Raw genomic sequence first — 111,573 nt, forward strand, 5'->3', positions numbered from 1 at the left:
CCAGTTCGCCGATGGCGGCGAGTTCGGCATGGGCGCCGAGATCGGCATCGCCACCGGCAAGATGCATGCCCGCGGTCCGGTCGGGGCCGAGCAGCTGACCAGCTTCAAGTACCTGGTGACCGGCGACGGCGCGACCCGGGGCTGAGCTGCGCCGGGCTACCAGCGCAGCCGCAGCGCGCCGTCCTCCAGCTCGGCCGTCAGCCGCCGCTGCTGCCGCGCCAGTTCGAGCGGCAGCAGCGCGTATTGCACTTGGGCGGCGGAGAGCTCGGCCGCTTCCGGCGCGGCGGTGCCCTCCAGCAGCTTCCAGAGCGCCGGGTCGGGCTGCAGACGGGGCGCCCGGCCCCGTGCCTCCCAGCCGCGCGCATCGGCCGAGAAGGTGACGCGGCCGCCGAAGGGCATCGCGGTTTCGAGGCATTGCAGGGCCAGGAAGGCCAGCTTGACCTCGCGCCGCGGCAGGTCGCCCGGCACGTGCCAGTCGGCCTTGAGCCGGCCGGTCGCGGTCAGGTCCGCGAGGATCGCCACGATCTCGGGCCGGCCCAGGCGCGCATCGGCGGCGGCGGCACCGAAGGCGATGCGGAAGAAGCGGATGCGGGCATGGGCGTTGCGCACGCTCTGCGTGATCAGGTCGAGTTCGGCCCCGCCGCCGGCGCCGTCGAGGCCGAGCAGTTCGATCCCGTTGCCGATCGCGCCGAGAGGGCCGATAAGGTCATGGCAGATGCGCGAGCCGACAAGGGCCGACAACTGCGGGGCGGGAGGAACGGCGGGAACGGTCATGGCAAACACTCTCGAATTGACGCACTGGTTACGAAGGGATCGGCAATGGCGGACCTGAACGACATCCTCGAACCGGGCATGCTCGTCCGCCATCCCGACCGGCCCGAATGGGGGCTGGGCCAGGTCCAGTCGAAGATCGGCGACAGGATCACGGTGAATTTCGAACATGCCGGCAAGGTGGTGATCGACGGCCGGCACGTGTTCCTGCAGCTGCATTCCGACACGTGACGCCAGCTTAGGTTGCATCTCGCGCCCGATGCAATCGTCTTGTGCCGCGCCATCAAGATCCCTCTGCCGCGTTGTTGTTGCAATCGCGCCGGCCAGCGCCTACAACCCGGCGACCCGCAGGACCGAGCATGACGCCCCGTTTCGATGATCGCTGACGATCCCCATTTCGAGCTCCGCCTGGCCCGCGACGCGCAGGACCTGGAGGCCGCGCAACGGCTGCGCTACCGGGTCTTCGTCGAGGAGCTGGGCGGGTCGGGCAGCCTGGTCGATCACGAGCGGCGGCTGGAGCGTGACGCCTTCGATCCGGTCTTCGACCACATGATCCTGGTCGACACCCGCCGCGACGCCGCGGCGCTGGATCACGTCGTCGGCGTCTACCGGCTGCTGACCGGCGACCGGGCCGCGGAGTTCGGCCGCTTCTATTCGGAAACCGAATACGATCTGGCGCCGCTGAAGGCCAGCGGCCGGCGGCTGCTGGAGCTGGGCCGCTCCTGCGTCGATGCCGACTATCGCGGCGGCACGGCGATGTTCCATCTCTGGAACGGGCTGGCGGATTACGTGCTCGACCACGGCATCGAGGTGCTGTTCGGCGTCGCCAGCTTCCACGGCACCGATATCGAGGCGCTGCGGATGCCGCTGGCCTATCTCCATGCCAGGCATCTCGCGCCCGAGGAGCTGCGGGTGCGGGCCCGGCCCGAGCATTTCCAGCGCATGGACCTGGTGCCGGAGGACCAGATCGACCGCCGCGCCGCCATGGTCGGCACGCCGGCGCTGATCAAGGCCTATCTGCGGCTCGGCGGGGTCGTCGGCGAGGGCGCCTTCGTCGATCACGACTTCAACACCACCGATGTCTGCCTGCTGATGGACACGGCATTGATGTCCGAGAAGCACAAGGGCTTCTATACCCGCAAACACGCCGAGGGGCGCAAGGCGGGCGGAGGCAAGGCAGGCGGGCGCGAGGCGGACGGGGGCAAGGCGGAGGCGCCCAGGTGAGCGTCTGGCAGGGGGTCGAGGAGCCGGCGCCGCAGCCCCTGGGCGCTGCCGGCTGGACCCGGGCGCTGCTGCGCGGGGCGGTGCTGGGCACGGTCACCTATGGTTGCCTGCTGCTGCTCTTGCTGGTGCGGCTGGTCGAGCGGCCGCTCTGCGGTCTCAACCGGCCGCTGACGCCCCATATCACCCAATTCGTCTGTCGCGCGGCGCTGGTGATCCTCGGCATCCGGCTGACGGTGCGCGGCCGGCCGATGCAGATGAAGGGGGCGGTGGTCGCCAACCATGCCTCCTGGCTCGACATCTTCACCCTGAACGCGGTGCAGCGGATCTATTTCGTCGCCAAGGCCGAGGTTGCTGGCTGGGCCGGGATCGGCTGGCTGGCGCGGGCGACCGGGACCGTGTTCATCGCCCGGCGCGGGCGCGAAGCAAAGGCGCAGAAGGAACTCTTCGAGGCCCGGCTGCGGGCCGGCCACAAGCTGCTGTTCTTCCCCGAGGGCACCAGCACCGACGGGCTGCGGGTGCTGCCGTTCAAGTCGACCCTGTTCGAGGCGTTCTATACCCACGGGCTGGAACACGTGATGCATATCCAGCCGGTGTCGGTGGTCTACCGCGCGCCCGAGGGCGCGGACCGCCGCTTCTACGGCTGGTGGGGCGAGATGGACTTCGCGCCGCATCTGCTCAAGGTGCTGGCGGCGCGGCGGCAGGGCGCGGTCGAGATCGTCTTTCACGACCCGGTCAATGTCGATGATTTCCCCGGCCGCAAGGCGCTGGCGGCCCATTGCGAGGCCGCGGTGCGCGGGCCTCTGGCGGGGCTGGCGGAGGACTGAACCTTGCCGAAAGGGTGGCGCCCGACCCTGGGTGGGCGCTCGCGACGGCTGGATTCGGCGCAGGCTGTTAAGCCTTACGGTCGTTCCACTTGACCGACATCGGATTGCGCCCTCCCGGGGGGGAGGGGCGGGCGCCGCCCGGCGTGCCGCCGGGCGAAAGGCAAGTGCTGAGAGACCGCGCTGCCTGTCTCAGCCCAGTGGCGCCAGCAGCTCCTTGAGCGCCTGTGCCGCATCCTCGGCGGCCCAGATTTCCTCGCCGATGGCGAAGAAATCGGTGATCGGCGCCAGGGCCGCGACCCGCTCGACCGTCAGCGCACCCTCGGCGACGACGGGGACCTCGATCATCTCCGACCACCAGGCGAAAAGCTCGTCCGGCGCCTGGCTGCCGTCGCCCAGCGGCGAGGCGCCGACCGGGCCGAAGGCGACGTAATCCGCCCCCATCTCGCCTGCCGTCATGCCGTCATGGCGCGAGCCGCCGCAGAAGGTGCCGACGATGGCATCGTCGCCGAGCGCCTTGCGCGCCTTGCGCACGCTGCGCGCGCCGTCGGTCAGGTGGATGCCGTCGAGCCCGTGGCGCTCGACCAGCAGCTGGTGCTTCTCGATCACCAGGGCGATGTCGCGGGCATGGGCGACCTCGCGCAGGGCATCGGCGGCGCGGCCCAGTTCGCCCTCGTCCTGGCTCGCCAGCGCCAGCCGGATGCAGGCGGTCTCGACCGCGTCGAGCACGGCGGCGAGGCGGTCGGGAAAGCTGTCCAGCGAAAAGGCGGGAGGGGTGATGAGATAGATCTGCGGGCGCTCGGTCTCGGCCATGGCGATATCCTAAGGTCTTTGGCGCCGCTGTAGCGGTTTTTCACGGCTTTGGCCATGGGGGAAGGGCCGCGGGCGCGGCTGGAGAACGCCGGGGGCGCTGCCCCCGGACCCCCGGGATACTTGCATGAAGATGAAAGGGAAAAGGCTTGGCGCTTGAACCACGGGGGCGGGCGGCGTATCAGGCGCGGGTCTTTCAGGGAGCGATCATGAGCCAGCCAGCCTTCATCCTCGTGCGGCCGCAGATGGGCGAGAATATCGGCGCCGCGGCGCGGGCGATGCTGAATTTCGGCCAGCAGCGGATGCGGCTGGTCGATCCGCGCGACGGCTGGCCCAACCCCAAGGCGGCGGCGATGGCCAGCGGCGCGGGGCGGGTGCTGGACGGGGCCGGGCTGTTCGGCTCGGTGGCCGAGGCGATCGCCGATTGCCATTACGTCTTCGCCACCACGGCGCGGCCGCGCGGCATCACCAAGCCGGTGCTGACGCCGGAACGGGCGATGGAACAGGCGCGGGCGTTGATGGCCGAGGGCAAGACCGTCGGCGTGATGTTCGGGCCCGAGAGGGCCGGGCTGGAGAACGAGGACGTCGCCCTGGCCAACGCGATCATCTCGGTGCCGGTCAACCCCGACTTCGCCTCGCTCAACCTCGGTCAATGCGTGCTGCTGGTGGCCTACGAGCTGGGCCGGCAGGGCTCGGAGGTGGCGCCGGAGGTGATGGCGCTGGCCAATACCGATTTCGCCGAGGGGATCGAGATCGAGAAGCTGGGCGACCACTTCGAGGAGGATCTCGAGGCGGCCGGCTTCTTCTTCCCGCCGCAGAAGGCGCCGGGGATGAAGCTCAACCTGCGCAACATGTGGGCGCGGCTGCCGCTGACCCGGGCCGATGTCCAGACCCTGCACGGCATGCTGCGCCAGATCGCCCGGGCCAGGCGCCGGGACTGATCCGGCGGCGCCGGGGCCGGCAGGTTCACGAAGACGGGATCGCCGCCTGAGGCGATCGCCGCGCCGAGGCGGCGATGGCGGCGATCGGCGCTCTTGCGGCGCCGTGGCGGGGAGCCTAGTGTCCGCGCGCGGAACGGAGGGGTGCATGGCGGAAAAACGCAGCATTTTCGAAGAGGTCGGCGCCGAGGGCGCGGCGACGAAACAGGCGCCGAAGGGCGGCATGATCAGCCGCGACACCAGCGGCGCGCGCAAGGCGATTCGGCTCTGGCTGATGCTGATCTTCGCCCTGGTCGTGACCATGATCGCGGTCGGCGGCCTGACCCGGCTGACGGATAGCGGGCTGTCGATCACCCAGTGGAAGCCGATTACCGGGGCGATGCCGCCGATGAACGCTGCCGACTGGCAGCACGAATTCGCCCTCTACAAGCAGAGCCCGCAATACGAGATCCTCAACAAGGGCATGACCCTGAGCGAGTTCAAGTTCATCTACTGGTGGGAATGGAGCCACCGCCAGATCGGCCGTTTCATCGGCCTGGTCTGGGGCCTGGGCTTCCTGTTCTTCTGGCTGACGAGGAAGATCCCCACCGGCTGGACCAAGCGGCTGCTGTGGCTGGGGGCGCTTGGCGGGTTGCAGGGCGCGATCGGCTGGTGGATGGTGTCGTCGGGGCTGACCGGGCGGATGATCTCGGTCGCCTCCTACCGGCTTGCCACCCACCTTGGCATCGCCTTCATCATCCTCGGCTTCACCGCCTGGTACATCCTGCTGCTCGGCCGCTCCGAATCCGAGCTGATCCAGGCCCGGCGCTCGCGCGAGAAACGGCTGTTCGGCATGGCCACCGGGTTGATGCACCTCGCCTTCCTGCAGATTCTGATGGGCGCGATGACCGCCGGGATCGACGCCGGGCGCTACTTCCCGACCTGGCCCGACATGAACGGCCAGTTCTTCCCGGCCGACGCCTTCTACGTCCCCGACAGCCCGTGGTTCTACGCCTTCTTCGAGAATGCCGGCCTGGTCCAGTTCATCCACCGCATGGTGGCCTATACGCTGTTCGCCTACGGCCTCTTCGTCTGGACCCGGGCACGGCGCTCGTCCCATGCCTCGGTGCGGCGGGCGTTCTCGATGGTCGCCGGCATGCTGCTGATCCAGGTCACGCTGGGGATCTTCACCGCGCTCAATGCCGCGCCGCTCGACATCGCCATCACCCACCAGCTGGGCGCGGTGCTGCTCTGGGTGCTGGTGCTGCGCGCCCGCAATCTTGCCCAGTACCCCCGGCTGGGGTCGATCCGGAAAGGAACCGCCTGATGAGTGCAATGCAGGAACTGATGGCCTACCAGCGCGATACCGAGGCGCTGGGACAGATCGCCGGCCGGCTGGGCTGGGACCAGGAGACGGTGATGCCGCGCGGCGCGACCGAGCAGCGCGGCGAGGAGATCGGCGCGCTGGAAGGCGTGCTGCATGCCCGCCGCACCGATCCGCGGATCGGCGACTGGCTGGCCAAGGCCGAGCCCGCCGACGAGGTCGAGGAAGCCCATCTGCGCCATATCCGCCGCAGCTACGAACGCCAGACCCGGATCCCGGCGCGGCTGGCGACCGAGCTGGCCCGCGTCACCAGCCTGGCCCAGGGCATCTGGGCCGAGGCACGCGGCCGCAACGACGTCGGGATGTTCCTGCCGACGCTGAAGCAGGTCGTCGCTCTGAAGCGCGAGGAAGCGGCGGCGCTGGCGAATGGCGGCGACCTTTACGATGCGCTGCTCGACGATTACGAGCCCGGCGCCACGGCCGAGAGCATCGGTGCGATGTTCGACCGGCTGCGGCCGCGGCTGGTGGCGCTGCGCGAGGCGGTGCTGGGGGCGGCGCATCAGCCGGCGCCGCTGGAGGGCCATTTCCCGGCCGAGGCGCAGATGCGGCTGGCGCGGATGCTGGCCAGCGCCTTCGGCTACGACTGGACGCGCGGCCGGCTCGACCTCGCCGTGCACCCGTTCTCGTCGGGCTCGGGCAACGACGCCCGGATCACCACCCGCGTGGTCGAGGCCGAGCCGCTGAACTGCATCTACTCGACGGTGCACGAGACCGGCCACGCCTGCTACGAGCTGGGCATCGACCCCGATTACCTGCTGACGCCGCTGGGCAATGGCGTCTCGATGGGGGTGCATGAAAGCCAGAGCCGGATCTACGAGAACCAGCTCGGCCGCTCGCGCGCCTTCACCGGCTGGCTGTTCCAGCGCATGACCGAGGAGTTCGGCGCCCTGTCGGTGGCCGATGCCGAGGCGTTCTACGGCACCGTCAACCGGGTCCAGCCGGGCTATATCCGGACCGAGGCGGACGAGGTGAACTACAACCTCCACGTCATGCTGCGCTTCGATCTCGAGCGCCAGATGATCGCCGGCACGCTGGAGGTGGCCGACCTCGAGGAGGCATGGAACGCCCGCTTCCTGGCCGATTTCGGCGTCGCGGTCGACCTGCCGGCCAACGGCATGCTGCAGGACGTGCATTGGTCGGTCGGCCTGTTCGGCTACTTCCCGACCTATTCGCTGGGCAATGTCTATGCCGGCTGCCTCAACAAGGCGCTGCGGGCCGAGGTGCCGGATGTCGACGCGGCGCTGGCGCGCGGCACCGCGGCGCCGGCCACCGAATGGCTGCGCGACAAGGTCCAGCGCCACGGCGGCCTCTACCAGCCGCGCGAGGTGATCGCCCGGGCTTGCGGCGAAGAGCCCAGCGAGGCGCCGCTGCTCGACTATCTCGAAGCCAAGTTCGGCGACATCTACAAGCTGTGAGGGCAGGGGGCTTCGGCCCCCTGTTCGATGACGGACCACCCCCAGGGAGGAAGCGAATGCGAGCCATCTTCGACGACCGCCAGGCCGCCCACGACCCGCAGAACTTCATCGCCGCCGGCGAAAGGCGGCCGAACCCGGAAACGCCGCGGCGGATCGAGATCCTGGGCGCAGCGGCGCGGGAAGCGGGCTGCGGTTTCGAGGCGCCCACAGATCACGGCCTCGGTCCGATCGCGGCGGTGCACTCGGCCGAGTACCTGACCTTCCTGCGCACCATCCACGCCCGCTGGAGCCGGCTCAACGGCGCCTCGGACGAGGTCATTCCCAACGTCCATCCCGACCGCCGCACCGTCTCCTATCCCAGCGGGCCGGTGGGGCAGGCCGGCTATCACCAGGCCGACACCGCCTGCCCGATCTCCTCGGGCACCTGGGAAGCGGCCTACTGGTCGGCCCAGACGGCGCTGAGCGGCGTCGACGCGGTGCTGGGCGGCGCGCGCGCGGTCTATGCGCTGAGCCGGCCGCCGGGGCACCACGCCTTCGCCGATCTTGCCGGCGGCTTCTGCTTTCTCAACAATTCCGGCATCGCCGCCGAGGCGCTGCTGCGGGCGGGCAAGCGGCCGGCGATCCTCGATGTCGACGTCCATCACGGCAACGGCACCCAGGGCATGTTCTACCACCGCCGCGACGTGCTGACGGTATCGATCCATTGCGATCCCGACAATTTCTACCCGTTCTTCTGGGGCCACGCGCAAGAGCGCGGCGAGGGCGAGGGGCTGGGCTACAACCTCAACCTGCCGCTGGCGCGCGGCACCGGCGACGCGGACTACCTGCGCACGCTCGACAGCGCGCTGGCGCGGATCGCCGATTTCGGCGCCGACGTCATCGTCGTCGCGCTGGGGCTGGACGCGCATGAGAACGACCCGTTCAAGGCGCTGCGGGTGACGACGCCGGGCTTCGCCCGCATCGCCGCCGCCATCGCCGGGCTCGGCCTGCCGGCGGTGATCGTGCAGGAAGGCGGCTACGTGCAGGACGACCTGGGAAAGAACCTGACCAGCTTCCTGACCGGCTACGACAAGGCGCTGGGGTAACGCCCGCGCCGCGAGCCGGGCGATTTGCCAGCGGTTGAACAGCAGAACCGGGCAGCGCCCGGCCCGGCGGGCCGCCGGGCGAAACAGGTGGACGGGTGACCCGTCCTCACCCCATCGCCGACCAGCCGCCGTCGATGATCAGGGTCTGCCCGGTCATCCAGCCCGCTGCCGGCGAGGACAGGAACACCGCCGCCCCGGCAATGTCGTCGGGATCGCCGAGGCGGCCGAGGGCGTAGCTCTTCGCCACCTTCTCGGCCCGCTGCGGGTCCTCCCACAGGGCGCGGGCGAAATCGGTCTTGACCAACGCCGGCGCGATGCCGTTGACCCGGATGTTGTCGCCGCCATAGGCGACGGCGAGGTTGCGCACCAGCTGGGTGTCGGCGGCCTTGGTCACGGCATAGATGCCGAGCATGTCCGAGCCCTTGAAGGCGGCGATCGACGAGATCACCACGATGGCGCCGTCGCGCTTGGCCTGCATCCCCGGGATCACCCGCTTGGCCAGCCGCATGTTCGCGCGGATATTGACCCGCACCGTCTTGTCGAAGGCGTCGTCGGGCGTGTCGAGGAAGGGGCCGTAATAGGGGTTCACGGCGGCATTGCAGACCAGGATGTCGACCGGGCCCAGCTCGGCCTCGCTGCGGTCGACCAGCGCCTCCAGCTCGGCATCCTCCGAGATGTTCGCCGCGATCGCCACCGCCGTGCCGCCGGCTGCCCGGATGCCCGCGGCGACTGCGTCGCAGGCCTCCTGCCGGCGCGACGAGATCACGACCTGCGCCCCGGCCTCGGCCAGCGCCTCGGCCGTCGCCCGGCCGATGCCCTTGGTCGAGCCGGTCACCAGCGCCACCTTGCCCGTCAGATCGAAAAGCCGCATCCTGTCCTCCCTGTCTGTTTTCGGCGTTTCCCCCCGGTCAACCGCCGATCCCGGGGCTTCCGCCCAATCTCCCCTTGTCATCTGCATTGATGCGAAACTAAGTTCTGCAATGCAAAACATTTTCCGGTTCTGGGAGGAGGGACTCGTGAAAGGCATGATGATGATGCGTCCGCTGAAGATCGCGGACATTCTGGAATACGCGGCACTGGCCCACCCGACGAGCGAGATCGTCTCGGCCCGGACCGAGGGCGACATCCATCGCCAGAGCTACGAGCAGACCGCGCGCCGGGTGCGCCAGCTGGGCCATGCCCTGCGCGGGCTGGGGATCGAGCCGGGCGACCGCGTCGCCACCCTGGCCTGGAACGGCTATCGCCATTTCGAGCTCTACTACGCGATCTCGGGCATCGGCTCTGTCTGCCACACGATCAACCCGCGGCTGGCCGCCGAGCAGCTGACCTATATCGTCCATCATGCCGCCGACAAGCTGCTGTTCCTCGACCTCACCTTCGTGCCGATCATCGAGAGGCTGAAGGGCGAGCTGCCCGCCGACCTGCGCTACGTCATCATGACCGACCGGGCGCATATGCCGGAAAACAGCCTCGACGCGCTGTGCTACGAGGAGCTGCTCGAGGGCCAGCCGGAGGTGATGGACTGGCCCGAGTTCCCCGAGGATACCGCGGCCGGGCTGTGCTATACCTCCGGCACCACCGGCCACCCCAAGGGCACGCTCTACACCCAGCGCTCGACGGTGCTGCACGCGATGATGATCGCGGTCTCGCTGCCCGGGGCGCTGCAGGAGGGACGCAAGATCCTGCCCGTTGTGCCGCTGTTCCACGTCAACGCCTGGGGCCTGCCCTACTCGGCGCCGCTCGCCGGGGCATCGCTGGTGATGCCGGGGCCGCATCTCGACGGCGCCAGCCTGTTCGAGCTGATGGACAAGGAGCAGGTCTATTCGGCCTGGGGCGTGCCGACGGTCTGGCTCGGCCTGCTGGCCGAGATCAAGAAGCGCGACCGGCTGCCCTTGGGCTTCGGCGATGTCGTCGTCGGCGGCTCGGCCGCGCCGCGCTCGATGATCGAGGCGTTCGAGGATGCCGGCGTCAACGTCTGCCACGCCTGGGGCATGACCGAGATGAGCCCGGTCGGCACCCAGGGCAACCTGCCGAGCTACCTCCAGGACGCGCCGCGCGAAAAGCGCATGGCGCTCAAGGCCAAGCAGGGCCGGCCGGTCTTCGGCGTCGACCTCAAGATCGTCGACGAGGACGGCAACAGGCTGCCGCATGACGGCCAGCATTCCGGCATCCTCTACGTCCGCGGCAACACCGTCACGGCGGGCTACTACAACAACGAGGAGGCCACCAGGGAGGCGTTCGACGACGAGGGCTGGTTCGGCACCGGCGACATCGCGACCATCGACGAGCACGGTTTCCTGACCATCACCGACCGGGCCAAGGACCTGATCAAGTCGGGCGGCGAGTGGATCAGCTCGCTCGACCTCGAGAACGTGGTGATGTCGCACCCGGATGTCGCCAATTGCGCGGTGATCGCGGTGCCGCATCCGAAATGGGACGAGCGGCCGCTGCTGATCGTGGTCCCCGAGGAAGGCAAGAAACCGGCGGTCTCGGATCTCATGGACCTGCTGTCGGAGCATTTCGCCAAGTGGCAGCTGCCGGACGACGTGGTCTTCGTCGACGCGCTGCCGCTGACGGCGACGGGCAAGGTGTCGAAGCTGACCCTGCGCCGGCAATTCGCCGAGCACGTGCTGCCCGATGCAAAGTGAGGCGCTGAAACCCGTCGAGTTCAGCCTCGGCGGCAAGCCCTTCCACGCGCTGACGGCCGGGGAGCCGGGCAAGCCGCTGCTGCTGTTCCTGCACGGCTTCCCGGAATATTCCGGCGCCTGGGAGGAGATCCTGCCGCAGCTGGCCGACCGCTACTATTGCGTCGCGCCCGACCAGCGCGGCTATGGCAAGTCGTGGAAGCCCGAGGGGATCGAGAGCTACAAGGTCTCGGCGCTGGTGGCGGACGCGGCCGCGATGATCCACCATTTCGCGCCCGAGGGCCGGGCGGCGGCGCTGATCGGCCACGATTGGGGGGCCTCCGTCGCCTATGCGCTGGCGATCCGTCTGCCCGAGCTGATCGACCGGCTGGTGATCCTCAACAGCGTCCATCCGGCGGTGTTCCAGCAGGTGCTGGCGCGCGGCGGGGCCCAGACGGCGGCCAGCCAGTACATCACCTGGCTGCGTGCCGAGGGTTCCGAGCAGGTGCTGGCGGCGGAGAATTTCGCCAAGCTCTTCGAGCTGTTCAGTGCCGAGATGGACCTGTCCTGGATGACGCCCGAGCGCCGCGCCGCCTATGCCGAGGCCTGGGGCGGGGTGGAGGGCCTGAAGGCGATGATCCACTGGTATCGCGCCTCGCGCATCACCGTGCCGGCGCCGGGCGAGCGGCTGGCCGAGGACCCGCTTGCGGGGATCGATCCGGCCGAGCTGCGCATCACCATGCCGCATCTGCTGATCTGGGGGCCGGAGGACACCGCCTTCGTGCCCGAGGTCCGTGACGGGCTGGCGGACTATTGCGACGACCTGCGCGTGCGCGAGATACCCGGCACCGATCACTGGCTGGCGCATCAGCGGCCCGAGGCGGTGGTCGAGGCGATCCGCGGGTTCCTGGAGGAGGGATAGCGGCGACCCTCGGTCCGGTCTGAACGGGGCGAGAAGGGCGGCGCCCGACCCCGGGTGGGCGCGGGAAACGCCCCTGTTGCGGACGACGCTTCCCGTCGTCTTGCCGGACGAGCCCCTTGGCCGGCCGCGGAATGCGCCCTCCCGTCGTGCTGCAAGCACGCCTTCGGCGTGACGGCGAGGTGCTGGAAGCACGCCTTCGGCGTGACGGCGAGGGTCGGGCGCCGCCCGGCGTGCCGCCGGGCGAAACCGATGTCAATGGCGCCTACACCTCCAGCCACTCCTTGCGGATATCCTCGCGCGTGGCGAAATCGGCGGGCGTGCCGTTGTAGACGATCTCGCCATGGCCCATGACATAGACCCGGGCGGCGATCTTGAGCGCGATCGACAGCTTCTGCTCGACCAGCAGGATCGAGACCCCGGCGCGGGCGATCTCGGCGATCAGCTCGCCGACCTGGTGGACGATGCGCGGCGCCAGCCCCTCGGTCGGTTCGTCGATCATGATCAGCTGCGGGTCGCCCATCAGCGTCCGGCAGATCGTCAGCATCTGCTTCTCGCCGCCCGACAGCACCCCGGCGGCGGTGTCGGCCCTCGCGGCCAGGTTGGGGAACATCTCGAGCATGTGGTCGATGGTCCAGCGCCCCGGCTTCTTCATGTCCTTGATGCCGAGGATCAGGTTCTGCCTCACCGTCATCATCGGGAAGATGTCGCGGCTCTCGGGCACGTAGCCCAGTCCGCGCAGGGCGATCTCGTGGCTTTGCAGCCCGTCGATCCGTTCGCCGCGGAAGCGGATCTCGCCCTCGGGCTCGACCTCGCCCATGATCGCCTTGACCGTGGTCGAGCGGCCGACGCCGTTGCGGCCGAGCAGGGCGACGACCTCGCCCTCGCCGATCTCGAGGTCAACCCCGCGCAACACGTGGCTCTTTCCGTAATAGGCGTGCAGGCCGTGGACGGACAGCATCGGGTCACTCATGCGGCGCCTCCGGTCAGGGGTAGGTCTTCGGCCTCGTCGCCGAGATAGGCCTCGCGCACCTTCGGGTCGCCGCGGATCTCGTCCGGCGTGCCCGAGGCGACGATCTCGCCATAGACCAGCACCGAGATCCGGTCTGACAGGCCGAAGACGACGCTCATGTCATGCTCGACGATCAGCAGCGTCTTGCCGCGCGTGGTCTTCTCGATCAGCGCGACGGCACGCTCGGTCTCGGAATGGCTCATCCCGGCGGTCGGTTCGTCGAGCAGGATGACATCGGCGCCGCCGGCGATGGTGATGGCGATCTCCAGCGTGCGCTGGTCGGCATAGGGCAGGGCGGCGGCGGGCAGATGCGCCTTGTCGATCAGCCCGACCAGGTCCAGCACCTCGGCGGTGCGCCGCTGCGCCGCCTTCAGGTTGCCGATGTTGCGCCAGAAGCTGTAGCCGGTGCCCAGCGACCACAGCACCGCGCAGCGCACGTTCTCGCGCACCGTCATGTTGGCGAAGATGTTCGAGACCTGGAAGCTGCGCGACAGGCCCATGCGGTTGACGACATGCGGCGCCAGGCACGAGATCGTCTGACCATGCAGCGCCACCGTGCCGCCGGTCGGCCAATGCAGCCCCGAGATCAGGTTGAACAGGGTCGACTTGCCGGCGCCGTTGGGGCCGATGATGGCGTGGCGCTCGCCCGGCTGGATGTCGAGGCTGACGCCGCGGATGATCTCGGCCGGGCCGAAATTCTTGGTCAGGTTCCGGATCGAGAGGGCAGGGGTCATCGCCGGCCCTCCCGCTTGCCAGGCAGCCACAGCCGCAACAGCCCCAGCCCGGCGACCAGAAGCACCGCCGCCAGGCCCCAGGTCAGGGCGCTATCGGGCGGCAGCGGCTGGCCGAAGGGGGTGAAGACCTCGCCATAACCGTCGGTGATCCTTGTGACGACCTCGATCACGATCACCAGCCCGGCGGCCGCCAGCAGCGCCGCGACGGTGACCTTGAGCCAGCCGAGCAAGCGCGCCCCGGCGCCCGGGCTGCGCATCCCGGTCCAGATCGCGCCGAAGATCCCGGCCAGGCCGGCCGGGGCGAAAAGGACGATCGAGACGAAGAGCAGGCCGAGATAGAGCTGCCAGGCGGCCGAGAAATCCGACAGGTTCGACTGCATGTAGGTCAGGGCGACGGCGCCCAGGATCGGCCCGGCGAAGAAGCGGATGCCGCCGACATAGGCCATCAGCAGCACGAAGCCGGAGGGCAGCAGCGACAGCGACTCGGGCGTGAAGATCTCGTAGGTCACGGCCGCCATGCCGCCGGCCAGCCCGGCGAAGCCGCCGGCGGCCATGAAGATCAGGTAGCGCACGCGCTGCGGGTCGTAGCCGACGAACTCGACCCGCTGCGGGTTGTCGCGCACCGCCTCGCCGATCTTGCCCAGCGGCGTGCGGGTGAAGGCGAACATGGCGACGGTCGCCAGCAGGGTCCAGAAGGCGATGAACCAGTAGACATTGCCGATCGGCCCGAGGTCGAAGCCGAACAGCAGCGGGCCGTAGGTCCGATCGCCCGAGATGCCCTCCTCGCCGCCGAACAGCGAGACGAACATGAAGCCGGCCGAGGCGATCAGCTCGGCGATGCCGAGCGAGATCATCGCGAAGGGGATGCCGGCGCGCTTGCAGGAGGGCCAGCCGATCACCGCCGCCGCCAGCAGCCCGCCGGCGAAGCCGACCAGCGGCAGGGCGACCATCGGGAAGTGGGCCCACAGGCCGTTGCCGTCATCGACCGCCTGCATGACATGCATCGCGGCATAGCCGCCAAGGCCGAAATAGACCGCGTGGCCGAAGGACAGCAGTCCGGCCCGGCCCAGCAGCATGTTGTAGGACAGGGCGAAGACGATGTTGATGCCGATGGCGTTGAACAGCGTCAGCAGGCTGCGCGACGGCCCCAGCGCCGGGATCAGCGCCAGGATCGCCGCCATCGCCAGAAACGGCAGCACGCGGGTGCGGAATTTCTCGGCCGCCGAGGGCGCGAGGCTGGCCGGGGTGAAGGTGTCGGTCAAAATTCACGGTCTCCCATCAGGCCGCGCGGGCGGATCATCAGCACCAGCACGAGAAGCAGGAAGGGCAGCATCGGCGCGATCGAGGCGATCGAGATGCCGCCGAGTTCGGAGCTCGGGCTGAGGCCGGCGAAGCCGAAGATCTCGCCGAAGGTGGTGTCGATCGAGATCGCGAAGGTCTGCAGCAGGCCGATCAGCAGCGAGGCGATGAAGGCGCCCTCGAGGCTGCCCATGCCGCCGACGACGACGACGACGAAGACGATCGGCCCGATCGAGGTGGCCATGCCCGGCTCGGTGACGAGGTAGTTGCCGCCGATGACGCCGGCGAGGCCGGCAAGGCCGCAGCCGAAGCCGAAGACGGTCATGAAGATGCGCGGCACGTTGTGGCCGAGATGGCCGACCATGTGCGGATGGGTCAGCGCCGCCTGGATGATCAGCCCGGCGCGGGTGCGCTTGAGCAGGTACCACAGCGCCGCCAGCATCGCGACCGAGATCAGCAGCATGAAGCCGCGATAGGCCGGGTACTGGGTGCCGAACAGGGTGAAGAGCGGGAAGTCGAGCGCGGCGGGCACTTCATAGGCCACCGGCAGCTTGCCGAAGACGATCTTGACCAGCTCGTCGATCAGGTAGGCGAGGCCGAAGGTGAACAGCAGTTCCGCGACATGGCCGCCGCCATGGACCCGCCTGAGCCCCCATTTCTCGACCCCGGCACCGACCAGTCCGACAAGGACCGGGGCGAGGAACAGCGCCACCCAGAAACCGGTGACCGAGCCGACGGCGAAGGCGAAATAGGCGCCCAGCATGTAGAAGCTGGCATGGGCGAAGTTGAGCACGCCCATCATGCTGAAGATCAGCGTCAGGCCGCTCGACAGCATGAACAGCAGCAGCCCGTAGATGACCCCGTTGAGGAGCGAAAAGAGAATGGTTTCCATGATGTCCCCGGCTTGCACGGGTCCGCCCGAGGGCGCCCCGGTGGTCGCGCGCCCGGAGGGCCGGGCGCGCGGCTCTAGAGTGCAGGCGTCAGGCCGGTCAGCCCGGACGCTTCATCTTGCAAGTGGTGGCCATCTTGGTATCGGCCGCCGGGATCTCTCCGCCCGGATCGGTGACGAAGCCGTAGGGCAGCCCCTCGACGCCGTATTTCGCCTTGTCCGAGAAGGTCGAGATATAGAGGTTCTGCAGCAGCTGGTGGTTGTCAGCCCGCATGCTGACCGGACCGTAGGGCGTGTCGTAGGTCATGCCTTCGAGCGCCTTGGCGACCTTTGCCGGATCGGCGCTGCCGACCTCGTTGACCGCCTTCTCGAACATCCCCATCAGGGTGAAGACGCGCAGGTAGTAGTAGTCGACCCCGTATTTCTTCTGGAAGTCGTCCATCACCGCGCGCTGTTCCGGCGAGGTCGGGATGTTCGAGTTGAACTCGGACACCTGCTTGACCAGGCCGACGCCGGCCTTGCCCATCGCCGTCGGCGTGCCGAGGCCGCCGCCGTAGAAGGTCAGGTAGGGGATCTTCTGGCCCGCATCGGCCGCCGCCTTGATCAGCAGCGACAGGTCCTGGCCCCAGTTGCCGGTGATGACGACCTGGGCGCCCGAGGCGGTGATCTTCTGCACGTAGGGCGTGAAGTCCTTGACCTTGCCCAGCGGGTGCAGCTCGTTGCCGACGATCTCGATGTCGGGCCGCTTGGCCTTGATCATGCTGACGGCCGCCTTGGCCACCGCCTTGCCGAAGGAATAGTCCTGGCCGATGATATAGGCCTTCTTGATGTCCTTCTGTTTCGCCAGCCAGTCGGTCAACGCCGCCATCTTCATGTCGGCATCGGCGTCGAAGCGGAAATGCCAGAAGCTGCAGCGGTCATTGGTGAAGGCCGGGTCGACCGCGGCGTAGTTGAGGAACACCACCTCGTCGCCCGGGTTGCGGCGGTTGTGCTTGTCGATGGCGTCGATCAGCGCCGAGGCTACCGAAGAGCCGTTGCCCTGGGTGATGTAGTGGATGCCCTGGTCGATCGCCTTCTGCAGCTGGATCAGGCTTTCCTTGGGGTTGATCTTGTTGTCGAAGGGTACGATCTCGACCTTCATCCCCGCAGCGCCGCCCTTGGCGTTGATCATGTCGGCGGCATAGGTGAAATGCTTGAGCCCGGCATCGCCGACATTGGCGAAGGGCCCGGACAGCGGGTCGATATAGGCAATCTTGATCGTGTCGGCTTGGGCCATGGTGGCCGCGCCCAGACCGGACAGCGCAACAGCGGCTGCGGCCCCGAGCATCTTCAGGAATCGCATGGGTCTCCTCCCTATTGGTTGGGCCGGCAGGGGACGATCTGCGTCGCCTTGCCCGTGCGCCGGCTGGCAACTCCGATACCAATGCAAAAGGGGGAAGGGCTCTCTTGTCAAGGATTTTGCGGAACTCTATTCTGCTATGCGAAAAGCAACTCTGCATCGGCAGCAGGGGACGCGACGGGCAGGGAGGCCGCGCGTCAGGCCCGTTCCGGGTCCGGCCGGGCGCTTTGATACGGAATTTCACACACCGCGGCAGAGGGATGCGGGCGAAGGCCCGGCCGCGCCGCGGGCAAGGGAGGACACAGCCGAATGACACCCCAAACCCTGTTCGATCTCAGCGGCAAGGTGGCGCTGGTCACCGGCGGCGCCACCGGAATCGGCCGGATGGCGGCCGAGGGACTGGTGCGCGCCGGCGCAAGGGTGCTGATCGCCAGCCGCAAGGGCGATGCCTGCACCGCCGTGGCCGAGGAGCTGAACGTGCTCGGCGCGCCGGGCAGCGCCGAGGGATTCGCTGGCGACGTGGCGAGCGAGGACGGGGTCAAGGCGCTGGCGGCCGAGGTCGGCGAGCGCAGCGACGCGCTGCACATCCTGATGAACAATGCCGGTCGCAGTTGGGGCGCGCCGCTGGACGAATTTCCCTACGACGCCTGGGACAAGGTGCTGCGGCTCAACCTCACCGGCCTCTTCGCCCTGACCCAGGCGCTGCTGCCGCGGCTGGAAGCGGCCGCCAGCGACGACGACCCGGCCCGGGTGGTCAACCTGGGCTCGGTGATGGGCGAGGTGCCGATGGGCGACGGCGCCTACAGCTATGCCGCCTCGAAGGCGGCGGTGCATCACATGACCAGGATCCTCGCCAAGGAACTGGCCGACCGGCGGATCACGGTCAACGCGCTGGCGCCGGGGCCGTTCGTGTCGAAGATGACCGCCTTCGCCACCGCCGATCCGGGGATGCGCGAGAAGGTCGGGGCCGGCGTGCCGCTGGGCCGCGTCGGCCGGCCCGAGGACATCGCCGGCGCGATGCTGTTCCTCTGCGGCCGGGGCGGCGCCTACGTCACCGGCGCGGTGCTGCCGATCAGCGGCGGCGTCAACGTGATGACCGGCCCGGCGCTGTTCGACGAGGCCACGGCATGAGCGAGTCGGCTGTCGTGGAACTGACCCCGGCCGAACTGGCCGGGAAGGTCGGGCAGGAACTGGGCGTCTCGCGCTGGTTCACCGTCGACCAGGCCCGGATCGACGCCTTCGCCGAGGTCTCCGAGGATCACCAGTTCATCCATGTCGATCCCGCCCGTGCCGCCGCCGAAACCCCGTTCGGCGGCACCATCGCCCACGGCTTCCTGACCCTGTCGCTGCTCTCGGCCATGGCCTATGACGCCCAGCCGCAGCTCAAGGGCATCCGGATGAGCGTGAATTACGGCTTCGACCGGGTCCGCTTTCTGTCGCCGGTGCCGGCCGGCGCCCGGATCCGCGGCCGCTTCACCCTGAAATCGGCCGAGGAGCGGGTGCCGGGCGAGGTCACCGTCTGCTGGAGCGTGGTGGTCGAGATCGAGGGCCAGGAGAAACCCGCGCTGGCGGCCGACTGGCTCGGCCGGCGCTATCTGGAGGGAACCGCATGAGCATTCGATTCGACGATCGCGTCGCCATCGTCACCGGCGCCGGGGCCGGGCTGGGCCGCGCCCATGCGCTGGGGCTGGCCGAACGCGGCGCCAGGGTCGTGGTCAACGATTTCGCCGATCCCGAGGCCGTGGTCGCGGAGATCGAGGCCGCCGGCGGCGCGGCGATGGCCGACAGGGGCGACGTCTCGAAGGTGGCCGACGTCACCGCGATGGTCGAGGCGGCGAAGGCCAAGTGGGGCCGGATCGACATTCTGGTCAACAACGCCGGCATCCTGCGCGACAAGAGCTTCGCCAAGATGAGCCTCGAGGACGTGCAGAAGGTCCTCGACGTCCACCTGATGGGCTCGACGATCTGCACCCATGCGGTCTGGCCGATCATGCGCGAACAGGGCTACGGCCGCGTCGTCTTCACGTCCTCGGCCTCCGGCCTCTACGGCAATTTCGGCCAGTCGAACTACGGCGCGGCCAAGGCCGGGATGCTGGGGCTGATGAACGTGCTGCACCTCGAGGGGGCGAAATACGGCATCCATGTCAACATGCTGGCGCCGACGGCGACGACGCAGATGACCGAGGACCTGCTGCCGCCCGACGCCGCCGAGCTGCTCCAGCCCGAGACCATCACCCCGGGCCTGCTGTGGCTGGTCTCGGATCACGCCCCCAGTCGCTTCATCCTCGCCGCCGGCGGCGGCTGTTTCGCCCGCACCCGGATCTACGAGACCCGCGGCATCTGCCTGACCGGCGACGAGCTGACGCCGGAGATGGTCGGCGAGCTGGCGCACCAGATCTCCGACCCCAAGGGGCAGGAGGAGATCGAGACCGCTTTCACCCAGACCCGAAATTTCGCCCGCCGTGCGGCCGAGGCCAAGGGCCTGACGCTGCACTGGCACGAGGAGAAATGAGATGAGAGACGCCGTTATCGTTTCCACCGCCCGCACCCCGATCGGCAAGGCCTATCGCGGGGCGTTCAACGACACCCAGGCCCAGACGCTGGCCGGCCACGCCATATCCCAGGCCGTCGCCCGCGCCGGGATCGACCCGTCCACGGTCGAGGACGTGGTGGTCGGCGCCGCGCTTCAGCAGGGCTCCACCGGCGGCAACATCGCCCGCCAGGCGGCGCTGCGGGCCGGGCTGCCCGTCACCGTCGCCGGCATGTCGGTCGACCGCCAATGCGCCAGCGGCATGATGGCCATCGCCACCGCCGCCAAGCAGGTGCTCTACGACGGCATGGAGGTCGCGGTCGGCGGCGGGGTCGAATCGATCTCGCTGGTCCAGAACGACAAGATGAACCGCTTCCGCGGCTCGGATGCCGAGCTGGTGGCGATGCACCCGGCGGTCTACATGTCGATGCTGGAAACCGCCGAGGTGGTCGCCGAGCGATACGGCGTCAGCCGCGAGGCGCAGGACGCCTATGCGCTGCAGTCGCAGCAGCGCACCGCCGCCGCGCAGGAGGCCGGGCGATTCGACGCCGAGATCGCGCCGCTGAAGACCGTGATGAAGGTGCAGGACCGCGAGACCGGCGAGATCTCGGATCGCGAGGTGACGCTGGCCAAGGACGAGGGCAACCGGCCCTCGACCACGCTGGCGGGGCTGCAAGGGCTCAAGCCGGTGTTCAAGGACGGGCTGCGGGTGAAGGAAGGCCGCTTCATCACCGCCGGCAATGCCAGCCAGCTTTCCGACGGCGCCTCGGCCGCGGTGGTGATGGAGGCCAAGGCGGCCGAGAAGCAGGGGCTGCAGCCGCTGGGCCGTTATGTCGGCATGGCCGTGGCGGGCTGCGAGCCCGACGAGATGGGCATCGGCCCGGTCTTTGCGGTGCCCAAGCTGTTGCAGAAGAACGGCCTCAAGATGGACGATATCGGGTTGTGGGAACTCAACGAGGCCTTCGCCGTCCAGGTCCTCTATTGCCGCGACAAGCTGGGGATCCCCGACGAACTGCTCAATGTCGATGGCGGCGCCATTTCCGTCGGCCATCCCTATGGCATGTCGGGCGCCCGCATGGTCGGCCACGCCCTGATCGAGGGCAAGCGGCGCGGCGCCAAGTATGTCGTCTGCACCATGTGCGTCGGCGGCGGCATGGGGGCGGCCGGCCTGTTCGAGGTGTTCTGAATGGCGCGCAGCCCCCTCCCGGCGGCCCTTCGGGGCCTGCGGATCCCGGCGGTGGCCTCGCCGCTGTTCATCGTTTCGGGGCCGGATCTGGTCATCGCCCAGTGCAAGGCCGGCATCGTCGGCTCCTTTCCGGCGCTGAACGCGCGGGAAAAGGACGGCGAGCCGGTGATGCTGGAAGCCTGGCTGAAACGGATCACCGAGGAACTCGACCGTCACAACCAGGCCAATCCGGACCGGCCGGCGGCGCCCTTCGCCGTCAACCAGATCGTCCACCGCTCGAATGCGAGGCTGGAGCGGGATCTGGAAATCTGCGCCCGCTGGAAGGTGCCGATCTGGATCACCTCTCTCGGCGCCCGGCCCGAGGTCAACGAGGCCGCCCATTCCTGCGGCGGCATCGCCCTGCATGACGTGATCAACAACACCTTCGCCCGCAAGGCCATCGACAAGGGCGCCGACGGTCTGATCGCGGTGGCGGCGGGGGCGGGCGGCCATGCCGGGCCGCAATCGCCCTTCGCCCTGGTGCGCGAGATCCGCGCGTGGTTCGACGGCCCACTGTTGCTGTCAGGCGCCATCGCCACCGGCGAGGCGCTGCTGGCGGCGCAGGTGATCGGCGCCGACCTCGGCTATATCGGCTCGGCCTTCATCGCCACGGACGAGGCCAATGCCGACCCGGACTACAAGCGGATGCTGGTCGAGAGCGGGGCCGAGGACATCGTCACCTCGACCCTCTTCACCGGCATCTCGGGCAACTACCTCAAGCCGTCGATCGCCCGTGCCGGGCTCGACCCGGACAATCTTGCCCATGCCGATCCTTCGTCGATGAATTTCCGCGAGGGTTCGGCCAAGCCCAAGGCGTGGAAGGAAATCTGGGGCGCCGGGCAGGGAATCGGGGCGATCGATTCGATCGGCCCGGCCGCCGGCGTCGTCGACCGCATCGAAACCGAATATCGCGCGGCTTTGGCCCGCACCGCGGCCCTGGCGGCCGAATATGGAAAAGGAGAGTGAGATGGATCTGGGGATGACATCGAAGGTCCGGCCGCTGGTCGAGAAGGTCCGGGCCATGGTCGAGACCGAGATCGCGCCGCTGAACGAGGAGTTCGAGGCCGAGGTCGGCCGCCACCCCTCGGGCGACCGCTTCAAGCATACCGAGCGCCAGCTCGAAATCCTCAACGGCCTCAAGGACGAGGCCAAGAAGCGCGGGCTGTGGAACTTCTGGCTGACCGACAGCGACCGGGGCTACGGGTTGACTACCGTCGAATATGCCTACCTGGCCGAGGAGATGGGCAAGGTCGGCATCGCCGCCGAGGTCTTCAACTGCTCGGCCCCCGATACCGGCAACATGGAGGTGCTGGAACGCTATGGCAGCGAGGCGCACAAGGAACGCTGGCTGACCCGGCTGCTCGAGGGCGAGATCCGCTCGGCCTACCTGATGACCGAGCCAAATGTCGCCTCTTCCGACGCCACCCAGATCTCGCTCCGCGCCACCCGCGACGGCGACGGCTACGTGCTCAACGGTGAGAAATGGTGGGCCTCGGGCGCCGGCGACCCGCGCTGCGCGGTCTATATCGTCATGGCCTGCACCGACCCGGAGGCGCCGAAGCACGCCCGCCATTCGATGTTCGTCGTCCCCGCCGACACGCCCGGCATCGAGGTGCTGCGGCCGATGGAGGTGTTCGGCTCGGACGACGCGCCGCACGGCCACATGCATATCCGGATGACGAATGTGAAGGTGCCTGCCGAGGACCTGATCCTGGGCGAGGGCCGCGGCTTCGAGGTCGCGCAGGGCCGGCTCGGGCCGGGGCGGATTCACCATTGCATGCGGGCGATCGGCCAGGCCGAGAAGGCGCTTGAGATGCTCTGCCGCCGGGCCACCACCCGCACCGCCTTCGGCAAGAAGCTGGCCGAACTGGGCGCGAACTACGACATCATCGCCAATGCGCGGATGGAGATCGAGATGGCGCGGCTGCTCTGCCTCAAGGCGGCCTACATGATGGATACCGAGGGCGTGCGCGCCGCCCAGCCCTGGATCAGCCAGATCAAGGTGGTGGCGCCGCTGACGGCGCTCAAGGTGGTCGACGAGGCGATGCAGATGCATGGCGGCGGCGGCATCAGCCAGGATTACCCGCTGGCCCGGATGTGGACCCATATCCGCACCCTGCGCCTGGCCGACGGCCCCGACGCCGTCCACCGCCGCCAGGTGGCGCGGGCCGAGCTGCGCAAATACGTCAACGAGAAGGTCTGAGCGTGGTCGAACTGATCGTCATCCGCCACGCCCAGGCTTCTTTCGGCGCCGACGACTACGACGTGCTCTCGGAGCTGGGGCACGCGCAGTCGCGGGCGCTGGGGCAGGCGCTGGCGGCGCAGGGGGTGAAGCCCGATGCGCTGTGGATCGGCGAACAGCGCCGCCATCGCGAGACGCTGGAAGGCGTGGCCGAGGGGCTGGGGCTGGATGCCGCCACGGCGCAGGTCCATCCCGGCCTCAACGAATTCGACTTCCACGGCCTGCTCGAGGCGCGCTATCGCGGCAGGGACCGGCCCGAGAACCTGCATACCGACCGCACGACCCATTTCCGCATCCTGCGCGAGACGGTGCTGGAATGGCAGCAGGGGAAGATCGCCGATCCGCCGGAACCCTGGTCCGACTTCACCGCCCGCATCCGCGCCGCCCGCGCCGCGATGCTGGAAGGGGCGGGACAGGTGCTGGCGGTCAGTTCCGGCGGCGCCATCGGCCGGATGGTGGCCGAGACGGTCGAGGCGCCGGAGGAGCAGATGGTCCACCTGCAGCTGCAGATCAAGAACTGCGCCGTCAGCCGCTTCATCGCCGGCCGTTCGCGGCTCTACCTGACCGGCTTCAACGAAACCCCGCATATCGGCGCCGCCACGGCCCATCTGCTGACCTATAGCTGAGAAGGAGGGGCGCATGAGTGACACCGCCCAACAGCTTGATACCGAAGCCGTTTCGCGTTGGCTGACCGAGAAGCTTCCGGGCTTCCGGGGGCCGGTGACGGCCGAGAAATTCGCCGGCGGCCAGTCGAACCCGACCTTCAAGCTGCAAAGCGCGTCCGGTGCTTACGTTCTGCGCCGCAAGCCACCGGGAACGTTGCTGAAATCGGCCCATGCGGTCGATCGCGAGTTCCGCGTCCAGAAGGCGCTGGCGGGAACCGACGTGCCGGTCGCCAGGATGCATCTGCTCTGCGAGGACGACAGCGTCATCGGCTCGGCCTTCTACGTCATGGATTACGTCGCGGGCCGCAATTTCGACGACCCGACGCTGCCGGGGCTGGACCCGGCGGAGCGCAGCGCGATCTTCGACGAGATGAACCGGGTGCTGGCGGCGATCCATTCGGTCGACCTGCAGGCCGCCGGGCTCGACGATTACGGCCCGGCCGGCAACTACTACCGGCGCCAGATCGACCGCTGGACCAAGCAGTACCGGGCATCGGAGACCGAGACCATCCCGGCGATGGACGAGCTGATGGCCTGGCTCGACGTCAACCTGCCCGAGGATGACGGCCGCCGGACCCTGGTCCACGGCGATTTCCGCATCGACAACATGCTGTTCGCCGCCGACAGCGCCGATTGCGTCGCCGTGCTGGACTGGGAGCTGTCGACCACCGGTCACCCCTTCGCCGACCTCGCCGCCGTCATCATGCAGTGGCAGCGCCCGCCGGGGCGCGACGGCCGCGGCCTTGCCGGCGTCGACCGCGCCGCGCTCGGCATTCCCTCGGACGAGGCGTTCATCGCCGCCTATTGCCGCCGCATGGGGGTGGAAAGGATCGAGCGTTTCGGCTTCTACCTCGCCTTCTGCGCCTTCCGCATGGCGGCGATCCTGCAAGGGGTCAAGAAACGGGCCCTTGACGGCAATGCCTCGAACCCGGAAAGGGCAATGCAGATCGGCGCTTACGTGCCGCAATTCGCGCAAGGCGGGCTGGAGGCCGCGCAAGATGGCTGAGCGTTACGACGGCAAGGTGGTGCAGATCACCGGCGCGGCCAGCGGCTTCGGCGCGCTGGCGGCGCAGCGTTTCGCCCATGAAGGCGCCCGGCTGGCGCTCTCCGACGTCAATGCGGAGGCCCTGGCCGAGACCGCCGACAACCTGCGCGCCGCCGGGGCCGAAGTCTGGGAGGCGCCGCTCGACGTCTCCGACGCCAGTGCCGTCGCCGCCCACCTGGCCGAGATCGGCGCCCAATTCGGTCGGCTCGACGTCGCGATCAACAATGCCGGCGTCGGCCATGACATGGCGCCGCTGCACAGGCTGGATGAAGCCGAGTTCGACCGGATGATGGCCGTCAACGCCCGCGGCGTCTTCCTCGGCATGAAGCACCAGCTGCCCCTGATGCTGGCGAATGGCGGCGGCGCGATCCTCAATGTCGCCTCCGCCGCCGGGCTGGTCGGCGCCGGCTACCTGTCGGCCTATGCCGCCTCGAAACACGCCGTCGTCGGCCTGACCCGCGCCGCCGCCGACGAGGTGGCGCGCAAGGGCATCCGGGTCAACGCGCTCTGCCCCTCCTTCGCTTCGACGCCTCTCTTCGACGAGATGGCCGACCAGGTCGCTGCCCGCCACGGCGCCAGCCGCGACGAGGCCTACACAAGGATCGCCGCCCGGGTGCCGATGGGCCGGGTGGCGCGGCCCGAGGAGGTGGTGCAGGCGATGCTGTGGATCTGCGATGCCGAGAACAGCTTCATGACCGGACAGGCGATCTCGATCGACGGCGGACTGACGGCGGTGTGACGAAAGGGGAGCGGATGGAAGAGAGCGAACTGGAAACCGGCGAGGACCGCAACTTCGTCACCGCGCTGGCCCGCGGGCTCGAGGTGCTGCGCTGCTTCCGGCCCAACGAGATGACGCTGACCAACCAGGACATCGCCACCCGCACCGGCCTGCCCAAGCCGACGGTGACGCGGCTGACCTATACCCTGCGCAAGCTGGGCTACCTGGTCCATTCCGAGCGCACCGGCACCTACCGCCTTGGCGCCGGGGTGCTGTCGCTGGGCTATGGCGTGCTGGCGGGGATGGAGATCGGCGACCGCGCGGCGGAAGAGATGCGCGGGCTGTGCGACGGGCCCAACCCGCATGTGACGGCGGCGCTGGGGGAGCGCCACCGGCTCAAGGTGGTCTACATGGCGGTGCGGCGCTCGCATCAGGCGGTGTCGCTGACGATGAATGTCGGTGCAAGGCTGCCGCTGTTCCACTCCGCCATCGGCCGCGCCATCCTCGTCGCCATGCCCGAGCAGGAGCGCGCCCACATGATCTATCTCGCCGAGCAGGAGCATCCCGAGGACAGCCGCAAGATCCGCGACAGCGTCGCCCGGGCGCTGGACGACTTCGCGCGATACGGCTTCTGCACCTCCTTCGGCGACTGGCGGGCCGAGGTCAACGGCATCGCGGTGCCGGTGATGTCGCTCAACGGCGACCGGATCTACGGCCTCAATGTCGGCGGCCCGTCCTTCCTGGTGGCGCCGGAGCAGCTGATCGCGGATTACGGCGACCGGCTCAAGGCGGCGGCGGAACTGCTCAGCCGGCAGGGGGTGCAACCGTGAGCGTGCCGCCGATCGACCCCGGCCTGGTCGAAGAGCCGTACGCGCTTCAGCGTCATCTCGGCTTCCGCATCACCCACTGGGCGCCGGACTACGCCCGCTTCGAGCTGCCGCTGGAGCCCGTCCTGATGAACCGCTACGGCATCCCGCATGGCGGCATCTACGCCACCCTGCTCGACACGGTGATGGGCTTTGCCGGCTGCTACACCGGCGATCCTGAGCGCAAGGTGCTGGCGATGACCCTGACGCTGAACACCAGCTTCCTCGCCCGGCCCGAGGGGGACCTGCTGATCGGCGAGGGCAAGCGCACCGGCGGTGGCCGCAGCACCTTCTTCGCCGAGGGCACGATCAGCGACGTGACCGGCACTCCCTGCGCCAGGGGTTCCGGCGCCTTCCGCTACAGGAAAGGCGTCTAAGCTCTTTCATCTTCACGCAAATATCCTCGGGGAGCGCGAGGGGCAGACAGCCCCTCGCAGCCGCCTTCAGGCCGCCTGCAAGTCGGCCATCACCCGCGCCAGGTGCCAGTCGGTATCGCCGAGCTGGTGGTCGATCATCACCAGCCGCTTGGCGTAATGCGACACCGCCGCCTCCCAGGTCATGGCGATGCCGCCATGCATCTGGATCGCCTCTTCCGCCACCAGCTTGGCCGTCCGGCCGATCAGGTTCTTCGCCATCGACACGCGGCGCGATTGCTCGGGCCCGCCCAGGGCATCCGCCGCCAGCACGGTGATCGAGCGCGCCTGCTCGATCTCGGTGACGAGGTCGACGGCGCGGTGCTGCAAGGCCTGGAACGAGCCGATGGCGCGGCCGAACTGCTTGCGGGTGCGCAGGTAGTCGACCAGCAGCTCCCGGGTCGCGTCCATCGCGCCCACCGCCTCGGCGCAAAGGGCCAGCGTCCCGGCGTCGAGCGCGTCCTGCAAGGCGTCGGTGGCGTCGGCAAGCAGCAGCCGGGCCGGGCTGGCGTCGAGGAAGAGCTCGGCCGCGCCGCCGCCGTCGATCATGCCGTAACCGGTGACCTCGGCGTCCCCGGCCGCGACCGCGAACAGGGCCAGCTTGCCCTCGGCCTGGGCGGCGACCAGCAGGGTCTCGGCGACGTGGCCGCCATAGACCACGCTCTTGCGGCCGCTCACGGCCCAGCCGTCACCCGATTTGCCGGCCGTGGTCGTCAACCCGTCCAGCCCCCAGGGCGCCTCGGGCTCGCCGATCGCCACCGCGTAATGCGTCGCGCCGGTCAGCAGCGCCTCGGCATCTGCGCCCGCCGCCGCCAGGAGACGCTGCGCCATCAGCGCCGGCAGCACCGGTTCCGGGCACAATGCCCGGCCCAGTTCCTCGAACACCGTGGCGATGTCGAAGCCGGCGCCGCCGAAGCCACCCTGGTCCTCGGGCGCCAGCGCCTGCAGCAGGCCCAGCTCGGCCAACTCGCCCCAGCGCGCCGGGGCGTGGAACGGCGCCTCGTAGGCCACCGCGTTGCGGGCGGCGATGTCGTATTGCTCGGCCAGGTAGCGGCGCAGGGTGTCGGCCAGCATCCGGCGGTCTTCGCTCTGTTCGAAGTTCATCGCTTACAGCTCCAGCATCGCCTTGGTCAGGATATTCCGCTGGATCTCGTTCGATCCGCCGAAAATCGACAGTTTGCGGTTGTTGAAATAGCGTCCCGCATCGCGGGCGTGATCCTCGGGGGCAACGGCGGCATTGCCGGCCAGCGCCTCGGCCGGGAAGGGCACGGCGGCCGGCCCCAGCGCCCGGCGGGCGAGGTCGTTCAGGGTCTGGCGAATGACGGTGCCCTTGATCTTGAGCATCGAGCTTTCGACGCCGGGATGGCCGGTTTTCTGGGCCTCGGAAATCATCCGCAGGTTGGTGATCTTCATCGCCTCGAGGTCGATCTCGACCTGCGCCAGCCTCGCGGCGAAAAGCGGGTCGTCGATCAGCCGCTGACCGTTACGGCGGATCTGCCGGGCCAGCGCCTTCACTTCCTCGAAGGCCTGGACCGAGAAGCCGGTGCCGGCGATGTTGGTGCGCTCATGCGTCAGCAGGAACTTGGCGATGGTCCAGCCCGCGTTCTCCTTGCCGACGAGATTCGCCGCCGGCACCCGGACATCGGTGAAGAAGACCTCGTTGACCTCGTGCCCGCCCTCGATCAGCCGGATCGGCCGCATCTCGATGCCCGGCGTGTCGAGGTCGACGAGCAGGAACGAGATGCCTTCCTGCGGCTTGCCCTCGAACCTGGTGCGGACCAGGCAGAAGATGCGGTTGGCGTGCTGGCCCAGCGTCGTCCAGGTCTTCTGGCCGTTGATGACGTAATCGTCGCCATCGCGCACCGCCTTGGTGCGCAAGCTGGCAAGGTCCGAGCCGGCGCCGGGCTCGGAATAGCCCTGGCACCACCAGTCGCTGCCGTCGAGGATGCGCGGCAGGATTTCCGCCTTCTGCGCCTCGGTGCCGAAATTGATCAGCACCGGCCCCAGCATGTTCAACCCGAAGGGCACGATGCGCGGGGCCGAGGCGCGGGCGGTCTCCTCGTCGAAGATGTGGCGCTGGACCGGGGTCCAGCCCGGGCCGCCATATTCCTCGGGCCAGATCGTCGCCAGCCAGCCGCGCCTGTTCAGGATCGCGTGCCAGCGGTCCATGTCGTCCTTGGTCAGCGTCGCGCCGCTGCGCACCTTGGCCGAAAGGTCCTCGGGCAATTCGGCGGCGAGGAAGGCCCGCACTTCGTCGCGGAAGGCGATTTCCTCTGGGGTGTAGCTCAGGTCCATCTAGGCCTCCTTGTTGAGGCTGGCGAAATCGCGGCCCTCGTCCGCAAGGCGGCGGAGCAGGGCGGGGACGCGCCAGTAATGGGGGTCTTCCTTGGCGTAGGCCTCGATCCGGCGCAGCAGTTCCGCCGGGCCGAGCGTGTCGGCATAGAACATCGGCCCGCCGCGGAAGCGCGGGAAGCCGTAGCCGAACAGGAACACCGCGTCGATATCGACCGGGCGCAGGGCGATGCCGTCCTCCAACACCCGCGTCGCCTCGGCGATCATCGCGGTCATGTAGCGGCTGACGATCTCGTCATCGCTGAAGGCGCGCGGGGTGATGCCCTTCTCGGCGCGTTCCTCTTCGATGAAGCGGGCGACCTCGGGGTTGGGGCGCGGCCCGTCGGCGTCGTGGATGTAGAAGCCCTGGCCGGTCTTGCGCCCGAACCAGCCGTTCTCGCAGACCCGGTCGGCGACGGCGACGTAGCGTTCGGCCGGGTCGCGGGTCGGCGCCAGCCGCTTGCGCGTCGCCCAGCCGATATCGAGCCCGGCGAGGTCGAGCACGGCGAAGGGGCCCATGGCGAAACCGAACTCCTCCAGCGCGGCGTCGATCTGCTGCGGGCTGGCGCCGTCGAGCATCAGGTAATCGGCGACCTTCTTGTAATGGCCGAGGATGCGGTTGCCGATGAAGCCGTCGCAGACCCCGGCGCGCACCGCCACCTTGCCCAGCTTGCGGGCGAGCGCGAAGCCGGTCGCCACCACCTCGGGCGCGGTCTTGCCGGCGACCACGACCTCGAGCAGCCGCATGACATGGGCCGGCGAGAAGAAATGCAGCCCGATCACTTCGGCGGGGCGCGACGTGACCGAGGCGATCTCGTCGATGTCGAGGTAGGAGGTGTTGGAGGCGAGGATTGCGCCCGGCCGGGCGATGGCGTCGAGCCGGGTGAAGATCTCCTTCTTCACGTCCATGTCCTCGAACACGGCCTCGATCACGAGGTCAACCTTAGAGAAATCTTCAAGCTTCAGCGTGGTTTGCAGGGCGTCCTTGAGAATGGCGTCGCGTTTCTCCTCGCTCAGCTTGCCGCGCTTGACGGCGCCGGCGAGGTTCTTCTCGATCGTCGCCTTGCCGCGGCTCAGCGCCTCCGCGTCGCGTTCGTTCAGGGTCACCTTGAGCCCGGCCAGCAGCGCCGCCGTGGCGATGCCCGAGCCCATGGTGCCGCCGCCGATCACGCCGACATGGCCGATCTGGCGCGGCGTCGCCCCGGCCTCGGGGATCTTGGCCACGGCGCGTTCGGCGAAGAAGGCGTGGATCAGCCCGGCGCGCTGCGGGCTGTCGAGGCATTGCTGGAACAGGGCGCGCTCGGTGGCGAGGCCCTCGGCCAGCGGCTGCACGCTGGCGGCGACGGCCTCGACGCATTTGAATGGCGCGAAGAGGTGTTTCTGGCGCTTGGCCAGCTTGGCGGTCGTGGCCTGGATCGCGGCCGCGTCCGGGGCCACCGCGATCTCGCCGGTGCGGCGCCGGGGCAGGGCGCCGGTGCGCAGGTCCTCGGCCGCCTGCAACGCCGCGTCGCGCGGCGCGCCCGCGGCAAGGCGGTCGATCAGGCCCAGCCTGACCGCCTCTTCGGCGTCGATGCGGCGGCCGGTGGTGATCAGCTCGAGCGCGGCGGCGATGCCGGCCAGGCGCGGCGCCCGCTGGGTGCCGCCGGCGCCGGGCAGGATGCCCAGCGTGACCTCGGGAAAGCCGACCGTGGTGTCGGGTAGGGCGACGCGGGCATGGGCGGCCAGCGCCACCTCGAGCCCGCCGCCCAGGGCGACGCCGTGCAGCAGCGCGACCACCGGGGTTTCACAGGCTTCGATCCGGTTGCAGACATCGGGCAGGCCGGGCGGCATCGGCGGCTTGCCGAATTCGCGGATGTCGGCGCCGGCGATGAAGCTGCGGCCCTTGCCGTAAAGCGCGATCGCCTCCACGCCCTCGGCGCCGTCCAGTTGCTCCAGCGCCTCGACAAGGCCCTGGCGCAGGGCCTGGCTGGCGGCGTTGACGGGCGGGTTGTCGACCGCGACCAGGGCGATCGGCCCGACGCGTTCGATGCTGACGATGCGGCCCTCGGGGCCGGCGCTACTGGTCATCAGGACTGTCCTCCCTGGCCCCGCGACCATTGAAGCGCGCGGGATTGCATTGCGAAATCAAGTTTCGCTGTGCGATTTTCGAGGGGCAGACCCGGAGAGTCAAGCGCCAATGAGCAGGGGGGGCGGGCCTGACCTCAGCGCGGCGTGATCGGGCGCACCAGTCCTTCCTGGGCCACGCTGGCGACCAGCAGGCCGTCGCGCGAGAAGATCGTGCCGCGGTTGAAGCCGCGGGCGCCGCCGGTGAAGGGCGCGTCCATGACGTAGAGGTGCCAGTCGTCGAAATTCACCGGCCGGTGGAACCACAGAGCGTGGTCGAGGCTGGCGGTCATCACCTGCCCGGTCAGCCAGCTTTCGCCCAGCGGTCGCAGCGAGCTGCCCAGCAGGTACATGTCCGAGGCATAGGCGAGCAGGCATTGCTGCAGCCAGGCCGCGCCGCCGGCCGGCCGGGCGAGGCGGAACCAGACCGCGTGGCCGTCGGGCGCCGGCTTCGGCTCGGCCATGTCATAGGGCACGACCTCGCGGATCTCGACCGGCGAGGGGCGCAGGAAATCGGCGCGCAGCTTGTCCGGCGCGATGTCGCGCAGCCGCTCGGCCAGCGCGGCGCGGCTCTCGGCCCGGCTCGGCAGGCTGTCGGGGTCCGGCATGCCGGGCGGCATCCCGTGCTGGTGGACCGGGCTTTCCTCCTCGACATGGAACGAGGCGGCGAGGTTGAAGATCTGGCGCCCGTGCTGGATCGCGACCACCCGGCGGGTGGTGAAGCTGCCGCCGTCGCGGGCGCGGTCGACCTCGTAGATCACCGGGATCGACGGGTCGCCGGGACGGATGAAATAGGCGTGCAGCGAATGGCAGGCGCGGTCGTCGACGGTGTGATAGGCGGCGGCCAGCGCCTGGGCGATGACCTGGCCGCCGAAGATCCGCTTCGAGGTCTCCCCGCCCGAGCCGCGGCCGCGGAACAGGTTGATCTCCAGCGGCTCGATATCGAGCAGGTCGAGCAGGGTGGCGACGGGATCGGGCGCGGCGTCGGTCATGCTGTCTCCGGCAATAGGGTCGGGAAAGGTATAGGGGGCCGGGCAGGGCCGCGCAATCGGGACAAGGCCGGGGGCGCTGCCCCCGGACCCCCGGGATACTTTCGTGAAGATGAACTGCGGGGCGTTCTTTCCCGGTCGCCTGAGTGAAATCATCCCGGGGGCGCTGTTGGGCGATCGGGCTGCGGCCCCGGCCCGTTGATGCAGCGAGGCGCTTGACGCCGGCGCCGACCGGCGCCACATTTCCGCACAGCGAAATCGCATTTCGGGGAGGAACTGCGGTGAGGGAGGAATTCCGGCTCGAGCCGGCGCAGGTGCCGGGCGCGCAATTCGTCGACATGCCGGCGCGGCTGCGGGCGGCCGCGGCGGCGCATCCACTGGAGATCGCGGTGATCGACGGCGCGGCGCGGCTGCGCTGGGGCGATTTCGTCGACACGATCGACCGGATCGCGGCGGAACTGGCGGAGCGCGGGCTGCGGCGCGGCGATGTCGTCGCCAGCCTGGCCGGGGTCTCGGCCGATCACCTGCTGCTCTACATGGGCGTGCTGGCCGCCGGGGCCTGCATGGCGCCGCTGCCCGTGGGCGCCCATCCCGACGCGTTGCGGGCGATGCTGGCCGATAGCGGCGCGGCGCTGGTCTTTGCCGATGCCGCCAACAGGGCGGTGCTCGCGGGGCTGGGGGCGCCGGCGGACAGGCTCGAGGAGCTGCGCCCGGCGGCGGCGCGGCGGGCCCCGGCCGCGCCGGTCAGCCCGGCAGAGACCGACCTGTTCGACATCATCTACAGCTCGGGCACCACCGGCACGCCGAAGGGCATCCAGCACGATTGCCGCTTCCGCGACCGCCAGATGGCGCGGCTGTCGGGCTATGGCTTCCGGCCCGGCGCCGTGTCGCTGGTCTCGACCCCGCTCTATTCCAACACCACGCTGGCGGCGCTGCTGCCGGCGCTGGCCTATGGCGGCACCGTGGTGCTGATGCGCAAGTTCGACGCGCGCGGTTTCCTCGAGCTGGCCGAGGCCCATCGCGTCACCCATGCCATGCTGGTGCCGGTGCAGTACCGCCGCCTGCTGGCCCATCCCGAGTTCGACCGCTTCGAGCTGTCGGCTTTCGAGGTCAAGCTGTCGACCAGCGCGCCGCTGCCCGAACCGGTGATCCGCGACGCCTTGAAGCGCTGGCCCGGGCGGCTGGTGAACATCTACGGCATGACCGAGGGCGGCGTCAGCGTCATCCTCGACTGCACAGAACATCCCGACAAGCTGGACACTGTCGGCACCCCGGCGGCGGGCGGCGAGCTGCGGATCATCGACGAAGAGGGCCGCGAGCTGCCGCAGGGCGAAACCGGCGAGATCGTCGGCCGCTCGGGCGCGATCATGGTCGGCTATCGCAACGCGCCCGAGAAGACGCGCGAAGCGACCTGGACCAGCCCCGAGGGCCATACCTTCATCCGCACCGGCGACATGGGGCGGCTGGACGAAGACGGATTCCTGACCCTGCTCGACCGGCGCAAGGACATGATCATCTCGGGCGGCTTCAACATCTTTGCCGCCGATCTCGAGCTCGTGCTGTGCGGCCATCCCGAGGTCCACGAGGCCGCCGTCATCGGCGTGCCGAGCGAACGCTGGGGCGAGACGCCGCTGGCGCTGGTGGTGCGCGAGCCGGGGGCGGCGGTTGCGGCGGAGGAGCTGCGCGACTGGGCCAACGCGCGGCTGGGCAAGCTGCAGCGGCTGTCGGCGGTCGAGTTCCGCGACAGCCTGCCACGCAGCGACATCGGCAAGGTGCTCAAGCGGGAATTGCGGGAACCCTATCTGAAACAGGCGCAGGAGGCATGATGGAGGCGCGTCACCACGCGGTCTGGCCCGAGGGCGTGCCGCATCGCATCGCGGTGCCGGAGCGGTCGCTGGCCGAGAACCTGATCCTGACGGCGGCCGAGAAACCCGAGGCGCCGGCGATCCACTATTACGGCAGCACGATAACTTACGGTGAGCTGGCGGCGCAGGTCGCGACGCTGGCCGGCTGGCTGCAGCAGGTCGCCGGGGTCGGGAAGGGTGACCGTGTCCTGCTCTACATGCAGAACAGCCCGCATTACGTTGCCGGCTATTACGCCATCCTGCGCGCCGATGCCGTCGTCGTGCCGGTCAACCCCATGAACCGGGTCGCAGAGCTGGCGCATCTGGTCGCCGATACCGGGGCGCGGGTGGCGCTGGCCGGGCAGGACCTGCTGCCCCATGTCGCGCCGCTGGTCGGGGAGGGGCTGACCCATATCCTTGCCGCCGCCTATGCCGAGGCGACCGACCCGGCCTTTCCCTTCCACCTGCCGGCGCCGCTCGACCAGGGGCCGCCGGACGACTACGGCCTGACGGGCGTCACCCGCTGGCGCGACGCGCTGGCGGCAGATCTTGCGCCGGGGCCGATCGCGGCCGGGGCGGATGATCTCGCCGTCATCCCCTACAGCTCGGGTAGCACCGGCCATCCCAAGGGCTGCATGCACAGCCACCGCACGGTGATGACGACGGCGGCGGTCAGCATCGAATGGAAGAACGGGCCGCCATCGGACAAGCCCTGCCTGGTTACGCTGCCGCTGTTCCATGTCACCGGGATGCAGAACTCGATGAACGGGCCGGTGATGGCGGGCCACGCCATGGTGATGATGACGCGCTGGGACCGGCGGCTGGCGGCCGAGCTGATCCAGCGTCACAAGGTCGGGCGCTGGCGCTCGATCACCACCATGGCGATCGACTTCGTCAACGATCCCGAGATCGAGGGCTACGACCTCTCCAGCCTCGACGCCATCGGCGGCGGCGGGGCGGCGATGCCGGCGGCCATCGCCGAGCGGCTGCGCGACCTGACCGGGCTCGACTATATCGAGGGCTACGGCATGTCGGAAACGATGGCCGCGACCCATATCAACCCGCCGCACAGGCCGCGCCGGCAATGCCTCGGCATCCCGGTCTTCGAGGTCGACGCGCGGGTGATCGAGCCCGAGACCGGGCGCGAGCTGGGGCCCGACGAGGTCGGCGAGATCGTCATGCACGCGCCGCAGAACTTCCTTGGCTACTGGAACAACCCCGAGGCCACGGCGGCGGCCTTCCTGCAGATCGAGGGCAAGCCCTTCCTGCGCACCGGCGATATCGGCCGCTACGACGAGGAGGGCTACTTCTACATCACCGACCGGCTCAAGCGGATGATCAACGCCTCGGGCTTCAAGGTCTGGCCGACCGAGGTCGAGGCGATGCTGCACGAGCATCCGCAGGTCGCCGAGGTCTGCATCACCGCCCGGCCCGATCCGCGCCGGGGCGAGACGGTGATGGCCTGGGTGGTGCCGCGCGGCGATCTGGACGAGGCCGACCTGGTCGCTTGGTGCCGGCAGAAGATGGCGGCCTACAAGGTGCCGCATGTGGTGCGCTTTCTCGACGCGCTGCCGCGTTCGCCCAGCGGCAAGGTGGAATGGCGGAAACTGCAGGAGCGGGCGGCGGCGGAGTAGGGGCGCCGCCTGCTCTTGTCCCTCGAGGGAAGCCGTTGCGCCGCGCCGCCCGGCTTAAGAATTTGTCGGATGCAGTCTTCGGCCCTAGGTCCTAAGGTCGCGCGAAACGTGAACAGGAGACCGAAATGCCAGAACAGGCGCTTACCGTGAACACCGAGGACGGCACGGTTCCGGCCACGCTCTACGGCGAGCCGGGAAATCCCGGGGTGCTGATGCTCATGGACGCCTTCGGCCCGCGCCCGGCGCTGGCTGACATGGCGCGGCGGCTGGCCGGGGCCGGCTATGTCGTGCTGCTGCCCGACCTGTTCTACCGCTTCGGCCAATACGGCCCCTTCGACGCCGCCACCGCCTTCCAGGACGAGGCCAAGAAGGCCGAGCTGATGAAGATGATCAAGGGCACGACGCAGGCGATGACGGCGCGCGACACCGGCGCCTTCCTCGACGTCCTGGCCGAGCATGGCGGCATCGGCCCGGTCGGCGTCGTCGGCTATTGCATGGGCGGGGCCCGGGCCCTGACCGTGGCCGCCGAATACCCGCTGCGCATCGCCGCCGCCGCCAGCTTCCACGGCGGCGGGCTGGCCAGCGAGGCCGAGGACAGCCCGCATCTGCGCGCGGCCGAGATCAGGGCCCGGGTCTATGTCGGCTGCGCCGGGGTCGATCGCAGCTTCCCGCCCGAGCAGTCGGCGCGCCTTGCCCAGTCGCTGCGCGAGGCCGAGGTCGACCATATCATCGAGAATTATGTCGGCATGTCCCATGGCTGGGCGGTGCCCGACCATTCGGTCCATGACCCGGCCGGGGCCGAGCGTCACTGGACCCGTCTGCTGACCCTGTTCGACGAGACACTGCGCTAGTTGCGCCACGCTTCCGAGCCGGCTGCGCGCATCCGTTGGATTTCGCGTGCGGATTTCGCTATGCTTGCGCGAAGCCCGCAAAGGGCCGGCCCCGGCATCGGGGCGCGAGGTATGGGAAGCAGGATCGGGAACGAGGCTTGATGCGCCGGATCACCAAGGCGGATCGGATTACGCTGTCGCTGGTCGCCTTCGTGGCGACCTTGCTGCTCAGCCATGGCTACTACGCGGCCGCGGCTGCCTCGCTTGTCCTGCCGCTGCTGCTGCGCGCCTGCGTCATCGTCGCCGATGTCTTCTGGACCTCCTTCACCGGAGCGCCGCTGATCCGGGCGCGCGAGCGCAGGCCGGGGCACGGGCTTTCCGCATTGCTGCCGGCCATCCTGCATGCCGGGCCGCGACCGCGGGCGCGCGACCTGTTCTCGACCCCGGCAGCGAACCAGAGCGCGCCGCCCAAGCCCAGCCGCCGGCTCAAGAGCACGCGCGAGCGGTTGGGCCGCCGGGTGCCCGAGAACGTCGACTGAGCGGCCAAGACTCCGCGCTTCACGGAGATGTGCGCGCGCGCGATCCCGCCTGCGGCGCCGTGTCACTGGCCGCGCCTGCCCCCGGGCGCTAGCTGGGCGCCGGAGTGCCGCCTCGCGGCCATCCGGCGACAATAGGGAGACCCGCATGTTCGACCGCAGAGACGTCCTGAAACTGGGCCTCGGCCTCGGCACCGTGCTGCTGCTGCCGACGGCGGTGCTGGCCGAGCAGCCGGACTTCGCCCGCAAGATCGAGTTCGATCCCGATGCGCCGGTGCTGGGCAATCCGAAGGGCGACGTCTCGGTGATCGAGTATTTCGACTACCAGTGCCCCTACTGCAAGGCCAACCACCCGATGGTGTCCAGGGTCGTCGCCGAGGACGGCAACATCCGCTACGTGATGAAGGACTGGCCGATCTTCGGCCCGGCCTCGGTGCGGGCCTCGGCGCTGGCGCTGGGATCGGTGGCGCTGGGGAAATACCCGCAGGTCAATGCGGCGCTGATGAAGACGAGAAGCCCGCTCAACACCGCGATGATCGACGCCGCCCTGCGCTCGGCCGGGGTCGATCCGGCGCAGGCCAAGGCGTCCTTCGACCGCGAGGGCGACAAGTGGCGCGCGCTGCTGGGCCGCAACGACACCCAGGCGCGCGGCCTCGGCCTGCCGGGCACGCCCGGCTACGTCGTCGGCCGCGACGTCTTTCCCGGCGTGATCCACGAGCCGGCCCTGCGCGACGCGGTCGCCCGGGCGCGGGGCTAGGCCATGGCCTTGCGCGATTTCCGGTGACGGAGGCGGTTGCCGACCGCCCCTGACCGCCTCGGCTTCGCGCCGAAAATAAAACGCCCCGCGAATGGCGGGGCGTTCTCTTGTTCGGCCTGAAGGCGCCTACTGGCCGACCTTCTTGATCCGGCCGCTGACCTTGGTCGTCACCTTGCCGGTCTTGGCGATGTAATCCATCACCTCGTTGGCCATCAGCTTGCCGTTGCCGGCATTGACCAGCACCTTGCCGCCGCCGAGCGCGGTGTAGCCGTCGCCGCCGCCCAGCATGTAGTCGTTGGTCGCCACGGTGTAGAGCTTGTCCGGATCGAGATCGGCGTCGCCGATCTTCACCGAGGCCACGCGCGCGCCGGCCGGCGCCGTCGGGTCGTAGACCATGGTCAGGCCCGAGACCTGGGGGAAGCGGCCGGCGCCCTTCTCGACCTGGCTGACGCCGTTCTCGAGCGCCGCCAGCACCTGGCTGCCGGGCAGCTGGGTCACCACGGTGACGTTGCCGAAGGGCAGCTCGGTCAGGATGTCGCGCCGGGTCAACTTGGTGCCGGCGTCATAGGTCCGGTCGGCGCGGATGCCGCCGCCATTGGTGATGGCGATATCGGCGCCCGTCGCCGCCCGCATCGCGTCGGCGATCAGGTCGCCCATCGCCGATTCCTCGCTGCGCACCACGTTGCGGCGCGAATCCAGCGGCACCTCGGTCACCCCGACCTCGACATTCAGGCTCTTGTCGAGCTTGGTCTTGAAGCCCTCGACCATCTTCTGCGATTCCGGATCGGGCGCCACCGTCGCGGTGTCGATGAAGCGGAAATCGGGCGTCCACTTGACCTTGCGCTTGCCGTCCTTCTCGCTGATGTCGACGGTCAGGTCGACCGGCGACAGGAAGCGTGCGTCCATCGAGGTTTCGACATAGGCGGTGATGCCGTCGTAATAGGTCGAATAGAGGTGGTCGTCGCCCGACATGATGACGTCGAAGGCGTGGCTGGCGATCAGCTTTCGGTCGTTCGACATGTCGGTCTGGACGACGCCGATCACCAGGTCGGCGCCGTCGCCGCGGGCCTTGCGGGCCGCCGCGATCGCGGTCTTGACCGTGGGCAGGAACTTGAGGTCGCCGGGGCTGGAAACCTCGGGCGTGGTGTCCTGGGCGACCGGGATCAGGGCGATCTTCAGCCCCGCCATCTCTTTCATCATCACCCCGCCCAGGCCCTTTACGGCCGTGCCGTCGGCATTGGTGATGTTGATCGCTGCCCAGGGATATTTCGACGCGCCCATCTTCTGCAGGAAGTTCTCGGGCCCGAAGTCGAATTCGTGGTTGCCCGGCACGGCGATGTCGAACGGCACCAGGTTGGTCAGGTCGATCGTGTTCTCGCCCTTGTCGAAGCCCGACAGCAGCGAGGGCGAGAGCATGTCGCCGTCGAAGACGTAGAGCGTGTTCGGATTGGCGGCCTTCTCGGCCTTGGCGACGGCGTTCATCCGGGCGAAGCCGCCGCGATGGCCGTCGCCGGCGAAGGCGTAGACGTCGCCGACGCCGAGGATGGTCAGCTTGACGGTCTCGGCCGCGGCGGGCGAGAGCGCCACGGCGCCAAGCGCGGTGGCCCCGGCAAGTGCGGCGGCAAGGCGGCGGGGAAATGTGGTCATCGAATGTCTCCCTGTCTGTGATCTGAATGAATGCGTCGGCCGTCCGCGGATCACGCGCGGCGGTCCCTCCCTATTTGAATAATCCATCGGCCGGATCCGGCAAGAGCTTCTTGCAACCTGCAGTGTTGCCGCCGCGTCAAGCGGGCCGGGCCACGCTTTTCTTCTGGGCAGAAAAATCCCGGGGCAGCCCGGCAGGGGCGGGGCAGGGCCCGACGATCGGGCTTGCGCGCGCAGCGCGCGCCACGGGATCGGCTAGAGCGCGCTGCGGCGCCGGGCGCGGTCTTCCATCCGGGCGAAGAGCCGCGACAGCAGGAAGCAGAGCGCGAAGTAGAAGGCGGCGACGGTGATGTAGATCTCGAAACGCCGCATCGTCGAATTGGCGATCTCGGTGCCGGCGAAAGTGAGCTCCTGGACCGAGATCAGCGACACGATCGAGCTGTCCTTGACCAGCATGATGAACTGGTTGGCCAGAGGCGGCGTGACCGCGCGCAGCGCCTGCGGGAAGGTGACCAGGCGGAACACCTGGCCCGGCCGCAGCCCGACGCTCTTCGCCGCCTCGATCTGGGTCTCGGGCACCGCGGCGATGCCGGCGCGGATGATGACGGCGATATAGGCGGCCTCGAACATCGCCAGGCTGATCGTGCCGGCGGCGAAATTCTCCAGCGTCTCGGGCGGGCCGAGGAAGATGCCGACGATCCGCGCCGCGCCGGGGCCGAGGGTGCGGGCCCAGGCGTCGAGGCCGATCAGCGGGATCACCTGCGACGAGATGAAGAAATAGAAGATGAACAGGAACACCAGCGGCGGGATGTTGCGGATCAGCGCGACATAGGCCGAGGTGGTCAGCCGCGGCAGCAGCCGTACCCGGCTGGCCATGACGCCGAGCGCGGTGCCCAGCAGGCTGGCGATCACCATCGCCCAGATCGACAGCCGGATCGTGGTCAGGAAGCCCAGCAACAGGTTGTTGGGCTCCCACCAGCCGGTCTCGGGGTTCTGGCGCACCAGCACCCGGGGCAGCACGCTCCAGTTCCACTTGTAGACCAGCACGTCCGAGACCCGGTACCACAGGAAACCGACAAAGCCGATCGCCAGCGCGATCAGGACGGCGTCGAGCAGGCCGAAGCGGCGCTTGCGATCTGGGTCGGGATACATGCGGGCCTCGGGGCTTGCAGAGAGGGGCAGGGGCGGACGGGCCGCCCCCGCGCTTGGCGTCGTGCCGGCTTACTGGGGGCCGGCTTACTGGCCGACCTGGTCGGCCCAGGGGCGGCCGCCGAACCAGTAGTCGTGACGCTCCTTGAGCCAGCCGTCATTGGTCCGCAGCAGGATCCAGTTGTCGAAGAAGTTGAGCGCGTCCGGATCGCCCTTGCGCACGGCGAAGGCTTCGGACGACGCGTCCATCAGCTCCTGCGTCGGGGCGAAGACCACCTTGGGGTTGTCGTAGATGGTGAAGGCCGGCAGCGGCTGCGACGACAGCATGATGTTGGCATTGCCGTTCAGCACTTCCTGCACGACCTGGTTCTGGTCGTCGAACAGCCGGACGACGGCCTTGGGAAAACGCTTCTTGACGTAGTCGCAGGGCGCCCCGCCGCGGCGGCAGGAGAAGGTGATGTCGGGCGCGTTGTAGTCGTCGGGCCATTTCAGGTCCTTCGAGTTCTTGATATTTGCCATCGCGCCCAGCGAGCTGTGGGCATAGGGCGTGGTGAAGTTGACCGTCAGGTTGCGCGACGGGGTGATCGACATGCCGCCGATGATGACGTCGAACTTGCCGGCGATCAGGGCGGGGATGATGCCGTCCCAGGCGGTCGGCACGAATTCGACCTTCACGCCCATGTCCTCGGCCACCTTGGTGGCGACGTCGACCTCGAAGCCGATCAGGTTGCCGTTGATGTCGCGCATCGCCCAGGGCACGAAGGTCGACAGCCCGACCTTGAGCACGCCGCGCTTCTTGATCGTCTCGATCACGCTTTCCTTCGACAGGCCCTGCTGGATGCCCTCGGCATGGCCGGGCTGCGGGGCGGACAGCCCCAGCGCGGCCACGGCCGCGATCATCAAGGAACGGAATATCTTCATCTGTCTCTCCTGTTGGCGGGGTTTGTTATTGCTTGGTCGTTGAACGGGTTACGGCGGGCACGGGCATGGGGCACGGGCATGGCGGTCGGCTCATCGTCGCTGGGCCCGGCGCGCCCGGCGTTCGAGCCAGGCGGCCAGCGTCGAGAGCGAGCCGGTGAGGACGAGGTAGATCGCCGCGACCGTCAGCCAGACCTCGAAGGTCATGAAGGTATCGGCAATGATGTTGCGGCCCTCGTTGGTCAGGTCGAATATCGCGATGGTTGAAACGATGGCCGAGCTCTTGATCAGGTTGACCATCGACGAGGTCAGTGGCGGCAGCATCAAGGGCACCGCCTGCGGCAGCACGACGAGGCGATAGACCTGGGCCTGTTTCAGCCCGACCGAAGAGGCCGCCTCCCATTGCCCGCGCGGCACCGACAGGATGCCGCCGCGGATGATTTCCGAGATGAAGGAGGCCTCGAAGAAGGCCAGCGCCAGCACCCCGGTCCAGAACCGGTCGATCCCCAGGATCGGGGAAAGAACGAAGTAGAACAGGTACATCTGGACCAGAAGCGGGGTGTTGCGGATCAGCTCCAGATAGGCGGTGGCCAGCGCGTGGCCGGCATAGGAGCGCGACAGGCGCAGCAGCGCCGTCGCCAGCCCGATCGCCAGCGACAGCACCATGCCCCAGGCCGTGATCTGCAGCGTCACGAGCAGCCCGCGGATCAGCGGGCCGCGATACCATTCGCCGTCGATTTCACGGTAGAAGAACTGCGGCACGCGATACCACTGCCAGTTGTAGCCCATCGCCGTGGCGCCGTTGACCACCGCCCAGACCAGCAGCACCAGACCGGCCGCGAACAGCCCGAGGTCGAGCGTGTTGCGGCGCAGCCGCCGGCGCCGCTCGGCGTGCAGGTAGCGCGCCAGCGCCGCGGCCGGATCTTCCGGCGCCACCAGCGTTTCGGCCGCCGGTTCGGGCGGCGTTCCGGGGGCGATCACGGTCATTGCCGCCGCGCCCCGGCCGGGGGATGTGCGCTCTCTCTCACCGCGTTTCCTGCGTTCTCGCGTCTCACACGAGGAATTGAATAGCCCCGTGTCAGCGCCGTCAACGAAAACGGCGTCGCGCATAGGGCGGCGGCATTCTGTTCGATTAATGGGCGAAAAGGCGCGGGATGCCCGAATGATGGGCGGGCCGTGCACGTATTGCCGGCGGAATCACCCGCCACTTTCTTGCAAACGCGGGCGCGATGGGCGATTCAGGGTCGTGGACGGCAGGGAAGGGCGCGGCGATGGAGCAACCGGCGGCGGAGAGGGCGCAGAAGCGCGGGCTCGACCTTCTGGTCGGGCTGGCGGTGCGCAACGAGCGCAGCATCGCCGGGATGACCCTGTCGGAACTCTCGGCCAAATCCGGCGTCTCGAGCCCGATGATCTCGAAGATCGAGCGCGGCCACGTCTCGGCCTCGCTGTCGACGCTGAACGCGCTGGCCGGCGCCATCGGGGTGCCGATCATCAACTTCTTCGCCGAGACGGTCGAGATCGGCGAGGTCGCCTTCGTCCGCGCCGGCGAGGGCGTGACGGTGCGGCGGGCGGGCTCGACCTACGGCCATGTCTACCGCCAGCTCGGCCGCGTCAGCACCGGCCACCTCGATTTCGAGACCTACCTGATCACCCTCGACCGGCCGGTCGCCGGCACGCCGTTCTTCCAGCATTCCGGCGTCGAACTGCTGCACCTGCTGGAGGGCAGCCTGAGCTACCGCATCGGCGAGGAGAGCTATGAGCTCGGCCCCGGCGACACGCTGACCTTCGAATCCGAGGCGCCGCACGGTCCGGTGCGGATGACCAGCGCACGGGCGGTGTTCCTGACCGTGATCGCGCGGCCGAAATAGCGTCCGGGTGCGCGGTCCCGGGTTTTCAAATTGCCCGGAATTTAACCTTGAAGAAAGTATTTTCCCGGAAGTAAACTGGCGCCGAGCAACCGGAGACCCGGCCGATGGCCAGTACCGTTCTGACCCCGATCACCCAGGCGCTGGAGGACGGCGCCCTGACCCGGCGCGAGCTGAAGGCGCTGATGCGGCGCTCGGACGGGCCGGCGCTGTGGCGGTTGGGTGTCTGGATCGTCGCCATCGGCGGAACCGGTTCGCTGGTCTGGGCGGCGATGGGCACGGCCTGGGTCTGGCCGGCGATGTTCGTCCACGGCATCCTGATGGTGCATCACTTCGCGCTGCAGCACGAATGCGTCCATTACACCCCGTTCAAGACCCGCTGGCTGAACGACGTCACCGGCAATATCTGCGGCTTCCTCATCGCCCTGCCGCACCAGTTCTTCCGCTACGAGCATTGCGACCACCACACCCATACCCAGCTCAAGGGCCAGGACCCCGAGCTGATCGAGTTGCCGATCTCGCTGGGCAAATACCTGTGGTACGTCTCCTCGGTGCCCTATTGGCGCGCCAAGGTGCAGGAATTCGCCCGCCATTCGCTGGGCCGGGTGTCCGAGCACGAGAAGGCCTTCCTGCCGAAGGAGGCCTATGGCGCGGTGTTCCGGGAGGCGCGGATCATGCTGGCGCTCTATGCCGCGATCCTGGTCGCCTGCATCGCCACCGGCTGGTGGGCGCCGTTCTGGTACTGGTGGGGGCCGGTGCTGCTGGGCGAGCCGGTGATGCGCTGGATCCGCCTGACCGAGCATGTCGGCCGCCCCAACACCCGCGACATGCGCGAGAATACCCGCACCAACCTGATCTCGCGCCCGCTCGCCTTCCTGAGCTGGAACATGAATTACCACGCCGAGCATCACTATGCCGCCTCGGTTCCCTTCCACGCCCTGCCCAAGCTGCACGAGAAGCTCGACGGCTATGTCCATGTCGAGCCGCGCGGCTATCTCGGCGCCCATCTCGACATCCTTGCCCAACTCACGGGACGCAAGCCGCGCAGCGACGCGATCGGCGACGGGGCGCGGGGCGGTCAGGAGGCATGACCGCCGCGATGCGCGAGAAGACCTGGACGGACCTGATGGCCGTCGCCGACCTGGAGCCCGGGGACGCGACGCCGGTGACGCTGGGCCGGCGCGAGCTGGCGGTCTACGACACCGTCGACGGCATCTATGTCAGCTACGCCCGCTGCACCCACGGCGCGGCCAACCTGTGCGACGGCTATTTCGACGGCCGCCATATCGAATGCCCGCTGCACCAGGGCCTGTTCGACGCCCGCACCGGCCAGCCCAAGGCCGCGCCGGCCCGGCTGCCCTTGCGGATGATCGCGGCACGGGTGGTCGATGGCCGGGTGCAGGTGTTGATCTGAGGAGGAGACATGTCGGCCTGGATCGAGATGATTTCGGACGAGGACGCGGATGCGGATCTGCGCGCCGCGCTCGACTTGGCGCGGACGCCGCATGGCACCGTCGACAACGTCATGCGGGTGCATTCGCTGCGCCCCAACACGATGCGTGGCCATGTCGTGCTCTACCGCGCCGCCTTGCATGACGCCGCCAACACCCTGCCGACCTGGCTGCAGGAGACCATCTCGTCCTATGTCTCGTTGCTCAACGACTGCGGCTATTCGCTGGCCAATCACTGGAAGAATGCCCGCCACCTGATCGGCGACGACGCCCGGGCCGACGCGATCTGGGCGGCGCTCGAGGCGCGGGCGCCGGAACGGGTGTTCGCGGGCGCCGAGCTGGCCTTGATGCGCTATGCCGAGAAGCTGACCCTGGAGCCGGGCAGGATGGTCGCGGCCGACGTGCAGGCGCTGAAGGCGGCCGGGCTCGACGACGGCGCGATTCTCGAAGCCAACCAGATCGTCGGCTATTTCAACTACGTCAATCGTTGCCTGAACGGGCTGGGCGTCAGCACCGCTGGCGATATCGTGGGCTATTACGCCGAGAACGAAGCCGAATAGGGCCTTGCGCGCGGTTTCTCCTTGAGCGGTTTCCTTGAGGGAAATATATTTCCTGACAGGACATCACAGGAGGCCGCCATGTCTTATGCCACAGCCCGCAAGGTCGATGCCGACGTGATCCCGGTGATCGACATCACGCCGTTGCGCGACGGCAGCGACCCCGAGGGCGTCGCCCGCGCGCTCCATGCCGCCAGCACCGGGCTGGGTTTCATCTATGTCAGCGGTCACGGCATTCCCGACGCGGTGATCGAGGGCGCGCGGGCGGCGGCCTACGATTTCTTCCATGCCGATCCCGGGCTGAAGGCGACGGTGAAGGTGTCCGAGCGCCATCGCGGCTGGCTCGGCCAGGGCGGGGCGAAGATGCAGGATGGCGCCCGGGCCGACCTGAAGGAGAGCTTCATCTGGGGCTGGCAGGACTTCGCCGGCAACACGCCCGAGGACCACCCGCTACGCGGCCGCAACCAATGGCCCGATTTCCAGCCCGGTCTGGAACCGGCGGCGATGGCCTATTTCGACGCCGCCGACGAAGTCGCCCATCACCTGATGCGCGGCTTCGCCCTCGGCCTCGGACTGGCGCCCGACTTCTTCCTGCAAAGCGCCGACCGGCCGCTGTCGCGCGCTTCCTTCGTCTATTACCCGCCGCAGCCGGAAGAGGCCGGGGCCGACCAGTTCGGCGTCGGTCCGCATACCGATTTCGGCGTCTTGACGGTGCTGTGCCAGGACGATGTCGGCGGGCTCCAGGTCGAGGATGTCAACGGCGACTGGATCGAGGCGCCGCCGATCCCCGGCACCCTGCTGGTCAATGTCGCCGACCTGCTGTCGCGCTGGACCGACGGCGCCTATACCTCGACGCCGCACCGGGTGGTCAACGCCTCGGGGCGCGAGCGGCTGTCGCTGGTGCTGGCCTTCGATCCCAACCCCGAGACGATGATCGACCCGGGCGCCGTCTTCGGCCCGGGCCACGAGGCGAAGTCGGAACCGATCTATTGCGGCGACTACCTGATCTGGCGCTTCGCCAAGGCCTTCGCCTATCGCAAGGGCTGAGACGATGGAGGCGGCACGCGAGGCATTGGCGCAGGGCGCGCGCAACCTGCTGGTCAATTGCGCCGGGCTGGGCGCGGGCGACGCGGTGGTGATCTGCCACGAGGCGCCCGAGCACGGCTGGTACGACGACACGGTGGCCGAGGCGGTGGCGCACGAGGCGCTGCGGCTGGGGCTGACCGTCTCGCTGCGCCCCGCGCCGCCCCCGGGGGAACCCGCGCCGGAGCCGCTGCGCGCGGCGCTGACCGGCGGCAATGTCATCTATTTCGCCCGTATCGGCGACCAGGGCCGCTTTGCCGAGGCGGCGGCGCCGGGGCGGCAGGTGATGGTCTATGCCCGCCGCGCGCCCGACCTGGCCTCGGAGTTCGGCCGCGTCGATCACCGGGCGATGGCGGCGCTGAAGGCGGCGGTCGACGCGGTGCTGTTCGCGGCCGCGGAGATCGAGATCACCTGCCCGCTGGGCACCCGCGTCACCGGCCGGGTGACGGAGCGGGCGGCGGAGGCACCGCCGGCGGACGTCTCGGTCCGGCGCTTTCCGCTGGGGGTGCCGGCGCCGGTGCCGGCGGCGGGGTTCGAGGGCCGGGTGGTGCTGGCGGGGACGCTGACCTCGACCGGCAACCGCCCCTACAGCCCCGCCGTGCTGCCGCTGCCGCGCCCGGTGACGGCCCGTTTCGCCGCGGGGAGGATCACCGGCTTCGAGGGCGCCGACGAGGATGTGGCGGCGGTCGAGGCCCATTACCGCCACGTCGCCGGCCTGTTCGGGCTCGACCCGTTCACGGTCCATTCCTGGCATGCCGGGCTGCATCCCGGCTGCCGCTATTTCGAGGATGACGGGCGCGATTCGGAGCTGTGGTCCAACGCCATCTTTTCCAATCCCAAAGTGCTGCATTTTCACTCATGCGGTCGTGAAGCGCCGGGAGAGGTCTGCTGGAACGTGATCGACCCGACCGTCACCGTCGACGGCTGCCCGCTCTGGCGTGACGGGCGTTTGTTTCCAAGGAAATTTGCTGCGATTGCACAATGCCTGGACGCGTGGCCCGAACTTGATTCGCTGTTCACCTAGAGCTCAACCGTTCAATCCCCAAACACAAATCTTTGATCCAGATCAAGCCTGGTGCGACATGTCGCAGGCTTGCGTTGTCGCACCCCACGGCGTTGTAAGAACCCCAAATTTTTCCGCTACTTGATGGAGGGAGTCAGATGAGGGGTAACGCAACGCCGGGGATGCGCCTGCGGCGTCCCGGGCTGCGTAGGGGGGCCGCGCTCTTGCCGTTGGCCGCGGTTACGCTGCTATCGGGATGCGTCGAGGACGGGACCAGTTTCCTGACTCCGCACGGCCCTGTCGCTGCGCTGCAGCGCTACCATCTCTGGGAGGTCACGCTGATCTCGATGATCGTGGTGCTGCCGGTGCTGGTCGGGGTGCCGCTGCTGGCCTGGCGCTATCGCTACGGCAACGCCAAGGCGCGCTACACGCCGGAATGGGACTTCTCGCATACCCTGGAATGGGTGATGTGGGTGGTGCCGGCGCTGATCGTGCTGGCGCTCGGCGCGCTGCTCTGGATCGACACCCACAAGCTCGACCCCTACCGCCCGATCGCCTCGGCCGAGCCGCCGCTGCGCGTCCAGGTCGTCGGCCTCGACTGGAAATGGCTGTTCATCTATCCCGACTACCACATCGCCACGGTCGGCCAGATGGCCTTCCCGCAGGATCGCCCGGTCTCGATGCAGCTGACCACGGACACGGTGATGCAGTCCTTCACTATCCCGGCGCTGGCGGGGCAGATCTACGCCATGCCGGGGATGCAGACCAAGCTGAACTTCAAGGCCGACAAGCTGGGCAAGTTCGAGGGCATGAACACCCAGTTCACCGGCGACGGCTTCGACAAGCAGCATTTCACCGCGGTGTCGATGTCGAAGGGCGATTTCGACAACTGGGTCAAGAGCGTCCAGGACAAGGGCGTGGCGCTGAACCAGGCCGCCTATGCCAAGCTGTCGGTCAGCTCGACCCCGGCCGAGGTGCGGGCCGAGTTCGGCACCCAGGCGATGCCGCCGAAAGCCGTGTTCTTCAACAATGTCGCGCCCGGTTTCTACATGGGCATCATGAACCGCTACATGAAGGGCACGACGGCGAAGTCCGTCGATCAGCCCGGCTCCGTAGCCTACAACGCCGCGCATAGCTGAGGAGGGGCCGCAGACTATGACCCACGATTTGACAACCGCGGTCTTCGGCCGGCTGACGCTTCAGTCGCTCGATTTCCTCAAGATGGTCTTCCATCCCAGCCTCAACAACGTCATCGCCTCCGGCGCCGCGCTCGCGGTGCTGGCCGGCGGTGCGGTGCTGGTGGCGGTGCTGACCTATTTCGGGCTGTGGAAGAAGCTCTGGTCGGACTGGCTGATCAGCGTCGACCACAAGCGCATCGGCGTGATGTATATCGTTCTGGCGCTGGTGATGCTGCTGCGCGGGGCGCTGGAAGGCGTGGTGATGCGCGCCCAGCAGGCCGACGGCCTGCATGGCGGCTTCCTCAGCGCCGACCACTTCGCCCAGCTGTTCTCGACCCACGGCACGATCATGATCTTCTTCGTGGCGATGCCGTTCCTGACCGGGCTGATCAACATCGTCGTGCCGCTGCAGATCGGCGCCCGCGACGTCTCGTTCCCGATGCTGAACTCGGTCAGCCTCGGCCTGACCGTGGCCGGCGCGATGCTGGTGATGATCTCGCTGGTGATCGGCGATTTCTCGACCGGCGGCTGGACCGCGTACCCGCCCTATACCGAGCCCAACTTCCAGCCCGGCTCCGGCCCTGACTACTGGCTCTGGTCGGTGGCGATCGCCGGCGTCGGCTCGACCCTCACCGGCATCAACTTCATCGTCACGATCTACAAGGAACGGGCGCCGGGGATGACCTTCTTCCGGATGCCGATGTTTACCTGGACGGCGCTGTGCACCTCGATCCTGCTGGTCTTCGCGATGCCGCCGCTGACCGTCGCCGGGCTGATGCTGGCCGCCGACCGCTATTTCGGCTTCCACTTCTTCACCAACGCCCTCGGCGGCAACATGATGAACTTCGCCAACATCCTGTGGCTGTTCGGCCACCCGGAAGTCTACATCCTGATCCTGCCCGCCTTCGGCGTCTATTCCGAGATCACCGCCACCTTCTCGGGCAAGCGGCTCTACGGCTACGGCTCGCTGGTGGTGGCGACGATGTCGATCGCGGTGCTGTCCTTCACCGTCTGGCTGCACCACTTCTTCACCATGGGCCAGGATGCCGACGTCAACGCCGCCTTCGGCATCGCGACGATGCTGATCGGCATTCCGACCGGCGTGAAGGTCTACGACTGGATGGCGACGATGTATCGTGGCCGGCTGCGCTTCTCGGTGCCGGTCGTCTACGCGCTCGCCTTCATGGTGCTGTTCGTCCTCGGCGGCCTGTCGGGCATCATCCTGGCCAACCCGTCGATCGACTTCCAGGTCCACAACACGCTGTTCCTGGTGGCGCACTTCCACAACATGCTGATCCCGGGCCTGCTGTTCGGCATGTTCGCCGGCTACAACTACTGGTTCCCCAAGCTCTTCGGCTTCCGGCTGAACGAGAAATGGGGCTACATCGCCGCCGGCTGCTGGATCACCGGCTTCACCCTCGCCTTCATGCCGCTCTACGTCGTCGGCCTGATGGGGATGACCCGACGCACCGTGGCCTATACCAACCCGGCCTTCCAGCCGTGGTTCGCCATCGCCATGGTCGGGGCGCTGTTCGTCGTCGCCGCGCTGGGGGCGATGATCATGCAGGTCTACGTCTCGATCCGCGACCGCGAGCAGACCCGCGACATCGGCGGCGACCCCTGGGACGCGCGCACGCTGGAATGGGCCTCGCCCTCGCCGATCCCGGCCTACAACTTCGCCGTGGTGCCGACGATCAACGCGCGTGAGGCCTTCGCCGTCGCCAAGGCCGCCGGCGCCGGCTATCCCGAGGCCGAGGCCTATGGCGACATCCACCTGCCGGGCAACACCTACATGGGCGTGATCATGGCCGTCTTCGGCACCGCGCTCGGCTTCGGCCTGGTCTGGTACATGTGGTGGCTGGCGCTGCTGTCGGTCGCGGTCATCGCCGTCGCCGTCATCGCCCGCGGCTTCGTCGAGGATCCCGGCGTCATCATCCCGGCCGCGCAGGTCGAGGCCGAGCACAAGGCCTGGCTCGAGCAGGTGCGCAAGACCCCGGCCATCACCCGCGCCCAGGAGGGTGCAAAGACCAACTACGGCGTCGCGGCGCCCGAACCGATGGAGCTGACCGCATGAGCAACGCGATGAGTGATGCGATCTACAGCAGTCCCGGCCTGCGGCTCGCGGCCGAGGACCACCACCACCACGACTCGGCCGGCAAGGCGCTTTCGGGCTTCTGGCTGTTCATGATGAGCGACCTGATCATCTTCGGTCTGGTCTTCGCCACCTACGTCACGATGCTGCGGCCGGTCTCGCTGGCCGGCGGGCCGGGGCCGAAGGATCTCTTCGAGCTCTCCGGCGCGGCCTGGGAGACGGCGGCGCTGCTGGCGTCGAGCTTCACCTTCGGCCTGGCCTCGCTGGCGATCAAGTACGAGCGCAGCAAGACCGAGGTCGTCGGCTGGCTGGTCGTGACGCTGCTGCTGGGCCTCGCCTTCCTCGGCCTCGAGGTGCGGGAATTCGCCCACATGTTCGCCGAGGGCGCGGTGCCCCAGCGTTCGGGCTTCCTGTCGGCCTTCTTCGGCCTGGTGCCGCTGCACGGCGCCCACGTCACCGCCGGCAGCCTGTGGCTGATCATCATGCTGGTGCAGATCGCCACCCTGGGCCTGACCGACGCGGTCAAGTCGCGCATGGTCCGGCTGGCGCTGTTCTGGCACTTCCTGGACATCATCTGGATCGGGATCTTCTCGATCGTCTATCTCGCGGGGATCACGCTATGAGCTCTCACGCAACCACTTCGAGCAACATGAGCCCGGAAGAGGCCTACCGCCACGACCTGCGCGGCTATGTCATCGGGCTCGGCCTCGCCATCCTGCTGACCGTCATTCCCTTCGGCCTTGTGGCCTGGGGCGGGGCCAGCGTCTCGGTGGTGATGGCGACGCTGGCGGTGCTCGGCCTGATTCAGGTCGTGGTCCATGTCCGCTACTTCCTGCATGTCGACTTCAGCCCCGAGCGGCGCGAGGACCTGCACCTGATCCTGTTCTCGGCCCTGCTGCTGGTGATCATGGTGGCCGGCACGATCTGGATTATGGTCAACCTCGCCACGCGGATGATGTGATCCGCTGACACAATTGCGCACCGCCCGGCCGCCGGGCGGCGCCATTCCGGAAAATCGCGCGAACATGCCCCGGGCGGCGTCCGGCCGGGGCCAAGATCGGGGGACGGCCCCGCAATCAACCGTCCCCCGAACCCCTGCCTGCCGCGCCTGGCGGGCAGGGGCCTTTCCCGGGCAGGGCCCGGTATCCCTTCTTCCGAAGCTTGCCGGCCGCGCCGTCAGAGTCTCCGCCAGACACAAGGCTGTCACGCGCGCGTGACGCGTTCAAGAGGCCGCGTTGCGTCGCTGCCCGGGCCGTGTTTGCGCAGGATCAAGGTTGAAGGACGGCGTCCCCGCTACCATTTTATCGGGTGGATACACCATGGGGGGACATGCGTGTGCTGCGGAAACTGACATGGGGCGCCCTCGTCGTCGTCACGCCTGTGGCGACGGTTCTGGTCTTGCGCGGTGCCGTCGGCAGCGCGGCAGCGGTGCTTCTCGCGCCGCTCTACATGCGCGCCGCGATCAATGTCGCCGATGTCTTCTGGCTCAGCTTCACCGGCGCGCCGCTGATCGGCCGCGGGGCTGAGCGTGGCCCGGGTGTGCAGGCGGAACCTACTGAAATCGATGAGATTTCCGGGGAAGGCGGCTCATTCTCCCTGCGCCTGCCGTCGAGCGACGAAGCCCTCTACCGCCGCGACCTGGAGATGACGCTGCGAAGCCGCGGCGACGCGGTCGGGCCGCGGCTGTTCCGGATGATGCGCAAGTCCCATATCCGGCAAGCGGCGCTCGATCGCTGGCTGGTCTACGCATTGCGCTACCCGTCGGCGATCGCGAATCACAACGGCCGGCCGGCGCCGCGGGCGCTGCCGCCGCCTGCCGCCGAAAGGACGATCAAGGCCGGCTAGGCCCCGTCCTAGAGCAGCCGCTCGATCAGGCTTGCCTTGTCGTGCAGCGCCTCGGCGCCCTTGCGGATGGCGTGATCGGCCGAGGCGAAATCGAGCGCGTTGAGCCCCACCAGGTCGACATCGATCATCACGTTGGGCGGATCGCCGGCCAGCCGGCTGCGCCGGATCTGGTCGGTCATCACGTCGATCGCGGCGGAAAGCACGTCGAGATAGGCCGGCGGCCGCGGCGTCGGCCGGGCGGTGGCGGCAAGGTAGCGTTCGGCCACCGGGCGCAGCGGCGGGGGCAGGGCGGCCAGCACGTTCTCCAGTCCGTAATCCGGCGGGTGCGGCGTCTCGGGCACGCCGCGGCGCGGGGCGTAGAGCTTGGAATTGGGATTGACCGCGATGATGACGTCGGCCCCCAGCGCCCGGCAGGCCGAGACCGGGATCGGGTTGCTCATGCCGCCATCCATCAGCCAGCGCCCGTCCTTCCAGATCGGCGACAGGATGCCGGGAATGCCGATCGAGGCGCGGATGGCGCCGACCAGGTCGCCCTCGCGCAGCCAGACCTCGCAGCCGGCATAAAGGTCGCTGGCCACCGCGATGAAGGGCTTTTCGGTCTCGGCGAAACTCTCGGCGAACCCCAGCTCGCGCAGCGCCTCGGCGATCGCCTGGCCCTCGATCAGCCCGCCCGAGGTCAGGTTGAGATCGATCATCCGGGCGACGGCCAGCTGGCTCAGCCCGCGCGCGAAGCCCTCGAGCTCGTCCAGCGCGCCCGAGACATAGGCACCGCCGACCAGCGCGCCCATCGAGGTGCCGCAGACGATGTCGGGCACGACGCCGATCTCGTGCAGCGCCCGCAGCACGCCGATATGGCTCCATCCCCGCGCCCCGCCGCTGCCCAGGGCCAGCCCGATCTTCACCGCCATCGCCTCCTGCGCCTCCATCTTCCGCCTGGCGCATCATTTCGCGCCGCGCCGGTCACGGCAAGGTGTCGCGGCCCGTTCCCGTCGCGCCTCGCCCCTTGACCTCGGCGCCGCGCGGTGACTGAAAGGAGGGCAGACCCGTTCCGCGGTCGGGGCGGGCAGCCGGAGGGAATGCCCTTGAACGAATTGCCAGAGACCTCCGCGATCCCCGTCATGTCCTCGGGCATGCCCCCGGGCGCGACCGTCGACAGCCTGCGCGCCGAGGTGCTGCGCCACCTGAGCTTCACCATCGCCAAGGATCCCGGCCATGCCAGCCTGCACGACTGGCGGATGGCGCTGTCCTACGCGATCCGCGATCACATCGTCACGCCGTGGTACGCCTCGACCCGCCGGACCTGGGACGAGGACCGCAAGCGGGTCTATTACCTGTCGATGGAATACCTGATCGGCCGCGTGCTCGAGGATGCCGCGATCAATCTCGGGCTGCGCGACATGGCGCGGGAGGTGATCGAGGGGCTGGGGGTCGATTTCAACGCCCTGGTCGAGGACGAGCCCGACGCCGCGCTCGGCAATGGCGGGCTCGGGCGGCTGGCGGCCTGCTTCATGGAGAGCATGGCGACGCTGGGCTGCCCGGCCTACGGCTACGGGCTGCGCTACGAGCACGGGCTGTTCCGCCAGCGGTTCGAAGGCGGCCGCCAGGTCGAGACGCCCGAGGACTGGCTGGTGACGACCAACCCGTGGGAATTCGACCGGCCCGAAAGCGCCTATACCGTCGGTTTCAAGGGCCATGTCGAAAGCCGCGACGGCCGCGATGTCTGGGTCCCGGGCGAGACCGTCACCGCCTCGGCCCATGACACGCCGGTGGTCGGCTGGCAGGGTCGCTGGGCCAACACCCTGCGACTGTGGTCGGCCAAGCCGACGACGCTGTTCGACCTCGAACGCTTCAACCGCGGCGATTACGCGGCCGCGACCGAGCCGGAACAACTGGCCCGCACCATCTGCCGCGTGCTCTATCCCGACGACACCACCTATGCCGGCAAGGAGCTGCGGCTGAAGCAGGAATTCTTCCTCACCTCGGCCGCGCTGCAGGACATCCTGCGCCGCTACTGCTACACCCACAAGGATCTCGGCCGGCTGCCGGAGCGGGTGGCGATCCAGATGAACGACACCCACCCGGCCATCGCCGGGCCCGAGCTGATCCGGCTCCTGACCGACAAGCATGGCGTGGATTTCGACGCCGCGATGGATGTCGCCCGCAAGGTGCTGGGCTTCACCAACCACACATTGCTGCCAGAGGCGCTGGAGCGTTGGTCGACCTATCTGTTCGGCAATGTCCTGCCGCGTCACATGCAGATCATCGAGCGGATCGACAGCTGGCACCGCCGGACCTATCCGCGGCCGCATTTCGTCGGCATCGTCAAGCATCACGAGGTGCGGATGGGCGAGCTCGCCTTCATCATGTCGCACAAGGTCAACGGCGTCTCGGCGCTGCATTCCAAGCTGGTGAAGTCGTCGCTGTTCCCGGAACTCTCGGCCCTGCATCCCGACCGCGTCGTCAACCAGACCAACGGGGTGACGCCGCGGCGCTGGCTCAACCTGTGCAACCGGCCGCTGGCGGGGCTGATCACCGAGACGATCGGCGACGGCTGGCAGGCCGATCTCGACCGGCTGCACGAACTGGAACCGCATGTCGAGGAGGCCGGCTTCCGCGACGCCTTCGCCGCGGCCAAGCGGGCCAACAAGGTGGCGCTGACCGGCTGGATCAAGGACCGGACCGGGGTGGTGGTCAGCCCCGACGCGCTGTTCGACGTCCAGGTCAAGCGCATCCACGAATACAAGCGCCAGCTGATGAACGTGCTGCAGACCATCGCCCATTGGCACGCGATCCGGCAGGACCCGCAGGCCGACTGGGTGCCGCGGGTCAAGATCTTCGGCGGCAAGTCGGCGCCGGGCTATTTCGTCGCCAAGGAGATCATCCACCTGATCAACGACACCGCCCGGGTCATCAATGCCGACCCGGTTGTCGGCGACCGGCTCAAGGTGGTCTATCCGGCGAATTACAATGTCTCGATGGCCGAGAAGCTGATCCCGGCCGCCGACCTGTCGGAGCAGATCTCGACCGCCGGCAAGGAGGCCTCGGGCACCGGCAACATGAAGTTCATGATGAACGGTGCGCCGACCATCGGCACCCTCGACGGCGCCAATGTCGAGATCCGCGAACAGGTCGGGGCCGAGAACTTCTTTCTCTTCGGCATGACCACCGAGCAGGTGGCCGAGCGGCGCAAGGACCCGGACCACGCCCGCCATGCCATCGAGGCGAGCCAGCCGCTGCAGGACGTGCTGCAGATGCTGGCCGAGGGCCGGTTCAGCCCGGACCACCCCGACCGCTATCACGGCGTGGTCGACCGGGTCTGGCACCACGACTATTTCCTCGTCGCCTCGGACTTCGCCGCCTACCACGCCGCCCAGGCAGAGGTCGACGCCGCCTATCGCGACCCGGCGCGCTGGTGGCGGATGGCGGCCTTCAACACCGCGCGATCCGGGTTTTTCTCGTCCGACCGCACGATACGTGGCTATATGCAGGAGATATGGTCAACGGAATCGGCCCTTTAGCGGGCGGAAAGGAACCATGGCCAAGGGCAGGCAAAAGGGCGGGGTGCAGGGCGCCGAAGGGCTGATCCCGGCGGCGCAGGCACGGGCGATCGCCGATGGCGCCCATGGCGATCCCTTCGCGGTCCTGGGGCCGCACAGGCGCGGCGACAGCGTGGTGCTGGTGGTGTTCGTGCCCGGGGCCGGGCAAGTGACGGCCTTGCAGGACGGGGAAGAGATCGCGCTCGACCCGGTCCAGGCCGACGGCGTCTTCGCCGGGCTGCTGCCGCAGATGGCGCCCTACCGCCTGCGCGCCGCCAATGCCGAGGCGGAATGGGACTTCGACGATCCCTATCGTTTCGGCCCGGTGCTGGGCGAGATCGACGAATACCTGCTGGGCGAGGGCACCCATCGCCGGCTCTGGCAGGTGCTGGGTGCCCGGCCGATGACCCGCGAGGGCGTCGCCGGGGTCCATTTCGCCGTCTGGGCGCCGAATGCCGAGCGGGTCTCGGTGGTCGGCGACTTCAACATCTGGGACGGCCGCCGCCATGTCATGCGCCGGCGCGGCGCCACCGGGGTGTGGGAGATCTTCCTCCCCGGCCTCGATGAGGGCGTGGCCTACAAATACGAGATCCGCGGCCAGGGCGGGGCGCGGCTGCCGCTGAAAGCCGATCCCGTCGGCTTCGGCGCCGAGCATCCGCCGGCCACCGCCTCGATCGTCCGCCGCCTGCCCGAGAAGGGGGCCGATGACGGCGACTGGATGTCCCGCCGCGCCGCGCTGCAATCGGTCGAGGCCCCGATCTCGATCTACGAGGTCCACCTCGGCAGCTGGCGCCGGGCCGACCACGGGATGCGGCCGCTGTCCTATCTCGAACTCGCCGATGAGCTGGTCGACTATGCCGCCGGGATGGGCTTCACCCATATCGAGCTGCTGCCGGTCTCGGAACACCCGTTCGACGACTCCTGGGGCTACCAGCCGATCGGCCTCTACGCCCCCACCGTCCGCCACGGCACTCCGCAGGAATTCCGCGCCCTGGTCGCCGCCGCCCATCGCAAGGGGCTGGGGGTGATCCTCGACTGGGTGCCGGGCCATTTCCCGACCGACGAACACGGGCTCGGCCGCTTCGACGGCACCGCGCTTTACGAGCATGCCGACCCGCGCGAGGGCTTCCACCACGACTGGAACACCCTGATCTACAACTATGGTCGAAGAGAGGTTGCCAACTACCTGATTTCCAACGCGCTCTACTGGCTCGAGGAATACGGCGCCGATGGCCTCAGGGTCGATGCCGTGGCCTCGATGCTCTATCGCGACTACAGCCGGGCCGAGGGCGAATGGCTGCCCAACGTCCAGGGCGGGCGCGAGAATCTCGAAGCGATCGACCTGCTGCAGCGGATGAACACCATCACCTATGGCGAGGTGCCGGGCATCCTGACCGCGGCCGAGGAGAGCACCTCCTATCCCGGCGTCTCGCACCCGGTCGATGCCGGCGGGCTCGGCTTCGGCTACAAGTGGAACATGGGCTGGATGAACGATACCCTGTCCTACATCCAGAAGGACCCGATCTACCGCAAGCATCACCACCACCAGATGACCTTCGGGCTGCTCTACGGCTTCTCGGAGAACTTCATCCTGCCGATCAGCCACGACGAGGTGGTGCACGGCAAGGGCAGCATGATCGCCAAGATGCCGGGCGAGGGCGACGACAAGTTCGCCAACCTGCGTGCCTATTACAGCTTCATGTGGACCCATCCGGGCAAGAAGCTGCTGTTCATGGGCTGCGAATTCGCACAGGGGCGGGAATGGGCCCATCAGCGCAGCCTCGACTGGCACCAGCTCGAGATGGCCCAGCATCGCGGCATCCAGGCGCTGGTGCGCGATCTCAACCGGCTCTACCGCGAGACGCCGGCGCTGCATGTCAATGATTGCCGGTCCGAGGGCTTCGAATGGCTCGAGGCCAACGATGCCGACCGCTCGGTCTATGCCTATCTCCGCCATGGCAGGGCCGGCGACGCGCCGGTCGCGGTGGCGCTCAATTTCACCCCGGTCGAGCGCACGGGCTATCGCCTCGGCCTGCCGGCGGCGGGGGGTTGGGAAGAGATTTTTAACTCCGATGCCGCCTATTACGGCGGCGGCAACCGGGGCAACATGGGCGGCGTGACGGCCGAGGCCAACCCGTGGCACGGCCAGGCCCAGTCGGCCACCGTCACGTTGCCGCCATTATCCGCCGTCATTTTCCGCCAGAAGGCGCCCGCCTGCGAGTGACGGTTTCAAGGGGAGGATTTCATGCAGCCAAGACCGAACCCGCGCCTGTCGAGCCAGGCCATGGCCTTCATCCTGGCCGGCGGCCGCGGCAGCCGGCTGAAGGAACTGACCGACAAGCGGGCGAAGCCGGCCGTCTATTTCGGCGGCAAGGCCCGGATCATCGATTTCGCCCTCTCCAACGCGCTCAATTCCGGCATCCGCAAGATGGCGGTGGCGACGCAATACAAGGCCCACAGCCTGATCCGCCACATGCAGCGCGGCTGGGGCTTCTTCCGGGCCGAGCGCAACGAGTATCTCGACATCCTGCCCGCCAGCCAGCGGGTGAGCGAAAACAAGTGGTACATGGGCACGGCCGACGCGGTGACCCAGAATATCGACATCGTCGACAGCTACGAGGTGAAATACGTCATCATCCTGGCCGGCGACCATGTCTACAAGATGGATTACGAGATCATGCTGCGCCAGCATGCCGAGAGCGGGGCGGATGTCACCGTCGGCTGCCTGACGGTGCCGCGCGCCGACGCCTCGGCCTTCGGGGTGATGGATGTCGACCGCACCGGGCGGATCACCAGGTTCCTCGAGAAACCCGAGGACCCGCCGGGGATGCCGGGCGATCCCGACAATTCGCTGGCCTCGATGGGGATCTACGTCTTCGACTGGGATTTCCTGCGCGACCGGCTGATCGCCGATGCCGAGGACGGCAATTCGAGCCACGATTTCGGCCATGACATCATCCCCGAGATCGTCAAGTCGGGTCGGGCGATGGCGCACAGGTTCTCGGAAAGCTGCGTCATGTCGGGGCTGGAGAGCGAACCCTACTGGCGCGATGTCGGCACCATCGACGCCTTCTGGCGCGCCAATATCGACCTGACCGATTTCGTCCCCAAGCTCGACATCTACGACAATGCCTGGCCGATCTGGACCTATGCCGAGCTGGTGCCGCCGGCCAAGTTCATCCATGACGAGGAGGACCGGCGCGGCAGCGCGGTGTCGTCGCTGGTGGCGGGCGACTGCATCGTCTCGGGCTCGGAGATCCGCAACTCGCTGCTGTTCACCGGGGTGCGGACGCACAGCTACTCGGCGCTCGAATATGTCGTGGCGCTGCCCTACGTGACCGTCAACCGCAAGGCGCAGCTGAGGAATTGCGTCCTCGACCGCGGCGTGGTGATCCCCGACGGGCTGGTGGTCGGCGCGGACCCGGAAGAGGATGCGCGCTGGTTCCGGCGCAGCGCGGGCGGGGTGGTGCTGATCACCCAGGCGATGATCGAGGCGCGGGCGGCGGCGCTGGAGTGAGTTCGGAGCGCCCGGATAGGCCGGGGGGCCAGCCCCCCGGACCCCCCGGGATATTTGCGTGAAGATGAAAGGGAACAGGTATGGCAGGGCGAGTGCTGTCGGTGGCGTCGGAATGCGTGCCGCTGGTCAAGACGGGCGGGCTGGCCGATGTGGTCGGGGCGCTGCCGGGGGCGCTGGCCGGGCAGGGCTGGCAGATGCGGGTGCTGCTGCCGGCCTATCCCGGGCTGGTCGACCGGCTGGGCGGGGCGCAGCAGGTCTGGCAGGAGGCGGATCTGTTCGGCGCTCCGGCGCGGGTGCTGGCGGGCCGGGTGGCCGGGCTCGACATGCTGCTGCTCGATGCGCCGCATCTGTTCGACCGCCCCGGCGGGCCCTATTCCGTCGATGGTCGCGACCATGCCGACAATCCCGAGCGTTTCGCGGCGCTGAGCTGGGCGGCGGCGGCGATCGCGCGCGACGGGCTGGCCGATGGCTGGAAACCGGAGGTGCTGCACGCCCATGACTGGCAGGCCGGGCTGGCGCCGGCCTATCTGCGCTATCACGGCGTCGAGGGGGTGGCCTCGGTGCTGACCATCCACAACATCGCCTTCCAGGGCTTGGCCGATGCCGGCCTGCTGTCCGCGCTGCGTCTGCCGGGCGCCGAATTCCATGCCGACGCCCTGGAATACTACGGCAATATCAGCGCGTTGAAGGCCGGTCTTGTGACCGCGGACGCGATCACCACGGTCAGCCCGACCTATGCCGAGGAACTGATGCGGCCGGAATTCGGCCTCGGGCTGGAGGGGGTGATCGCGGCGCGGGCGGAGCGGATGCATGGCATTCTCAACGGCGTCGACACCGCGGTCTGGAACCCGGAGACCGACCCGGAGGTTCACCCTTTCGGCCTGCGCAGCCTCGGGCGCAAGGCGGCCAACCGGGCGGCGCTGGCGGCGGAATTCGGGCTCGAGGTGCCGGGGCCGCTGGCCATCGTCGTCAGCCGGCTGACCGACCAGAAGGGCATCGACCTGATCCCGCCGGTGCTGGAGGATTTCGTCGCCGCCGGCGGCGGGCTGGCGGTGCTGGGCTCGGGCTATCCGCAGCTCGAGGCGGCGATGCGGGCGGCGGCGGCGCGCTTCCCGGGCCGGGTCGGGGTTCATATCGGCTATGACGAGGCGCTGAGCCACCGCATGTTCGCCGGCGCCGACGCGGTGCTGGTGCCGTCGCGCTTCGAGCCCTGCGGCCTGACCCAGATGTACGGGCTGCGCTACGGCGCGCTGCCGGTGGTGGCGGCGACCGGCGGGCTGGCCGATACCGTGATCACCGCCAACCCGGCGGCGCTGGCGGCGGGGGCGGCGACCGGGATCGCCTTCCACCCGACCGACGCGCTGGCCTTTTCCCAGGCGCTGCGCCGGCTGGTCGCGCTTCATGCGCAACCGAAGCTCTGGCAATCGCTGGTCAGAACGGCGATGAAGCAGCCGGTGGGCTGGGAGATGTCTTCCGCCCGTTACGCCGCCCTGTATGAAAGTCTCTGCCATTGAGCGTCGCGCCGCGAACCGTTCCCAGCAAGTTGCGCACCCATCCGGCGCGGCCCGGCAGGCCGTGGCCGCTGGGGGCGACATTCGACGGCGAGGGGGTGAATTTCGCGGTCTTCTCGGCCCATGCCGAGGCGATGGAGCTGTGCCTGTTCTCCGACGACGGCCGGCGCGAGCGGGCGCGGCTGCCGATCTGCGAGCGGGACGGCGATGTCTGGCACGTCCATGTCGCCGGGCTGACGCCGGGCACCGTCTACGGCTACCGCGCCCACGGGCCCTACGCCCCCGAGGCCGGCCACCGCTTCAACCCCAACAAGCTGCTGCTCGACCCTTACGCCCGGGCGCTGAGCGGGCGGCTGAAATGGTCGGACGCGCTGATGGGCTACCGCGTCGGCAGTTCGCGCGCCGACCTGTCCTTCGACAGCCGCGACAGCGCCTTCGCGATGCCGAAATCGGTGGTCACCGCGCCGCTCCATCCCGCCAACGGTCACCGGCCGGACGTTCCGCTCGAGCAGACGGTGATCTACGAGGCCCATGTCAAGGGCATGACCGCCGGCCACCCGCATGTGCCGCCGGGGCTGCGCGGCACGTTCCTGGGGATGTCGAGCGAGCCGGTGCTCGACCACCTGACGAAACTGGGGGTGACGACGGTCGAGCTGATGCCGGTCCAGGCCTTCCTCGACGACCGCTTCCTGGTCTCGCGGGGGTTGCGCAACTACTGGGGCTACCAGACCATCGGCTTCTTCGCGCCCGAGCCGCGCTACATGAGCCAGGGCGCGGTGTGGGAGTTTCAGGCCATGGTCCGGCGCTTCCATGCCGCCGGGATCGAGGTCATCCTCGACGTCGTCTACAATCATACCGGCGAGGGCGACGAGCTGGGCCCGACCCTGAGCTTCCGCGGCCTCGACAATCGCAGCTACTACCTGCTCAAGCCCGATGACGAACGCCACTACCTCAACCCGACCGGCACCGGCAATGCGCTCAACCTGAGCCACCCGATGGTGCTGCGGATGGTGATGGACAGCTTGCGCTACTGGGCCGAGATTTGCCATGTCGACGGTTTCCGCTTCGACCTCGCCACCGTGCTGGCGCGCGAGGCCGGCGGCTTCGACGTCTCGGGCGGGTTCCTCGACGCGCTGCGCCAGGACCCGGTGCTGGGCCGGCTCAAGCTGATCGCCGAGCCCTGGGACCTGGGGCCGGGCGGCTACCAGCTCGGCTCCTGGCCGCATCCTTTCCTGGAATGGAACGACCGCTTCCGCGACGGCGTCCGGCGCTACTGGCGCGGCGATGCCGGGATGGCGCCGGACCTGGCCAAGCGGCTGCTGGGATCGGCCGAGCGTTTCGACCACGGCCACCGCGCCGCGACCTCCTCGGTCAATTTCATCACCGCCCATGACGGCTACACGCTGGAAGACGTGGTCAGCTATGTCGCGCGCCACAACGAGGCCAATGGCGAGGACAACCACGACGGCCATCACGAGAACTACTCGGACAATTTCGGCATCGAGGGCCCGACAGAAGACAGCAAGATCCGCGCCGCCCGCGATGCGCGCAAGCGGGCGATGCTGGCGACGCTGATGCTGAGCCAGGGCACGCCGATGCTGCTGTCCGGCGACGAGATCGGCAACAGCCAGCGGGGCAACAACAATGCCTATGCCCAGGACAACGCCACCGGCTGGATCGACTGGGACAATGCCGACCAGGCGCTCTGCGCCTTCGTCGCCCGGCTGATCCGGCTGCGCAAGGCCCATCCGGTGCTGCGCCAGCGCCACTTCCTGCATTCGCGCCGGCGCTCGGGCGACGACATGCCTGACCTGCTGTGGCGCCGGGCCGACGGCAGGACGCCGACAGCAGCCGATTGGGACGATCCAGAGTGGAAGACGCTCTGCGTCGAGATCCGGGTCGCCTCCGAAACCCCGACACCCGTGTTGCCCGAGGACGCGGTCTTTGCCATCTTCAATGCCGGGCCGGCGGCGCTGGTCGTGTTGCCCGAACTTCCGGCGCGCCATCACTGGCGCTTCCTGCTCGACACCACGGCGCCGGAGGCGGCCGAGGCGCCGCATCGGGGGGCGAACGTGTCGGTGCCGGCCGGGGCGGTGGTGGTTCTGGCCCGCGCCAGGGATCGATAAAGAAGAATTGACAGGAGAGAGGCAGGATGCCCGCAGTCACCCACGAAACCCAGCCGATCGAGGGCCAGAAACCCGGCACATCGGGCCTGCGCAAGAAGACCCCGGTCTTCACCCATCGCCATTACCTGCAGAACTTCGTCCAGTCGATCTTCGACGCCATCGGCGGTGCGGCGGGCAAGACCTTCGTGCTGGGCGGCGACGGGCGCTTCTTCAACGACAAGGCGGCGCAGGTGATCCTCAAGATGGCCGCCGCCAACGGCGCGGCGCGGGTGATCGTCGGTTGTGACGCGCTGCTGTCGACGCCGGCGGCCTCGCACCTGATCCGGCTCAACAAGGCCGATGGCGGCATCATCCTATCGGCCAGCCACAATCCCGGCGGGCCGCAGGCCGATTTCGGCGTCAAGTACAACATCGCCAATGGCGGCCCGGCGCCGGAAGCGGTGACCGAGGCGATCCACGCCCGGACGCAGCAGATCACCGAATACCGGATCTCGGATACCGACGGCATCGACCTGGGCAGCACCGGCGAGCAGACGCTGGACGACATGGTGGTCGAGGTGGTCGACCCGGTCGCCGATTACGCCGCGCTGATGGAAGGCCTGTTCGACTTCGACGCCATCCGCGAGATGATCGCCGGCGGCTTCACGATGCGCTTCGACGCGATGAACGCCGTCACCGGACCCTACGCGACCGAGATCCTGGAAAACCGGCTCGGCCTGCCCGCGGGCACGGTGATGCATGGCAGCCCGAAACCCGATTTCGGCGGCATGCATCCCGATCCCAACCCGCATTGGGCCAGGGGGCTGATGGACGAGATGATGGGGGCTGAGGCGCCCGATTTCGGCGCTGCCTCGGATGGTGACGGCGACCGCAACATGATCCTCGGCCGCGGAATCTACGTCTCGCCGTCGGACAGCCTTGCCGTGCTGGCAGCCAACGCCCACCTGGCGCCGGGCTACAAGGCCGGGCTCAAGGGCGTGGCGCGCTCGATGCCGACCTCGACGGCGGTCGACCGGGTGGCCGAGGCGCTGGGGATCGAGGCCTACGAGACGCCGACCGGCTGGAAGTTCTTCGGCAACCTGCTCGATGCCGGCAAGGCGACGATCTGCGGCGAGGAGAGCTTCGGCACCGGCTCGGACCACGTGCGCGAGAAGGACGGGCTCTGGGCGGTGCTGCTGTGGCTCAACATCCTCGCCGTGCGCGGCCAGAGCGTGGCCGAGATCCTTGCCGATCACTGGCGGCGCTTCGGCCGCAATTACTACAGCCGCCACGATTTCGAGGCGCTGGATACCAAGGCGGCCGAGCAGATGATGCACGAGCTGCATGCCGACCTGCCGACCCTGATGGGGACCGAGATCGAGGGCATGCGGATCGCCTCGGCGGACGATTTCGCCTATACCGACCCGGTCGACGGTTCGGTCAGCCGCGCCCAGGGGGTACGGATCCGGTTCGAGGACGGCGCGCGGATCGTGCTGCGCCTGTCGGGCACCGGCACCTCGGGGGCGACGCTGCGGCTCTACCTCGAACGCTACGAGCCCGACCCGGCGAAGCACGGGCTCGATCCGCAGGAGGCGCTGGCGCCGGTGATCCGCGCCGCCCATGCCCTGGCCGCCATCCGCCACCAGATCGGCCGCGACCAGCCCAACGTCATCACCTGAGGCGGGGGCTGGGGACGGCAGCGGCGGCCGAGCGGGCCGGGCGTGCTGGCCGGGCGCAGGGGGCCGTCTGCCCCCCCTGCGCCGTGTGCCCGGGGGTGCGCCCGTTCGCAGGCGAAACGCTCCACCGGAGCGTTTCCGGGGCGCCTGCTCACCCCCGGGGATATTGGCGAGCAGAAAGTGGGAAGGGTCTTCAGCCGAGGCTGGCGAGATGGGCGGCGCAGCCGGTCAGGGCGGCGTAGTCGTCCTCGATCACCGAGACCGGGAAGCTTGTCATCAGCTCGGAGAAGCGGCCCTTGTCGCGGAACGCCGCGGCAAAGCCGAATTCGGCCAGGTGCGGGGTGAAGGCGCGGGCGACGCCGCCGCAGAGGAAGATGCCGCCGAAGGGCAGGTGGATCAGGGCGAGATCGCCGGCCACGGCGCCGAACAGGCGGACGAAATGCGCGACCGTTTCCCGCGCGCGCGGGTCGTCCCCCATCGTCGCCATGATCTCGGCCGCCTTCTTCCCGGCCGGGTGGCCGGCCTCGCGGCTGACGAACTGGTAGAGCCGTTCGAAGCCGCGGCCCGACAGCACGTCCTCGACGCCGGGGAAGCCATGCGCGGTCTCGACGAATTGCGACAGGCGCAGGTCGGCCTCGGTCCGGGCGGGCAGGGTGACGTGGCCGCATTCCGAGGCGGCGACGACCCGGCCCCAGCGGGTCTCGTGCACCGGGGCGGCGTTGAAGCCGGTGCCGACGCCGATCACCAGCCTGGCGGCGTCGGCGGCGGGTTCGGGGCCGGTCAGGACCGGGCGCAGCATGTCGGGGGCGAGATGGCCGAGCGTATGGCCCTGGGCCTCGAGATCGTTGAGGATGGCGACGGTTTCCGCCTTCGCCGCCCGCGCCAGCGTCCTGGCATCCATGGTCCAGTCGAGATTGGTCAGCCGGCCGACCCCGTCGCGCACCGGGCCGGCGACGGCGATGCAGGCGCCGGCGCAATCGACATCGCCTTCCTCGTGCAGGTAGCGGCGCAGCACCGACTCGAGCCCCGGATGGTCGGCATTGCGGTAGCGGCGGATGGTCTCGGGCAGCAATTGCCGGCCTTCGGCCAGGGCGACGCGGGTATTGGTGCCACCGATATCGGCGACGAGCGCATAGCGGTCGGCGGCAAGCCTGGGCATCGTGACTCTCCCTCGGGCCGGACCGGCTGCCGGCCCCGGCGTGATAGGACGGTTTCGGGGCGTTTCGCAAGCGCCGGCGGGTGGCAGCGTGAGGCGGCGGGCTTGCGCCGCGCCGCCTGTCGCGCCAAAGCTGGGGCGCAGCAACAGGAGGACGACGATGCCCGCACCGGCGAACCGGCTCAAACAGGCCCTGGCGAAGGGCGAGATGCAGATCGGGCTCTGGCTCGGCATGGGATCGACGGTGGCGGCCGAGATCGCCGCCGGCGCCGGCTATGACTGGTGCCTGATCGATGGCGAGCACGGGCCCAATACCGTGACCACGATCCGCGACCAGTTGCAGGCGATGGCCGGGCGCGGGGTCGCCGCCGTCGTCCGGGTGCCGGTGGGCGAGGACTGGGTGCTCAAGCAGGTGCTGGATGTCGGCGCGCAGTCGGTGCTGGTGCCGATGGTCGACGACGCGGCGCAGGCGGAGGCGGCGGCGCGGGCGGTGCGCTACCCGCCCGAGGGCGTGCGCGGCATGGGGGCGGCGCTGGCGCGGGCCTCGGATTACAACGCCATTCCGGATTACGTGACCACGGCGAACGGCGAGATCTGCCTGATGGTCCAGATCGAGAGCGCGAAGGCGGTCGAGAATGTCGATGCCATCGCGGCGGTCGAGGGCATCGACTGCCTCTTCGTCGGGCCGGCGGACCTGTCGGCCGACATGGGCCATCCGGGCAATCCCGGCCATCCCGACGTGGTGGCGGCGATCGAACACGCCATCGCCCGGACCCTGGCCGCGGGCAAGGCGGCGGGGATCATCACCTTCGACCCGGCGCAGTTCGCCTATTACGCCGGGCTGGGGGTGACCTTCCTCGGCGTCGGCGGCGACGTCACGGTCCTGGCCAAGGCGGTGCGGTCGCTGGCGGGCGAGGCGCGGGAAGCGGTGAAGGGCTGAGCGCATGGCGCGTGCGGGGGCTCTCTGCCCCCCCCCGCCGCCCGCGGATATTTGTGTGAAGATGAAGGGAAAGACAGGCGTCAGCCCCCGGCCTTCCGGGCGTCGAAGATGAAGCCGAGGGTGTTGAGCAGGAGCTGGGCGGCAAGGATCGCAGTCGAGCCGCTCGGGTCGTAATCCGGCGCCACCTCGACCAGGTCGAGGCCGACGATCTCGTGGGCCCGGGCGGCGCCCTGCAGCAGCTCCAGCACCTCGTAATAGAGAAAGCCGCCATGGCTGGGGGTGCCGGTGCCGGGGGCGATCGAGGGGCAGAAGCCGTCGATGTCGATCGTCAGGTAGAGCCGGGCGCCCTTGGGGATCCGGGCCAGCACCGCCTCGGTGCCGAGCTTGCGGACCTGGCGCACCGAGAGGATGTCGGAGCCCATGGCGCGGGCGGCGTCGTAGCCCTCCCTGGCCGTGGACGAGACGTTGCGGATGCCGAGCTGGCTCAGGCCGGTGACGTAAGGTTGCTCGGCGGCGCGGCGCATCGGGTTGCCGTGGCCGTGGCGGACGCCGTGGCGGGTGTCGACGAAATCGAGATGGGCGTCGATCTGCAGGATGTGGATGTCGCCGCGGCCCTCGAAGGCGCGGATGCAGGGGATGTTGACCGAATGGTCGCCGCCGATCACCACCGGGAGGGCCCTGGCGTCGAGGATGGCGCGGACCCCGGTCTCGATATTGGCATGGCTGGTCTCGGTGTCGGTATGGACGATGTCGGCGTCGCCGAGATCGACGATCCGGGTCTCGGGGCCGAGATAGGTGCGGTCGTCCTCGTGGTCGTAGGCGCCGGCATGGCCGAAGGAGAACAGCGTCGAGGCCTCGCGCACGGCGCGCGGGCCGAAGCGGGCGCCGGGGCGGAACTGGGTGCCGAAATCGAACGGCGCGCCGAGGATGGCGGCATCGGCCTCGATCCTGCTCCAGTCCTCGACGTAAGGGCGCTTGCCGAAGGTCGAGATGCCGACGAAGGGCAGGTTCAGCCGCCCGCTGTCGTAGCCATGTCCGCTCATGTCATTCCCCTCTGACTGCTGCGGCGAGACTGCGCGAGGGCGGCGGCCAAGGCAAGAGGCGGAGGCAAGGGGGTGCGGCGGCATTGCGCCTTGTGCGGCCGGGCGCGGAACGGCAGGCTGGGGCGCGCCTGAACGAGGGGCCAGAACGAGGGCCAGAACGAGGGCCAGAACGAGGGAACGACCATGACGCCGAATCTGCAGAGCGGACAGAAACCGGGACTCTGGCGCCGGACGCCACCGGCGATCTTCCCGCCGATCATGGGCCTGTTCGGCCTCGGCCTGGGCTGGCGCCACGGTGCCGGCGCCTTTGGCATCGGGCCCGGCCTGTCGGATATGATCCTTGGCGCCGTTACCCTGCTTTATCTCTTCGCCGTCGTGGCTTACGGGGCCAAGTTCGTCCGCCGCGCGGCGGTGGTGGCCGAGGATCTCAAGGTGCTGCCGGGCCGCGCCGGGCTGGCGGCGATGACCCAGTCGGGGCTGCTGCTGGCGGCGACGGCGCTGGCCTATGCCGTGCCCGCCGCGCAGGTCGTGCTGTGGATCGCGCTGATCGGCCACACGGTGCTGGCGGTGCTGCTGATCCGCGGCCTGATCGCCGCGCCGGCCGAGAGCCGCATGGTGACGCCGGTCTGGCACCTGAGCTTCGTCGGCTTCATCATCGCGCCGCTGGCGGCGATCCCGCTGGGTTATGTGCTGTTGTCGCAGGTCATCTTCTGGGCGACGCTGGCGATCGCCCTGTTCATCTGGGCGGCGAGCGCGGCGCAGGCGCTGCGCGCCCGGGTGCCGGCGCCGCTGCGGCCGCTGCTGGCGATCCACCTCGCCCCTGCCGCGCTGTTCACCATGGTCGCGTCCGGGCTGGGCCTGCACGGCATGGCGCTGGCCTTCGGCCTCGTCTCCCTGGCCATGGTGGCGGCGATGGGGATCGGGGTGCGCTGGCTGATCGCGGCCGGGTTCAGCCCGCTCTGGGGCGCCTTCACCTTCCCGCTGGCCGCCTTCGCCAATGCCTGCTTCGCGCTCGAGCGCAGCGGCGGCGGCGAGGGCTGGCGCTATGCCGGCGGGGTCGGGCTGGTGGCGGCGACGCTGATCGTGCCGCCGATCGCGGTCAAGGTGCTGCAGCTCTGGGCCAAGGGCCAGCTGGCGGTGAAGACCAACGCTGCGACAGCGTGAGCGCGGGAAAGGGCAGATCGGCTCTTTCCTTTCCCTGCCATGCGTGAAATAGGGAACTGCCAAACGAATACCCTCCAAGGAGACCCCCCGATGGAGATTCGCGAGGCGCTTACCTTCGACGATGTCCTGCTGGTTCCGGCCGCATCCTCCGTGATGCCGTCGACGGCCGATACCTCGACCCATGTCACCCGGTCGATCCGTTTGAACATCCCGCTGCTCAGCTCGGCGATGGATACGGTGACCGAATCGCGGATGGCGATCGCCATGGCCCAGGCCGGCGGCATGGGCGTGATCCACCGCAACCTGACCATCGAACAGCAGGCCGACGAGGTCCGCCGGGTCAAGCGTTTCGAAAGCGGCATCGTCTACAACCCGATCACCCTGCGCCCCGACCAGACCCTGGCCGATGCCAAGGAGCTGCAGGCGCGCTTCAATGTCACCGGCTTCCCGGTGGTTGACGAGACCGGCCGCGTCGTCGGCATCGTCACCAACCGCGACATGCGCTTCGCCAGCGACGACAAGACGCCGGTGCGGGTGATGATGACCTCGGACAACCTTGCCGTGCTGACCGAACCGGCCGACCGCGACGAGGCGAAAAGCCTGATGAAGGCGCGGCGGATCGAGAAGCTGCTGGTCACCGACAAGGACGGCAAGCTGACCGGGCTGCTGACCCTGAAGGACACCGAGATGGCGGTGCTCAACCCGCAGGCCTGCAAGGACGATCTCGGCCGGCTGCGCGTCGCCGCCGCCTCGACCGTCGGCAACGAGGGGTTCGAGCGCAGCCAGGCGCTGATCGAGGCCGGGGTCGACATGGTGGTGATCGACACCGCCCACGGCCATAGCGAAGGCGTGGCGATGGCGGTCGAGCGGATCAAGACCTTCTCGAACTCGGTCCAGGTCGTCGCCGGCAACGTCGCGACGGGTGAGGCGACCAAGGCGCTGATCGGCGCCGGGGCGGATGCGGTCAAGGTCGGCATCGGCCCGGGCTCGATCTGCACCACCCGTGTCGTCGCCGGGGTCGGCGTGCCGCAGCTGACCGCGATCATGGATTCCGCCGCCGCGGCCGGCGATACGCCGGTGATCGCCGATGGCGGCATCAAGTTCTCGGGCGACTTCGCCAAGGCGATCGCCGCCGGCGCCTCCTGCGCCATGGTCGGCAGCGCCATCGCCGGCACCGACGAGAGCCCGGGCGAGGTGATCCTCTACCAGGGCCGCAGCTACAAGGTCTATCGCGGCATGGGCTCGCTGGGCGCGATGGCGCGCGGCTCGGCCGACCGCTACTTCCAGAAGGACGCGGCCAGCGACAAGCTGGTGCCCGAGGGGATCGAGGGCCAGGTGCCCTACAAGGGCGGCGCCGGGGCGGTGATCCACCAGCTGGTCGGCGGCTTGCGCGCGGCGATGGGCTATACCGGCAACGCGACCGTGGCCGAGATGCGGAAGAACTGCAAGTTCGTGCGCATCACCGGCGCCGGGCTGAGCGAAAGCCACGTCCACGACGTCCAGATTACCCGCGAGAGCCCGAACTATCGCATTGGATAATCAATGAGTTAAGTGGCGCATCTGAGTTCTTGGTGCTTCAAGAAGTGGGAGAACGATGCGGGAACGATGCAAGAACATGTCGTGTCTGACTGAAGTAAACTGAAGCAAACAGATCAGTTTAACTTCAGTCCGACCTTCAGCTTTCATTGAGAATTTCGATTCCGATGTTGCATTCCACGGCCTCAGCGTGAATCCATTGCGCAACATCAAGTTGTGCGGTGACCATGTTCGAAAAGCTTCTCAAGAATGGATTCGACGTCGCAATCCGGAACCACGCCGGGGCGATCATGGCCGTTGATTTTCCAGATCAGGCGCAGGAACTTGTCGATGCGTTGATGGAAGTCTCAATACCAGCGGAGGAGTTGATCGGCTCCGGAGGTGGCGAGGCGCAGTCTACGCAACGACTTCGCCGGCGTCTCTACGAAGCCGAGTGGCCGAAGCACAACTTCGACTTTCAACTCATCGTCGACGGAAAAGAGACCGTTTCACACAGCCACGAGATCGACCATGTCCGCCGGAGCGATGCAGGGACGATCGCGCTTGAGATCGAATGGAACAACAAGGACCCGTTCTTCGACCGGGACCTCGAAAATTTCCAGCGTCTTCACGGCCAGTCTGCGATCTCGATTGGTGTGATGATCACCCGCGGATCCTCGATGCAGGACGCAATGCAGGGGATCATTCAGCGCTGCATACAGAAGCACGGCATCATCGACGATGCCGACCTGGTTGACCGGTTCAAGATGAAAGACCGGACAAAGCGGCAGAAAGAGGCTGTCGACAAACTGATGCAGCAGCAGATACCGTTTGCTGATGCCTTCGCGAAGCACTTCGTCTCGGACAAGTTCGGGACAGCAACGACGCACTGGTCGAAGCTGAAGGAGCGGATCGACCGTGGCGTTGGCAATCCGTGCCCAATGCTTCTTATCGGCCTGCCTGTCGGCGTAATCGTAGAGTGAACAGCTTCACGCTTCAGCGGCGGCCGTCTCTTCCTCTGCTCCATCACCTGGTGGGACGATGAGTTCGAGATCAGGATAGTAGCCGACGTAGTCTTGGCGGTTTGTGGTCCAAAGTGGGATACCCTCGGCGTCAGCAAGTGCTCCGATGATAAAGTCTGGGAGAACGCCGAGTTTGGGTCCTTTGTTCTCTTGCTTGTATCTTAGGTAGGCTTTTCCTGCTCGAAAAAGAGCCTCGTTGCTGCAAGGTATGCGATCAAGTCCAAGAGAGGAAATTGCCTCGTCCATTTGATCACGGTTGTCCATCGCCACAGATACCTCACAGTAGACGATATCAGAGATAACAGTCGGTCCGTCTGCTTTCAGGTCCTCAAGTCTTTCTGTGGCCCAAGCGTGAAAGTGGTCCTCAGGCTCCAGGAGAGCGATCACGATATTCGTATCAAGCAACGTCGTCATTTTTCGCGTGTCACCCTCAGAAGCTCTTCAAGCGACATAGTCGGCCTGATCCCACTTTCCTTGAGAACGGCAAGCGCAGATTTGGTTCGAGCGGAGATGAACTCCTTTACATCCAAGTCTTCCATCTCGTCTGGAGAGATGACCTCGAAGCCTGCGACCATTGCGAGTTGTGAGCAAATGGGAGGAATGCTCTTGAGAATTCTCGGGTTGGTGAGATGGATGGCTCCCCGTGGGCGAGGGTCATTCGGCTGAGCGATGTATGCGTCAGGAGACAGGTTACGGGTTCTCTCGACAACATCCTCTGCTGAAAGCCGGCTTCGTCCACCAAGTGCGACGTAGAGCCGGATCAGGTGCTTGATCGCGAGCGATTTTTCCAAGTTCGAGCCACCTGTCAACTCGAGGAACCCGCTCCGAGCAAGCAGAGATGAATATGCTGATGGTGATGGGCTGCGTCCGGAGATCTTCTCATCTTCCAGCAATCGGTCGAGTGCAAGAAACAGGCAGTCGACCCACCACCGTTGGACACGCTTGTCATGGAAGTCCTGAATTCGTCCGATTTTGAGCAGGAAATTCAGGTTCGTGGCGAGTTTCCTGGATGTCTCTGCATGGTATCGAGGATCGTTGTCTACGAAGCGCTGGATGTCATCTGCGTTGATTAGGTTTGTTTTCCAATCGAGACTCTCCGCAACATGCTCTCTGACATAGGCATTTGCCCACATTGCTGGCCTGCGTTGGTCCTTCTTGGCCCCTTTCCATCTTCCGGCAAAACTGAATAGGAAGGCAAACAGGGCAATTCTGTCGAATGACTCGCCATGTTCCCAAGACAGCGCCTGAAAGACCAACTCGTCGACGCATATCAGGCTCTCGCCATCTTCTACGCGATTGAAAAGGAAGAAGTTGATCGGGATGTAGTCTGGCCTATTGGTGCGTGAGATTCGCTCCCTGAATAGGTCTCGTGGGATGTCTCTTAGCTCATCATTGAAACCGATGCGAATGACAGAATGAAGTTCTGAAAGGCCCACGTTGGACCTTCCCCAAGAAAAATTCTTGGTGAAGCTACCAGGCCGCCAGATCTCATTTTCGTCTGCCAATGATTGGAGACCTCATTCTGCGGCTGAAATACTCGAGTTGTAGGAATACGTCTTCCAAGTCGGCTTGTAGTCGTCGTCAGCCTGGTTGCCCCAGACAGTCCAGCCGTCGCGCACACCACGGCCGAATAGTTCCAGAAATGGGCCCCATGAGCATGACTCAATGATCGAGTATTGCTCGTCAGGCTTCCGGCTGTGCTCACGTTTTCGCGTCTTCAGAAGGTCACCATCGGGTTCCACTTGCTCAGGAGCCTCGATGAAGTTCACTTGGCGCCTGCCGGGCTGCAGAGTGCGTGCGTTCTTGCCGCGGGTCCCGAACAGAAGGATCTCCGTCACGTTCCTGAAGTAGAAGCCGACGCCACGACCATCCGGGCCACCGTCTTTTCGGATCTTCTCCCACACAATGTGGCTCTTGTAGTCGAAGCCCCACGCTTTCAGCACCTGGAGTCCCTCCGGCAGGAGAGCATTCGGAACCCACAGGTAACAGTGCGCCCGATCCTCCAGGTGGTCAGCAACCGGAAGCTCGCAGATCTCTTCGAGCGTCATGGTCGGGTAGCGTGCGAGGCGCTTGTGTTCCGGCGCGATCTTCCCAGTCCGGTTCTGGAAGCGCCACGGCGGATCGGCCATCACCGTTGCGAACTTGTCGTCACCGAGAAATTCGCGCAGGTCTTTCGCTGCCGTCATTGAGTCGCTCCCCTTGTGTTGTTCTTAGTTTGTAGAACAACACATGGTATACGACAATTGGTTCTCTGGCGAGATGGCGGGAATGGAGGCGATCATGGAACACCGGCTACAGACAGAAGATGAGCAGAGGGTGCAAGAGTTCCTTGATCGCTACAACGAGCTCTGCCGAGAGTTGGGTCTGGTCGTCGCCGGGATTGGGCTTCATGTTGACGATTTGCGACCAGGCCATGAGCATGCCTACATCGTCCGCGAACCCGACAAGTCTCTGAGCCTGCGGCATGCTCGTGAGCTTCCTGATCAGGCGCAGTCGAGGATCCTCCCACGTGTCGGTGATCGTTTCAATGAAGCGTTCAAAGCAGCGCGCGGGAAGCTCGCTGATGTTCAAGAGTTTTTCGTAGAGCGGTCGGCTGAAGAGACAGAGACGAGCAATGAAGCGAGACGCAATACGCGAGACATGGTCAATCGCAAGCGAGAAGAGCGCGGACTCGGTTCGAGAATCCACGGTCGCTTCAAAGACATTCCGGACGACTGAATGGTAGGGGGCTGTATTGCTCTCGAAGCTGATCCGCGGCACTTGATCTCCGAGACCAGTCTGCCGCCGGCCGGGGCAGTGAATGTGCGGGAGATTTGGCGGCCCGCCTCGAGGTATTCGTGGCGGACGGCGCCGGCGGCGACGGGTTAGACATCGACTGTCATTTGCTGACGATCCTGGCCTGGAGCTCGCAGGCGTCTTCCGGGTCCTCTGTGAAGTAATCAGAGATGACTCGGAACAGTCGGTCGTATGTGCGCGAAACGGTCTCTGCCTCGTCGCTGTCGTCTCCCTCGTAAGCGCGGAGAAGCTCTGCTCCGAAGGCAAGCAAATCTTCGCCCTGTCGCCCAAGCTGCTCCTGCTTCATCAGGATCCAGGAAAGAGCCATGAATGCCCCTGGATCAGCGGAGATCTTCGAATTGAGTGTGTCAATGACTGTCATGCCAAGCACTCGCACTTTCCGGAAAACGAGATAGCCTCGAGGTCATGCCGGCGCGTCACCTCTGCGTTGTAATGACCAACAAGACGCACCTCGAACTGCGCATCGAACCAGTCGTATCCCATCTCCGCATACATGCCGATCATCCCAATGAGCTCGTCCGCAGCGCGCTCTGCCGCCGATTTCCAGATGTCTCCGTTCGTGCGGTTTCCGAAGGGTGACGGCCAACTGATTGGGAGGCCGTGGATCGCTTCGACGCGGGCAAGGATCCTTTGCTTGAACTCGCGAGCTGATTTCATCACACAGCCTCACTCGCAAGAGCACGCATCTGATCAATAAGATCAGCAGCATGGATCTCAAGACGGTCGATCTCTTCTTGCAAGTGATCGAGGACAGGATGACCAGGATGATCAAGCCAGAGCTGCAGACGTCTTTCGCGGCGATCTGCGATAGCTTGCCGCGCGTCTCGGTAGAAGAGCTGAAGTGTGTCAAAGCGGTTTGTCATGTGCGTTCTCCTTTGATGAAAAGGAGATGCGCCAAGGCGACTGGGACCAAAGTTTTTTTCAGCATGTTTGAGAAAAAATCTCTGTCAGATGTCAAGCCGGATGCCATGGCTGGCCGCGGCGTGGCTGATGGTGTTGACGGTGTCCCTTGCCTCGGCGAAATCGCTGGCCCGCACTGTCAGAAGGTCGACAAGCAGGTTGGACTTCCGCTTGACGCGAAATGTGTTCTCAGGTTCGTCGATGTCCTCAGGTGCGTCGTCGGGGATGACGGCGAGGATGTCCCAGTCGCTCCCGGGCCGGGCGTCGCCACGCGCCCTGCTGCCGAACAGCCAGACCTCGGAAGCGCCAAGTTCAGACTTGCATAGATCTACGAGGATAGTGAGCTCGACATCGTCATTCATCTCGATGCTCGATGTCGAATTTGCGAGACAGTCGCCGAGCATAAGCTACAGCGAGGATGCTCAGACAGAGTGCCCCGACGGGGATAGACCATTCGTAGAGTGTCATAGGGTGCATGGTAGCGGTTTGGGGTTTGAGGGGAAGGTGCAACCTACTCCCCTTGCTTACTGTCCCCTCCAGGGGCGCCGCCAGGCGCGATGTCATCCTGACAGCGACATAGTAAGTAAGGCCCAGTCAGGATCTGACAGGAAGTTCTCCAAGGCATGTGGAGCGAACACAGATCGAGGGCTCGATCTCCTGGTCAATCCAGGAGTTCGACATGGAACAGAAAGAGCAGATCGCAACCTACGCTGAGCGCCAGCGCGCGGACGGAAAGTTCCCTGCCGTTTTCAGACTTGAGAGTGTTCATCCAGACGATGTCGCAGGCATCATTGGACATGCAGAGCGTCGCATCGGAAACGTCGACCACGTCGATAAGAGCCGCTCACATCTCAACCGGATACTCATCGGCTCGAACGCGATCGCGCGGGAAATTCGCGCTGAAGCTGATGCGATGAGCGAGCACAACTTTGTCTCGAATCTAGAAGGCCTCAAGCGCGCCGGGCGCCGGAAAGAACACTTCGAAGCACTTGCCGCCGGCAAACAAGATCCGTTCGATCGGCAGAAGAAGGGTAGGGGTCCTCTTCGTGAGTTCGTGCTCACGCTGCACCGCGATTTCTTCCTCGCTGGTGAGGATTGCCCATCAGAATTCCGGCTCGAGTTCCTCGACGATACTGGGACCAGTGTCGCGTTCGATCTGCGCAAGGCAAGGGAGTTCGTCAACAGCTCGATGGCGTTTCTCAAGAACGAATTCGGTGACATGCTGCGGTATGCTCGGGTCGATCTCGACGAGCAGTCGGTCCACATTCAGGGGCTCCTGGTCGGCTATAAAGAGCACGAGCCGAGCGTGCGGTTCGCGCATGGTCGCAAGCGTTTCCAGACCTCACAGCACCGGCTAATAGGTGGCGAACCGATCATGAAAATGGTCGACGGTGAGGTCAAGAAACTTGGTCACCGTAAAGGCTACGAGCTCGCACAAGACGCTGTCGGGGAATGGTTCGCTCAGGACCGTTACAAGCATCTCAACATCGTCCGCGGGGAGGCCAGGGCAATGGCTGCGCGTGGCGCCCACGAAAGTGCCGTCCAGTTTTTTCAGGAAGAAGATCTCGCTCTAAAGATGATGGGGCATGGCGGCCTCAAAATCCCGGCCGGCGCGAAAAACGCCCGCCGCATGTGGCTGCTCAAAGAGCAGGCAAAGCAGCGATCGAGGAGTGGAAATCTGCGCAAAGACAATGCCCAGAATCTTGCCCTCGACTATCTCGTCGAGCTCGGTGTCCTGACGTCTGTCGAACGGCATGAATCTTCTTCTCGTCGCGCCAGGACAGAGCTGCTCAAGCGCTATGAGAGCGACTATGGCACAGCAGACGAGATCATCTCGGATCCTGGCTCCGCGGCTCTCAAGCGGCTCTCAAAAACTCGGCGTCAAGTCGACGAGCTGAACAAGAAATCCAAGGAACGGATTGAGGAAGAGCGAGAGAAGCAGCGCCAGTCATGGGAAAGTGAGCGTGCCGATTTCGAGAAGAAGAGGGATGCGGACCTTCTCAAGCTCGTGCAAGAGCGCAGCCGGCTGCATGCTGATCAGCTCGAGCTCGCGCAGGAGCGTCGCGAGTTCGAGGCGGAGTATCAGAAAGGTCGTGACCAGGCGGCTCAGCTCGTTGACACTGCATACGACCTTGCGGAAAGCATCAGAGGTGTCGCTGAAGCAGTCGGCTACTTCAAGTCGAACCCAGGAGGCCGTGAGAAGTTCCGAGTGCTCGAGCGCGTCCGAGGTCCGAGGGTGCGCGGCTGAAGCTCGTCAGGCCTGTCCGGGACAGATATCCCGGCATAGTCACGCCCCGCAACTGTCAAGCAGAAGACATGGAACAGATCCGCCAGGCGCTACGTGATGGAGCCTGGCATATCCTCTTCGAAGCGAGCGTCGTTAACGGATCTTATGCCGGCGTTGCTGTCGATCAGCATAGAATCGGACGCAGATAGTCTTGCCGGGCGTGTCCGTCCGAGCGCGCCAGGATGACGGTATACTTCCGACGCATGTAGTATCCCGCAGCTCACCTCTGCCATCCGAAGATGCTCACCTGGACTTGATAAAGGTCCTTCCGTGCGATCCTACGCGCACGTGTCGCCTCAGCGCTGCTTCGACTCGTCTCTGCTCCGCCGCTCATCGTCCTGGACGATCACGCAGCCTTCGTCCAGCAAGATGCGGTTCCTCTCTTCCGCGCGCGCGGTTTCGTCCTGTATGTCCGGAAGCCCTTCCTCAAGAGGCGCCCAGGCTGCCAGCAGATCGAGAAGGCCTTTCTTCTTCCGCTCATTGCGCTCGCCAGACGACATGGAGACCCCTTTCGTGCATCTCGCATGATGATGCTCTTCGTCTGATACGGCGGTCAAGCCGGGCGGGGAGATTTCCCTGACGGAGAACAGGCACACCACCGCCCTTCTCCCACTGACGCGTCAAGCATGAGAACGTGTGTATACATCCTTGCAAGCTCTACATTGAGGCAGTCACTCTTCTTCGTAGTCGTCTTCACGGACAAGCTGGACAGCGAGCACAGAATGCTTGCACTCGTAGCAATCTGCGAACTGCTCTTCGACAGGGTCTATAACGACGTTCGTAGGATCAACGGTGAACTCTCCGTCGAGAAGCGGGATCTCGATGGTGGTGATGATGCCGATGTTGTCTGACCCACAGTTGGGGCAGACGAGTCCAAGGTGGTTGCTCAAGTCAGGTCTCCTTTGCGATCATCCGTCGCGCAGCTACAGAAGATCGTCAAGGCGCTTGATCCTTGCCGTATGGAACATTTCAGTGGATCGGAATGTCCGCCGTCAGATGGTTTGGGACATGACATGCCCGCTCCCGAGCGGCACCGCCGGCAAACGCAAGATCGAAACCAAAGATCGAAAATCTTCCTCGCATTATCCATATTTTTCTATATCATACAATGTATAAGGCTATTCCAAGGATCGACAAATGATCGAGACTCCCGGTCGCATAGAACCTTGTCTCTTCGAGGAGTTCCTCCCTGCGGAGCTCGCGGACCTCGCCGTCGAAATCCAGCGGGCGGCCGATGCTCTCGGTCGTGGTTTGCATCCCGATAGCGCGAGAGAACTCGCGGACCTCGTCAGGATCATGAACTGCTACTACTCGAACCTGATTGAAGGGCATAACACCCGCCCGCGGGACATCGAGAATGCTCTGCGCGGTGCCGAGCTGGCTGATGAGACAAGGCCACTCGCCCTCGAAGCACGGGCCCATGTAATCGTTCAGCGTCAGATCGACGAGGACTACCTGAGGGGAACGCTCCCTTCGCCGACCGGCCCAGGCTTCCTGTCGTGGGTCCACGAGGGCTTCTATGAGGAGATGCCCGAGGAGTTTCGGTTCGTCGAGTATCCGGATGGCCGCCGGGAAGAGATCGTGCCGGGCAAATTCCGGAGCGAGGGCGATCCAGAGGTTGCTGTCGGTCGGCATTTGCCCCCGTCGTCAAATCGCGTCGGGGACTTCCTCGACCATTTCGCGAAGCGCTATCGCACGGCCGAGAACTCGGCCAGCGGCCGGATCATCGCGATCGCCGGCGCGCATCATCGCCTGAACTACATCCACCCCTTTCCTGACGGCAATGGCCGCGTGAGCCGCCTCATGTCCCATGCCATGGCTCTCAAGGCCGGGATCGGAGGGCAGGGACTGTGGTCCATTTCGCGTGGGCTTGCGCGCGGTCTCGAGGACCGGGGCGAATACAAGCGCATGATGGACATGGCGGACAGTCCGCGCCGTGGGGATCGTGACGGTCGTGGAAACCTCTCCCTTGCGGCCCTACAGAGCTTCACGGCCTGGTTCATGAGGGTGATGCTCGATCAAATCCGTTTCACGACCGGACTGTTCGATCTGGCGGGGCTCGAAGGTCGCTACAAACGACTCGTCCTGGACGTGACCGGCGACAAGCGCGCGCCCGAGCTGATCTCCGCGGTGCTACGGCATGGCCAGCTGAACCGGGGTGAGGCTGGGCTCGTGCTCAAGGTATCGGACGTTACGGCGAGGAAGACGCTCGCTGAGCTTGTGAGGCTCGGCTTCCTAAGGTCGGACAGCCCGAAGACGCCGGTCCGCCTCGCGTTTCCGCTCGACTACCGGGAGCGGCTGTTTCCCAACCTCTTCGCGGAAGAGCCGGTGTAGAGGTCGGGAAAGCCTCTTGGATAGAGATCATGCAGAGTTAGCTTGAGCGCCTCGGCTTCGACACCCACCCAGAGGTATTCCATGAGCCCTTGCTGGAAGGGATCAAGCGCGCGAAATACCTCGACAGCGAGGAGCTGGCCTGCTTGTGGCACTTCAAGGAGCGGAAGGATCGCTTCCAGACCTCGGAGTTCTTCATCGACGTCGAGGCCGTAGTGGAGAATGCCATGCACCAGGTCGTGGACGGCCGCTACGGGCTGACGATTGAGGTAACTCGGGGCGCAAGTCCTCAGGGGCCGATCAAGAGCCTCAGCATCTATCGCTAAGGCCTCTGAAGGGGCTTCCGTTGGGGGCGGTGAACGGGCGGCGCCAGGTGGTGCTGCCCGACGCCTGCATCCAGAATTTTCCGTTGAGGCTCAAGGCGGGCAGCCGAGTCATCAAGCAATCGGTTGACGCCAAAGTTGCATGACAACGGGTTCGACAGTGAGCGGACCCGGCGTGTCGACCTCACACCGCAGTATGTCCGGGATATGGGAAGCATTTTCGAGGGCAAGGCGTCGGCTCTCGAAGACGCGATCATGGATGCCAGAGCGGAGCACCACCCCGATGCCGGGTCATAACTGACAGCAAAACATTTCCCTATTATCCACGAGAAAAAGCTGCAGGCGCGGGAGCCTTGAAGACGACTGCTTCGCAGGACATCCCTATCATTCGCTCGATATCCGCTGCGGCTGCGACGGGGCTTGAAAGCAGAACGGAATCCCGACCATCACCAAGCTGGTCACAAATGATCGCCGGGCGCTTGGAGCTTTCGCTCGGCGCCGCGATCGTCTTCTGGGCCCTGTGCCGCAACCGCCTGAGAAAAGGCGTCACCCGCCTTTCTGGTCTGCCCTAAAGCGCAGGAGCCGCAGCGCGTTCATGGTAACCAGCACGGTTGCGCCGGTGTCAGCCATCACCGCGATCCAGAGGCCGGTGAGGCCGATCAGGGTGGTCACAAGGAACACCCCTTTCAGCCCCAGCGCAATCGCCACGTTCTGACGGATGTTGGCCATCGTCGCGCGGGCCAGCCGGATCTGTCCGGCGACGTCCATCACCCGGTCGCGCAGCAAGGCGCCATCCGCCGTCTCGAGCGCGACATGGGTGCCCGAACCCATGGCAATGCCCAGATGCGCGGTGGCCAGCGCCGGGGCGTCGTTGATGCCGTCACCCACCATCATGACATGGGCCTTGCCTGCGAGGTCGCGCAGCTCCGCGACCTTGTCTTCGGGCAGCAGGCCGGCGCGGGCCTCGATGCCCAGGCCTCCGGCGATGGCGCGGGCCGTCACCGGGTTGTCGCCCGTCAGCATGACCGAGTTGATGCCCATGTCCTTCAGCACTGCGACTGCCTCGGCTGCATCCGCGCGCGGCTCGTCGCGCAGCGCAATCAGCCCCAGAAGACGATCCGCCGTGAAGACGGCAACGACGGTCTTGCCCTCGCGTTCCATCCCCTCGACGGTCGCGCGGTCGGTATCTCTCAGCACCTCCGCCTCTGCGGCCATGCGCGGGGCGCCGACGTTCCACGTCTCGCCCGCGATGTCGGCACGCGCGCCCCGGCCCGGGATCGTCGTGGCCCCGGTGGCCTGCGGAACCGTGACGCCCTCTGCCTCGGCCCGCGCAAGGATCGCCTGCGCCAGCGGATGGCTGCTGCCCATCTCGACCGCCGCAGCGGTGGCGAGGAGCGTGGCGGTGTCGCCATGCAGCGGCACGACATCGGTGATCTGGGGGCGCCCCTCGGTCAGCGTGCCGGTCTTGTCGAAGGCGACGAGGGTGGTCTTTGCCGCCGTCTCCATCACCGCGCCGCCCTTCATGAGCAGACCATGCCGCGCGCCCGAAGACAGCCCGGCGGCGACTGCGGCGGGGACCGAGATCACCAGCGCGCAGGGGCAGCCGATCAGCAGGAGCGCAAGGCCGCGATAGATCCACGTCTCCCATGCCGCGCCGAAAAGGAGCGGCGGCAGGACGGCGGCGAGCAGGGCCACGCCGACCACCGCCGGCATGTAGGCCCGGCTGAACCGGTCGATGAAGCGCTCGACCGGGGCGCGGGCGCTCTCGGCCTCTTCGACGAGCTGCAGGATGCGGGAAATCGTGTTGTCCTCGGCGGACTTCCCGACACGGATGCGCAGCTCCGCCTCGGTGTTGATCGAGCCCGCGAAAACCTCGTCGCCCGGTTCCTTGACCACCGGCACGCTTTCCCCCGTTACCGGGCTCTCGTCGACGCCCGAGGTGCCGCGCACGATACTGCCGTCCGCGGGGATCCGGTCCCCGGGACGGGCCTGCACGATCTGCCCGATGGCAAGGCTTTCCGCCGGGACCTCGCGGATGCGGTCGCCGACGACCAGCCGCGCGGTCTTGGGCACCAGGTCGGCCAGCGCCCGGATGGAGCCGCGCGCGCGGGATGCGGCAAGGCCTTCCAGCATCTCGCCGACCGCGAAGAGGAAGACCACGAGCGCGGCCTCTTCCGCGGCGCCGACGAAGAGGGCGCCGGTGGCGGCGATGCTCATCAGCATCTCGATGGTGAAGGGCATCCGCGCCCGGGCCATCAGGGCGGCCCGCTTCGCCACGGGGGCGACGGCGATCAGGGTGACCAGCACGAAGACCCAATGCGCGACAGGGCCACCGACAAGGAGCTCGACGATCCATGCCGAGGCGAGCAAAGCCCCGGTGCCGATCAGGTGGCGCCCCTTGGCCGTCGCATACCAGGTGGGATCGGGCTTCGGGGTGGCACCGTGCCGAGGGGAGATGTCAGCCGCTTCCACGGACTCGCCCGCTTCCGGAAAGGCCTCGTCCGGCAGCACGAACGCGCCCTTGGGCTTTTCCGGCGCGGCGCCTTTGGCCGAGATGCCGTAGCCAAGGCGGCGCACCGCCTTCTCCACCGTTTCGCGGGAAGTCCTGTCCGCGTCGAGCCACAGCCGCAGCCGTTCGTTCATCAGCGTCACCTCGACGGCGTCGACACCTGGGAGCATCTCGACCGCGCCGCGCACCTTTGCCGCGCAGGACCCGCAATCCATCCCCGTCACGCGCCATTCGTGAAGCTCCGCTCTGTCCATCATCTGCTGCCTTCCGCTCGCTTCGTTTTCTCGACAGCGGACAAGATAGGAGCTACAGTTACTGTAGCTTCAAGGGGAAAGTTCAGACTTTCTTCACGGCGATGGAGGGATGACATGCATACGATCGGAAACCTTGCACGTCGGACCGGCACCAAGGTGCAAACCATCCGATACTACGAACAGATCGGCCTGATGCCGGAACCGGGGCGCACCGAGGGCGGGCAGCGGCGCTATGGCGATGCCGATCTCGACCGGCTTGCCTTCATCCGCCATTCGCGCCAGCTCGGTTTCCCGCTCGACGCGATCCGCGAGCTCCTGGACCTCTCCGATCATCCCGACCGTGACTGCGGCGCCGCGGATTCGATCGCCCGGCGTCAATTGCGCGAGGTCGGGAACCGTTTGGCGCGGCTCGAGGCGCTCAAGCAGGAGTTGGAGCGGATGATCGGCGAGTGCAGGGGCGGAACGACCTCCGACTGCCGAGTGCTGGAGGTGCTGCGCGACCATTCGGAATGCCTTGCCGACGACCATGACGAAGTCGGCTAATATGGGCCGTCCGCGACCTGCCGCGCCACACTGCATGTGCGAACTTGACCCGACATGTTGCAGGCAGAGTGGGGTCGAAGGCGCCCTCCGCCATGAAGGGCTCATGGCCAGCGTAGCCCCCACGACGGTGTCCGCCGCATCTGACGCCCCACGGCGCAACGGAGCAGTCCCCGCATCTGATCGACGACCGGGATGGGCTTCCAGACCGTCGTCGTTTCAGCGGATGCATGTCCCGAGGCCGACTTCTGGGTCCGGACCTTCGTCGTCGGCACACGGTGGTTCCAACGCTACAGGATCTCATCGAGATAGCGCTGGAGGTGTTGTCTCCCCAGCCGGTGGTAGACCCCGATCAACGCGCGCTGCACGACGGCATTCACCGCTTCTGCGGTGTTGATATGCGCCCCGGTCCTGCGGTCGGCATATTCGTGCTTGTTGTGCTGCACCGTCATGTGCCCGGCGAAGGCGGCGCCGATCTTCCTGTAGGTCGAGTTCTTGTCGGTGATCATCACTGAGTCCAGGTCGAGCCAGTCTCGGATGATCGGGCCCATCGTGCGCCCTTGGGCATTCGGGACGAGGACGGCACGCGCCTGACCATTTCGGGCGGCGGCAACCAGGACAATCGGCTTACCGGTGCCGCGGCCCCGCTTGTTCTTCACCCCATGCTTGAACTTCGGCCTGCCGCCGACGAAGGCCTCATCGACTTCGACGACGCCCGACAACTGACCAGCAAACCCCTCGCGGTCGTCCATCAGCTCCCGGATTGCGTGGCCGAGCTTCCACGCCGTTTTCTGGTTCACCCCAAGGATGCGCGCCATGACGACGGATGAAATCCCCTTGGACGAAGTCAGCACGAGAAATATGGCGGCGACCCAGATGCGCAGGTCGAGCTTCGTCGCGTGGAGCGGCGTCTTCGTGGTGACGGTGAACTGCCGCCGACATTCCTTCTCAGCGCACTGGTAGAGACCGGCGCGCGTGGTGTCGCCCCGAAGCCGTGTCGAGCGCAAGCTGCCGCAATGCGGGCAGAATCGGTCCCCGGCCCAGATCGCCTGCTCGAGGAAGATCCGGGCATGGCGTTCGGTCGGCATCTTCTTCCAGACATCACGCACGGACTTGAGTTCGGTGATCATGATCGAGCCTCGCTTCGGGGAACCCCATAGATTGGCTCTTTCCTGAAAAGGCGAAGCGACTACGTGATGGCAGTCGTTAGGCGTAGATATGGCAACCTATGTTGGACCTGCCGGAGACGCGGCTTTGTTTCGTGGATAATGGCGAAACATTTCGACGCCCCGGTCTGAGACCGGTGAATTGGTCGAGGCATGTGCTGATTGCATTCGGCTCAGGAGAACCGAGGAAAATGAATGGCCTGACGAGATCCGGGTGGTAAAAGAAGTCGATACAACCCGCGGACGAGAATGGCCCAGATTCGAAAACTCGAAGTTCTGAATTTTAGGTGCATCAGAAGCCTGTCCTGGTTCCCGACGCCGGGCATCAACTGCCTGGTGGGTCCTGGCGACAGCGGCAAGTCGACCATCCTCGACGCCATTGATCTCTGCATGGGGGCCAGGCGCACGATCCAGTTCACCGACGCGGACTTCACCGAACTCGCCGTCGACGCGCCGATCGAGATAACCATCACGCTCGGCGCATTGTCCGACCGATTGAAGAACCTCGACGCCTACGGCCTCTTTCTGCGCGGCTTCGATGCCGCAAGCGGAGAAATTGAGGACGAGCCGCAGGCCGCTCTCGAAACGGTATTGTGCCTCAGGTTGACGGTGGGTGCGGATCTCGAGCCTGTCTGGACACTGGTCTCCGATCGCGCGGCTGCACTCGGGAGCGAGCGCTACCTCGCTTGGTCAGATCGGCAGGACATCGCCCCGACGCGGATCGGCTCCTTTTCGGACGTGAACCTCTCATGGAGGCGTGGCTCCGTCTTGAACAAGCTATCCAATGAGAAGGCCGACGCATCCGCGATCCTGCTCGCTGCGGCGCGTGACGCCAGGGCACAATTCGGCGACACGGCGGACGAGCAGCTGTCGGAAGGGCTGGCAAAGGTCAAAGAAGTCGCGGACGGGTTGGGCATTGGAGACGGGAACGACCTCCACGCCGAATTGGATGCCCACTCGGTATCCGTGTCGGCCGGCACGATCTCCCTCCACAATGCAGACGGCATCCCGCTGAAGGGAATGGGTATCGGATCGACGCGCCTTCTGATTGCCGGTTTGCAGAAGGAGGCTGCGGCGGGATCGGCGATCGTGCTGGTCGATGAGGTAGAACACGGGCTCGAGCCGCACCGGATCATCCAGTTCCTGAACGCGCTCGGTGCGAAGGACGCCGAACCTTCCCTCCAAGTATTTATGACCAGTCATTCGCCTGTGGTCGTTCGGGAGCTCGGCCTGACACCTCTGACAATCGCGCGGCGGGGCAATCATGGTCCAGACCTGAAACGAGCTGGAGATCATCCTGAGCTGCAGGGGACGGCACGGCTCTTCCCTGAGGCGTTTCTCGCCAAGTCTATCTTGGTCTGCGAAGGCGCAACAGAGGTCGGGTTTGTTCGGGGCATCGACCAGTGGTGTGATGACCAAGGAAAGGGCACGTTGCACGCGGCCGGGGCATGCCTTGTCGATGGCGGTGGGGGGAGCGATCAGATGCTCAGCCGAGCGCAGGCCTTCCGCACCCTCGGTTACCGATCCGCCCTTTTTCGGGACGACGACAAGCGCCCATCTGAAGCGAAGGAAACCGATTTCCAACTGGACGGGGGGTGCGTCTTTACTTGGCGGGAAGGCAAGAAGATCGAGGTGGAAATATTCGACTCAATTCCACCGGACGCCGTGAGACCGCTCCTGGACATCGCATTGGAGGAGCGAGAGGAGCAGTCGATCAATGATCAGCTGAAAACGGTCTCCGAAAACAAGGTCACCTTGGCCACGGTCCTCGCCGAAGTTGCGGCAAGCGAACTCAGCGATGCCTCACGTCACGCGCTCGGGGAAGCGTCCGGGAAGGGTTGGTTCAAAAACATTTCGACCATGGAGCGCGTTGCCCGGGATGTCATCGCCCCGAGGGCCACGAAATTGGACAAGGAATTTCGTAAGTCGATCAACACCATCCGAAAATGGTGCCTGAATGTCAGATGACTTTGACCTACTTCAGGTCACTAAGGGTGCGGTGGAAGCGCCGGCAGGCTGCGGCAAGACAGAGCTGATCGTCTCCGCACTCCGCCGCCATTCCGCCCCGAAACCTGTCCTTGTCCTGACTCACACTAATGCAGGGGTCGCCGCGCTTCGGCATCGGTTGTCGCGACATCGGGTGCCGCATGATCGTTACCGGTTGTCGACGATCGACGGCTGGGCCCTTCGCATCCTAAAGACCTTTCCTGCGCGGTCCGGGATCGCGCCCGCTCACCTCGACCTCGAGGATGCCAGACGGGACTACCCAGCCATCAAGGCGGCGATCGCGCGTCTTCTCGCCGGTCGGCATATAGACGAGGTGCTGTTCGCAAGCTTCAGTCGGGTCATCGTCGACGAGTATCAGGACTGCGACCCCGATCAGCATGCCGTGGTCTGTCATCTCGCGAGCATTCTGCCGACCGTCGTCCTCGGCGATCCGATGCAGGAAATCTTCAACTGGCGGGGCCACCACCCGGATTGGGATGACGACGTGGTCGGCAACTTTCCATTGGTCGCGGAACTGACCCGACCGTGGCGATGGGAAAATGCCGGCGCCCATGAACTCGGGGCCTGGCTGCTCGAGGCGCGTCGCACGCTGAAGGCCGGTGCCCGGATCGACCTGCGAACGGCACCCCCCGATGTCTCCTGGATTCATCTGGACGGCGTGACCGATCACGAAAAGCAGCGCCTCGCTTGCCTCACTCGGTCCCCGCGGGCCGGAGGAGAAGTCCTGATCATGACTGGTGGAATTCAGAAGGATCTGCAACGGAAGCTGGCGAAGCAGACACCGGGCGCTGTGACTGTCGAAGCCGTCGATCTTACGGAGGTCACGGACTTCGCACGCGAGGTCGACCTCGTCGCCCCGGGAAATCTGGAAGCCGCTCTCGACTTCGCCTTCGCAGTCATGACGGGCGTTGATCGGAAGGGCATCGCGGCCCGGGCGGCAACAATCGCCGCGGCTCGGCACCGGGCACCGCCCGAGGCGCACGAACTTGCGGCCATCCGATACCGGGAAGTTGGGGATGCCGCCTCCCTCATCGCCCTGTTCGATGCGCTCGAGGCCGCACAGGGTGCTCGGACGTTTCGGCCGGAGATCCTGCGCACCTGCATCAAGGCCCTCCGATCGTCCGGCCCCGATGTAAGCTTTCTGGAGGCCGCCAAGCGCATCCGCGAACAGCAGCGCGTGCTCGGGCGACTCCTCCCAACGAAAGCCGTGGGAAGTCCACTCCTGCTCAAGGGGCTCGAGGGCGATGTCGCGGTCATCCTGGATGCGAGCGACTTCGACCGTGACGCAGCAAAAAACAGGAAGAACCTCTACGTCGCGTTGACCCGGGGCTCCAGGAAGCTGGTGGTCTGCTCGCCGACGCACCTCTTGGGATGATATCACCGGGCAGCATTCCGGGGGGCGAGACCTGACTATTCGTATGAAAAGCGCGCGAGGGCGCGTTGGGGCGGAAGATCATGCTGGGTTCCCCTGGTGTCGAAGCTGCGAAGCGCTCTTCGAGTCGACGAAGGCGCTCACTTGCTCGTCGGCGATGGCCGCGGGTTGGGCGGTGAAGCTCAAGATGCTCGCCCTTATTCCCATATTCTCGCTTCGGCGGGTCTTTTCCGTTGAGCCGACGCGCTGCCATATGCCATCATGGGACACTGGAAATGAGGAAAAGTGATGACTTCGATTGTTCAGGACTACCCCATCCCGAAGGGCTGGCTTCCCGAGCGCGACTCGGAAGAGCGCAAGAAGTGATCTGCCGTTTTCTGGTCTCCAAGCACGAGGAGATCAGAGCATGTCGAAACACAGGACCAGCGGGCCTCAAGGCTCGTATGGCGCTGGAAGCTGTAAAGGGCGTGGGCACCGTGTCGGAGCTGGTTGCGGAATACGGCGTGCAGCCGCGGGCCATAGTCTACCTCAACCAGATTGAAACCGGCCAGCAGGGTCAGAGAGTAGCTTAAATCACCCCGAAAACTATCGAAGGATCGGGGGTGTAGGTAAGTGCCACGTTGCCCCGGGGCGCACGGGATCACTCGGCAGCGACAATACGGACAGCAGGACGCCAGGTGTCTGGGTTGTGGTGACCACGCAGCGACGCGACCTTGCGACCTTCAACCGTCAGACCAACGCCGCGCCACATGCGGATGCCCCTGACCTTCACCTCGGTGACACCCTGACCGCGCAGGGCATCTTCGAAGGCGCTTTTCTCCCTGTCCTTCGGTCTGCCTCCGAGATGATCCGAAAGCAGCGACGAGATAGACGATTTAGTTACGTCGGCCCGCGGCGAGAACTCGAGCCAGTTCTCGAACATCTCACGGTATGGGTTCGCGTTTTTCATGATCTGCTCACGCAGTTCAGCCACACGAGCACTGTCCGGGAAGTTGCCAGCCTTGCCGTCGTTCGCCGCGTAATATTTCATCGCTCCGCTGACGACGTAGAGCGCGAGAGCCTTCTGACCGTCTTCACTCTCGAGCCACTCCTTGAGTCCGAACTCCTTCTCCTGGCCACCTTCTGGCGCCGTGCCAGGGTCATAGAACGTCTCAGTGAACGGGAACGGGGTAAGTCGAACCCTTGTCGCACGATCGAAGCTCTTGAAACGCGGCATGTCATTGAGAGACATCCAGAACGAGGCAAAATTCACGAATTCGACCGCGTGCTCCGCGTGCGGCGGGCGGGCTGACTGGACGTCCCCGCCGGAGAGGCGCTTGAACTCTCCGGCCTCAATTGACGACCCCTTCCGTGGCTCCGACGACATTGCCATGCGACGCCAGATGAGCGGTGTCTTCGCACCGTCGTGGCTGTTTGCATCACGATCTCCAGTGTCGAGGATGATGCCCGGCTTGACTGCGGCGCCCCAGCCTCCAAGACCAATGCCAAAGAGCTTCACGAGCGCGTCTTGGACGAGCGACTTGCCGTTGTCTCCATTCTGAAGGGCATTGTCTTGGTTGCCGACCATGAAGAACGACCGCTTTGCTGCGACCTCCCCGGTGGCGCTGTATCCGATCGCGGTCTGGAACATCTCGGCTGTCTCATGATCTTTCGGCCAGAAGCGAGCGAATGTCCTAAGCACCCTGTCGAGATCGGCATTCTCATCGTAGTCGCACTGAAGGCATCCGGTCATGTAGTGCTCAGGATCATGAGGCATCGTATCTCCGGTGCGGAGATCGACGGTGCAGTTTTGAAACGCGATTAGGTGAGCGACCGCGAACGTGTTGAAGCGATCCCGCGGGACAGTCAGAGCGCCCTTGGCGTGGGAGAGGATGTTTTCGGCAGACTTCGCATTTGAGTTCAGCTTTTCTGCCACTTCACCACGTTCGGCGGCATAGAGACGGCGCACACGATCAAGAAGTTCAGCGGATGGCTTGCGCGAGAACTGCCAGTGTGTCCCAGTCCACTCTCCCCATCCAGCACCTTCCGTATAGCAAGCGCGGCCTGATGCACGCTCAGCAACCCAGGCACCGAGTGCGGAGTAGTTGACTTCGAAGGCCAGAAGAGGATTGTCCTCGGCGAGTTGTTCACGAATTCGGCGTGCCTCAGCGCGCTCGTTCATCGCCTCAAGCTTCGCCTGATCCTTCGCAATCTTCTTCGCTTCCGACTGAGCAGCAGCGAGGTCCTTTTCGGCCTGGCGCAGCCTTGCGTTCACTTCTGTAACGGCTGCACGTGCTTGGGCAGCCTCGATAGCTGCAGCCTCACGATCATGCTTCTGCGCGCTCTGGCGGCGCGCGGAGGCAGCAGCTGCGTGGATTTCTTTCTCGGCTTTTTCGGCGAGGAGTTGGTCGCGCTTCTCTTCGAATGCGCCGACGAAGTTGCCGTGCACGATCATGCTCTTGTCATCCCTGTTCCAGTCTTGGCCTCCTCTCCCGGGCCACCCCCAGGAGGCCAATCCTGGGGGCTTTCACTGGTCCGGGTTCGGAGCGCGACGAGCGTCGCAAGAGGGAATTGGGATCGGCACTCATATCTCAAAAAAGATGTCCAGTCACAGAAGCGTGTGTGTCCGTTTCAGTTTTCTGTTTTTCGCTGGGGGGCAACAGGGGGCACCAGGGGGCAAGAGTGATGCCCTCAAATTGTGTCGCTAAAACAATGCCTTAACTGCCAGTTGGCAGAGGGGGCAGGCAGTAGGTCTTCTCATGTGAGATATTCTTTTTCTTCGCACTGTGATGTCTCTCTTCACGTGTGACTCATCACATCAAGCGAGAATTCTTGCGCGCATTAGAAAAAGTTCCGGAAGAGTGCCCCTCGCCCTCAATGTTGGTAAGGTCCTGATATACAATGAGAAATAGGGGGCGGGAGGCACGCCCCCAGCCTGCCCCCTGGGTGGTTTCCTGGTGGTGATCACGGATTTTCCCTGTCAGGGAGCGATCCCGAGGCTCGAAAAAATGGCGCCGGCTTGACCATGGAAGCCGACTGGGAGCATCATCGCATGATGGCGTCTTGTAGATCAGAAGCAGAAGAGAGGCTCCGCGCCATGCTCGATGAAGGACGCGCGAGCGCCCAGGACGAGCCCATCACACAAGAGGCGATCAAAATCCTAAGGGACAGGGCAGAGAAAGCCTGCCAGAGCTCCACTTATGACACAGCGCGAACGAAAGAGATCCTCTAAGAACTCGAGCGCTTTCGCGGACGTCTCCCAAGCGGTGATCAGCTGAGCCGCGATGAGGCCAATTCCAGGGACAGTTTGGATTAGAATGTCGAAGGCAAGCGCACTCACTCGCGCGATACCGAAAACGTCAGCACGCGTTCGGATGGAACATCATCATGAGCTCGGACTCGTCGTCATCGTAGTATAGCTCCGGATCAAGCTCTACTGCATCCTCGTCACGGATGACGTGGACGACAAGCTGATCGGCGTGCGCGAAGAACGTCCCCATGGTCTCGTCGAATGAATCTGCGATCAGATCAGGAAGGCCCGGGAGCATGAGCATCGGTGATGTCGACGCCTGGAACCGCTCGAAGTCCGCAAACGAGCTCTGATAGAACGTCACCGCGAATTCGTCTCCACCCTCTTTGACGACAGTATTGTCAGGGGTCGACATAGCTGCTTTGACCATCGCCATGTCAAAGAGACCCGGCGCAGCTCTGTAGCTGACGACGATTTTCTTGCTCATCAGTGCCTCGAGAATTTTGGTTTGCACTGGGTTTTACCCAACTTCCTTCTGAAGCAAAAGACAGACGGGGAGATAATCTATAAATACAAAGGCATGGCTCGACATGAAGCGCAACTTGAGCGTCGAGAAGGTCGAGGGCGCGATGGACAAGGTCATCACACCGGAGGACCGCAGCCTGGGCGAGATTTTCACGCGTGAAAATGACAAGCGCTGCCCAGCTTTCGCAGTGATCCATGCGTTCTGACGATTTTCACACGTGAAAATCTGCATCAGATTTCCGATACATTACAAGTGGCCTAGATAGCATTCGAGCCGGCGCGTTCCCCGAAACCGGAGCCGATCCTTTCCTTCTGACACTGCGCGCGTCGGCCATTTTCACGCGTGAAAATAGAACGCGTTCGCCAAGGCGGACTGCTCCCAGATGACATCAACTCCTTTCACCGCTCCACGTCGGCGACAGCTGTCATTGTCTTCTGAGCACTCTTCGCGATTGGGTTTGCCTTCCGGCGCTCTCGCGCGAGACGCTGAAGCTGCGTATTTCGCGCTTCTCTTGACTGCTTGAGCATGTGATCCTCGAGGGACACCTCGTTGCCGATTGGCTTCCGTCCAAGCGCCCCGGCACTGTATTCGAGCGGGACACCATCGCGCCTCGCGAACGGTCCCCTCACGACGGTGAACGTAGCTTGCTTCGCTTGCTCGGCCGTCAGCTTAGGCTTGTCATGCATCTCGAAATTGCCGAGCACGACGTTGCGCGCAGCTTCCTGGCCGACCCTCATCGTTGCCTCTGCTCTTAGATAGAGCTTGCTCTCGTTCTTCCCGGCAGCCTGTCGTCGGATGTATTCCATGTCTTGTCCCTGCCTTCGTGGTTCACGGAAGCCGCGGAACATGCTGAAAAGATTTGACATTCTCGCCTCTCATGCCGCAGCGCTGCTTCCATGGCCACGAAAGGGAAATAGGAGAACGGCAGCGGCACCCAAATCCTGGTCCGCATTTTTTCGAGAAAATCCTCAGATCTGGCAGAAGTGTCTGGAAATACGTAGGAAGTTTACGTCAGCGCATGTCAATGACACGTGTTGCGCCAGCTGCGATCGCAACTTCCTCGTCGATTGGCTTTTCAGAAATGACGAGCTGCGCTTTGAGACCGAGAGCACGTGCTATCTGACGAAGAGATTGCCAAGACGCTTCTCCGGTCCGCTCAATGAGAGACACAGTTTGAGTTGATATCCTGGCTCTTCTCGAGACCTCAAGCTGCGTCAGTCCGCGTGCTTCGCGGATCTCGCGAAGAGCTACTCCAAGCCTGTTGTTATCTATCATGCCTACCTCCGGGAAGGACATCTGTGTTCAATGAGCAACAGCAAGTCAAACTGAATTTCTGATTTTCCTGCGCAGTTCCCTTTCCCTGCGCATGAAAGCACAGCAACTCATGACCGAGGCCCAGGCGGCCGAATTCCTCAGCATAAGCAAGCGCACTCTCTCAGACATGCGCCGCTCCGGGGAGATCCAGCACTCCATCGTCGGAAAGCGTGGAATCCGATACGAGGAGAGCGACATCAGCGAGTATCTGTCCAGGAAGAAAGTCCGAGCGACTCCTCGGATTCTCGCCCAACCACGCAGGGGACAGGCCAGGGCGCAGGCGCTGCTTGACATCATCTGACAACTGACTCATGCATGCCTTTCTTTGACGAGTGAGGCATCGCATGAAGACGCTGGAAAAGGTTGGAAGATTCTCGATTTGTGAGGATCGCGGGAAGCTATACTTGCGCTGGTGGGATGCGTTCGCGAAGAAGACCAAGAGCCAGCAACTCGCGTCGACGAAGCTTCCCGCGGCGAGGAAGGAATCCAAGGAGCTGATCAGGGTCATCATGGACCCGAGCGAGACGATCCTGCCAACAAGTGGATCAGATCCAACTTTCGGAGAGCTATGGCTCAACTACGAGGCAGAGAAGCGGCAGAAGATCAGCAAGGAGAGGATGCGTCTTCTCGGTAATCGTCTCGATCTCTACTACCGGCCGAACCTCTGGCAAGTTCGCATGTCGAGGATGGGGCCTGCGCTGCGCGCGCTTGTGAAGCTCTTGAACGACAAGGGCCTACACCCGAACACCAGCTACGACATCATCTCATCCGCATACGAAGTCCACGCGCTTGCTCACCAGGCCGGATTGACTGGGATTCACCCTGGCCTCAAGCCGTCCGTCTCAGGGACGACTGCACCAGCAGACAGAACCCCAAAGGGGAGATATCTCGAGTTCAGTGAGATCGGAGCTCTGATAGACGCGGCTCGGAACCAGCATGTCCTTGACCAGCTTCTCTTCGCGCTCGGAACTGGCGCCAGGCCTGGGGCGATAGGTGCGCTGAAGTTGAGCCAGATTGACCAGGAACTCGGAGTCATCAACCTGCTCGGGGAAGGGGAGATTGAGTCGAACAAGCGGCGTCCGATTGTCCCTATCACTGGCCCCATGAAGCAGATCATCGAGAGACGAATGTTATCACCTGGGAGTGGCTTCCTAATCGAGTGGGGAGGAGACAGGGCTGTTGCATCGAGGAACAACACTCAAGTCATTCAACGCCTCGTCAAACGAGCTGGGATAAGAAACGACGGGAAGATCAAGGCGAACTGGTATTCAATCCGCAGGACTCTTGCGGACTGGCTCAATGGCCGCGTCAGTGACGCAGCGATCTCAAGCGTGCTCGGCCACTTCGAGATTTCAGCACGTGACAGAAGCCGTCTGTTCGAGGAAGGAAGCCCGACAACTGACATCTACAAGCGCCGGATGCTCGAGCCGATCTATCAGGTCGCAGAGGTCCTCGAAGCAGAGTGGTGGCCGGAAATTCAGAAGCATACGAGCCTGGAACTGAAGCAACTGAAGCAACCGAGCCGGCGCGGCCAAGAAAACAAGGGTAAAGATGAAAACAAAAGCCATGTCCACGACGTCCAGATCACCCGCGAGAGCCCGAACTACCGCGTCGGCTGAGGCGCGGGGCGGCGTCAGCAGGCATCCCGCGCCGGCTCCCGCCGCCGGGCGAAGGCGTCGACGCAAGTCGTGATCCAGGTCTCGGCGGCGCGCTGCTGCGCCGCCACGCTGTCGGGGCCGCGCAGCATGCCCTCCAGCGCCAGCTCGGACAGGTCGTGCAGGCCGATCGTCGCCAGCACGTGGCGCAGGTAGGGGGTGAGGAAATCCGCCTGCCCATGGGGCCCGCTCACGCGGCCGCCGCAACTCGCGATCAGGAAGACCGGCCGGTCGGCAAGCAGGCCCTGCTTGCCGGTCGCCGTGGTGCGGAAGCTCCGCCCCGGGCGGACCACGAGGTCGATCCAGGCCTTGAGGCTGGCCGGCACCGTGAAATTGTGCATCGGCGTGTCGATGACGACGGCGCTGGCGGTCTCCAGTTCGGCGATCAGGCGCTCCGAGGCTTCCAACACCCGCCGCTGGGCGGGGCTGCGCGCGGGTTCCGCGGTCAGCGAGGCCTCGGCGAAGGCGCGGTCGGGCAGGGCGGGCGGTTCGGCCGCCAGATCTCGGCGCAGATGCGTCAGCCCACCCGTGGCGCAGAGCCGGGCCGCCAGCTGGTCGCCGGTGAGGCGGCTATGCGCGTCCGCTCCGTGCGGGCTGGCGCTGACATGAAGCAGGGAGCCGGTCATCGCGTCCCTCTACGCGACCGGGGCCAGGAAGCGCAGCGCCGTTGCCAGCAGCCCCTGCCGGAAGTAGAACCGCTGGCCGAGCGCGTTGCTCATCGGCGTGTCCAGCGCCAGCCGGTCGCAGCCGAGCCGCCGCGCCTCCTGCTTCAGCCGCGCCATCAGCACCGCGCCATGGCCGGCGCTGCGGGCCTCGGCGTCGGTCACCAGGTCGTCGACATAGAGGTGCCGGCCGTGGATCATGTTCTCCTGCACCCGGTAGCCGGCCAGCGCCACCGGCCGGTCGCCCTGCCACAGCGCCAGCAGCCGGTAGCCTGCATCGTGCTGGCGCCGCCAGCGGGCGACGAACTCCCCGGCCGAGGTCAGGTGCGGCCGCAGCTGGCGCATCAGCGGATAGCAGGCGCGCAGCTCGGCCTCGCCGTCGACGGCACGCAGGCCGTCCTCGAACGCCGCCTCCATCACGCCGCCTCCCGGCTGCGCAGGCTGGGGGCGAAGCGCAGGCCGACGCCAAGCCGGTTCCAGGCGTTGATCGTGGCGATCGCGGCGGTCAGGGCGACGATCTCGGTCTCGGTGAACACGGCCCGCAGGGCGGCGTGGAGCGGCTCGGGCACGCCGTCGGGGCCGATCTCGGTCAGGCATTCGGCCCAGGCCAGCGCCGCCTGTTCCCGGGCGTCGAACAGCCCCGCGTCGCGCCAGCAGGCGACGAGGTCGAGCTTGTCCTGCGCCACGCCAAGCCCACGCGCGAGATCGAGGTGGTAGCGCAGGCAGAAGGTGCAGCCGTTGATCTGGGAGACCCGGATTTTCACCAGCTCGCTCAGGGCCTTGTCCAGGCCGGCATCACCGGCCGCCTTGCCGAGGGCAAGCAGCGCCGGCTGGGCGCCGGGCAGGATCCGGGTGAAATCGGCATAGTCGACACGGCTGTCTGTGGTCGTCATGGCTGGTCCTTTCTCCGGCGGTCGCCTAATATCAAAGCACGAACAACATATAAGAGCACTGATAATATGCGCAAGAGGCGAAACATCCCCGATGTCGGCGAGGGCAAGCGGGGCGAGGACGGCCATCTGGGCTACCTGCTGCGCCAGGCGGCGCAGGTCTATCGCAACCGGGCCGACCGGGCGCTGAGCGATCTCGGCATCACGCCGCCGCAATTCTCGGTCCTGACCATGCTGGCGGCCTATCCCGGGCGCTCGGGCGCCGATATCGCCCGGCTGGCGATGCTGACGCCGCAGACGGTCAGCGTGATCATCGGGAACCTGGAAAAGCGCGGCGCGATCCTGCGCCGGCCGCATCCGGTGCATGGCCGGATCCAGACCATCGAGCTGACCGGGGAGGGGCGGGCGCTGCTGACCGCGGCGCGGGCCCGGATGCAGCGGCTGGAAGAGGAACTGACCGCCAATGTCAGCGCCGGGGACGAAGCGGCGGTGCGGCGCTGGCTGGTCGGCGTCGCGGTCGTGGCCGGTGCCGACGATGATGGCGAAGACCCGCCCCGGGCTTGACCCTGCGGGCAAGAGGCGGCATCCGCGTGGCAACCGCCGGAACTCGCGCGGCCACCGGACCCCGGGGCTGCGCCTTGCCCGCCCCTAGCACGAGCACCCGCCATGACCCCAGCCGCCCGCCTTTCCGCCGCCATCGAGATCCTCGACCGCATCCGCGACGGCAGCGCCGCCGAGCCGGCGCTGTCGGGCTGGGCCCGGGCCAGCCGCTTCGCCGGCTCCGGCGACCGGGCGGCGATCCGCGACCTGGTCTTCACCGCCCTGCGCTGCCGCCGTTCCCATGCCGCGCTCGGCGGGGCCGACAGCGGCCGCGGGCTGATCCTCGGCGGGCTGCGCGAGGCGGGGACCGAGATCGACGCCCTGTTCACCGGCGAGCGCCACGCCCCGGCGCCGTTGAGCGAGGCCGAGCGGGCGCATCTGGCGGCGCCGATCGAACTGGACCGGCTGGTGGCGCTCGACTGCCCCGACTGGCTGGCACCGCAGCTCGAGGCCAGCCTGGGGGCGGATTTCGCGCCGGTGATGGAGGCCCTGCGCCAGCGCGCGCCGGTCTTCCTACGGGTCAACACGGCCAGGGCGACTGTCGCCGAGGTGCAGGAAAGGCTGGCGGCGGAGGGCATCGCTACCCGGCCCGTCGCCCTTTCCAAGACCGCGCTGGAAGTCACCGGGAACGCGCGGAAAATCCAGAATGGCGCCTGCTATCGCGAGGGCCTGGTCGAGCTGCAGGACGCCGCCTCGCAGGCGCTGGTCGAGGCGCTGCCGCTGGCGCCGGGGCAGAAGGTGCTCGACTATTGCGCCGGCGGCGGCGGCAAGTCGCTGGCGATGGCGGCGCGGGCGGCGCTGACGCTCTATGCCCATGACGCCGCCCCGCGCCGGATGCGCGACCTCGGCCCGCGGGCCGGGCGCGCCGGGGCGGAGATCGTCCAGCTGGCCACGGCCGAGGTGCCGGGCCGGGCGCCCTATGACCTGGTGCTGCTGGACGTGCCCTGCTCGGGCAGCGGCAGCTGGCGCCGGGCGCCCGAGGCGAAATGGGCGCTGACCCCGGAGCGGCTGGAAGAACTGACCCGGATCCAGTCCGATATCCTCGAAAAGACGGCGCCCTGCGTGGCCGGGGGCGGCACGCTGGCCTATGCCACCTGTTCGCTGCTGGCGGTCGAGAACGGCGCCCGGATCGCCGCCTTCCGCGCCGCCCATCCCGAATGGCACCTGGTCGAGGAACGCCGCTTCACCCCGCTCGACGGCGGCGACGGCTTCTATCTCGCGCTCTTGACGCGCGGCTGAGCGCGGGCCTTAATCAACCCAGAGACGAGTTTCGCGCCGGGATTTCCCTGCGATTAAGGTGTAGTTAATTCTTTTTCACACCGAATGCGGGGCAGGCGATTCACGACGGAGGAAGGGGGCGCCGTGGCCGAAGCCGCATCCGCTCTGCATCCTGTCACCCGCACCGCCCTGACATTGGCGCCGCGGGCCGGGCTGTTGCTGCTTGTCGGGCTGGCCTGCCTCGCCGCGGCGCCTCTGGCCTCGGGGCCGGGGCGGCTGCCGCTGGCGGCGGCAGGGGCCACGCTAGCGGCGCTGGCGGCGCTGATCCGGACCGTGGTGCTGGGGCACCGATGGCACGCGGCCGGGTTGAGCCGGCGGGTTCAGGCGCTGGTCGCGCTCGACGCCGCGCCCAGCATCGGCGCCGACGCCGCGGGCCGGGTGCAATTCCGCAACCGCGCCGCCGAACGGCGCTTCGGTCCGGCGGCAGCCGGGACGCTGGAAGAGGTCATGTCCGACCTCTTCGCCCATCCCTCGGCGGTGCTTCTCCGGCTCCAGAGCCGGGCAACGGCGATGGGGGCGGCACAGGAGGAGGTGGCGACGCGCAACGGGCAGCTGCGCCTCTCGGTGCACGGGATCGGTGCCGGGCTGCTGCTGTGGCGGTTCGAGGAAACGCGGGCGTGGCGGGAACAGGAGCAGGGGCAGGCGCGGGGCAACCACGGGCAGGGCGACGACGCGATCAGCCTGCCGATGCTGGTCGCCGGGACTTCCGGCACCGTGCTCTTTGCCAACGAGGCGCTGCACCGTCTCCTGGGCCACCGGCCGAGGACGCTCGAACAGGTCTTTCCGCATCTGCCGCTGCATTCCGGCGAGGAGACCGAGGTCGCCGCCGCCGACGGGCCGCTGCGCGCTCTGGTGGCCGAACTGGCGAGGCCGGACGGGCGGCGCGAGATCTTCCTGCTGCCGGCCGGCGAGGCGGCCAGTCCCGGCGTCGGGGCGGCGCCGGTCGCTTTCGAGGATCTGCCCGTCGCCCTGGCCCGGATCGACGCCGCCGGCGGGCTGACCGCGGCCAACCGCCTGGCGCGCGAGCTGCTGGGGCTGGCGCCCGAGGAACGGCCGGTTTTCGCCGAGCTGGTCGAGGGGCTGGGCCGGCCGGTGGGCGACTGGCTGCGCGATGCCGTCGACGGCCGCCGCGCCCATCCCGAGATGCTGCGCGCGACTCGGGTCGGGTCCGAGCGTTATCTCCAGGTCGCGCTCCGCCGCACGGTCGCGCATGGCCGGCCCGGCCTTGTCGCGGTGCTCAACGACGCCACCGAGCTCAAGACGCTGGAAGCCCAGTTCGTCCAGAGCTAGAAGATGCAGGCGATCGGCCAGCTCGCCGGCGGTGTCGCCCATGATTTCAACAACCTGCTGACCGCGATCTCGGGCCATTGCGACCTGCTGCTGCTGCGCCACGAGCAGGGTGATCCCGATTACGGCGACCTGGTCCAGATCCACCAGAACGCCAACCGCGCCGCCAGCCTGGTCGGCCAGCTGCTCGCCTTCTCGCGCAAGCAGACGCTGACGCCCGAGACGCTCGACCTGCGCGAGACGCTGTCCGATCTGACCCACCTGCTCAACCGGCTGGTGGGCGAGAAGGTGACGCTGAACCTGGGCCACGACCCCGCGCTCAAGGCGATCCGCGCCGACAAGCGTCAGCTCGAGCAGGTGCTGATGAACCTCGTCGTCAACGCCCGCGACGCCATGCCCGAGGGCGGCGCGATCTGGATCGAGACCGAGAACCGGACGCTGGCGGCCGAGATGCGGCGCGACCGCGCGGTGGTGCCGCCGGGCGACTACGTCATCGTCCGGGTCCGCGACGAGGGCACCGGCATCCCGCCCGAGGCGATGAGCAAGATCTTCGAGCCCTTCTACACCTCGAAGCGCACCGGCGAGGGCACCGGGCTGGGGTTGTCGACGGCCTATGGCATCGTCAAGCAGACCGGCGGCTTCATCTTCGTCGACAGCGTCCAGGGCACGGGCACGACCTTCTCGCTCTACTTCCCGGCCCACGTGGCGTCGGCCCGGGCGAAGCCGGAGGCGCCGGAGGTGCCGGCGCCGGTGTTGCGCCAGGGCGTGGGGGTGATCCTGCTGGTCGAGGACGAGGCGCCGGTGCGCGCCTTCGCCGCCCGGGCGCTGCGGCTGCGCGGCTATACCGTGCTCGAGGCCGAGAATGCCGAGGCCGCGCTCGCGCTGCTGTCCGAGGCGACGCTGGCCGTCGACGTCATCGTCACCGACGTCATCATGCCCGGGCGCGACGGGCCGAGCTGGGTGCGCGAGGCGCTGGAGACGCGACCCGACACGAGGGTGGTCTTCATCTCGGGCTATGCCGAGGACAGCTTTGCCGAGGCCCAGGCGCGGATCCCCAATTCGGTCTTCCTGCCCAAGCCGTTCTCGCTGGCCGATCTGACGGCGACGGTGCAGGGGCAGTTGCCGTGAGGGCGCGCGCGCGGCCGGCGGCGGGCTCAGTCCTCGGCGGCCAGCACCTGCTGGTAGAGCGCGAAATCCTCGGCCCGTTCGGTCCGCAGCCGGGCCTCGATCTCGGGCGACAGCGGCGTGGCGCCCTCAGGCGAGACATTGACCCGCGGCAGGATGATCTCGCAATCCAGCCGGTCCTCGAGGAAATCGATCAGGCTGTCGATCCGCTCGTAGCGGAAGATGCGGTCGATCTTGTCCGGCGCCCCGCCCGCCAGGAACCGCGCCTGGGCGCCGACCTGGGCGAATTCGGGCTGGTCCTCGGCCAGGTAGGCGGTGACGAAATCGTCGAAGCTGAGGGCGCGGGTGCTGCGCGTCGACTCGGCGAGCTCGTCGCGCTGGCGATAGCGATACCAGCTGCCCAGCCAGTCGATCGGCTCGCGCATCAGGGCGACCACGGTGAAGGGGCCGCCGGCGGCGGTCTCGAGCATCGGGCCGAGGAAGCGGCGGTAGCGCCAGACCGTGGTGTGCTTGAGCGTCGGCGGCCGCAGGATGGCCACCTCGGCCAGCGATTCCAGCGCCGTTTCGATCGCGGTCGATCCCGTTTTCGGCGTGGCGAGGAAAACCAGCCGCTGCTCCCAGAATACCAGCATCTTTCTGCGTCGCGTCCTTGCCCGTGTCGTGCCGCCCCTGTCGGGCCGACGGCCAAACTATACCGGCCAGGGCCGTGGCAAAAGCCGCATTCGGGAAAAAATCATTTGCAATGTTCTCGTTTTGATCTCATAAATGGCGGAACAAGGCAGGAACATTGGCGCCGTTGCCAATCTGTTGTCGCCGGGCGTCGGCTATGGAATAAGGGACTGCAAGAATGGCTACTGCAAACCTCCTCGACTTGAACGGAAAGCGCGAAATGGACAAGCAAAAGGCGCTCGACTCGGCGCTGGCGCAGATCGAACGGCAATTCGGCAAGGGCTCGATCATGCGGCTGGGGGCCGACCGCCCGGTGACCGAGATCGAGGCGACCTCGACCGGCTCTCTCGGGCTCGACATCGCGCTCGGCATCGGCGGGCTGCCCAAGGGCCGGATCATCGAGATCTATGGGCCGGAAAGCTCGGGCAAGACGACGCTGACCCTGCATGCCGTGGCCGAGGAGCAGAAGAAGGGCGGCGTCTGCGCCTTCGTCGACGCCGAGCACGCGCTCGACCCGGGCTATGCCCGCAAGCTGGGCGTGAACCTGGACGAGCTGCTGATCTCGCAGCCCGACACCGGCGAGCAGGCGCTGGAGATCGTCGACACGCTGGTGCGTTCGGGCGCGGTCAACCTGGTCGTGGTCGACTCGGTCGCCGCGCTGACCCCCAAGGCCGAGCTCGAGGGCGACATGGGCGACCACCAGGTCGGCGCCCAGGCCCGGCTGATGAGCCAGGCGATGCGCAAGCTGACCGCCTCGATCGGGCGCTCGAACTGCATGGTGATCTTCATCAACCAGATCCGGATGAAGATCGGCGTCATGTTCGGCAGCCCGGAAACCACCTCGGGCGGCAACGCGCTGAAATTCTACGCCTCGGTCCGGCTCGACATCCGCCGCACCGGCTCGATCAAGGACCGCGACGAGGTCGTCGGCAACTCGACCCGGGTCAAGGTGGTCAAGAACAAGGTCGCGCCGCCGTTCCGCGAGGTCGAGTTCGACATCATGTATGGCGAGGGTATCTCGAAGATGGGCGAGGTGCTCGATCTCGGCGTCAAGGCCGGCATCGTCGACAAGTCCGGCGCCTGGTATTCCTACGGCGACGAGCGCATCGGCCAGGGCCGCGAGAATGCCAAGAACTTCCTCAAGTCCAACCCCGGCGTGGCGGGCGAGATCGAGGGCAAGATCCGCGCCACCCACGGCCTGGCCTTCGACGGCGGCGAGGAGGGCGGCGAGGTCGTCGATCTCTGACCCCGGGGCCGCGCCGGCCCGCCTGCGGCGGGCGCGCGAGGACATGACACGGCCGGGCCTTGCCCGGCCGTTTCCATGCGGTGCTTGGCGGTGGACAGGCCCGGCGCACGGGGATAAACCGAAGCGCAACGCCAAGATCCGCCCCGAAGAGGCCCGCAGTCATGCCGTCATTGAACGATATCCGGTCGACCTTTCTCGACTACTACCGCCGCAACGGCCACGAGGTGGTCGACAGCAGCCCGCTGGTGCCGCGCAACGACCCGACCCTGATGTTCACCAATGCCGGCATGGTGCAGTTCAAGAACGTCTTCACCGGGGTCGAGACCCGCGATTACAAGCGCGCGACGACGTCGCAGAAATGCGTCCGTGCCGGCGGCAAGCATAACGACCTCGACAATGTCGGCTATACCGCGCGCCACCACACCTTCTTCGAGATGCTGGGGAATTTCTCCTTCGGCGACTATTTCAAGGAAGAGGCGATTCCCTTCGCCTGGGAACTGCTGACCAGGGATTTCGGCCTGCCGGCCGACAAGCTGCTGGTCACCGTCTACCACACCGACGACGAGGCGGCGGCGATCTGGAAGAAGGTGGCCGGGCTGCCGGACGAGCGCATCATCCGCATCCCGACCGACGACAATTTCTGGAGCATGGGCGCGACCGGCCCCTGCGGCCCCTGCTCGGAGATCTTCTTCGACCACGGCCCCGACATCCCCGGCGGCCCGCCCGGCAGCCCGGACGAGGACGGCGACCGCTTCATCGAGATCTGGAACCTCGTCTTCATGCAGTTCGAGCAGTTCGAGGACGGCAGCCGGCGCGACCTGGCGGCCCAGTCGATCGATACCGGCATGGGGCTGGAGCGGATCGGCGCCGTGCTGCAGGGCAAGCACGACAATTACGACACCGACCTGATGCGCAGCCTGATCGAGGCCTCGGCAAACGCGACGACCACCGATCCCGACGGCACCGGCCGCATCCATCACCGGGTGATCGCCGACCACCTGCGCTCGACCTCCTTCCTGATCGCCGACGGCGTCATGCCCTCGAACGAGGGCCGCGGCTACGTCCTGCGCCGGATCATGCGCCGGGCGATGCGCCATGCCCACCAGCTCGGTGCCCAGGACCCGCTGATGCACAAGCTGGTGCCGGCGCTGGTGCGCAAGATGGGCGCCGCCTATCCGGAGCTGGGCCGCGCCCAGCCGCTGATCGAGGAGACGCTGAAGCTCGAGGAAACCCGCTTCCGCCAGACCCTCGACCGCGGCCTGCGGCTGCTCGACGATGAACTGGACAAGCTGCCCTCGGGCGCGCAATTGCCGGGCGAGGCGGCGTTCAAGCTCTACGACACCTACGGCTTCCCGCTCGACCTGACCCAGGACGCGCTGCGCGAGAAGGGGCTGACCGTCGATGTCGGCGGCTTCGAGGCGGCGATGGCGGAACAGAAGGCCAAGGCGCGGGCGAGCTGGTCGGGCTCGGGCGAGACCAAGGACGCCGCGATCTGGTTCGACATCGCCGAGGAGCAGGGCCCGACCGAGTTCCTGGGCTACGACACCGAGGCGGCCGAGGGCCAGGTGATGGCGCTGGTCGTCGACGGCGCCCGGGTCGAGGCCGCCGAGAAGGGCGCGTCGGTCCAGCTCGTCCTCAACCAGACCCCGTTCTATGCCGAGGCCGGCGGCCAGGTCGGCGATGCCGGTACGCTGAAGACCGAGACCGGCGCGGCGACGATCCTCGACACCAAGAAGTCGCAGGGCGTCTTCATCCATGCCGCCGAGGTCACCGAGGGCAGGATCTCCGTCGGCCAGGGCGCGGAGCTGGAGGTCGATCACGGCCGCCGCTCGGCGATCCGGGCCAACCACTCGGCCACCCACCTGCTCAACGAGGCGCTGCGCCGGGTGCTGGGCGAGCATATCGCGCAGCGCGGCAGCCTGAACGCGCCCGACCGGCTGCGCTTCGACTTCAGCCACGCCAAGGCGCTGACCGAGGAGGAACTGGCGACGGTCGAGAACGAGATCAACGCCTATATCCGCCAGAACGGCCCGGTCGAGACCCGGATCATGACCCCGGACGAGGCCCGCGCCCTCGGCGCCCAGGCGCTGTTCGGCGAGAAATACGGCGACGAGGTGCGCGTCGTCTCGATGGGCTCGCGGCCGGGGTCGGGCAAGGGCACCGACGGCCAGACCTACAGCCTCGAGCTTTGCGGCGGCACCCATGTCCAGCGGCTGGGCGAGATCGGGCTCTGCGTCCTGCTCGGCGACAGCGCCTCCTCGGCCGGCGTGCGCCGGATCGAGGCGCTGACCGGCGAGGGCGCGATGCGCTACCTCATCGAGCAGATGCAGCACCTCAACGAGGTCTCGGCGGTGCTCAAGGCCCAGCCGGGTGAACTGGCCGAGCGGGTGCGCGGGCTCCTCGACGAGCGCAAGGCGCTGCAGAACGAGGTCGCGCAGCTGCGGCGCGAGCTGGCGATGGGCGGCGGCGGCGCGGCCGGGCCCGAGGTGCAGGAGATCAACGGCGTCAAGTTCACCGCCCAGGTGCTCTCGGGCGTCTCGGGCAAGGACCTGCCGCCGCTGATCGACGAGCTGAAGGACAAGCTGGGCTCGGGCGCGGTGCTGCTGATCGCCGATACCGGCGGCAAGGCGGCGGTGGCGGCCGGGGTAACGGGCGACCTGACCGGGACGCTGTCGGCGGTCGAGATGGTGCGGGCGGCGGTGGCCGAGCTGGGCGGAAAGGGCGGCGGCGGCCGGCCCGATATGGCCCAGGGCGGCGGTGCCGACGCGTCGAAGGCCGATGCGGCCATCAAGGCGGCGCAAGCCGTGATCGGAGGGTGAGATGAGTGCTTTGTGGATCGCCAATGTCGAGGTGCTGGACGCCGAGGCCTATGGCAAATATGCGAAAATCGCGACCGAGGCGATCGCCGCCCATGGCGGCGAGTTCCTCGCCCGCGGCGGCCGCTACGTCCAGCTCGAGGGCCGTGACCGGGCGCGCAACGTCGTCGCCCGCTTTCCCAGCGTCGAGGCGGCGGTCGAGTGCTACAACTCGCCGCGCTACCAGGAGGCGCTGAGCCACGCCAAGGGCGCCTCGAACCGCGACCTCGTCGTGGTCGAGGAAGGCTGAGCGGGCCCCGCTCTTCGGAGCCGCGCGGCCGCTCATCGCGGGTGGTGCGCAGGAACAGAGATATCGCAGGTTTTGTCTTGCCGTCCCCGCTGGATGCCTCCGGCGGGGATATTTTTCAGCAGAAAGTGGGGACCGGGTCTCCCACTTTCTGCTCGCAAATATCCTCGGGGGGGCGGGGGGCAGACAGCCCCCCGCAGCCGCGGCGCGCTCGGGCGCGGCGCAATCCCTGCGGATCAGCTCGCGGCGCGGGCCTGGCGCTTGCGCTCGTGCGGATCGAGGAAGCGCTTGCGCAGGCGGATTGCCTTGGGCGTGACCTCGACCAGCTCGTCGTCGTCGATATAGGCGATCGCCTCTTCCAGGCTCATCCGCACCGGCGGGGTCAGCCGCACCGCCTCGTCCGTGCCCGAGGCGCGGACGTTGGTCAGCTTCTTGCCCTTGAGCGGGTTGACCTCGAGGTCGTTCTCGCGGCTGTGCTCGCCGATCACCATGCCCTCGTAGACCGGTTCCTGGGCGCCGATGAACAGCTTGCCGCGCTCCTCGAGGTTCCACAGCGCATAGGCGACCGAGGTGCCGTTCTCCATCGAGATCAGCACGCCGGCGCGGCGGCCGACGATCGGGCCCTTGTGCGGCGCCCAGCCGTGGAATAGCCGGTTGAGCACGCCCGAGCCGCGGGTGTCGGTGAGGAATTCGCCGTGATAGCCGATCAACCCACGCGAGGGCACGTGGGCGACGATCCGGGTCTTGCCGGCGCCGGCGGGCTTCATCTCGATCAGCTCGCCCTTGCGCGGGCCGGTCAGTTTCTCGATCACCGCGCCGGAATACTCGTCGTCGACGTCGATCACGACCTCCTCGATCGGTTCGAGGTTCTGGCCGTTCTCCTCGCGGAAGATGACGCGCGGGCGCGAGATCGAGAGCTCGAAGCCCTCGCGGCGCATGTTCTCGATCAGCACGCCCATCTGCAGTTCGCCGCGGCCCGCGACCTCGAAGGCCTCGCCGCCGGGAGTGTCGGTGATCTTGATGGCGACGTTCTGCTCGGCCTCCTTCATCAGCCGCTCACGGATGACGCGCGACTGGACCTTGGAGCCGTCGCGACCGGCCAGCGGCGAGTCGTTGATGCCGAAGGTGACCGAGATCGTCGGCGGGTCGATCGGCTGCGCCGGCAGCGGCACGTCGATCTCGTTGGCGCAGAGCGTGTCGGCGACGGTGGCCTTGGACATGCCGGCGAGGGTGACGATGTCGCCGGCTTCGGCGGCGTCGATCGGCTGCTGGCCGAGGCCGCGGAAGGCGAGGATCTTCGAGACCCGGAACTGCTCGATCCGCTCGCCGGTGCGGCTCAGCGCCTTGATCGTCTCGCCGGCCTTCAGCGTGCCGGCCTCGACCCGGCCGGTCAGGATGCGGCCGAGGAACGGGTCGGCCGACAGCGTCGTCGCCAGCATCTGGAACGGCTGGTCGCGCTTGTCGACCTGCTTCGGCGCCGGGACGTGGCTGACGATCAGGTCGAACAGGGCATCGAGGTTCTCGCGCGGGCCGTCGAGATCGGTGTCGGCCCAGCCCGAGCGGCCGGAGGCGTAGAGATGCGGGAAGTCGAGCTGCTCGTCATCGGCGCCGAGGCCGACGAAGAGGTCGAAGACCTCGTCCAGCGCCCGGTCGGGTTCGGCATCGGGCTTATCGACCTTGTTGAGCACCACGATCGGCCGCAGCCCCAGCGCCAGCGCCTTGGAGGTGACGAACTTGGTCTGCGGCATCGGGCCCTCGGCGGCGTCCACCAGCAGCACCACGCCGTCGACCATGTTCAGGATCCGCTCGACCTCGCCGCCGAAATCGGCGTGGCCGGGGGTGTCGACGATGTTGATCCGGGTGCCGGCATGCTCGACCGAGGTGCATTTGGCCAGGATGGTGATGCCGCGCTCGCGCTCGATATCGTTCGAGTCCATCGCGCGTTCCGTGGTCGCCTGGTTTTCGCGGTAGGTGCCCGACTGCTTGAGAAGTTCGTCGACGAGGGTGGTTTTCCCATGGTCAACGTGCGCGATGATCGCGATGTTACGAAGGTCCATATGTCCGATGCCTTGATGCTGCGCCGCCGCGATACATGCAAAACGCGCCCATGGCCAGAGGCAAGGCGCCGAATGCGGCGGCGTGTCAGTGCGTGGTGGTATTCGAGAACAGGTTAATGACGACAATGCCGGCGATGATCAAGCCGATACCGAGGGTGGCGGGCAGATCGAGCCGCTGGTTGAAAAGGATCAGGCCCGACAGGGTGATCAGCACGATGCCGACCCCGGACCAGAGCGCATAGGTGATGCCCAGCGGCATGACTTTCAAGACCTGCACGAAGAACCACAGCCCGAAGCCGAAGCCGATGGCAACGCCGACCGACGGCCAGAAGCGGGTGAATTGCTGGCTGGCCTGCAGGCAGGCCGAGCCGAAGGTCTCGAACATCACGGCGATCAGCAGCAGGGCGTAGGTGTTCAGCATCGGTGACCTCGGCGGGTTCAGGTGGCGATGTAGCGGTCGCGGCGGTGGTTGACGGCGATGACGAGGTTGACGACGACGGCGCCGAGCAGGGAAGTCGCGACTTTCACCGGGTCGAGGAAGGTGAAGGCGACGGCGAAGAGGCAGGCGTCGAAAATCAGCTGGGTCAGGCCGGCGCGGAAGCCGGTCTTGTCCTGCAGGTAGAGCGCGAGGATGCCGATGCCGCCGAGCGAGGCGCCGTGGCGGAACAGCGCCAGCAGGGCCGAGCCGGTGATGGCGCCGAACAGCAGCGCGCCGACGATCGGGTTGAGATCGGCGAAACTGACCCAGCGGGGCATCACCATCGTCAGGCCCGAGAGCAGCGCCACCGAGATCAGCGTCTTGACCATGAAGCGCGGCCCGATGCGGCGATAGCCGAGCCAGTAGAAGGGCAGGTTGACGACGAAGAAGACCGGCCCGAAGCCCCAGCCGGTGGCATAGGAGATCAGCACCGCCAGCCCCGCCGTCTGGCCGGTGACGAGCCCGAGATGGGTGAGGATGAGGATGCCGAAGGAGGCCATGCCGGTGCCATAGGCGATGCCCTGGGCATCGTCGGCCAGGCTGTGGCGGATCGGGTCTTCGGCGGGTTCGGTCAGCGTGTGGGTCATGGTCCAGCTAGCAGCGTGTGGGGCATGGTCCAGCTATGCCGCGCCGCAAGGGGAAAGGGAAGCCCGGACAATGCCACCGTGCACACGATGATGGCCTCCCCCGGCAAGACATCCGGTCGCAGAGCCCGGGGCCCGGGAACAAGGCGCTCTGCGCCGCCGGGCGCCGGCCCTGCGATGTGCCTTGAGCGACGGTCCGTTTCTTCCCGTCGGGTGGGGCGACGCGCGGCGCGCAGGATCCCAAAGGCAAAAGGCAGGGCCGAAGCCCTGCCTTTCCGGTTCGCGATGGCGGCGGCCTCAGCCGGCCAGCGCCTTGTTCAGGTACTCGTCGACCTTTTCCAGGTAACCCATCGTGGTCAGCCACTTCTGGTTGGGGCCGACCAGCAGGGCGAGGTCCTTGGTCATGAAGCCGTCCTCGACGGTCTGGACGCAGACCTTCTCGAGCGTTTCGGCGAAGTTCAGCAGCGCCGCGTTGTCGTCGAGCTTGGCGCGGTGCTTCAACCCGCCGGTCCAGGCGTAGATCGAGGCGATCGAGTTGGTCGAGGTCTCCTTGCCGGCCTGGTGCTGCCGGTAGTGACGCGTCACCGTGCCGTGGGCGGCCTCGGCCTCGACGGTCTTGCCGTCCGGGGTCATCAGCACCGAGGTCATCAGGCCGAGCGAGCCGAAGCCCTGGGCGACGGTGTCCGACTGGACGTCGCCGTCGTAGTTCTTGCAGGCCCAGACATAGCCGCCCGACCATTTCAGCGCCGAGGCGACCATGTCGTCGATCAGGCGGTGCTCGTAATGGATGCCCTTGGCCTTGAACTTCTCTTCGAACTCTTCCTCGTAGACCTTCTGGAACAGGTCCTTGAAGCGGCCGTCATAGGCCTTGAGGATGGTGTTCTTGGTCGACAGGTAGACCGGCCAGCCCTTCTGCAGGCCGTAGTTCATCGAGGCGCGGGCGAAGTCGATGATCGAGGCGTCGAGGTTGTACATCCCCATCGCGACACCGGCCGACGGCGCGTCGTAGACCTCCTTCTCGATCACCGTGCCGTCCTCGCCGACGAATTTCATCGTCAGCTTGCCCTTGCCCGGGAACAGGAAGTCGGTGGCCTTGTACTGGTCGCCGAAGGCGTGGCGGCCGACGACGATCGGCTGGGTCCAGCCCGGCACCAGCCGCGGCACGTTCTTGCAGATGATCGGCTGGCGGAAGATGACGCCGCCGAGGATGTTGCGGATCGTGCCGTTGGGCGAGCGGTACATGCGCTTGAGGCCGAATTCCTCGACCCGGGCCTCGTCCGGCGTGATCGTGGCGCATTTGACGCCGACGCCGTATTGCTTGATCGCCTCGGCCGCATCGACGGTGATCTGGTCGTCGGTCGCGTCGCGGCTCTCGATGCCCAGGTCGTAGTATTTCAGGTCGATGTCGAGATAGGGCAGGATCAGTTTCTTCTTGATGAAGTCCCAGATGATCCGGGTCATCTCGTCGCCGTCGAGCTCGACGACGGGGTTATCCACTTTGATCTTGGTCATGGGGCCCTCTCTGTTCGGGATTCGGTTTGGCGGGGTCATAGCCCAAAACCCCGCGAGGGAAAAGATGGTATGCGGTTGTATACCGAAAATGTCGCGCGGTCAGGCGCGCGGCTGGCCGATCCGGCGTGCGGCAAGCTGGAGCGGCACGGCCAGCAGCGGCAGCAGCCAGGCCAGGATCCGGAGATCGAAAAGGGGCCGGGCGCAGTCTTGCAGGCTCGCCGGCGGCCGCAGGCCGGAGGCCAGCACCACCAGCAGGACCGCCAAGGCAACCAGCTGGACGCGGCGCAGGCGGGGCGAGGGCGCGCCGGCGGCGGCGAGGGTGAAAGGCGCGGTCCAGAGCGCGGCCCACCCGGCCAGCAGCGCAAGCGGGAGCCAGGCGACGGGAAGCCGCGGCAGGCCGGCGCAGGCGCGCCACTCGGCCGCGCCGAGATGGCTCGCGGCGGCGACAAGGGTGCCGAGGGCCAGCGCCCCGGCAGCGCCGAGGGCCAGCTCACGCATGGCGGAAGAAACGCTCCGCTCGGGCCCAGATCCAGTCCCACAGCGCCGGGGCGCCGCGGGCGACCTTGGTGCCGACGCGCTGGTGCAGCTGCTCGGCGGTGACGTTGTATTCGGTCCACGAGCCGCCGCCGCTTTCGATGTTGTGCATCAGCGGCTGGACCCGGTCGAGCGACTTGGCGAAGACGGCGTCGGGGCTTTCGGCGGCTTCGAACTCTTCCCACAGGGCGCGGAACGCGGGGCCGATATCGTCGGGCAGCAGGCCGAAGAGGCGCTCGGCGGCGCGGGCTTCGGCGGCCTGGATCTCGGCCGAGCCATGGGCCTGGCCATTCGCGGAGTGGATCGGCACGTCGCCGACATCGATCTCGACCAGGTCGTGCAGCAGCAGCATCCTGATGACGCGGTCGATATTGACGCCGGGCCCGGCCTGGTCGGCCA

Annotated in this window: 105 protein-coding genes and 2 pseudogenes (2 of these 107 cut by a window edge); 63 read left to right on the forward strand and 44 right to left on the reverse strand. The window is 66.9% G+C overall.

The genetic code is table 11. From position 1 onward, the window contains the following. Positions 1-145, forward strand: partial view of a glutamate-5-semialdehyde dehydrogenase gene (locus ACFOES_RS04035; protein ID WP_377831892.1) — the final stretch only. The gene continues 1,121 nt to the left of window position 1, outside the view; the window shows 145 of its 1,266 coding nt (coding positions 1,122-1,266); the start codon falls outside the window, past its left edge; its stop codon occupies positions 143-145. Positions 146-156: 11 nt separating this feature from the next. Here the strand turns inward: ACFOES_RS04035 and ACFOES_RS04040 are convergent, their stop codons facing one another. Beyond that, positions 157-774, reverse strand: coding sequence for a histidine phosphotransferase family protein (locus ACFOES_RS04040; RefSeq protein WP_377831893.1), 618 nt, complete (start codon positions 772-774; stop codon positions 157-159). A gap of 54 nt (positions 775-828) precedes the next feature. Between ACFOES_RS04040 and ACFOES_RS04045 the strand changes: the two genes are divergently transcribed. From ACFOES_RS04045 to ACFOES_RS04055, 3 genes are all read left to right on the forward strand, one after another. Beyond that, positions 829-1,002, forward strand: coding sequence for a DUF3553 domain-containing protein (locus ACFOES_RS04045; RefSeq protein ID WP_377833001.1), 174 nt, complete (start codon positions 829-831; stop codon positions 1,000-1,002). A 144-nt stretch (positions 1,003-1,146) separates the two neighbouring features. Next, positions 1,147-1,995, forward strand: coding sequence for a GNAT family N-acetyltransferase (locus ACFOES_RS04050; protein WP_377831894.1), 849 nt, complete (start codon positions 1,147-1,149; stop codon positions 1,993-1,995). Further along, the gene (locus tag ACFOES_RS04055) at positions 1,992-2,819 is read left to right on the forward strand and encodes a lysophospholipid acyltransferase family protein (protein WP_377831895.1); all 828 of its coding nucleotides are present in this window, start codon (positions 1,992-1,994) and stop codon (positions 2,817-2,819) included. Before ACFOES_RS04050 ends, ACFOES_RS04055 begins: the two co-directional genes overlap by 4 nt. Before the next feature lie 189 nt (positions 2,820-3,008). Here ACFOES_RS04055 and ACFOES_RS04060 read toward each other — a convergent pair whose 3' ends face one another. After that, complete coding sequence (locus ACFOES_RS04060) at positions 3,009-3,629, reverse strand: thiamine phosphate synthase (RefSeq protein ID WP_377831896.1); 621 nt, start codon at positions 3,627-3,629, stop codon at positions 3,009-3,011. A gap of 206 nt (positions 3,630-3,835) precedes the next feature. Between ACFOES_RS04060 and ACFOES_RS04065 the strand changes: the two genes are divergently transcribed. From ACFOES_RS04065 to ACFOES_RS04080, 4 genes are all read left to right on the forward strand, one after another. After that, positions 3,836-4,567, forward strand: coding sequence for an RNA methyltransferase (locus ACFOES_RS04065; RefSeq protein ID WP_377831897.1), 732 nt, complete (start codon positions 3,836-3,838; stop codon positions 4,565-4,567). A gap of 145 nt (positions 4,568-4,712) precedes the next feature. After that, positions 4,713-5,870, forward strand: coding sequence for a heme A synthase (ctaA, locus tag ACFOES_RS04070; protein ID WP_377831898.1), 1,158 nt, complete (start codon positions 4,713-4,715; stop codon positions 5,868-5,870). Beyond that, positions 5,870-7,342 carry a carboxypeptidase M32 gene (locus tag ACFOES_RS04075; RefSeq protein WP_377831899.1) on the forward strand — a complete coding sequence of 491 codons (1,473 nt, stop codon included), beginning with the start codon at positions 5,870-5,872 and terminating at the stop codon, positions 7,340-7,342. The genes ctaA and ACFOES_RS04075 overlap by 1 nt, the downstream gene beginning before the upstream one ends. Before the next feature lie 56 nt (positions 7,343-7,398). Continuing rightward, the gene (locus ACFOES_RS04080; protein WP_377831900.1) at positions 7,399-8,427 is read left to right on the forward strand and encodes a histone deacetylase family protein; all 1,029 of its coding nucleotides are present in this window, start codon (positions 7,399-7,401) and stop codon (positions 8,425-8,427) included. A gap of 106 nt (positions 8,428-8,533) precedes the next feature. Here the strand turns inward: ACFOES_RS04080 and ACFOES_RS04085 are convergent, their stop codons facing one another. Beyond that, complete coding sequence (locus ACFOES_RS04085; protein ID WP_377831901.1) at positions 8,534-9,298, reverse strand: SDR family NAD(P)-dependent oxidoreductase; 765 nt, start codon at positions 9,296-9,298, stop codon at positions 8,534-8,536. Between the two features lie 145 nt (positions 9,299-9,443). On the opposite strand from ACFOES_RS04085, the gene ACFOES_RS04090 reads away from it, so the two are divergent. After that, a complete protein-coding gene (locus ACFOES_RS04090; protein ID WP_377831902.1) occupies positions 9,444-11,075 on the forward strand; it encodes a long-chain fatty acid--CoA ligase in 1,632 nt (543 codons plus the stop codon). After that, complete coding sequence (locus ACFOES_RS04095; RefSeq protein ID WP_377831903.1) at positions 11,065-11,973, forward strand: alpha/beta fold hydrolase; 909 nt, start codon at positions 11,065-11,067, stop codon at positions 11,971-11,973. The genes ACFOES_RS04090 and ACFOES_RS04095 overlap by 11 nt, the downstream gene beginning before the upstream one ends. 262 nt (positions 11,974-12,235) lie before the next feature. Here the strand turns inward: ACFOES_RS04095 and ACFOES_RS04100 are convergent, their stop codons facing one another. The 5 genes from ACFOES_RS04100 to ACFOES_RS04120 all read right to left on the reverse strand — a co-directional run bounded on the left by ACFOES_RS04100 (position 12,236) and on the right by ACFOES_RS04120 (position 17,246). Further along, positions 12,236-12,943, reverse strand: a complete 708-nt coding sequence (locus ACFOES_RS04100; protein ID WP_377831904.1) for an ABC transporter ATP-binding protein — start codon at positions 12,941-12,943, stop codon at positions 12,236-12,238. Continuing rightward, positions 12,940-13,716, reverse strand: coding sequence for an ABC transporter ATP-binding protein (locus ACFOES_RS04105; RefSeq protein ID WP_377831905.1), 777 nt, complete (start codon positions 13,714-13,716; stop codon positions 12,940-12,942). Before ACFOES_RS04105 ends, ACFOES_RS04100 begins: the two co-directional genes overlap by 4 nt. After that, the gene (locus ACFOES_RS04110; RefSeq protein ID WP_377831906.1) at positions 13,713-14,978 is read right to left on the reverse strand and encodes a branched-chain amino acid ABC transporter permease; all 1,266 of its coding nucleotides are present in this window, start codon (positions 14,976-14,978) and stop codon (positions 13,713-13,715) included. The genes ACFOES_RS04105 and ACFOES_RS04110 overlap by 4 nt, the downstream gene beginning before the upstream one ends. Continuing rightward, entirely contained in the window at positions 14,975-15,907 is a 933-nt protein-coding gene (locus ACFOES_RS04115; RefSeq protein WP_377831907.1) for a branched-chain amino acid ABC transporter permease, read from the reverse strand. The genes ACFOES_RS04110 and ACFOES_RS04115 overlap by 4 nt, the downstream gene beginning before the upstream one ends. Positions 15,908-16,004: 97 nt before the next feature. Next, positions 16,005-17,246, reverse strand: a complete 1,242-nt coding sequence (locus ACFOES_RS04120; RefSeq protein ID WP_377831908.1) for a branched-chain amino acid ABC transporter substrate-binding protein — start codon at positions 17,244-17,246, stop codon at positions 16,005-16,007. A 306-nt stretch (positions 17,247-17,552) separates the two neighbouring features. On the opposite strand from ACFOES_RS04120, the gene ACFOES_RS04125 reads away from it, so the two are divergent. From ACFOES_RS04125 to ACFOES_RS04175, 11 genes are read left to right on the forward strand one after another with little or no spacing between them, the layout of a single operon-like run. Then, complete coding sequence (locus ACFOES_RS04125) at positions 17,553-18,374, forward strand: SDR family oxidoreductase (protein ID WP_377831909.1); 822 nt, start codon at positions 17,553-17,555, stop codon at positions 18,372-18,374. Next, positions 18,371-18,856, forward strand: a complete 486-nt coding sequence (locus ACFOES_RS04130) for a MaoC family dehydratase (RefSeq protein ID WP_377831910.1) — start codon at positions 18,371-18,373, stop codon at positions 18,854-18,856. Before ACFOES_RS04125 ends, ACFOES_RS04130 begins: the two co-directional genes overlap by 4 nt. Next, positions 18,853-19,755, forward strand: coding sequence for an SDR family NAD(P)-dependent oxidoreductase (locus ACFOES_RS04135; protein ID WP_377831911.1), 903 nt, complete (start codon positions 18,853-18,855; stop codon positions 19,753-19,755). Before ACFOES_RS04130 ends, ACFOES_RS04135 begins: the two co-directional genes overlap by 4 nt. A gap of 1 nt (position 19,756) precedes the next feature. Further along, on the forward strand, positions 19,757-20,959 hold the full coding sequence (locus ACFOES_RS04140; RefSeq protein ID WP_377831912.1) for an acetyl-CoA C-acyltransferase: 1,203 nt from the start codon (positions 19,757-19,759) through the stop codon (positions 20,957-20,959). Beyond that, positions 20,960-21,964, forward strand: a complete 1,005-nt coding sequence (locus tag ACFOES_RS04145) for an NAD(P)H-dependent flavin oxidoreductase (RefSeq protein ID WP_377831913.1) — start codon at positions 20,960-20,962, stop codon at positions 21,962-21,964. Position 21,965: 1 nt separating this feature from the next. Further along, on the forward strand, positions 21,966-23,201 hold the full coding sequence (locus tag ACFOES_RS04150; protein WP_377831914.1) for an acyl-CoA dehydrogenase family protein: 1,236 nt from the start codon (positions 21,966-21,968) through the stop codon (positions 23,199-23,201). Positions 23,202-23,203: 2 nt separating this feature from the next. After that, positions 23,204-23,866, forward strand: a complete 663-nt coding sequence (locus ACFOES_RS04155) for a histidine phosphatase family protein (protein ID WP_377831915.1) — start codon at positions 23,204-23,206, stop codon at positions 23,864-23,866. 13 nt (positions 23,867-23,879) lie between these two features. Next, positions 23,880-24,911 (forward strand): phosphotransferase family protein, encoded by a 1,032-nt coding sequence (locus tag ACFOES_RS04160; protein ID WP_377831916.1) that lies wholly within the window; start codon positions 23,880-23,882, stop codon positions 24,909-24,911. After that, positions 24,904-25,689: an SDR family NAD(P)-dependent oxidoreductase gene (locus ACFOES_RS04165; RefSeq protein WP_377831917.1), complete on the forward strand. Its 786-nt coding sequence runs from the start codon at positions 24,904-24,906 to the stop codon at positions 25,687-25,689. The genes ACFOES_RS04160 and ACFOES_RS04165 overlap by 8 nt, the downstream gene beginning before the upstream one ends. Before the next feature lie 14 nt (positions 25,690-25,703). Continuing rightward, the gene (locus tag ACFOES_RS04170) at positions 25,704-26,498 is read left to right on the forward strand and encodes an IclR family transcriptional regulator (RefSeq protein WP_377831918.1); all 795 of its coding nucleotides are present in this window, start codon (positions 25,704-25,706) and stop codon (positions 26,496-26,498) included. After that, the gene (locus ACFOES_RS04175; protein ID WP_377831919.1) at positions 26,495-26,911 is read left to right on the forward strand and encodes a PaaI family thioesterase; all 417 of its coding nucleotides are present in this window, start codon (positions 26,495-26,497) and stop codon (positions 26,909-26,911) included. Before ACFOES_RS04170 ends, ACFOES_RS04175 begins: the two co-directional genes overlap by 4 nt. 66 nt (positions 26,912-26,977) lie before the next feature. Here the strand turns inward: ACFOES_RS04175 and ACFOES_RS04180 are convergent, their stop codons facing one another. From ACFOES_RS04180 to ACFOES_RS04195, 4 genes are all read right to left on the reverse strand, one after another. After that, positions 26,978-28,051 carry an acyl-CoA dehydrogenase family protein gene (locus tag ACFOES_RS04180; RefSeq protein WP_377831920.1) on the reverse strand — a complete coding sequence of 358 codons (1,074 nt, stop codon included), beginning with the start codon at positions 28,049-28,051 and terminating at the stop codon, positions 26,978-26,980. Positions 28,052-28,054: 3 nt separating this feature from the next. Continuing rightward, positions 28,055-29,242 (reverse strand): acyl-CoA dehydrogenase family protein, encoded by a 1,188-nt coding sequence (locus ACFOES_RS04185; RefSeq protein ID WP_377831921.1) that lies wholly within the window; start codon positions 29,240-29,242, stop codon positions 28,055-28,057. Further along, the gene (locus tag ACFOES_RS04190) at positions 29,243-31,345 is read right to left on the reverse strand and encodes a 3-hydroxyacyl-CoA dehydrogenase NAD-binding domain-containing protein (protein WP_377831922.1); all 2,103 of its coding nucleotides are present in this window, start codon (positions 31,343-31,345) and stop codon (positions 29,243-29,245) included. Positions 31,346-31,479: 134 nt separating this feature from the next. Further along, positions 31,480-32,373, reverse strand: coding sequence for an acyl-CoA thioesterase (locus tag ACFOES_RS04195; RefSeq protein WP_377831923.1), 894 nt, complete (start codon positions 32,371-32,373; stop codon positions 31,480-31,482). 278 nt (positions 32,374-32,651) lie between these two features. On the opposite strand from ACFOES_RS04195, the gene ACFOES_RS04200 reads away from it, so the two are divergent. From ACFOES_RS04200 to ACFOES_RS04220, 5 genes are all read left to right on the forward strand, one after another. Next, positions 32,652-34,196 (forward strand): class I adenylate-forming enzyme family protein, encoded by a 1,545-nt coding sequence (locus ACFOES_RS04200; RefSeq protein ID WP_377831924.1) that lies wholly within the window; start codon positions 32,652-32,654, stop codon positions 34,194-34,196. Beyond that, positions 34,193-35,848 carry a long-chain-fatty-acid--CoA ligase gene (locus tag ACFOES_RS04205; protein WP_377831925.1) on the forward strand — a complete coding sequence of 552 codons (1,656 nt, stop codon included), beginning with the start codon at positions 34,193-34,195 and terminating at the stop codon, positions 35,846-35,848. Before ACFOES_RS04200 ends, ACFOES_RS04205 begins: the two co-directional genes overlap by 4 nt. Before the next feature lie 125 nt (positions 35,849-35,973). Further along, positions 35,974-36,699 (forward strand): dienelactone hydrolase family protein, encoded by a 726-nt coding sequence (locus tag ACFOES_RS04210; RefSeq protein ID WP_377831926.1) that lies wholly within the window; start codon positions 35,974-35,976, stop codon positions 36,697-36,699. Positions 36,700-36,839: 140 nt separating this feature from the next. Further along, entirely contained in the window at positions 36,840-37,217 is a 378-nt protein-coding gene (locus tag ACFOES_RS04215) for a hypothetical protein (protein WP_377831927.1), read from the forward strand. Between the two features lie 145 nt (positions 37,218-37,362). Then, entirely contained in the window at positions 37,363-37,971 is a 609-nt protein-coding gene (locus ACFOES_RS04220) for a DsbA family protein (protein WP_377831928.1), read from the forward strand. 126 nt (positions 37,972-38,097) lie between these two features. Here the strand turns inward: ACFOES_RS04220 and ACFOES_RS04225 are convergent, their stop codons facing one another. The 4 genes from ACFOES_RS04225 to ACFOES_RS04240 all read right to left on the reverse strand — a co-directional run bounded on the left by ACFOES_RS04225 (position 38,098) and on the right by ACFOES_RS04240 (position 42,669). Further along, a complete protein-coding gene (locus ACFOES_RS04225; RefSeq protein ID WP_377831929.1) occupies positions 38,098-39,618 on the reverse strand; it encodes a bifunctional metallophosphatase/5'-nucleotidase in 1,521 nt (506 codons plus the stop codon). Positions 39,619-39,870: 252 nt separating this feature from the next. Further along, the gene (locus ACFOES_RS04230; protein WP_377831930.1) at positions 39,871-40,767 is read right to left on the reverse strand and encodes an amino acid ABC transporter permease; all 897 of its coding nucleotides are present in this window, start codon (positions 40,765-40,767) and stop codon (positions 39,871-39,873) included. An 84-nt stretch (positions 40,768-40,851) separates the two neighbouring features. Then, the gene (locus tag ACFOES_RS04235) at positions 40,852-41,685 is read right to left on the reverse strand and encodes a transporter substrate-binding domain-containing protein (protein ID WP_377831931.1); all 834 of its coding nucleotides are present in this window, start codon (positions 41,683-41,685) and stop codon (positions 40,852-40,854) included. A gap of 90 nt (positions 41,686-41,775) precedes the next feature. After that, on the reverse strand, positions 41,776-42,669 hold the full coding sequence (locus ACFOES_RS04240) for an amino acid ABC transporter permease (RefSeq protein WP_377831932.1): 894 nt from the start codon (positions 42,667-42,669) through the stop codon (positions 41,776-41,778). A gap of 242 nt (positions 42,670-42,911) precedes the next feature. On the opposite strand from ACFOES_RS04240, the gene ACFOES_RS04245 reads away from it, so the two are divergent. The 11 genes from ACFOES_RS04245 (at position 42,912) to ACFOES_RS04295 (ending at position 52,756) form a co-directional block, all read left to right on the forward strand. Then, the gene (locus ACFOES_RS04245) at positions 42,912-43,550 is read left to right on the forward strand and encodes a helix-turn-helix domain-containing protein (RefSeq protein WP_377831933.1); all 639 of its coding nucleotides are present in this window, start codon (positions 42,912-42,914) and stop codon (positions 43,548-43,550) included. Positions 43,551-43,654: 104 nt separating this feature from the next. Next, positions 43,655-44,638 carry a fatty acid desaturase family protein gene (locus ACFOES_RS04250; protein ID WP_377831934.1) on the forward strand — a complete coding sequence of 328 codons (984 nt, stop codon included), beginning with the start codon at positions 43,655-43,657 and terminating at the stop codon, positions 44,636-44,638. Further along, positions 44,635-44,961, forward strand: a complete 327-nt coding sequence (locus ACFOES_RS04255; RefSeq protein ID WP_377831935.1) for a non-heme iron oxygenase ferredoxin subunit — start codon at positions 44,635-44,637, stop codon at positions 44,959-44,961. The genes ACFOES_RS04250 and ACFOES_RS04255 overlap by 4 nt, the downstream gene beginning before the upstream one ends. A 9-nt stretch (positions 44,962-44,970) precedes the next feature. Next, a complete protein-coding gene (locus ACFOES_RS04260; RefSeq protein WP_377831936.1) occupies positions 44,971-45,558 on the forward strand; it encodes a carboxymuconolactone decarboxylase family protein in 588 nt (195 codons plus the stop codon). 78 nt (positions 45,559-45,636) lie between these two features. Next, a complete protein-coding gene (locus ACFOES_RS04265) occupies positions 45,637-46,602 on the forward strand; it encodes an isopenicillin N synthase family dioxygenase (protein ID WP_377831937.1) in 966 nt (321 codons plus the stop codon). Positions 46,603-46,606: 4 nt separating this feature from the next. After that, entirely contained in the window at positions 46,607-47,662 is a 1,056-nt protein-coding gene (locus tag ACFOES_RS04270; RefSeq protein WP_377831938.1) for a hypothetical protein, read from the forward strand. A gap of 137 nt (positions 47,663-47,799) precedes the next feature. After that, complete coding sequence (locus tag ACFOES_RS04275) at positions 47,800-48,780, forward strand: cytochrome ubiquinol oxidase subunit II (protein ID WP_377831939.1); 981 nt, start codon at positions 47,800-47,802, stop codon at positions 48,778-48,780. 16 nt (positions 48,781-48,796) lie between these two features. After that, positions 48,797-50,893, forward strand: coding sequence for a cbb3-type cytochrome c oxidase subunit I (locus ACFOES_RS04280; protein ID WP_377831940.1), 2,097 nt, complete (start codon positions 48,797-48,799; stop codon positions 50,891-50,893). An 8-nt stretch (positions 50,894-50,901) separates the two neighbouring features. Further along, positions 50,902-51,534, forward strand: a complete 633-nt coding sequence (locus tag ACFOES_RS04285; RefSeq protein ID WP_377831941.1) for a cytochrome c oxidase subunit 3 — start codon at positions 50,902-50,904, stop codon at positions 51,532-51,534. Next, positions 51,531-51,872 carry a cytochrome o ubiquinol oxidase subunit IV gene (gene cyoD / locus ACFOES_RS04290; RefSeq protein WP_377831942.1) on the forward strand — a complete coding sequence of 114 codons (342 nt, stop codon included), beginning with the start codon at positions 51,531-51,533 and terminating at the stop codon, positions 51,870-51,872. The genes ACFOES_RS04285 and cyoD overlap by 4 nt, the downstream gene beginning before the upstream one ends. A 374-nt stretch (positions 51,873-52,246) precedes the next feature. Continuing rightward, positions 52,247-52,756, forward strand: coding sequence for a hypothetical protein (locus tag ACFOES_RS04295; RefSeq protein WP_377831943.1), 510 nt, complete (start codon positions 52,247-52,249; stop codon positions 52,754-52,756). Between the two features lie 8 nt (positions 52,757-52,764). Here the strand turns inward: ACFOES_RS04295 and ACFOES_RS04300 are convergent, their stop codons facing one another. Continuing rightward, on the reverse strand, positions 52,765-53,682 hold the full coding sequence (locus tag ACFOES_RS04300; protein WP_377831944.1) for a patatin-like phospholipase family protein: 918 nt from the start codon (positions 53,680-53,682) through the stop codon (positions 52,765-52,767). Between the two features lie 192 nt (positions 53,683-53,874). Here ACFOES_RS04300 and ACFOES_RS04305 point away from each other — a divergent pair, with 192 nt between their 5' ends. The 6 genes from ACFOES_RS04305 to ACFOES_RS04330 all read left to right on the forward strand — a co-directional run bounded on the left by ACFOES_RS04305 (position 53,875) and on the right by ACFOES_RS04330 (position 65,104). Further along, the gene (locus ACFOES_RS04305) at positions 53,875-56,274 is read left to right on the forward strand and encodes a glycogen/starch/alpha-glucan phosphorylase (RefSeq protein ID WP_377831945.1); all 2,400 of its coding nucleotides are present in this window, start codon (positions 53,875-53,877) and stop codon (positions 56,272-56,274) included. A gap of 16 nt (positions 56,275-56,290) precedes the next feature. Continuing rightward, entirely contained in the window at positions 56,291-58,516 is a 2,226-nt protein-coding gene (glgB, locus tag ACFOES_RS04310) for a 1,4-alpha-glucan branching protein GlgB (protein ID WP_377831946.1), read from the forward strand. 21 nt (positions 58,517-58,537) lie between these two features. Beyond that, the gene (glgC, locus tag ACFOES_RS04315; RefSeq protein WP_377831947.1) at positions 58,538-59,809 is read left to right on the forward strand and encodes a glucose-1-phosphate adenylyltransferase; all 1,272 of its coding nucleotides are present in this window, start codon (positions 58,538-58,540) and stop codon (positions 59,807-59,809) included. Between the two features lie 80 nt (positions 59,810-59,889). Next, the gene (gene glgA / locus ACFOES_RS04320) at positions 59,890-61,323 is read left to right on the forward strand and encodes a glycogen synthase GlgA (RefSeq protein ID WP_377831948.1); all 1,434 of its coding nucleotides are present in this window, start codon (positions 59,890-59,892) and stop codon (positions 61,321-61,323) included. After that, a complete protein-coding gene (gene glgX, locus ACFOES_RS04325) occupies positions 61,320-63,446 on the forward strand; it encodes a glycogen debranching protein GlgX (protein WP_377831949.1) in 2,127 nt (708 codons plus the stop codon). Before glgA ends, glgX begins: the two co-directional genes overlap by 4 nt. 26 nt (positions 63,447-63,472) lie before the next feature. After that, positions 63,473-65,104 carry an alpha-D-glucose phosphate-specific phosphoglucomutase gene (locus ACFOES_RS04330; RefSeq protein WP_377831950.1) on the forward strand — a complete coding sequence of 544 codons (1,632 nt, stop codon included), beginning with the start codon at positions 63,473-63,475 and terminating at the stop codon, positions 65,102-65,104. 190 nt (positions 65,105-65,294) lie between these two features. Here ACFOES_RS04330 and ACFOES_RS04335 read toward each other — a convergent pair whose 3' ends face one another. Beyond that, positions 65,295-66,260 carry a glucokinase gene (locus ACFOES_RS04335; RefSeq protein ID WP_377831951.1) on the reverse strand — a complete coding sequence of 322 codons (966 nt, stop codon included), beginning with the start codon at positions 66,258-66,260 and terminating at the stop codon, positions 65,295-65,297. Between the two features lie 157 nt (positions 66,261-66,417). On the opposite strand from ACFOES_RS04335, the gene ACFOES_RS04340 reads away from it, so the two are divergent. Next, positions 66,418-67,197, forward strand: coding sequence for an HpcH/HpaI aldolase family protein (locus ACFOES_RS04340; protein WP_377831952.1), 780 nt, complete (start codon positions 66,418-66,420; stop codon positions 67,195-67,197). 80 nt (positions 67,198-67,277) lie between these two features. Here ACFOES_RS04340 and speB read toward each other — a convergent pair whose 3' ends face one another. Continuing rightward, a complete protein-coding gene (speB, locus tag ACFOES_RS04345; RefSeq protein WP_377831953.1) occupies positions 67,278-68,240 on the reverse strand; it encodes an agmatinase in 963 nt (320 codons plus the stop codon). Positions 68,241-68,423: 183 nt separating this feature from the next. On the opposite strand from speB, the gene ACFOES_RS04350 reads away from it, so the two are divergent. From ACFOES_RS04350 to ACFOES_RS04360, 3 genes are all read left to right on the forward strand, one after another. Continuing rightward, on the forward strand, positions 68,424-69,404 hold the full coding sequence (locus tag ACFOES_RS04350) for a TDT family transporter (RefSeq protein WP_377831954.1): 981 nt from the start codon (positions 68,424-68,426) through the stop codon (positions 69,402-69,404). Between the two features lie 90 nt (positions 69,405-69,494). Continuing rightward, positions 69,495-70,943, forward strand: a complete 1,449-nt coding sequence (guaB, locus tag ACFOES_RS04355) for an IMP dehydrogenase (RefSeq protein WP_377831955.1) — start codon at positions 69,495-69,497, stop codon at positions 70,941-70,943. A 224-nt stretch (positions 70,944-71,167) separates the two neighbouring features. Next, positions 71,168-71,902, forward strand: coding sequence for a BglII/BstYI family type II restriction endonuclease (locus ACFOES_RS04360; RefSeq protein WP_377833002.1), 735 nt, complete (start codon positions 71,168-71,170; stop codon positions 71,900-71,902). Between the two features lie 6 nt (positions 71,903-71,908). Here ACFOES_RS04360 and ACFOES_RS04365 read toward each other — a convergent pair whose 3' ends face one another. Genes ACFOES_RS04365 through ACFOES_RS04375 form a run of 3 tightly spaced genes read right to left on the reverse strand, consistent with a single transcriptional unit; the run spans position 71,909 to position 74,127 of the window. Next, the gene (locus ACFOES_RS04365) at positions 71,909-72,355 is read right to left on the reverse strand and encodes a type II toxin-antitoxin system VapC family toxin (protein ID WP_377831956.1); all 447 of its coding nucleotides are present in this window, start codon (positions 72,353-72,355) and stop codon (positions 71,909-71,911) included. Next, entirely contained in the window at positions 72,352-73,446 is a 1,095-nt protein-coding gene (locus ACFOES_RS04370) for a hypothetical protein (RefSeq protein ID WP_377831957.1), read from the reverse strand. Before ACFOES_RS04370 ends, ACFOES_RS04365 begins: the two co-directional genes overlap by 4 nt. A 12-nt stretch (positions 73,447-73,458) precedes the next feature. Next, positions 73,459-74,127, reverse strand: coding sequence for an MT-A70 family methyltransferase (locus ACFOES_RS04375; RefSeq protein ID WP_377831958.1), 669 nt, complete (start codon positions 74,125-74,127; stop codon positions 73,459-73,461). A 43-nt stretch (positions 74,128-74,170) separates the two neighbouring features. Here ACFOES_RS04375 and ACFOES_RS04380 point away from each other — a divergent pair, with 43 nt between their 5' ends. Next, entirely contained in the window at positions 74,171-74,659 is a 489-nt protein-coding gene (locus ACFOES_RS04380; RefSeq protein ID WP_377831959.1) for a hypothetical protein, read from the forward strand. A gap of 160 nt (positions 74,660-74,819) precedes the next feature. Here the strand turns inward: ACFOES_RS04380 and ACFOES_RS04385 are convergent, their stop codons facing one another. The 4 genes from ACFOES_RS04385 to ACFOES_RS04400 all read right to left on the reverse strand — a co-directional run bounded on the left by ACFOES_RS04385 (position 74,820) and on the right by ACFOES_RS04400 (position 75,999). After that, positions 74,820-75,098 (reverse strand): hypothetical protein, encoded by a 279-nt coding sequence (locus ACFOES_RS04385; RefSeq protein WP_377831960.1) that lies wholly within the window; start codon positions 75,096-75,098, stop codon positions 74,820-74,822. Then, positions 75,095-75,394: a hypothetical protein gene (locus ACFOES_RS04390; RefSeq protein ID WP_377831961.1), complete on the reverse strand. Its 300-nt coding sequence runs from the start codon at positions 75,392-75,394 to the stop codon at positions 75,095-75,097. Before ACFOES_RS04390 ends, ACFOES_RS04385 begins: the two co-directional genes overlap by 4 nt. Beyond that, the gene (locus ACFOES_RS04395) at positions 75,394-75,600 is read right to left on the reverse strand and encodes a hypothetical protein (RefSeq protein WP_377831962.1); all 207 of its coding nucleotides are present in this window, start codon (positions 75,598-75,600) and stop codon (positions 75,394-75,396) included. The genes ACFOES_RS04390 and ACFOES_RS04395 overlap by 1 nt, the downstream gene beginning before the upstream one ends. An 84-nt stretch (positions 75,601-75,684) precedes the next feature. Further along, complete coding sequence (locus ACFOES_RS04400) at positions 75,685-75,999, reverse strand: nucleotidyltransferase domain-containing protein (protein WP_377831963.1); 315 nt, start codon at positions 75,997-75,999, stop codon at positions 75,685-75,687. A 317-nt stretch (positions 76,000-76,316) separates the two neighbouring features. On the opposite strand from ACFOES_RS04400, the gene ACFOES_RS04405 reads away from it, so the two are divergent. Beyond that, positions 76,317-77,885 (forward strand): hypothetical protein, encoded by a 1,569-nt coding sequence (locus tag ACFOES_RS04405; protein WP_377831964.1) that lies wholly within the window; start codon positions 76,317-76,319, stop codon positions 77,883-77,885. Positions 77,886-78,220: 335 nt separating this feature from the next. On the opposite strand, the gene ACFOES_RS04410 is transcribed toward ACFOES_RS04405, so the two are convergent. Both ACFOES_RS04410 and ACFOES_RS04415 read right to left on the reverse strand, forming a co-directional pair. Beyond that, positions 78,221-78,424, reverse strand: coding sequence for a hypothetical protein (locus tag ACFOES_RS04410; protein WP_377831965.1), 204 nt, complete (start codon positions 78,422-78,424; stop codon positions 78,221-78,223). A gap of 171 nt (positions 78,425-78,595) precedes the next feature. Then, positions 78,596-78,814, reverse strand: coding sequence for a hypothetical protein (locus ACFOES_RS04415; RefSeq protein ID WP_377831966.1), 219 nt, complete (start codon positions 78,812-78,814; stop codon positions 78,596-78,598). Positions 78,815-79,061: 247 nt separating this feature from the next. Between ACFOES_RS04415 and ACFOES_RS04420 the strand changes: the two genes are divergently transcribed. Together ACFOES_RS04420 and ACFOES_RS04425 are read left to right on the forward strand one after the other, a co-directional pair. Beyond that, a complete protein-coding gene (locus tag ACFOES_RS04420; protein ID WP_377831967.1) occupies positions 79,062-80,258 on the forward strand; it encodes a Fic family protein in 1,197 nt (398 codons plus the stop codon). Between the two features lie 89 nt (positions 80,259-80,347). Next, the gene (locus ACFOES_RS04425) at positions 80,348-80,581 is read left to right on the forward strand and encodes a hypothetical protein (protein WP_377831968.1); all 234 of its coding nucleotides are present in this window, start codon (positions 80,348-80,350) and stop codon (positions 80,579-80,581) included. A 543-nt stretch (positions 80,582-81,124) separates the two neighbouring features. Here ACFOES_RS04425 and ACFOES_RS04430 read toward each other — a convergent pair. Next, a complete protein-coding gene (locus tag ACFOES_RS04430) occupies positions 81,125-83,344 on the reverse strand; it encodes a heavy metal translocating P-type ATPase (RefSeq protein ID WP_377831969.1) in 2,220 nt (739 codons plus the stop codon). Between the two features lie 111 nt (positions 83,345-83,455). Between ACFOES_RS04430 and ACFOES_RS04435 the strand changes: the two genes are divergently transcribed. Continuing rightward, positions 83,456-83,884: a MerR family transcriptional regulator gene (locus ACFOES_RS04435; RefSeq protein WP_377831970.1), complete on the forward strand. Its 429-nt coding sequence runs from the start codon at positions 83,456-83,458 to the stop codon at positions 83,882-83,884. Positions 83,885-83,985: 101 nt separating this feature from the next. On the opposite strand, the pseudogene ACFOES_RS04440 reads toward ACFOES_RS04435, so the two are convergent. Further along, a pseudogene (locus tag ACFOES_RS04440) lies at positions 83,986-85,011 on the reverse strand (IS1595 family transposase). Positions 85,012-85,296: 285 nt separating this feature from the next. Between ACFOES_RS04440 and ACFOES_RS04445 the strand changes: the two are divergent. Continuing rightward, positions 85,297-87,015, forward strand: coding sequence for an ATP-dependent nuclease (locus ACFOES_RS04445; RefSeq protein ID WP_377831971.1), 1,719 nt, complete (start codon positions 85,297-85,299; stop codon positions 87,013-87,015). Next, positions 87,005-88,429, forward strand: coding sequence for a UvrD-helicase domain-containing protein (locus ACFOES_RS04450; RefSeq protein WP_377831972.1), 1,425 nt, complete (start codon positions 87,005-87,007; stop codon positions 88,427-88,429). The genes ACFOES_RS04445 and ACFOES_RS04450 overlap by 11 nt, the downstream gene beginning before the upstream one ends. 637 nt (positions 88,430-89,066) lie before the next feature. Here ACFOES_RS04450 and ACFOES_RS04455 read toward each other — a convergent pair. Then, complete coding sequence (locus tag ACFOES_RS04455) at positions 89,067-90,860, reverse strand: hypothetical protein (RefSeq protein WP_377831973.1); 1,794 nt, start codon at positions 90,858-90,860, stop codon at positions 89,067-89,069. A 904-nt stretch (positions 90,861-91,764) separates the two neighbouring features. Beyond that, entirely contained in the window at positions 91,765-92,142 is a 378-nt protein-coding gene (locus ACFOES_RS04460; RefSeq protein WP_377831974.1) for a hypothetical protein, read from the reverse strand. 103 nt (positions 92,143-92,245) lie between these two features. Here ACFOES_RS04460 and ACFOES_RS04465 point away from each other — a divergent pair, with 103 nt between their 5' ends. After that, positions 92,246-92,386 carry a hypothetical protein gene (locus ACFOES_RS04465; RefSeq protein WP_377831975.1) on the forward strand — a complete coding sequence of 47 codons (141 nt, stop codon included), beginning with the start codon at positions 92,246-92,248 and terminating at the stop codon, positions 92,384-92,386. A gap of 193 nt (positions 92,387-92,579) precedes the next feature. Here the strand turns inward: ACFOES_RS04465 and ACFOES_RS04470 are convergent, their stop codons facing one another. Together ACFOES_RS04470 and ACFOES_RS04475 are read right to left on the reverse strand one after the other, a co-directional pair. Next, positions 92,580-93,047 (reverse strand): hypothetical protein, encoded by a 468-nt coding sequence (locus tag ACFOES_RS04470; protein ID WP_377831976.1) that lies wholly within the window; start codon positions 93,045-93,047, stop codon positions 92,580-92,582. Between the two features lie 145 nt (positions 93,048-93,192). After that, positions 93,193-93,477, reverse strand: coding sequence for a helix-turn-helix domain-containing protein (locus tag ACFOES_RS04475; protein WP_377831977.1), 285 nt, complete (start codon positions 93,475-93,477; stop codon positions 93,193-93,195). An 88-nt stretch (positions 93,478-93,565) separates the two neighbouring features. Between ACFOES_RS04475 and ACFOES_RS04480 the strand changes: the two genes are divergently transcribed. Then, positions 93,566-93,796, forward strand: a complete 231-nt coding sequence (locus tag ACFOES_RS04480; protein ID WP_377831978.1) for a helix-turn-helix domain-containing protein — start codon at positions 93,566-93,568, stop codon at positions 93,794-93,796. Between the two features lie 43 nt (positions 93,797-93,839). After that, positions 93,840-95,114: a tyrosine-type recombinase/integrase gene (locus ACFOES_RS04485; RefSeq protein WP_377831979.1), complete on the forward strand. Its 1,275-nt coding sequence runs from the start codon at positions 93,840-93,842 to the stop codon at positions 95,112-95,114. A gap of 14 nt (positions 95,115-95,128) precedes the next feature. On the opposite strand, the gene ACFOES_RS04490 is transcribed toward ACFOES_RS04485, so the two are convergent. From ACFOES_RS04490 to ACFOES_RS04500, 3 genes are read right to left on the reverse strand one after another with little or no spacing between them, the layout of a single operon-like run. After that, complete coding sequence (locus ACFOES_RS04490) at positions 95,129-95,776, reverse strand: FMN-dependent NADH-azoreductase (protein WP_377831980.1); 648 nt, start codon at positions 95,774-95,776, stop codon at positions 95,129-95,131. Between the two features lie 9 nt (positions 95,777-95,785). Continuing rightward, complete coding sequence (locus tag ACFOES_RS04495) at positions 95,786-96,229, reverse strand: GNAT family N-acetyltransferase (RefSeq protein WP_377831981.1); 444 nt, start codon at positions 96,227-96,229, stop codon at positions 95,786-95,788. Continuing rightward, entirely contained in the window at positions 96,229-96,705 is a 477-nt protein-coding gene (locus tag ACFOES_RS04500; protein WP_377831982.1) for a carboxymuconolactone decarboxylase family protein, read from the reverse strand. The genes ACFOES_RS04495 and ACFOES_RS04500 overlap by 1 nt, the downstream gene beginning before the upstream one ends. 66 nt (positions 96,706-96,771) lie before the next feature. On the opposite strand from ACFOES_RS04500, the gene ACFOES_RS04505 reads away from it, so the two are divergent. The 3 genes and pseudogenes from ACFOES_RS04505 to ACFOES_RS04515 all read left to right on the forward strand — a co-directional run bounded on the left by ACFOES_RS04505 (position 96,772) and on the right by ACFOES_RS04515 (position 100,995). Beyond that, complete coding sequence (locus ACFOES_RS04505) at positions 96,772-97,266, forward strand: MarR family winged helix-turn-helix transcriptional regulator (RefSeq protein WP_377831983.1); 495 nt, start codon at positions 96,772-96,774, stop codon at positions 97,264-97,266. A gap of 102 nt (positions 97,267-97,368) precedes the next feature. Beyond that, positions 97,369-98,541 (forward strand): RsmB/NOP family class I SAM-dependent RNA methyltransferase, encoded by a 1,173-nt coding sequence (locus ACFOES_RS04510; protein WP_377831984.1) that lies wholly within the window; start codon positions 97,369-97,371, stop codon positions 98,539-98,541. 84 nt (positions 98,542-98,625) lie between these two features. Next, positions 98,626-100,995: pseudogene (locus tag ACFOES_RS04515) on the forward strand (ATP-binding protein). A gap of 26 nt (positions 100,996-101,021) precedes the next feature. Here the strand turns inward: ACFOES_RS04515 and ACFOES_RS04520 are convergent. Next, a complete protein-coding gene (locus ACFOES_RS04520; protein ID WP_377831985.1) occupies positions 101,022-101,624 on the reverse strand; it encodes a hypothetical protein in 603 nt (200 codons plus the stop codon). Positions 101,625-101,839: 215 nt separating this feature from the next. Here ACFOES_RS04520 and recA point away from each other — a divergent pair, with 215 nt between their 5' ends. The 3 genes from recA (at position 101,840) to ACFOES_RS04535 (ending at position 106,012) form a co-directional block, all read left to right on the forward strand. Next, positions 101,840-102,907 carry a recombinase RecA gene (gene recA / locus ACFOES_RS04525; RefSeq protein ID WP_377831986.1) on the forward strand — a complete coding sequence of 356 codons (1,068 nt, stop codon included), beginning with the start codon at positions 101,840-101,842 and terminating at the stop codon, positions 102,905-102,907. A 161-nt stretch (positions 102,908-103,068) separates the two neighbouring features. Continuing rightward, positions 103,069-105,726 carry an alanine--tRNA ligase gene (gene alaS / locus ACFOES_RS04530; RefSeq protein WP_377831987.1) on the forward strand — a complete coding sequence of 886 codons (2,658 nt, stop codon included), beginning with the start codon at positions 103,069-103,071 and terminating at the stop codon, positions 105,724-105,726. Position 105,727: 1 nt separating this feature from the next. Continuing rightward, complete coding sequence (locus ACFOES_RS04535; RefSeq protein WP_377831988.1) at positions 105,728-106,012, forward strand: DUF1330 domain-containing protein; 285 nt, start codon at positions 105,728-105,730, stop codon at positions 106,010-106,012. Between the two features lie 233 nt (positions 106,013-106,245). Here ACFOES_RS04535 and typA read toward each other — a convergent pair whose 3' ends face one another. The 6 genes from typA to ACFOES_RS04565 all read right to left on the reverse strand — a co-directional run. Next, positions 106,246-108,066 (reverse strand): translational GTPase TypA, encoded by a 1,821-nt coding sequence (gene typA / locus ACFOES_RS04540; RefSeq protein ID WP_377831989.1) that lies wholly within the window; start codon positions 108,064-108,066, stop codon positions 106,246-106,248. Positions 108,067-108,151: 85 nt separating this feature from the next. Next, positions 108,152-108,487: an SMR family transporter gene (locus tag ACFOES_RS04545; RefSeq protein ID WP_377831990.1), complete on the reverse strand. Its 336-nt coding sequence runs from the start codon at positions 108,485-108,487 to the stop codon at positions 108,152-108,154. Positions 108,488-108,504: 17 nt separating this feature from the next. Next, complete coding sequence (locus ACFOES_RS04550) at positions 108,505-109,131, reverse strand: YitT family protein (RefSeq protein WP_377831991.1); 627 nt, start codon at positions 109,129-109,131, stop codon at positions 108,505-108,507. Between the two features lie 294 nt (positions 109,132-109,425). Then, on the reverse strand, positions 109,426-110,640 hold the full coding sequence (locus ACFOES_RS04555) for an NADP-dependent isocitrate dehydrogenase (RefSeq protein WP_377831992.1): 1,215 nt from the start codon (positions 110,638-110,640) through the stop codon (positions 109,426-109,428). 99 nt (positions 110,641-110,739) lie between these two features. Continuing rightward, entirely contained in the window at positions 110,740-111,138 is a 399-nt protein-coding gene (locus ACFOES_RS04560; protein WP_377831993.1) for a hypothetical protein, read from the reverse strand. Then, positions 111,131-111,573, reverse strand: the 3' portion of a protein-coding gene (locus ACFOES_RS04565; protein WP_377831994.1) for an HD domain-containing protein. Its footprint extends 199 nt past the window's final position; 443 of the gene's 642 nt are visible here — the last part of the coding sequence; its start codon lies beyond the right edge, outside the window; its stop codon occupies positions 111,131-111,133. Before ACFOES_RS04565 ends, ACFOES_RS04560 begins: the two co-directional genes overlap by 8 nt.

This window comes from Acidimangrovimonas pyrenivorans, assembly GCF_042643245.1.
GTDB lineage: Bacteria > Pseudomonadota > Alphaproteobacteria > Rhodobacterales > Rhodobacteraceae > Acidimangrovimonas > Acidimangrovimonas pyrenivorans.

Bases quoted from the DNA above. Each gene is read 5' to 3' on its own strand.
- ACFOES_RS04040 (WP_377831893.1), bottom strand. From the start codon at position 774: ATGACCGTTCCCGCCGTTCCTCCCGCCCCGCAGTTGTCGGCCCTTGTC.
- ACFOES_RS04050 (WP_377831894.1), top strand. From the start codon at position 1,147: ATGATCGCTGACGATCCCCATTTCGAGCTCCGCCTGGCCCGCGACGCG.
- ACFOES_RS04060 (WP_377831896.1), bottom strand. From the start codon at position 3,629: ATGGCCGAGACCGAGCGCCCGCAGATCTATCTCATCACCCCTCCCGCC.
- ACFOES_RS04065 (WP_377831897.1), top strand. From the start codon at position 3,836: ATGAGCCAGCCAGCCTTCATCCTCGTGCGGCCGCAGATGGGCGAGAAT.
- ctaA (WP_377831898.1), top strand. From the start codon at position 4,713: ATGGCGGAAAAACGCAGCATTTTCGAAGAGGTCGGCGCCGAGGGCGCG.
- ACFOES_RS04075 (WP_377831899.1), top strand. From the start codon at position 5,870: ATGAGTGCAATGCAGGAACTGATGGCCTACCAGCGCGATACCGAGGCG.
- ACFOES_RS04080 (WP_377831900.1), top strand. From the start codon at position 7,399: ATGCGAGCCATCTTCGACGACCGCCAGGCCGCCCACGACCCGCAGAAC.
- ACFOES_RS04085 (WP_377831901.1), bottom strand. From the start codon at position 9,298: ATGCGGCTTTTCGATCTGACGGGCAAGGTGGCGCTGGTGACCGGCTCG.
- ACFOES_RS04095 (WP_377831903.1), top strand. From the start codon at position 11,065: ATGCAAAGTGAGGCGCTGAAACCCGTCGAGTTCAGCCTCGGCGGCAAG.
- ACFOES_RS04100 (WP_377831904.1), bottom strand. From the start codon at position 12,943: ATGAGTGACCCGATGCTGTCCGTCCACGGCCTGCACGCCTATTACGGA.
- ACFOES_RS04105 (WP_377831905.1), bottom strand. From the start codon at position 13,716: ATGACCCCTGCCCTCTCGATCCGGAACCTGACCAAGAATTTCGGCCCG.
- ACFOES_RS04115 (WP_377831907.1), bottom strand. From the start codon at position 15,907: ATGGAAACCATTCTCTTTTCGCTCCTCAACGGGGTCATCTACGGGCTG.
- ACFOES_RS04120 (WP_377831908.1), bottom strand. From the start codon at position 17,246: ATGCGATTCCTGAAGATGCTCGGGGCCGCAGCCGCTGTTGCGCTGTCC.
- ACFOES_RS04125 (WP_377831909.1), top strand. From the start codon at position 17,553: ATGACACCCCAAACCCTGTTCGATCTCAGCGGCAAGGTGGCGCTGGTC.
- ACFOES_RS04130 (WP_377831910.1), top strand. From the start codon at position 18,371: ATGAGCGAGTCGGCTGTCGTGGAACTGACCCCGGCCGAACTGGCCGGG.
- ACFOES_RS04135 (WP_377831911.1), top strand. From the start codon at position 18,853: ATGAGCATTCGATTCGACGATCGCGTCGCCATCGTCACCGGCGCCGGG.
- ACFOES_RS04140 (WP_377831912.1), top strand. From the start codon at position 19,757: ATGAGAGACGCCGTTATCGTTTCCACCGCCCGCACCCCGATCGGCAAG.
- ACFOES_RS04145 (WP_377831913.1), top strand. From the start codon at position 20,960: ATGGCGCGCAGCCCCCTCCCGGCGGCCCTTCGGGGCCTGCGGATCCCG.
- ACFOES_RS04150 (WP_377831914.1), top strand. From the start codon at position 21,966: ATGGATCTGGGGATGACATCGAAGGTCCGGCCGCTGGTCGAGAAGGTC.
- ACFOES_RS04160 (WP_377831916.1), top strand. From the start codon at position 23,880: ATGAGTGACACCGCCCAACAGCTTGATACCGAAGCCGTTTCGCGTTGG.
- ACFOES_RS04165 (WP_377831917.1), top strand. From the start codon at position 24,904: ATGGCTGAGCGTTACGACGGCAAGGTGGTGCAGATCACCGGCGCGGCC.
- ACFOES_RS04170 (WP_377831918.1), top strand. From the start codon at position 25,704: ATGGAAGAGAGCGAACTGGAAACCGGCGAGGACCGCAACTTCGTCACC.
- ACFOES_RS04180 (WP_377831920.1), bottom strand. From the start codon at position 28,051: ATGAACTTCGAACAGAGCGAAGACCGCCGGATGCTGGCCGACACCCTG.
- ACFOES_RS04185 (WP_377831921.1), bottom strand. From the start codon at position 29,242: ATGGACCTGAGCTACACCCCAGAGGAAATCGCCTTCCGCGACGAAGTG.
- ACFOES_RS04190 (WP_377831922.1), bottom strand. From the start codon at position 31,345: ATGACCAGTAGCGCCGGCCCCGAGGGCCGCATCGTCAGCATCGAACGC.
- ACFOES_RS04195 (WP_377831923.1), bottom strand. From the start codon at position 32,373: ATGACCGACGCCGCGCCCGATCCCGTCGCCACCCTGCTCGACCTGCTC.
- ACFOES_RS04205 (WP_377831925.1), top strand. From the start codon at position 34,193: ATGATGGAGGCGCGTCACCACGCGGTCTGGCCCGAGGGCGTGCCGCAT.
- ACFOES_RS04210 (WP_377831926.1), top strand. From the start codon at position 35,974: ATGCCAGAACAGGCGCTTACCGTGAACACCGAGGACGGCACGGTTCCG.
- ACFOES_RS04215 (WP_377831927.1), top strand. From the start codon at position 36,840: ATGCGCCGGATCACCAAGGCGGATCGGATTACGCTGTCGCTGGTCGCC.
- ACFOES_RS04220 (WP_377831928.1), top strand. From the start codon at position 37,363: ATGTTCGACCGCAGAGACGTCCTGAAACTGGGCCTCGGCCTCGGCACC.
- ACFOES_RS04225 (WP_377831929.1), bottom strand. From the start codon at position 39,618: ATGACCACATTTCCCCGCCGCCTTGCCGCCGCACTTGCCGGGGCCACC.
- ACFOES_RS04230 (WP_377831930.1), bottom strand. From the start codon at position 40,767: ATGTATCCCGACCCAGATCGCAAGCGCCGCTTCGGCCTGCTCGACGCC.
- ACFOES_RS04235 (WP_377831931.1), bottom strand. From the start codon at position 41,685: ATGAAGATATTCCGTTCCTTGATGATCGCGGCCGTGGCCGCGCTGGGG.
- ACFOES_RS04240 (WP_377831932.1), bottom strand. From the start codon at position 42,669: ATGACCGTGATCGCCCCCGGAACGCCGCCCGAACCGGCGGCCGAAACG.
- ACFOES_RS04245 (WP_377831933.1), top strand. From the start codon at position 42,912: ATGGGCGATTCAGGGTCGTGGACGGCAGGGAAGGGCGCGGCGATGGAG.
- ACFOES_RS04250 (WP_377831934.1), top strand. From the start codon at position 43,655: ATGGCCAGTACCGTTCTGACCCCGATCACCCAGGCGCTGGAGGACGGC.
- ACFOES_RS04255 (WP_377831935.1), top strand. From the start codon at position 44,635: ATGACCGCCGCGATGCGCGAGAAGACCTGGACGGACCTGATGGCCGTC.
- ACFOES_RS04260 (WP_377831936.1), top strand. From the start codon at position 44,971: ATGTCGGCCTGGATCGAGATGATTTCGGACGAGGACGCGGATGCGGAT.
- ACFOES_RS04265 (WP_377831937.1), top strand. From the start codon at position 45,637: ATGTCTTATGCCACAGCCCGCAAGGTCGATGCCGACGTGATCCCGGTG.
- ACFOES_RS04270 (WP_377831938.1), top strand. From the start codon at position 46,607: ATGGAGGCGGCACGCGAGGCATTGGCGCAGGGCGCGCGCAACCTGCTG.
- ACFOES_RS04275 (WP_377831939.1), top strand. From the start codon at position 47,800: ATGAGGGGTAACGCAACGCCGGGGATGCGCCTGCGGCGTCCCGGGCTG.
- ACFOES_RS04280 (WP_377831940.1), top strand. From the start codon at position 48,797: ATGACCCACGATTTGACAACCGCGGTCTTCGGCCGGCTGACGCTTCAG.
- ACFOES_RS04285 (WP_377831941.1), top strand. From the start codon at position 50,902: ATGAGTGATGCGATCTACAGCAGTCCCGGCCTGCGGCTCGCGGCCGAG.
- cyoD (WP_377831942.1), top strand. From the start codon at position 51,531: ATGAGCTCTCACGCAACCACTTCGAGCAACATGAGCCCGGAAGAGGCC.
- ACFOES_RS04300 (WP_377831944.1), bottom strand. From the start codon at position 53,682: ATGGAGGCGCAGGAGGCGATGGCGGTGAAGATCGGGCTGGCCCTGGGC.
- ACFOES_RS04305 (WP_377831945.1), top strand. From the start codon at position 53,875: ATGTCCTCGGGCATGCCCCCGGGCGCGACCGTCGACAGCCTGCGCGCC.
- glgB (WP_377831946.1), top strand. From the start codon at position 56,291: ATGGCCAAGGGCAGGCAAAAGGGCGGGGTGCAGGGCGCCGAAGGGCTG.
- glgC (WP_377831947.1), top strand. From the start codon at position 58,538: ATGCAGCCAAGACCGAACCCGCGCCTGTCGAGCCAGGCCATGGCCTTC.
- glgA (WP_377831948.1), top strand. From the start codon at position 59,890: ATGGCAGGGCGAGTGCTGTCGGTGGCGTCGGAATGCGTGCCGCTGGTC.
- ACFOES_RS04330 (WP_377831950.1), top strand. From the start codon at position 63,473: ATGCCCGCAGTCACCCACGAAACCCAGCCGATCGAGGGCCAGAAACCC.
- ACFOES_RS04335 (WP_377831951.1), bottom strand. From the start codon at position 66,260: ATGCCCAGGCTTGCCGCCGACCGCTATGCGCTCGTCGCCGATATCGGT.
- ACFOES_RS04340 (WP_377831952.1), top strand. From the start codon at position 66,418: ATGCCCGCACCGGCGAACCGGCTCAAACAGGCCCTGGCGAAGGGCGAG.
- speB (WP_377831953.1), bottom strand. From the start codon at position 68,240: ATGAGCGGACATGGCTACGACAGCGGGCGGCTGAACCTGCCCTTCGTC.
- ACFOES_RS04350 (WP_377831954.1), top strand. From the start codon at position 68,424: ATGACGCCGAATCTGCAGAGCGGACAGAAACCGGGACTCTGGCGCCGG.
- guaB (WP_377831955.1), top strand. From the start codon at position 69,495: ATGGAGATTCGCGAGGCGCTTACCTTCGACGATGTCCTGCTGGTTCCG.
- ACFOES_RS04360 (WP_377833002.1), top strand. From the start codon at position 71,168: ATGTTCGAAAAGCTTCTCAAGAATGGATTCGACGTCGCAATCCGGAAC.
- ACFOES_RS04365 (WP_377831956.1), bottom strand. From the start codon at position 72,355: ATGACGACGTTGCTTGATACGAATATCGTGATCGCTCTCCTGGAGCCT.
- ACFOES_RS04375 (WP_377831958.1), bottom strand. From the start codon at position 74,127: ATGACGGCAGCGAAAGACCTGCGCGAATTTCTCGGTGACGACAAGTTC.
- ACFOES_RS04380 (WP_377831959.1), top strand. From the start codon at position 74,171: ATGGTATACGACAATTGGTTCTCTGGCGAGATGGCGGGAATGGAGGCG.
- ACFOES_RS04385 (WP_377831960.1), bottom strand. From the start codon at position 75,098: ATGACAGTCATTGACACACTCAATTCGAAGATCTCCGCTGATCCAGGG.
- ACFOES_RS04390 (WP_377831961.1), bottom strand. From the start codon at position 75,394: ATGAAATCAGCTCGCGAGTTCAAGCAAAGGATCCTTGCCCGCGTCGAA.
- ACFOES_RS04395 (WP_377831962.1), bottom strand. From the start codon at position 75,600: ATGACAAACCGCTTTGACACACTTCAGCTCTTCTACCGAGACGCGCGG.
- ACFOES_RS04400 (WP_377831963.1), bottom strand. From the start codon at position 75,999: ATGAATGACGATGTCGAGCTCACTATCCTCGTAGATCTATGCAAGTCT.
- ACFOES_RS04405 (WP_377831964.1), top strand. From the start codon at position 76,317: ATGGAACAGAAAGAGCAGATCGCAACCTACGCTGAGCGCCAGCGCGCG.
- ACFOES_RS04410 (WP_377831965.1), bottom strand. From the start codon at position 78,424: ATGTCGTCTGGCGAGCGCAATGAGCGGAAGAAGAAAGGCCTTCTCGAT.
- ACFOES_RS04420 (WP_377831967.1), top strand. From the start codon at position 79,062: ATGATCGAGACTCCCGGTCGCATAGAACCTTGTCTCTTCGAGGAGTTC.
- ACFOES_RS04430 (WP_377831969.1), bottom strand. From the start codon at position 83,344: ATGATGGACAGAGCGGAGCTTCACGAATGGCGCGTGACGGGGATGGAT.
- ACFOES_RS04435 (WP_377831970.1), top strand. From the start codon at position 83,456: ATGCATACGATCGGAAACCTTGCACGTCGGACCGGCACCAAGGTGCAA.
- ACFOES_RS04445 (WP_377831971.1), top strand. From the start codon at position 85,297: ATGGCCCAGATTCGAAAACTCGAAGTTCTGAATTTTAGGTGCATCAGA.
- ACFOES_RS04450 (WP_377831972.1), top strand. From the start codon at position 87,005: ATGTCAGATGACTTTGACCTACTTCAGGTCACTAAGGGTGCGGTGGAA.
- ACFOES_RS04455 (WP_377831973.1), bottom strand. From the start codon at position 90,860: ATGATCGTGCACGGCAACTTCGTCGGCGCATTCGAAGAGAAGCGCGAC.
- ACFOES_RS04460 (WP_377831974.1), bottom strand. From the start codon at position 92,142: ATGAGCAAGAAAATCGTCGTCAGCTACAGAGCTGCGCCGGGTCTCTTT.
- ACFOES_RS04465 (WP_377831975.1), top strand. From the start codon at position 92,246: ATGAAGCGCAACTTGAGCGTCGAGAAGGTCGAGGGCGCGATGGACAAG.
- ACFOES_RS04470 (WP_377831976.1), bottom strand. From the start codon at position 93,047: ATGTCAAATCTTTTCAGCATGTTCCGCGGCTTCCGTGAACCACGAAGG.
- ACFOES_RS04475 (WP_377831977.1), bottom strand. From the start codon at position 93,477: ATGTCCTTCCCGGAGGTAGGCATGATAGATAACAACAGGCTTGGAGTA.
- ACFOES_RS04480 (WP_377831978.1), top strand. From the start codon at position 93,566: ATGACCGAGGCCCAGGCGGCCGAATTCCTCAGCATAAGCAAGCGCACT.
- ACFOES_RS04485 (WP_377831979.1), top strand. From the start codon at position 93,840: ATGAAGACGCTGGAAAAGGTTGGAAGATTCTCGATTTGTGAGGATCGC.
- ACFOES_RS04490 (WP_377831980.1), bottom strand. From the start codon at position 95,776: ATGACCGGCTCCCTGCTTCATGTCAGCGCCAGCCCGCACGGAGCGGAC.
- ACFOES_RS04495 (WP_377831981.1), bottom strand. From the start codon at position 96,229: ATGGAGGCGGCGTTCGAGGACGGCCTGCGTGCCGTCGACGGCGAGGCC.
- ACFOES_RS04500 (WP_377831982.1), bottom strand. From the start codon at position 96,705: ATGACGACCACAGACAGCCGTGTCGACTATGCCGATTTCACCCGGATC.
- ACFOES_RS04505 (WP_377831983.1), top strand. From the start codon at position 96,772: ATGCGCAAGAGGCGAAACATCCCCGATGTCGGCGAGGGCAAGCGGGGC.
- ACFOES_RS04510 (WP_377831984.1), top strand. From the start codon at position 97,369: ATGACCCCAGCCGCCCGCCTTTCCGCCGCCATCGAGATCCTCGACCGC.
- ACFOES_RS04520 (WP_377831985.1), bottom strand. From the start codon at position 101,624: ATGCTGGTATTCTGGGAGCAGCGGCTGGTTTTCCTCGCCACGCCGAAA.
- recA (WP_377831986.1), top strand. From the start codon at position 101,840: ATGGCTACTGCAAACCTCCTCGACTTGAACGGAAAGCGCGAAATGGAC.
- alaS (WP_377831987.1), top strand. From the start codon at position 103,069: ATGCCGTCATTGAACGATATCCGGTCGACCTTTCTCGACTACTACCGC.
- ACFOES_RS04535 (WP_377831988.1), top strand. From the start codon at position 105,728: ATGAGTGCTTTGTGGATCGCCAATGTCGAGGTGCTGGACGCCGAGGCC.
- typA (WP_377831989.1), bottom strand. From the start codon at position 108,066: ATGGACCTTCGTAACATCGCGATCATCGCGCACGTTGACCATGGGAAA.
- ACFOES_RS04545 (WP_377831990.1), bottom strand. From the start codon at position 108,487: ATGCTGAACACCTACGCCCTGCTGCTGATCGCCGTGATGTTCGAGACC.
- ACFOES_RS04550 (WP_377831991.1), bottom strand. From the start codon at position 109,131: ATGACCCACACGCTGACCGAACCCGCCGAAGACCCGATCCGCCACAGC.
- ACFOES_RS04555 (WP_377831992.1), bottom strand. From the start codon at position 110,640: ATGACCAAGATCAAAGTGGATAACCCCGTCGTCGAGCTCGACGGCGAC.
- ACFOES_RS04560 (WP_377831993.1), bottom strand. From the start codon at position 111,138: ATGCGTGAGCTGGCCCTCGGCGCTGCCGGGGCGCTGGCCCTCGGCACC.